We start from the raw sequence: 112009 nt of genomic DNA, 5'->3' as shown, positions 1-112009 counted from the left end.
ATAGGTGCCCATGAAGGGCATCTCCAAATGGGTATGGGGGTCGATCCCGCCGGGCATGACATAGCAGCCCGTCGCATCCAGCTCCGTCCCGCCGGTCAGGTTCGGGCCGATCTCGGTGATCTTCCCCCCTTCGACGCGCACATCCGCCTTGTAGGACAAATCGGCGGTCACCACGGTTCCGTTCTTGATGATTGTCACGCTCATCGGCACATCTCCCTGACAGGCGGAACGCCCTTCATTTTCAGTCTTCAAATATCCTGCGGGGGTCCAGGGGGGCAAAACCCCCGGGGCTTTCCCTCACGAAACCACCTCTGCCACCTCAAGGCAGGCATGCAGCAGCACGTCCGTCCCTGCCGCCGCCCATTCCTCGGAAATCGCCTCCGCCTCATTATGGCTCAGCCCGTCCACACAGGGGCACATGATCATCACCGTCGGGGCCACGCGGTTGATCCAGCAGGCATCATGGCCCGCCCCTGACACGATATCCATGTGCGAGTAGCCCAACCGCTCCGCCGCGCCCCGCACGACGGACACCAGACCGGGGTCAAAGGTCACGGGATCGAAATGCCCCACATCCTCGATCTCGCAGCCCAGACCCAACTCCTTCGCAACAGCATGGGCCGCGCGCATCACCTCGGCCTTCATCGCATCCAGCTTGCCCTGCTCAGGCGACCGGATATCGACCGTAAAGACCACCTTCCCCGGAATGACGTTGCGGGAATTCGGAAAGACCTTCACCTGCCCCACCGCGCCCACGGCGTTGGGTTGATGGCTCATCGCGATCTGATGCACCCGTTCCGTGATCCGCGCCATGCCAAGGCCAGCATTCACCCGCATATGCATGGGCGTCGACCCGGTATGGGCGTCCTTCCCGGTCAGGGTAATCTCCAGCCACCAGAGGCCTTGCCCATGGGTCACCACGCCGATGGTCTTCCCCTCGGCCTCCAAGATTGGACCTTGTTCGATATGCAACTCCAGCATCGCATGCATCTTGCGCGCACCGACCTTTTCGTCACCGACCCAACCGATGCGCGCCAATTCTTCGCCAAAAACCTTGCCGTCCATATCGCGGCGTCCCTTGGCATAATCCTCGGTATGGATGCCCGCAAAAACCCCACTGGCCAGCATCGCCGGCGCAAAACGCGCGCCTTCCTCATTCGTCCAGTTCGTCACCACGATGGGCCGCTTAGTCCGCACGCCCATGTCGTTCATCGTGCGCACCACCTCCAGCGCGCCCAAGACCCCCAGCACCCCGTCATATTTCCCGCCCGTCGGTTGGGTGTCCAAATGCGATCCCATATAGACGGGCAGCGCATCCGCATCCGTCCCCGCCCGTGTCGCAAACATATTGCCCATGGTATCCACACCCATGGTCATCCCTGCCGCCTCACACCAACGCTGGAACAGATGCCGCCCTTCACTGTCGGCATCCGTCAGGGTCTGGCGGTTGCAGCCGCCCGCCACACCGGGGCCGATCTTGGCCATCTCTTCCAGACTGTCCCACAGCCGCGCGGAATTGATCCGCAGGTTCTCTCCCGGTGCCGGCATCGGTATTCTCCCTGTGCGCCGAAGGCTCTGACGGCCTGCTGACCCACGTCGTTGATCGACTCGCTTCCTGACCGTATGGTCAATACGAAGGCCATCACAACCTGACCATACGGTCAACGAAAATCACGGGGACGAATGCCCGACACTGCCCGCATTTCGCGCATCCGCTCCGGTCGCCGCACGGATATCAGGCAACAGAATGAACGCCTCATCCTCGAGGCCGCCGAAAAGGTATTCGCCGAGGCCGGCTTCGGCGGGGCGACCATGCAACTGATCGCCGACATGGCGGGTTTGCCCAAGGCGAACCTGCATTACTACTTCCCCACGAAAGAGGCGCTCTATCGCCGCGTCGTGCAAAATATCTTTGAGATTTGGCTCGACGCCGCCGCCTCTTTCGACGCCGCCGAAGGTCCCATCGAAGGCATCGGCGCCTATATCGAGGCGAAGATGGATATCTCGCGCCGCCACCCCCACGGATCGAAGGTCTGGGCGGCCGAAGTGATGCATGGCGCGCCTGTCATTCAGGATTATCTCGAAACCACCTTGCGCGATTGGACCGAAGGCCGCATGGGCCTCATCCAGCGCTGGATCGACGAAGGCAAGATGGCCCCCATCGACCCGCGCCACCTGCTTTACATGCTCTGGGCCACCACTCAGCATTACGCCGATTTCGGTCATCAGATCGAAACGTTGAACGGCGGAAAGCCTCTCACCGACAAACAATGGCACGAGGCCACCGAAAGCGTGAAGCAGATCATCCTGCGCGGCATCGGCGCGCTGTGACGGCAATTCCTCACCCGTCCTGCCTTATCTGGGCGGCATTGACCTTACGGCCCCTTGCTTCCTAGATAGCTATCGTTGGTGCGGGTAAATCGGAGGCCTCATCGTGGCACAAGGCGGACGGCACAGGCTAGAGCCGGTGGCAAACGAAAGGCTGACGATCACGGCCCCAGGCCAAGTGGTGCGCAGCATCATCCACGGCCAAGCGGTGCAATTCTTCATCGCCGACCCACGCGACACCATCCAAAAGGTACAAGCCACGGGCCAGTTCTATGAGGCCGAAGAGCTTGAGATCATCCGCCAATGGTGCCCGCCGGGGGCAGTGTTTCTTGATATTGGCGCGAATGTCGGAAATCACGCGATTTACGCGCTGAAATTCCTGCACGCCGCGCGCGTGGTCCTGTGCGAACCCAACCCGCTGGCAATCGACATCCTGCTCACCAATCTGGGACTGAACGGTCTGCTGGATCGCTGCGACACAACACGGCTTGGCTTTGGTCTGGCCGAGCGGGATGAGGATGGCCTCATGATCAAGGCTCGCCGTCGCAACTTGGGCGGCGGCAAGATCCAACAGGTCGAAGACGGCAACACCGAAGGCGGCAGCATCAGCCTGCGCCGGGGGGATGATCTGCTGGCAGATGTGACCCCTGATTTCGTCAAGATCGATGTCGAGGGGATGGAAATGTCCGTCCTCGGCGGTCTTTCCGCGCTGGTCGAACGCAGTCGCCCCGTCTTTTTCGTGGAAGTCGACGATGCCAACCGAACGGCCTTTCGCCAATGGGTCGACGACAACGCCTATGTCACGCGCGCCCGGTTCCGCCGTGGGCGCGGCAATGAAAACTATCTGATCATGCCCCACCGCCGCCGCGACGCACAACCCGCAGAGGCAGTGGCTGCCCCTGTGGAAAAGCCACCGCAACCTTCGCCGCCAGAACCTTCGCCCCCGCCCGCAGCCCGCAAGGCGCCCTCCGCTTCGGGTAAACGCAAATCCTGACCGCCCCCCCCCGCAAAGCACTCCGCGCTGGCAACCTTGTCGGGCTGGCTTTGCGCGTGGCATGACGGCATTGCGGCGTCCTCGATCACTCCCCGGCAAAAGCAAAGCAGACACAACTTCTGCTATTCAACCGCCCCCCTTTCCCCTAAACTTGGGGGCAGTGTTCAAGTGTATGGATGTGCCGCGCGATGTCCGATCCCACCGATAGATCCGATCTGCCACCTGCCGCTCGGCTGCTGCTAGACCGGCTGCCTTTTCCAAGGCGCACGGCCGTGATCGATGTCGGGGCGAATCCGATTCACCCTGCCCCTTACACATCTTTGCTGCAGGCAGGCGGCTGCACGATTACGGGCTTTGAACCCCAGCAACACGCCTTTGCCGCCTTGCAAAAGCAAAAGGGCCCGAATGAAACCTATTTCCCCTTCGCGGTCGGCGATGGGAAAACCCAGAACCTGCATCTCTTCAACGTCGATGGATTCACGTCCATCTACCCCCCCTATCTTCCGACCTACGAGGCGATTGCCCGCCCCCGTTGGTGCCGCGTCGACCGGATCGAAGCAATGGACACGGTCTCGCTTGACGGAATACCCGATCTTGGCCCTTGCGACCTTTTGAAGATCGATATCCAGGGCGGCGAAAAACTCGTCTTCGACCATGCCCGAAAGACCCTCGCCGAAACCATGGTGGTGATCGTCGAACTGCGCTACCTGCAACTATACGATGGGGAACCGATGGTTGGCGGTGTGGATTGCGCCCTGCGCGATCAGGGCTTCATGCTACACCGCTTCATGTTCAACAAATCCATCGTTATGCCCAGTTCGCAGGCAGGAAGGCTAAGCCGGCGTCGGGCGGGCGACCAACTGATCGACGGCGATGGCGTCTATATCCGCCACCCCGGCCACGCCGCCGATTGGTCCGACGGGCAGCTGATGCATCTTGCTCTTCTTGCCGGCTCGGTCTTTGGCAGTCACAGCCTCGTCCTTTGGACGCTGGACGAACTCGTCCGACGCGGAGCTTGTGCCGAAGATCTGCCAGCGGCGTATGTCGACCTGATGCCGGAACGCTTTCTGTCCGATGACGAACAACTGCGCCGCGCCGAAGCGACAGCCACAGCGGCTGCGACTGCGACACCAGCCAAGCCTGCCCCCGCCAAGGGCAGCAAAAGCGGAAAAGCCGCCCGCTGACGCCTTAAACTCTGGAAAGACCGATGGACATAACCGAACTCGAAGCCGAAGCCGCCCGCCTGATCCTGCCGGAATTCACCGAGGAAACCTCGCTGCGCCTTGGCTTGACGCTGATGAACATGGCCAAGCTCGACCGCGCCCCCGTGGTCATCGATATTCGCACAGCCGACCGGACCTTGTTCCACATTGCCATGCCAGGATCGGCCCCGGTCAATGACCGCTGGGCGCGGCGTAAATCGAACACGGCGCTGCACTTCCACCTCGCCTCCCTGCATGTGGGGCGCAATATGGCCGCCAAAGGCGACAGCCTTGCCACGCATGGCCTTTCAGAGTCGGAATTCGCCATCCACGGTGGGGCGGTGCCGATTTGCGTTGCAGGCGCGGGCGTCGTTGCCTGCGCCACAGTATCGGGCCTGCCACAAGTGGAAGATCACCGCCTCGTCGTCCGGGCCTTGGAGACACTGCTTCCGCAAGGCTAACGCCCCAAGCTCACGTTCCCGTGATCGCCCGCTTCCTTCTCGGCCTCCGCTCCCTAAATCAAAGAAGGCAACAACCAACAAAAGAGGGAACAGATGAACTTCAAGGGATTGACCCGTTCGCTTGCTATCGTGGTCGGCATGCTCGTCGCCGTGCCGTATCTGATGATCCTCGCCGTCGAGTAACGGCATCGCCTGCGGCGGGGGCTCTGCCCCCGCCGATCCATGCCCGCGGGCACGCCACCGCTTTGCATCCGGAAGAAAATTGCGCCAAGGTCGGAACGACCAGACCGCAAGACCCCAAAACCGTGATGACCCGCCCGCGAACACGCATCCAACAAAAGAATTCCGAAACCATCCTCGAAGCCGCGCTTGAGGTGTTTTCGACATATGGGTTCCGTGGCGCGACACTCGACCAAATCGCCGAAGTGGCCGGCTTGTCGAAGCCGAACCTGCTTTACTACTTCCCCTCGAAAGAGGCGATGCATCAGGCCCTCTTGGAACGGCTTCTGGACACCTGGCTTGATCCCTTGCGCGAGATGGACGAAGCAGGCGATCCGGTGGCGGAAATCCTCGCCTATGTTCGGCGCAAGATCGAACTTAGCCGCGACTATCCGCGCGAAAGCCGCCTCTTCGCCAATGAAATCCTGCAAGGCGCCCCGCGCATGCGCGAGGCGATCGAAGGCGATTTGAAGCGCCTGGTCGACGAAAAGGCCGCCGTGATGATCCGCTGGATGGATCAGGGTCGGATCGCCCGCCTGCCCCCGCATCACCTGATCTTTTCGGTATGGGCGCTCACTCAGCACTATGCCGATTTCGACATGCAGGTCCGCGCCGTACTCGGCCCCGATCACGATCCCTTTTCCGAGGCCGGGGATTATCTGGAAGCGCTCTTCCGCAAACTTCTGGCGGTGTGAGGGGCGTTAACCGCGCCTTTACCCGGAGCGGAGAAGATGCCTGGATGGCACATGACATGACATCCCCACGCCGAACCCCATGGGCAGAAAACCTCTTCGCCGCAAAGGCGGTCACAAAGGGCGGCGTTATCCGCCGTGCGATACGCGATGTAGACCGCGATATTGGCCGCGCCGCCTTTGAACTGGAAGTGCGACGCCGGGGTTATCACCTTATCGAATGCGATAACCAATACATCATCATCTGCAATGCCGGCCGCATCAATGTGATCTGCTGAGTCCCGCCAAAAGGCCGGAAAGTTTTCGAGAAAACTTTCCGGCTGCCCAACCGAAAATCTTCAAGTGGAAGATTTTCGGTCCATCGGCCTGAAAATTTTTCCAGAAAAATTTTCAGGCGGCGCGGTTCCTGTTCACTCCGCCGCCTGCGCCGACGGATTGTTCGGGTGTGTCGTCCAATTGGCGTAGTCGCCCACCACCTTGCCCGTACGCGGGTCGGTCGCGCCTTTCGGCATCTCCACCATAGTGATGCAATTGTCCACCGGGCAGACGTTGACGCAAAGGTTGCAAGCCACGCATTCCTCATCCTTCACGGTAAAGACCCGCTCCGGCGACATGGCGATGGCTTGGTGGCTCGTGTCTTCGCAGGCGGCATAGCAGCGCCCGCATTTGATGCAAGCATCCTGATCGATATGCGCCTTTGTGACGTAATTCAGGTTCAGATCCTGCCATTCCACGAAATTCGGCACGGCACGGCCCACCAACTGGTCCAGCGACATCCCTTTTTCATCCAGATATTGCGACAGGCCAGAGATCATCTCCTGCACGATCTTGAAGCCATAGGTCATCGCCGCCGTGCAGACCTGCACATTGCCCGCCCCCATCGCAAGGAACTCGGCCGCGTCGCGCCATGTGGTCACACCGCCGATGCCGGAAATCGGCAGACCGTGGGTTTCAGGATGCCGCGCGATCTCGCCAACCATATTGAGCGCGATGGGTTTCACCGCCGGACCGCAATAGCCGCCATGCGACCCTTTCCCATCAATCATCGGGAAGGGCGAGAACGTGTCGAGGTCCACATTGGTGATCGACTTCACGGTGTTGATCAGGGACACCGCATCTGCCCCGCCCCGCTTTGCCGCAATTGCAGGCGGCAGGATCGAGGTGACATTGGGCGTCAGCTTCACGATGCAGGGCATCTTGGAATAGTGCTTCACCCAAGCCGTGACCATTTCGATATATTCCGGCACCTGCCCGACGGCCGACCCCATGCCGCGCTCGGCCATCCCATGCGGGCAGCCAAAGTTCAGTTCCACCCCATCCGCCCCGGTATCTTCGATCCGATGCAAGATGTCCTTCCAGCTTTCTTCGTCGCAAGGCACCATAAGAGAAATGATCATCGCCCGGTCGGGATAATCCTTCTTCACCCGCCGGATCTCGGCCAGGTTCACTTCCAGCGGCCGGTCGGTGATCAGCTCGATATTGTTCAACCCCAACAGCCGCCGATCTGCCCCCCAGACCGCGCCATAGCGCGGGCCATTCACGTTCACGATGGGCGGGCCTTCACTGCCCAGCGTCTTCCAAACCACCCCGCCCCAGCCCGCCTCAAAGGCGCGGCGGACGTTATTTTCCTTATCCGTTGGCGGGGCCGAGGCCAGCCAGAACGGGTTGGGCGATTTGATCCCGATAAAGGTTGAGGTGAGATCAGCCATGAAAGCCTCCATGTTGGCGTGCGGAAGCGTGGCCAAAGGCCCGCCCCGGCGTTTTGCTATGCGTGAAGGAAGGGGTCAGAACCCCAGAAGGTTCCAAATCCAGCCGAAGATGATCCCGCCGATTTCGCCGAATTTCGGGATGACATAGGCCCAAGCCAATGCGCCCAAGACGTTCACGGCCAGAAAGATGGGGAACCCCATCCGCATCATCCCGGCAAACAGAAAGATCACGGGCCGCAGCGGCCCGATGAAATGGCCAAGAAACACAGCGCCTGCGCCCCATTTGCGAAACGCCTCGCCGGCCTTTTCCACCAGTTCGGGCTGATCCTTCAATGGCCACATCTGCAAGATGCGCCCGCCAAAGCGCAGGCCCAGCCAATAGCTGAAGGTCGACCCGATCATCGCCCCCAAGGCCGCCCCGGCCCAAATCGGAAAGAAGGCAATGGCCCCAGTGGCAACCGTGGCGCCCACGCCCACCAGAATTGCGGTCGACGGCACGGCAAGCGAAAGAAAGGCCGTGGTCTCCGCCGTCGCAAAGACAAGGGCCAGCCAGAAGGACCACTCCTGATTGCGCTCTATGAAAGCGATCGCCGCCTGCGTCCAGCTGTCCATACTGCCTCACCGTTTCCGATGCGGCAGATGGGGCATTTCCGCGCCCCGGTAAAGGGGGCGTCGCGAAATTCATGTCCGCGCCGCCATCAGCGTTGCGTGAATGTCTTCCGCCGCATCACGGCCTTCCGCCACGGCGGTTACGGTCAGATCCTCGCCCCCCGCCGCGCAATCGCCGCCGGCCCATATGCCGGGAACCGATGTCCGCCCCGCGCCGGTTACGGCAATCTTGCCACCCTCCAGCGACAGCCCCTCAGGCGCGCCGGAGAGCGTCTGCCCAATCGCCTTGAACACCTGATCGGCGCGCAGGCGGAACGTTTCACCCGTCGGTTTCAACCCATCCGGGCCATCAACCGTATAGGCAAACTCCACCTCCAGCGCACCGCCCGCCTGATGCACCGCCACGGGGGATGCATTGCAGACGATCCGTACGCCCGCGCTGGTCGCATGCTCCTGCTCATAGCCAGAGGCGCTCATCTTTTCCTGCCCGCGCCGATAGACGATGGTCACGTTCATGGCCCCCAGAAGCCGCGATTGCACCGCCGCATCTACCGCCGTCATGCCGCCGCCGATCACCACCACATCGCGCCCGATGGGCAGGGCCGACTTGTCCTTCGCCTGCCGCAGCTCTGCGATGAAATCGACGGCCGGCCGCACCCCCGGCAGATCCTCGCCCGCCGCACGCAGGGCATTCACGCCGCCGAGCCCAATGCCAAGAAAGACCGCGTCATGCGCCGCCTGCACCTCGGCCAGCGTGACCCCCTGCCCCAGCGCGACCCCGGTCTTCACCGTGATCCCGCCGATCTGCATCAGCCACGCCACCTCATCCTGCGCGAAATCGCCAACGGCCTTGTATTGCGCGATCCCATATTCGTTCAGGCCACCCGCCTTGGGCCGCGCATCATAGATCACCACGTCATGCCCATGCATCGCCAGACGATGCGCCGCCGCCAGACCCGCAGGCCCCGCCCCGACCACCGCGACGCTGCGCCCGGTGGGTGCGGCGCGCGTGAAAGGATGCACCCCCGCCGCCATCAACCGATCCGTGGCATAGCGCTGCAGCCGTCCGATCTCGACGGGCGTGCCCTCCGCCGCCTCACGCACGCAGGCCTCTTCGCACAGCGTCTCGGTCGGGCAGACACGGGCGCACATGCCACCAAGGATGTTTTGGCCAAGGATCGTCTTGGCCGCAGCCTCCGGCGTGCCTGTGGCGATCTGGCGGATGAACAGCGGGATATCAATGGATGTGGGGCAGGCCGTGATGCAGGGCGCATCATGGCAGAAATAGCAGCGATCCGCCGCCACCCGCGCCTCGTGCATATCCAGCGGCGGCTCATGGTCGCCGAAGTTCTTGGCATAGGCATCGGCGGGCAGACGACCCGGCACGACCCCGGGCGTAAGCTGGCTGTTGGACAAGGCACCTTCTCCCTGCTGGCTTTTCTCGTTGAACAAAAAGCTGCCACAGGCCCATAATTTTATCAAACGGTAAAATAACTGATCCCGGCGATTTTTGCACAGCCCCACCCCCAATCCGCTTTGAATGCTGAAAAAGCAGGCAACCGCCCGTGCCCTGCCCCCGAAGATCGCCGCTTTTCACCCCCGTCCGGCTGGCGTATAAGCACCGGACCCGACCGCGCGGCCCCTCTGGCCAAGACGGCGCGGCATCAAACGCATGACCCCGGCGCAACGTCGCCAACAGAGGACCGGCATGAGCAAGCACACTTCCGAAGCCGATGTCGCCTTCATTCAGGCGCTCGCGGAACTTCTGAACAAGAACGAACTGACCGAGCTTTCGGTGAAACGCGAATATGGCGAAGATGACAGCCTCGAAGTGCGCGTGGTCAAGCAGGCCAATGTCGTGACCGTCGCCGCCGCGGCCCCTGCCCCGGTCGCCTATGCCGCAGCCCCAGCCGCCGCCGCACCCGCTGCCGCCCCGGCCGCTGCCGCAGCACCAGAAGACCCGGCCCAACATCCGGGCGCCGTCACCTCGCCAATGGTGGGCACCTGCTATCTGGCCGCCGAACCCGGCGCTACGCCCTTCGTCACGGTCGGCGCAACAGTGGCCGAGGGCCAGACTGTCCTGATCATCGAGGCGATGAAAACCATGAACCATATCCCCGCCCCCAAGGCCGGGGTGGTGAAGCGCATCCTCGTCGAAGACGGCACGCCGGTCGAATACGGCGCGCCTCTCCTGATCATCGAATAAGGGAAACCCGATGTTCGAAAAGATCCTGATCGCCAACCGGGGCGAGATTGCGCTGCGCGTGATCCGGGCCGCCCGCGAAATGGGGATCAAATCGGTCGCGGTCCATTCCACCGCCGATGCCGATGCGATGCATGTCCGCATGGCCGATGAAAGCGTCTGCATCGGCCCCGCCTCCTCTGGGCAATCCTACCTGAACAAGGCCGCCATCATCTCGGCCTGTGAGATTACGGGGGCGCAGGCTGTCCATCCCGGCTACGGGTTCCTCTCGGAAAACGCGGCCTTCGCGCAGGCGCTGGAAGATCACGGCATCACCTTCATCGGCCCGTCCGCGGAACATATCCGCATCATGGGCGACAAGATCACCGCCAAGGAAACCGCCAAGGAGCTGGGCATCCCCGTCGTCCCCGGCTCTGACGGCGGCGTGCCGGATTTCGAAACCGCCCAGACCGTGGCCGAACAGATCGGCTATCCCGTCATCATCAAGGCCACCGCCGGCGGCGGCGGGCGCGGCATGAAGGTCGCCAAGAACGCGGCCGAGCTTGAGGTCGCCTTCCGCACCGCAAGATCCGAGGCCAAGGCCGCCTTCGGCAATGACGAAGTCTATATCGAAAAATACCTCCAAAAGCCCCGCCACATCGAAATTCAAGTCTTCGGCGATGGTAAGGGTAAGGCGGTGCATCTGGGCGAACGCGACTGCTCGCTCCAGCGCCGCCACCAGAAAGTGTTCGAAGAGGCGCCGGGCCCCGCCATCACCCCCGCCATGCGCGCCGAGATTGGCGCGATCTGCGCCAATGCCGTCGCCAAGATCAACTACATCGGCGCGGGCACCATCGAATTTCTCTATGAAGATGGCCGCTTCTACTTCATCGAAATGAACACCCGCCTTCAGGTGGAACATCCGGTGACCGAGGCAATCTTTGGCGTCGATCTCGTGCGCGAACAAATCCGCGTCGCGGCGGGCCTTCCGATGTCCTTCGGGCAGGAAGACCTCGAAATCAACGGCCACGCGATCGAGGTGCGGATCAACGCCGAGAAACTGCCGAACTTCGCCCCCTGCCCCGGCAAGGTGCGCGTGTTCCACGCGCCCGGCGGGCTTGGCGTGCGGATGGATTCGGCGCTTTATGGCGGCTATTCCATCCCGCCCTATTACGACAGCCTGATCGGCAAGCTGATCGTGCATGGCCGCGACCGGCCCGAGGCGCTGGCACGTCTGAAACGCGCGCTGGGGGAATTGATCATCGACGGGATCGATACCTCGGTGCCGCTTTTCCACATGCTGCTTGCCGAACCCGATATCCAGAACGGGGAATACAATATTCACTGGCTGGAAAAATGGCTGGCCGCGCAATTCGCGGAATGACAAGTAGGATGGGCACTATTGCCCATCCCGCGCCCATCCCATGACCACAAACGCCATCACGCCCGATATCCTGCTGCGCGCCTATGCGGCGGGTATCTTTCCGATGGCCGAACGGCGTGACGATCCGGAAATCCATTGGGTCGATCCGCGCCGCCGGGGCGTCCTGCCACTTGATGGCTTCCATATCTCCCGCTCGCTCCGCCGACGCATCCTCACCGCGCCGTGGCGCGTGACCGCCGACACCGCCTTCGCCGCCACGGTCGACTCCTGCGCCGACCGGGATGAGACTTGGATCAACGACACGATCTTCTCGCTCTACATGGCGCTCCACCATCGCGGCCACGCCCATTCGATAGAAGTATGGGAGGATGACACCCTCATAGGCGGCGTCTATGGCGTGACGCTTGGCACCGCCTTTTTCGGAGAAAGCATGTTCTCGCGCCGCACAGACGCGTCAAAACTCGCGCTGGCCTATGCCGTGCATCGCCTGCGAGCAGGCGGCTTCACCCTGTTCGATACGCAATTTCTGACGCCGCATCTGCGCAGCCTTGGCGGCATCGAAATCACCCGCGCCGACTATCACCGCCGCCTTGCCGCCGCGCTTCAATCGACCGCGCGCTTCCACCCGCCGGGCTATTCGCCCGCGCCCTCCGACGTCGTCTCCTCGGCCTGAGGGGCGGGTTCCGGCGTCACACAGCGCAACACCCAGACATCATAGCGCGGATGATCCAGCGCCGAGAGCGCAGGCGAAGACGCCACCATCCAGCCTTCGAAAACCGGCTGCGCTACCCCCGCATCCAGAATCGTCAGATGCGCCTGTGCGTCCGAGGTGGGGTTGTCCGCCGGATAGCGACAGGCATCCAGCCGGATCGTCAGCCGCCCCGACACGGCCTCTTGCCCGCGCAAAAGCTCGATATCCGCCGTCTCACCCGTAAGCTTGTCCAGCCAGCGCAGAATGCCCGCCTGGCTTTCGGCAAAGTCTTGGGCCAGGGCTGGCTGCCCCGCCATCAGCGCCAGCACGATCAGGCCGGGCCGGATCATTCGACCGCCTCAGCCCCCGCCCCATCCGCAGCCGAGTCGCCACTTCCCGACCCACCACCTGCGAACTTCATCATAAGCGAGATGACCGAAACCGCCCCCTGCGTATCCTCGATCTCGGCACCCGGCGTCAGGTTGTCCAGCGACCCGCCCGGCACCAGTTCCACGAAATTCCCGCCCAGCAGGCCTTCGGACGAAATCAGCGCGGCCGAGTCATCGGGCAAAGCGACATTCTCCTGCACGCTCAGCACCGCATCGGCGAAAAAGGTCTGCGGGTTCAGTTCCAGCGCCGTCACTGTACCGACCTTCACGCCAGCCAGCCGCACATCGGTGCCTACCCGCACCCCTTCGACCGATCGGAAAGAGGCCGTCAACTCATAGCTGCCCGATGGGCCAGAAACGCCCGTCTCGCGCCCTGCATAGATCAGAAAGCCGATCGCAGCGGCCAGAACCGCCGCCCCGGCCAGAACCTCGGCCCGATTCTCAGCCATCGCCCCGCCCCGTTCCTGAAAGGCCCATCACTCGGGCTGCCATGCCTCGTAATCGCGCCGTGCCACCGGTTCGGGGCGGCGGATCGAACCGGGCGGCGCATAGGCCGCCGCCGTGCCGGTCAGGTTCTCCTGATGCGGCTTTTCCCATGCCTTGTGCTTCAAGGGCGCCTTGGTCGGCGGCTCATCCCAAGTGTGATGCAGCCAGCCATGCCAATCGGGGGACACCCGGCTTGCCTCAGCCTCGCCATTATAGATCACCCAGCGCCGCTTGCCGTCGCGCGTCTCATAATAGACGTTGCCCTGATCATCCTCGCCCACCTTCACCCCCTTGCGCGAGGTGTAAAGCTGCGTGCCCAGCGTCTGGCCGTTCCACCATGTGACAAGCCGCTTGAGGAAATCCATCGTAACCCTCCGGGAACCCTTTGCGTTCCATATGGCCGAACCCGGCCCAAAGGTCCAGCGCCAAGCCGCCGCGCCCGGCGGAAAGTGACCATGCCGTGAAGGCGGGGCAAGGGCCGATCCGGCCCCGCCCCGCCAGCACGCCTCAGGCCGCCGCCGTCGCTTCGATCTCGAACATCAGCCCCGGCACGGCCAGCCGCGTCACACCCAAGAGCGTCATCGGGGGCGCCACCTGATGCGGCCCGAACCGCTTGCCCATCAGGTCAAAGTTCTTCAGCGCAGCGTCCACATCCGTGGCAAAGACGCCCAGCCGCGTCACATCGGCCAGCGTCATCCCCGCCCCCGCCAGCACCGCCTCCAGATTGTCCAACGCAAGATCAATCTGGGCGCGCATATCGCCTGCATGCTGCGGACGGCCCTCGGCATCCACCGCCGTCTGTCCGGCGCAGATCACCTGCCGGCTCGCGCCCTCGAACACCTCCGCCTGATTGTATCCCAGCTTTACCGACCATCCCCACGGGTTCACGGCAACACGTTTCATCGCGATCTTCTCCTTTGCTGTTTCGCATGAATCGTCTCGCATAAATCAGTGCCAGAATTTGGCACCATTCATGCTAGACTGGGCACATGAACATCCGAAGCCGACAGGAAGCCCTCGTGCGTTGCCTGCGCCGCAGCGGCACCACCACCGTGGCCGCCCTCGCGCAGGAAGTGGGGGCATCGCGCCGCACCGTTCTGCGCGATCTCAGCACCCTGCGCGATGAAGGCTATGTGATCCATGCTGATGTCGGGCGCGGGGGTGGCCTGCAGCTTGACCCAAGGTCGGTGCAGACCCTGCCGCGCCTCTCCGTGTCCGAAGTCTTTGCCCTTCTGATCAGCGTCGCCGCCATGCGCGCGGCCGGGCAATTGCCCTTTTCCGATCTCGCCGATGCAGGACTGGCCAAGATCGAAAGGGCACTGCCCCCCGACAAGGTCCGCGATCTGCGCGCCTTTCTCGATTGCCTGCATTTCGGGCAGCTTTCGCCCCAGCAGGACCTGTCCGATATGGGGCGGATGGACCCTGCCCTGCTTTCGGCCTTCGAGACGGCCTTCCTGCAGCGCCACCTCCTGCGCTTTGGCTACCGCGATGCCAAGGGACGGCCCTCTCAGCGCGAGGTGGAGCCGCAGGCGATGCTGATCCTGCCCCCGCTCTGGTATCTGGTGGCCTGGGACCCGGCGCGCGGGGACTTCCGGCAGTTCCGGATGGACCGCATCCGCGCGCCCGAGGCCATCGAAGGGACGACCTTCCGCCGCCGCCACGTGCCCTTTGAACAGGACGTCTGCCCCTTCACCGATCTCCCGCGCTGACCGCGCGCCTGCCCGCGACCCCGGAAAGGAAAGCGCCCGCCAACCCATCGGTCGGCGGGCGCTTGCCCGAAACCATCGGTGACGCGCCTCCGGTCACCCCGCCGTGGCGGGTTCCTTCTTCTTCGCGTCGGTATAGACAAGCATCGGCTTTGCTTCGGCGGCATTCACCGCCTCTTCGTTCACCACGACCTCGGCCACACCATCCATACCCGGCAATTCGAACATGGTGTCCAGAAGGATATCCTCCATGATCGACCGCAGACCCCGCGCGCCCGTCTTGCGCTTGATCGCCCGCTTGGCGATGGCCGACAGGGCATCCGGCGTGAAGGTCAGCTTCACCCCTTCGATCTCGAACAGGCGTTGGTATTGCTTGACCAGCGCGTTCTTCGGTTCCGTCAGGATGGTGACCAGCGCAGCCTCATCCAGATCGTTCAGCGTCGCGATCACAGGAAGACGGCCCACGAATTCCGGGATCAGACCGAATTTCAGCAGATCCTCCGGCTCCAACTCGCGGAACAATTCGCCCGCGCCGCGCGCATCCGGGTCCTTCACATCCGCGCCAAAGCCGATGGCGCTGCCTTTGTTGCGCTGCGCGATGATCTTTTCCAGCCCCGCAAAGGCACCGCCGCAGATGAACAGGATATTGGTCGTATCCACCTGCAGGAATTCCTGCTGCGGATGTTTGCGCCCGCCCTGCGGCGGCACGCTTGCAACCGTGCCTTCCATGATCTTCAAAAGCGCCTGCTGCACGCCCTCGCCCGAAACGTCGCGGGTGATCGACGGATTGTCCGACTTGCGGGTGATCTTGTCGACCTCGTCGATATAGACGATCCCGCGCTGCGCGCGCTCCACGTTATATTCGCTGGCCTGCAACAGCTTCAGGATGATGTTCTCCACATCCTCGCCGACATAGCCCGCTTCGGTCAGCGTCGTGGCATCTGCCATGGTAAAGGGCACATCCAAAATCCGCGCCAAGGTCTGCGCCAGCAGCGTCTTGCCGCAGCCCGTGGGGCCAATGAGCAGGATGTTCGACTTCGACAGCTCAATATCCGTCTTCGACGAATTGTTCAGCCGCTTGTAATGGTTATGCACCGCCACCGACAGCACGCGCTTGGCATGGATCTGGCCGATCACATAATCGTCCAGCACCTTGCAGATCTCGCGCGGCGTCGGCACCCCTTCCGAGGATTTCAGACCCGAGGTCTTCGTCTCCTCGCGGATGATGTCCATGCACAGCTCGACGCATTCGTCGCAGATGAAAACCGTCGGCCCCGCAATCAGCTTGCGCACCTCGTGCTGGCTTTTGCCACAGAAGGAACAGTAAAGCGTGTTCTTGCTGTCGCTGCCGGAGTTGTTCGCCATCAGGTCGTCCTCTGCCACGTCCCGGCCCTGCGACCGGACTTGCGTGAAAGTCTAGGCCAAGGCCCGCGCCCCCACAATGCCAAAAAACCCCCGGCCGAACGGGCCAGCCGGGGATGCGTCCTCACTTCGCCGGATCGTCGGCCTTGCCGCGGCTTTCCACGATCTCGTCAATCAGGCCCCAGGCCTTTGCATCTTCGGCGGACATGAAATTGTCCCGCTCCAGCGCAGCCTCGACCGTGTCGTAATCATTGCCGGTATGCTTCACATAGATCTCGTTCAGCCGCCGCTTCAGCTTTTCGGTCTCGCGCGCATGGATCATGATATCCGTCGCCTGCCCCTGATAGCCACCCGACGGCTGATGCACCATGACACGGGAATTGGGCAGGCTGAAGCGCATCCCCTTTTCCCCCGCCGTCAGAAGAAGCGACCCCATCGACGCTGCCTGCCCGATCACAAGGGTGGAAACCTTCGGCTTGATGTATTGCATAGTGTCATAGATCGACAAACCGGATGTCACGACGCCGCCGGGGCTGTTGATATACATGCTAATCTCCTTCGACGGGTTCTCCGCCTCAAGGAACAGAAGCTGCGCGCAGATCAGGCTCGACATCCCGTCATGCACGGGGCCAGAGAGGAAAATGATCCGCTCCTTCAACATGCGCGAGAAGATGTCATAGGCCCGTTCGCCCCGGCTGGTCTGTTCAACAACCATCGGGACAAGGGTGTTCATGTAGTGCTCGACCGGATCGCGCATGGCAGGCTGCCTCTTTCTCGTACATGGGTCATAACGACAGTATCTTGATGGAGTCTTAGTTGCCTCACCGGGGGGCTGCAAGGGCAGGTGGTCGAAAGGCCCACAGGTCGTGCGCCCGTGGCCACCGTTGCGGGGGGGGGCTGTCTGCCCCCCCTCGTCACATTGCACTTCCCCCCCGAGGATATGTGAAGGCAGAAAATGACCATATGTCGCATCCCTTGCAGGGCCGAGCCGGGCACCTAGCTTCGCGCCCATGACACCGCTCCCCATCCCCCTGCCCGCCACCCGCGCCGCAGCCACCGCGCGCCTAGCCGCCTTCCTGCCCCGCGCCGGGATGACCTATGCCGCCCGCCGGAACGAGGATTTGCCAGGACATCCCCATGTCTCTGGCCTTGCCCCCTATATCCGGCACCGCCTGCTGACCGAGGCCGAGGCCATCGACGCCACGCTGCGCGCCCATCCCAACGGAGCGGAAAAGTTTCTGGCCGAGTTGTGGTGGCGCACCTATTGGAAAGGCTGGCTGGAGCTTAGGCCCGGCATCTGGTCGGCCTACAGGCAAGGTCTGGCCGAGGCGATGAACCGGCTGCAAGTCGAAGCAGGCCTGCGCCAGCAATGGGAGGCCGCCTGCAAGGGCGAGACGGGCATCGACGGGTTCGACCATTGGGCGCAGGAACTCGCCGCCACGGGCTATCTGCACAATCACGCGCGGATGTGGTTCGCTTCCATCTGGATATTCACCCTGCGCCTGCCTTGGGAATTGGGGGCGGATTTCTTTCTTCGCCACCTGATTGATGGCGACCCTGCCTCAAACACCCTGTCATGGCGCTGGGTCGGGGGGCTGCACACACCCGGCAAGACCTATGCCGCGACGCCTGACAATATCGCCAAGAATACGGGTGGACGTTTCCGCCCCACCGGCCTCGCCCGCGACTGCGCCCCTTTGCGCATGTCGCCCCACCCTGCGCCACGCCCCGCGCCTGAGGGGGAGGTTCCATCGCCCGGCTTGCCAACCGCACTCCTGCTGCATGAAGAGGATCTGGCAGGCGACGGCTTTCCCCATCTGCCTGAGGGCACGCCGCTTCTTTTCCTGCTCACCACCGCCCGCCGGTCCGGCCTTGCCGTCAACCCGCTGGTTCACGCCTTCGTCGATGACGCCGTCACCGACACCGCCCGTCTCCACGGCCTGCCCGATGCCCCTCGCTTTACCGACGAGTCGCTCGTTGCGCTGGCCGACCACCTCGCCGCGCAAGGCACAAGGCAATTGGTCACGCCCTATGCCCCCATCGGCCCCACCGCTGCCGCCCTGCAACGGCTGGCCCCGCTGCTCGACGATCGCGGCATCCATCTGGCGCGGCTGATCCGTGACCATGACGCGCAGGCATGGCCGCATGCGACGCATGGCTTCTTTCGCTTCCGCGAGGCGGTGATGGGCTAGGCCCGTGGCCGCGCGTTAACCTTAACGCGCCCTCACCCAACCGCGCGCTGCGTGCCCACAGTTTGCTGCACAAAATCCGGCACAAAACAGGGCACAGTCAGTGAAAGCTGCGCCGCGCCAAAAGCACACGGCTTAACGCGGTCACAAGGCAAAGGGTGCCAAAGGCCCATGCCAAGGGGGCAAAGGCCCATGGGACAAGGCAAAGGATCAGGAAAAAGGCAATGGTTTCCGTGCCTTCCAATAGACCCGCGGTGAAATAAAGCGACTTCTCCCCCCGCGACCGCGTCTCCATCCCGCGCTTTTCGGCCAAGACGGCATAGCCAAGGAAGGTGCTGCCATTGATATAGAACGTAGCCAGCAGAAAGGCCCCCGCCACGCCGTTGGAAGATGGATCACGCAGCACAAAAGCCATTGGAATCGCTGCATAAAAAACAAAATCGCAGACGATATCCAAGTATCCGCCGAAATCCGTCTTCCCACGCGCCCGCGCCACTGCACCGTCCAGCCCATCCGCCACCCGGCTGGCCATCAGCGGCAACGCTGCCGCCCATCCCGGCCCACCCAAGGCCAGCACCAGCGCCGCCAAAAGCCCAAGCGACAGCCCCGCCAGCGTCACGCCATCCGCCGTAACCCCTCGTTGCGCAAGGATTTTCCCGACATGGTTCAGCCCCGGATCAATCACCCCGCGCATCCAGCCGTCCAGCATCCATTCACCTTTCCGTATGCCTGACCAGAAGACTGTTGCCAGCCGCCCCAAGCGCTAGCTATCCCAGTGGACAGGTGCAAAACAAGCGCCGCAACGGGAGAGACCATGCATCGCCGGACCGCCCTTCGCCTTCTCGCCACCCTGCCCGCCTTCGCGGGTTTTTCGACAAAAGCACTTGCTGCAGAATGGGATAGCATCCTTTCTGAAGCCAAAGGTCAAACTGTCTATTGGCATGCATGGGGCGGCGATCCCAAGATCAACGATTTCATAACCTGGATCGGGGAAAAGGCAGAGGAACGGTATGGGGTCACCCTCGAACATGTCAAACTCGCCGCCACCTCCGATGCCGTCGCCCGCGTTCTGGCCGAACAGCAGGCCGGGCAAACCGAAGGCGGCGCGGTCGACCTTATCTGGATCAATGGCGAAAACTTCGCCGCAATGAAATCGCAGGGCCTTCTTTACGGTCCCTTTACCGATACGCTGCCCAACTGGCCCTTGGTCGATGTCCTGGGCAAACCGGCAACGGTCACAGACTTCACCCTGCCGACCGATGGCTTCGAAAGCCCGTGGGCCATGGCGCAACTGGTCTTTGAATATGATACGGAACGCCTGAAAGAACCGCCGCAAAGCATTGATTCTATTCTGCAATGGGCAATGTCGAACCCTGGACGGTTCACCTATCCTCAGCCACCTGATTATCTAGGCACGACCTTTCTCAAACAGGTTCTTTATGGCGTCATGCCGGACCCTTCGGTCCTGCAATCCCCAATCGATGACGCCTCGTATGAGGCACTGGTCGCCCCTCTCTGGGCCTATCTCGACCGTCTTCATCCCGCCCTCTGGCGCGCGGCCAAGGCCTTTCCGCAAAACGAACCGGCCTTGGGTCAGCTTCTGGCGGATGGCGAGATCGACATTTCCTTTGCCTTCAACCCGGGCCGCGCCAGCGCCGAAATCGCGGCGGGCAACCTGCCCGACACCATCCGCACCTTCGTTCTGGACGGCGGCACGATCGGCAATGCCTCTTTCGTGGCAATCCCTTTCAACGCCGCCCATCGTGCAGGCGCGATCGTCATCGCGAACCTCATCCTCGACCCCGAAGTTCAGGCCCGCGCGCAAGACCCTGCCGTTCTTGGCTTCCAGACTGTCCTTGATCTTCAATCACTTACCCCCGAAGATCGGGCGCGGTTTGATGCGCTTGAACTTGGCGTTGCGACCCTTTCGCCAGCCGATCTTGGCCCCGTCCTACTGGAACCCCATGCCAGTTGGATGACCCGGATCGCACAGGATTGGTCCAGTCGCTACGGGGTTGCCCAGTGACGGAAAGCCCGCGGCAAAGAGGCGGTATCTTGCGCCTCGTGCCGCCTCTGACGCTGGGCCTGATGGTCCTGCCGATCATGGCGGGGCTTGCGGGAACCGTCATACCGGCCTTTTCCAACGGCGCAGCAGGGGTATCCAAGTTGTTGGAATGGCAAGGCCTTTCCAAAGCGGTAGCCCTGTCAGTGGGAACCGGGCTTGCCTCGACAGGCCTTGCCTTGATCCTGACCATTCTCATCCTTGCCGCCTTTGCCGGCACCCCAACCTTCTCCCGTATCCGGCGCGGCTTGGCCCCGCTGCTTTCCGTGCCCCATGCGGCGGCAGCGCTGGGCCTTGCCTTCCTGATCGCGCCGTCAGGCTGGATCGCGCGCCTCCTTTCACCGGAACTAACAGGCTGGCAGACCCCGCCTGATCTGCTCATCTTGAACGATCCTTGGGGCCTTGCCCTGACCCTAGGCCTTGTGGCGAAGGAATTGCCGTTCCTTCTTCTGATGTCCCTGACGGCGCTGCCCCATATCGACGCAGACCGCCGCCTGACCACCGCTGCGACGCTGGGTTATGGGCGGATCAGCGCCTTTATTTTCACCCTTCTGCCCGATCTCTACCGCCAATTACGGCTGCCGACCTATGCCGTTCTGGCCTATGGCGTGACGACTGTCGACATGGCCATGATCCTTGGGCCGACCTTGCCGCCCACGCTTGCCACGCAGATCACCCTATGGATGGGCGAGGCGAGCCTTGCCATGCGCGACACGGCCGCAGCCGGGGCCCTGCTTCAACTGACACTTGCGCTTCTTGCCATAACAATATGGCGTGTCATGGAAATTCTACTCAAACGCCTGCTCGTCCATACCGCCCAGTCGGCCCCACGCCTGCCGCATCTTGATGCGCCCGCAGCCCTTTTGGCACGAGGTGCCGCCGCAGTGGTCACCGCGATGTTGATGTTTGGTCTGGCGGGGCTTGCGCTTTGGTCCTTCGCAGGCCTTTGGCAGTTTCCCGACGCCCTGCCCGAAAGCTTCACCTTCCGCACCTGGGCCAGTGCAGCACCCGCCCTTGCCGAAACGTCTGCGGCCACACTCTTGATTGCGGTAACGGCGACGCTGGTCGCACTTGCCCTCTGCCTCGGCTGCCTACAGGCCGAGGCGACGCTGCATCTTGCCCCCACCTCGCGCGCGACGATCTTGCTTTACCTGCCCCTTCTGGTGCCGCAGATCGCCTTTCTTCCCGGCCTGCAAATGCTGGCCCTGCCCTTGGGGCTTGACGGCTCCCTTGGGGCAGTAGCTGCAATCCACTTGGTTTTCGTGCTGCCTTATGTCTTTCTCTCGCTGTCTGGCCCCTTCCGGGCTTGGGACGCGCGGATCGCCACCGCAGGTGCCACCCTAGGCGCAAGCGATGCGCGCATCTTCTGGCGCCTTCGCCTGCCAATGCTGTCCGGGCCATTGGCAACGGCGGCAGCCGTTGGCATGGCCGTATCGATCGGCCAATACCTTCCAACCTTGATGATCGGCGGCGGTCGCATCGAAACCCTAACGACCGAGGCCGTTGCCCTGTCATCCGGGGGCAACCGCCGCCTGATCGGGGCCTATGCCGTATTGCAACTGCTATTGCCCGCGCTGGCCTTCTTTGCCGCCCTTACCCTGCCCATGGCCCTATGGCGCGACCGCCTTTTGATGCGAGGTTTGGAATGACGGGCGATCAGGGTCTGCTTCTTGATGACCTCTCCATCGCGATCAATGGCCGGACGCTCGTCCGCCTCTCGCTTAGCATCGGCGCCGGCGAGGTTGTCACGATCATGGGTCCATCGGGTGCCGGAAAATCCACAGCCCTTGCCGCAGTAACCGGAACCCTTTCACCTGCCTTCGATAGAACGGGCCGCATCATCTTGAATGGAAAGGATATCTCTGACGCTCCGACCCGCCTTCGCGGGGTCGGGTTGATGTTTCAAGATCCCGTCCTCTTTCCCCATTTTTCCGTGGGCGGCAACCTTGCCTTCGGGCTGCCCGCGAATGTCTCTGGACGCCGCGAAAGGCGCAAGCGGATTGAGGCGGCCCTTGCCTCTGCAGGTCTGGAAGGGCTTGCTGACCGCGATCCCGGCACCCTCTCGGGCGGCCAGAAGGCCCGCGTGGCCCTACTTCGCACCCTGCTTGCCGAGCCAAAGGCCCTTCTGTTGGATGAACCTTTCTCACGGCTTGATGCCGAACTTCGCGCGCAGATCCGCAACTTCACCTTCGATCGCGCGCGTGCGGCAGGCATTCCCACCCTTCTTGTCACCCATGATGCCGAAGATGCGCGCGCCGCTGCCGGCCCCGTCCTTTCCCCCCTCGGCGTGCGCTTGCCGCTCTGAAAGGTACCGCGGTGAAAGGGCTCGCCGCCCTGTCTATTCCGACCTATCCTTGATGCAGTTTGATCACGTTAAGGTGCTGCCATGTTCAGGTTTCTTTTTCTCCTAGCCCTTGCCTTCACAATCGCGAACCCAGCCGCCGCCTGCCGCCTGCCACAGGATGCTCAAACCCTGATCCAGACAGGCCTGACCGCGATCAATGCCGAACGGCAGGCCAAGGGACTCGGCCCTCTGCGCCAAGAGCCGCGCCTGCAAATGGCTGCGCAATCCCACGCCTGTGACAGCGCAACCCGCAATCGGATGGGCCATGATGGCAGCGACGGCAGCGATCTGGCCGACCGCGCCACCCGCGCCGGATATGACTACCGCGAGATTGCCGAAAACGTGGCGCAGGGCTATCCCACCCCGCAATCGGTCACCAAAGGCTGGATGAACAGCCCCGGCCATCGCCGCAACATCCTGATGCGCCGCGCCACGGATGCGGGGTTGGGCGTTGCGATTGGTGCCGATGGCGATCTGCACTGGGTGTTGAAACTTGGCCGATAAAGACATGAAGATCGCTGCCTATCTTCATGCTCTCGCAGGCTAAACTCCCAGAAACCACAGCCGCCATTAGCGCGCGACCAGCAGTTCTGCCTTCAACCCGCCCAGTGTGGCGCTTTCGCCCAACCGCAATTCGCCGCCATGGCTGCGCGCAATATCCGAGGCGATGGAAAGACCAAGGCCAACGCCGCCGCCCCGGTTCGGATCGCGCGCCGCATCCAGCCGACTGAATGGCTGCACCGCCTCGCCCCGCCGTGCCGCCGGAATGCCCGGCCCGTCATCCTCCACCGTAAAGCGCAACCAGCGATCGCCCATCGCGACGCTCACCTCGGCCCGGCTGCCATAGCGCAGCGCATTGGTAACAAGGTTCTCCAACGCCCGCGCCATGGCCTGCGGGCGCAATTGCACCCGCTCCATCCGCCCTTCCAGCCGCAAATCCACCCGCTTGCCCAGACGTGCGGCATTTTCCACCACCCTGCGCGCCAAAGCCTCGGGGTCGATCGGTTCCACCGCTTCTGTCGCATCCCCTCGGGCAAAGGATAAAAACTCGTCCACCAAACGCTCCATCTCGGCCACATCGGACAAAAGCGCCTTGGTTTCTTCATCCTCCGGCAGAAGAGACAGCCCCAAACGCATCCGCGTCAAGGGCGTGCGCAGGTCATGGCTCACCCCCGAAAGCATAAGCGTGCGCTGTTCGATCTGCCGTTCGATCCGCGCCCGCATGTCCAGAAAGGCATGACCTGCCGCCCGCACCTCGGTCGCGCCCCGCGGGACATAGGGGATCACTTGCCCTTTCCCAAAGGCCTCTGCCGCCAAGGACAGCCGCGCAATGGGGCGCAACTGATTGGAAAGAAAAAGATAAGCGATGATCGTCATAAGGATTGATGTCACGATCATCAGAACCAAAAGCTGATGCGGATTGGTCGCCGACATCCGCGCGCGGTTCACCGTCACCTCCATCTGCCCCCATCGGGTGGGGTGAAACAGACGCACCATCCCATCCCCTTCCACCAGATCGACCGGGGCCAACCTTGGAAAGACATCCCGCAACGTGCGGATCACCACCCGACCAGACAGATCAAGCCACTCCGTCCGATCCTCTGCCACCGGCAAATCCAAGGCCGGCAGGGCCACCTGCAACTTCAAAGGCCCCGCGGCCTGTTCCAACTGCCGACGCGCCGCCTCGACGCTGTCTGCTTTCTCGGCCAGCACCAAAAGCAGCCGCAACTCGGCAACCACCCCACCGGTGAGCTGTTCGGTAACCCTTTCGAAATGTCTTTGAATGAAGGTGACGGAAACGACCAATTGGATCGTGACGATCGGCACGATCAGGATCAACGCAGCGCGCCCATAAAGGCCACGGGGAAGGAATGACTTGCGGCTCATGGGCCCAAAGCCTAGCCTGCCCCCCGCCCCGAGGGAAGAGGAGGCCTGTCCCTTGCCGCCCCAACTGACGCTATCGCCTGCGCCACAAGGATCGCCCCAACCGCGCGTCCCGCGCCTGCGCTGCTTGCTTGCCCCTAATCCATCACCGCTCACCTTTCGCGGGACGAATACCTATATCATCGGATCCGGCCGGGTTGCTGTTGTGGACCCCGGGCCTGACGATGACGGTCATATTGCTGCGATCCTTGCCGCCCTCGACCCCGGCGAAATTGTGGAGCAGATCCTCATCACCCACCCCCATCGCGACCATTCCGCCCTCGCGTCCCGGCTCTCGGCCCAAACGGGGGCACCCGTTCTTGCCTTCGGACGTGCTGACGAGGGGCGTAACCCGCGCATGGCGGCCCTTGCCGCGCAAAGGCCGACTGGCGGGGGAGACGGTCTCGACACATCTTTCGCGCCCGATCGCAACCTCGCAGATGGCGAAAGGATTTCCGGCCCGGATTGGGAGGTGACATCCCTTCACACGCCTGGCCATCTTGGCACGCATCTTTGCTTCTGCTTGGGTGAGGTTCTTCTATCTGGCGACCATGTCATGGGATGGAGCACGAGCATCGTCGCCCCCCCGGATGGCGACATGGGCGATTACATGAACAGCCTCGCCCGCCTCGATCGCCCCGATTGGCAACAGTTCCTGCCCGGCCATGGAGATCCGATCCCCCATCCGCAACGGCGCGTGCAAGAGTTGATCACACATCGTCGCGCGCGCGAGGCACAAATCCTGGACGCGCTGGCACAGGCCCCCCAAACGGCCGCGCAAATCGCGCACAGCCTCTACCCCGATCTCGCCCCCAATCTAAAGCCCGCCGCAACGCGAAACGTCCTAGCGCACCTGATTGATCTGCATGGCAAAAGTCACGTTCACACCGACCATCCCCTGACTGCGAACAACCTCTTCCACCTTGCCTGACAGGATGCAAAACTTTTCCACCATTCCCCCCTTGTCCCCCAGATGCACCCTTGCTATACGGCCCCCGTGTTCCGGCGTAGCTCAGCGGTAGAGCAGTTGACTGTTAATCAATTGGTCGTAGGTTCGATCCCTACCGCCGGAGCCAATTTCCTTCGGGAAACCTAGAAAAATCAAGAAAAACAGCTACGTGAGGTCGATCTCGGTGCGCGTCTTGGCACACACGAGGCACACATGAGGCTAGTTTTGCGCTACGTTGAGAAGACCAAAGCAGGCGGCTGGCAGTATCGCCGCCGAGTGCCGAAAGACCTCTCCTCTGTAATCCTGAAGCGCGAGTTCAAGGGAAAGCTCGGGGACACCGAGCGGGAAGCCTTGGCTGCTTATCCCGGCTTTCACGCCAAGGTGGAGCGTGAGATAGCGGTTGCGAGGCAGTCAGCCGACAAAGCTGCCGCCGCAGAACGCGGGGAACTCTCGGAGCTTCAGCTTTACAAACTCGCCTATCAGCGGGCAGTGGAGATGGGGATGCTCAGCACGGATTGGGACGGAAGAGACCATCTGGCTCAGGAGATAGTCGACCGCTATCCCCGCGATGACGAGACTGGCTACCCGCTCCACCCCACCAAGCTGGATGCCTTCACAATCGGCATCCTCCAAAGTGCGGGCGAGGCCAAGCCACCCAAGGCAACCCTGCGAGACGCGATGAGCTTTTACCTTGCTGAGCGCGACCAGACAGAAGCCCCTGAACTGCGCGACCGCTTCAAGCAGCAGGTAGAGCGGGTGGCGGGATTGGTGGTCGAGGCGCTGGGCAAAGACCCTGTCTTGGTGAAGCTGACGCGTGACGATGCCCGCACCGTGAGAGACTTCATGCTTCAGCGGCTGAAGGGTAATGGAAAGCCGATCAGCCCCAGTTCAGTTGCCCGCGACCTCAACTCGCTCAATGCAGTGATCAACCACGCTGCACAGGAAATGCCGCTGCCCGCGACATTCAAGAACCCCTTCAGCGGGCTTAAGATACAAGGGGCCAAGGGCAGGCGAGACACGTGGGAAGAGCGCGACCCACTGCCGGAAGACGTTCTGCAGAGTGCGCGGGCTAGGATCACCACCCGCTGCACTGCGGAGCTAGCCTTGGTGTGGCGCTTACTGGAAGGAACAGGCTGCCGCCTTGCGGAAGTCACTGGCCTCAGGGTCGAAGATGTTGACGTGGCGGGTGAGTTTCCCAGCATCCGCGTCACATGGCACGAGCAGCGGAGGTTGAAGACTGCCGCTTCCCGTCGCTACGTGCCGTTGGTAGGAGATGCCCTAGACGCGGCCAAGGAAGCTCTTAAGACCACGCGAAAGGGTAACCTCGTGTTCCCGTCCTACTGCCGCCCCAGAGGGTCAGACGCAGCCTCTGCCGCGTTGATGAGCCACCTTCGTGCCGTGACCAACAACCCCAAGCACGTTGTCCATTCCCTGCGGCACAACATGAAGGACCGCTTGATGGTGGCGGAGGTGTCTTCCATGGACCAGAACCTGATCCTTGGACATGAACTTGGGGGCGTCGGTGATCGTGTCTACGGTGGAACACCCGCGAAGCTCCGGGTCACTACGAGAGCGATGCTGAAAGCCTTCGGTCTGACCGACCCGAAGAAGGCAGGGACGGACGCAGAGCCAACGGAGAACGCAGCAGAAGCCCTCTAGAGCGCCCTTCCTGTAGCCCGACCCTTTGCCCCTCCCAACAAGCGGAAGCCCCCTTCTGGGGGCCTCTGTGCGCCCCCTTCTGCCCGACGAAAAAAGCCTTCAAACTTTGAAGGGTATGGCCAGCGCCTGAACGAAGAAGATAGGACTAAGTTGAACTTAGGTCGTCGCTGCCTTGCCCTCCAAGACCCGATAGACAGAGGTCCGAGCGATGCCCAGCTTGCGGGCGATCTCAGTGGCTCCCAGCCCCTCGACATCATGCAGGCGCTGCACTTCTGCTGGGTCGATAGAAGCCTTGCGCCCCTTGTAGACGCCATTGGCTTTGGCCTTGGCTATACCCTCCATCTGCCGCTCCCTGCGGAGGTTGGTCTCGAACTCAGCGAACACCCCCAGCATCTGGAAGAACGCTTTTCCAGCCGCGTTGCTGGTGTCCACAGGTTGCTCAGTCGCCATAAGGGAAACGCCCTTCGCCTGAAGCTGTCGAGCTATGGACGACAAATCCTCAAGGGAGCGTGCCAGCCGATCCAATCGAGTTACGACCAGTGTGTCACCCTCACGCATGAACTCAAGCAGGGTCTTCAGTTCGTCGCGCCCTGTCAGCTTCGTGCCGCTGCGCTTCTCTTCTCTGACCACGTTACAGCCTGCAGCAAGCAGTTTCTCCCGCTGAAGGGTAAGGTCTTGATCGTCGGTGCTGACGCGGGCGTAACCGTATCTCATCGAGGTGTCCTTTTTGGCTCTAGACCCTGATCGGATACTGTCCTGAAATATCGAAGTCAACCCTAATGGGACACAAAAAGTGTCACATCGCGGTGATGCGCTAGGGTATACTCTAATGTGTCACTCCGCCACCAAGGATTTCGGCGGGTTGAAGCGTGGATCGCAAAGGTCCACAAAGAGGCGATGGACGCCCCCAAGAGTTGAGGTGCAAAACATGCGAATTGCTTGGTCGGCCTGCTTGCTTCTAACCGTTACTTCGACTTCCGTTTCGGCTGAAACCCTTGAGTTCACATGCAGTTTCCCGATGAGGGCGACTGACGAAGGCATAGCAAAGCAAGACTTCGAAATGACCTTCGTCGTTGACACCGTTAGTGGCGAGGCTTTCCTTCGTGGGAACAATGGTGTGGCTGCAGTCGCCGTTCTTCGCGGTGAAAGCGCAACGACATTCGTAGAAAGACTCGCATCTGGAGCCATCCAAACAACAACCGTCACAGACGGCGGGGCAGCTGTTCATAGTCGCCACACGATTATCGCTGGCAGCGTCCTTTCACCTTCTCAGAACTATGGATCGTGCCGCTGGTAGCCTAGGTTCGTCTCCGCGAATGCTTGACTGCCACGGGGGAGAAATCGCGAACCGCAACTATTGGCAAGCCACTCGCAAATTTGCCCCAAAAACATCCTCGGGTGAACCGCAGTCAGAAGGGACAGTCGCCTTCCTCACTTTCCTCATCCGCCAGAACGTAACCGAGGTGGTCCATCACGCTTTCCAGTTGCCGCCCACCACAAAGGTCCAGCAGCTCCGCCGCTGCCTCTGGTGATCGCTTCATGAGGTCCGCCAGCTCTGCCCCGAAGCTGCGATGCGCCTTCTGCACCAGCCCTTGCCGCCACTCGTCACGCTCTTGATCAGACCATTCCCGATCCTCTTCACTCTTGTTCAGCTTCTGCGCCTCCCACCATGTCTTGGGGGCATCCTCACCCTTTGCCTGCAGCTCCCTCCATACCCGCCGCATGTGTGCGACTGTGCCGTCGCTGACCCCACAGGATGCAACCACCGTGGCCTTGGACTGCGCCCCTTCGACAGTCAGCTTCCATGCCCAGTTGGCACGGTCATTGTATTGCAGCGGAAGCCGAGCCTTGGCGTTGTCCTGTATGGGGATTAGGAGCGCGGTTCTCCTGTCGCAGCGGTAGATGCTTGCAGGGATGTTCTTGGCCTTACCGTGCCGAAGGTATGCCTCAAGCCGATGATGCCCATCAGCGACGGTCAGAGCGCCCGTGGCAGGGTCTTCCCATAGGCACAGAGGGTCTAGCTGGCCACCCTGCCGCAATACATCCTGCAGAGCGGCTACATGCGCTTCGTTCAGCCCTCCGCCTCGGGGCTGAAACGTGTCTTCGTCCGTCAGAACACGGTCAATTCGCACCATACGCGGCGCTGGGCGTGGAAGCCCGTCATTCTTTTTGTTTGTCATATGGTTACCGATGTTTTTGGATGTCAGCAGGGTATGCACCTGCACCCACCAAGGCTTGCATAGGCAAGCCGCAGCTCACGCTAGGGGCTTCAGCGTTCATCCCGCTCTTCTAATGGTGGCCCCCAACACCACTACCCACCCAGCTAATTGACTTGCGTCCACCATCCAAGCCAGTGTCCGGAAATGATGAGCAGCCTTCCACCTGAACAACTACTGCTGATGCTCCAAGGCTTGGTGCGTGACGCACCAGCCCTCCCTTCTGGCGAACGGCTCGGCGAAACCGAAGCTAGGTGGCTTGGCAGGGCGGACGCATTGCTGTCTGCTTTCGGGCAGGTCAACCAAGTCGTGTCGTTTCGTGTAGCTAGGGAGAACCTCGGCACCATCCGACACGACCGCAACTCGCTCATGCAGCCGTTGTTTGACGCACTCAGCCACCTTGAACTACTTGTTCCCGCCGAGCTTCAGGGGGCGTTCATTCGTGCAGGCGACACTTGGAACGGCTACGCCGCACTCGTTCAGATTGTTCAGCGTGAGTGCAAATCCCTCTTCATCGTCGACCCCTACATGGATGCGAGTGTGTTCTTGGACCTCGTGCCGCACATGGTGGCAAGTCAGTCCATCCGCCTTTTAACCGCACGACAGCCACCGCTTCTGCCTGCCTTGGTCGCCGCATCCAATAAGTGGAATGGAACTAAGGACCGAACAACACCAGACGTCGAGACAAGGCTTGCGCCATCAGGGCGTCTTCATGATCGGTTGATCATTGTTGACGGGAACGATGCTTGGCTCGTGTCGCAGTCCCTGAAAGACATAGCGAAGAAGTCGCCCGCGTCGGTTACTCGTGCAGACGTGGAACTCGCAAAGCTGAAAGCCGCTGCCTACGATGAGCTATGGCTTGAGAGCCGCCCCGTAGCATAACCATCGTCCTTGCCCCGTGCGAATGGCATTTGGCATGTCTCGCCGTTTCCTTCATGCTAGGCACACAATCGCAACCCACCAGACACACACCGCAACTAGACTGCTTACCACGCACCCCAGCAAACGCTTGATAATCAAAGGTAAATCCGAACAGGCTGCAGGATACTTCGACCCCTAGTCGCCTACCGCCGGAGCCAAGATCCCCTAAGCCCTTGATTTTAAACAAAGCACCCAAGGCTTGGGTGCTTTTGGCCATCTGGTCACCGCCTCTGGCAGCGTGCCGGAACGCTTAGGCCAGTAAGTAGCCCTCCGAAGGCGCGTGCATACGAACTTCTTGCACAAGCTCACCCTTAAAACCCAACAGCAGTGCACGACAACAAGACGGGCCAGGCCGGGGAAAGGTTGCCGCGCACCATAATTGTCATGAAACCTTCATTTGAGGCGCCAGGATATTTCCAATAATCTGGAAATATGGAAAATGTCCAAGCCGCCATCGCCTTTGCCGCACTCGGCCACACTGGCCGATTGGCAGTGTTCCGCCTTCTGATGCGCTTTGCCCCGAAAGGCGTGCGCCCGACCGAAATCGCAGAGGCCCTGCAAATCAAGCAGAACACGCTGTCCCACCACTTGGCCGACCTTTTGGCCTGCCAGCTGATCCGCGTGGTGCGCGATGGACGATCCCTGATCTACTCCGTCGATCTCGATTTTGCCGAACAGCTGATCGGCTATATCGCGCTTGATGTCGGACGGGGTCGACCGGACCTGCTCTCTCCCCTCCTCCCAACATTCCAGGAGCCCACTATGCGTCAGGCGCCCTTCGCCGTCCTCTTCATCTGTTCTGGCAATTCGGCCCGCTCAGTCTTTGCCGAGGCCTTGCTGCGCGATCTGGGCCGGGGTCGGTTCAACGCCTATTCCGCAGGGACGCGCCCCAACACCACCTTGAATCCCGTTGCGATCGAGGTACTGCGCCGCAATGGCCATTCTGTCGATGGGCTGCGATCCAAGCACATCTCGGAATTCCAACAAACCGGGTCGCCGCAGATGGACTTCGTTTTCACCGTCTGCGACACAGCCGCAGCTGAAGAATGCCCCCCTTGGCATGGCCAGCCGATCACCGGCCATTGGGGCCTTCCCGACCCCGTCAAGGCTACGGGAACCGACGCCGCCCGGGCACTGGTCTTTGCCCAGACCTATGCCGCCCTGCGCCGGCGGATCGTGGCCTTCGTTGAACTGCCCGTCGAAAGCCTCAGCCGCCTGTCCCTCCAATCCAGAGTCGATGCCATCGGCAGCGACGCCGAAGCGAAAGCCTGATCCATCATGCCCCGCATTGCCCTGAACGGCCTTGGCCGCATCGGAAAACTCGTCTTGCGCAACTTGATCGATGAAGGTCTGACAGGTGACGTCGTGCTGTTGAACGACCCGATGGCCGACGCCGCACAGCACGCGCTCCTTTTGGAATTCGACAGCGTCCATGGTCGCTGGCGAACGCCGGTCACCGCAGGCGAAGACGCGCTTGTGTTGAATGGTCAAGCGATACGCCTGACCCACGAAAAGACCATCGAGGCGCTTCCCCTCGCGCAGATGGGTATCGACTTGGTCATTGATTGCACCGGCGTTTTCAAGACTGCGGCCAAGGTGGCCCCCTACTATGCGGCAGGGGTAAAGACGGTCGTGGTCTCGGCCCCGGTCAAGGATGGCGGCGCGCTCAATCTTGTCTATGGGGTGAACCATCACCTTTACGACGGCTCGCAAAACCTTGTGACGGCGGCCTCTTGCACCACGAACTGCCTCGCCCCGGTGGTCAAGGTGATCCATGAAAATATCGGTATCCGTCATGGGTCCATCACCACGATCCATGACGTCACGAACACCCAAACCATCGTCGACCGCCCGGCCAAGGACATGCGCCGCGCACGCTCGGCCCTGATGAACCTGATCCCGACGACGACCGGATCGGCAACAGCCATCACCCTGATTTATCCAGAACTGAAAGGGCGCCTGAACGGCCATGCCGTCCGCGTGCCCCTTCTGAATGCCTCCCTCACAGATTGCGTGTTCGAGGTCGCGCGCGAAACCACGGTGGAAGAGGTGAACACCCTCTTCGCCACAGCTGCCGAGGGGCCACTCAAAGGCATTCTCGGCTATGAGACGCGCCCCCTCGTGTCTTGCGACTTCACCAACGACCCACGCTCCGCGATCGTCGACGCGCCTTCCACAATGGTGATCAACGGTACGCAGGTGAAGGTCTATGCCTGGTATGACAATGAATGGGGCTATGCCTGCCGCTTGGCGGATATCGCCCGCATGGTGGCCGCACAGCTCTGATCATTCTCTGTCTTCAAATATCCTCGGGGGGTCCGGGCGCCGAAGCGCCCCCGGTCCAGCCGCAGCCAAAGGCCGCAACGATGACCGTTCCGAATCCGATCCGCGCCTATGCCGCCGTAACCGCAGCCTATTGGGCCTTCATGCTGTCGGACGGGGCCTTGCGGATGCTGGTGCTTCTCCATTTCAACAGCCTCGGTTTCACGCCGTTGCAACTTGCTTGGCTCTTTCTGCTTTATGAGGTGGCAGGGATGGTCACCAACCTCGCCGCCGGGTGGCTGGCCGCGCGCTTTGGCCTGGCGGCCACGCTTTATAGCGGCCTTGCCTTGCAGATCGGTGCGCTGGTTGCGCTGGCCCAACTCGATCCTGGATGGTCCATTCCAGCCTCTGTCGCCTTCGTCATGGCCGTTCAGGGCGTTTCTGGCGTGGCCAAAGATCTGGCGAAGATGTCCTCGAAGTCCGCCGTCAAACTTCTTGCCCCAAAGGAGGACGGAGGCCTGTTCCGCTGGGTCGCCGCGCTGACGGGATCAAAGAATGCGGTCAAGGGCCTAGGCTTCTTCCTTGGCGCGGCTCTTCTGGCCTTTGCAGGATTTCAAGCGGCGGTTTGGGGGATGGCAGGCGTTCTGACAGCCATCCTGATCGCGGTCCTCCTGTTCCTACCAAAAGGCCTTCCCGGCCGGATGAAGGGCGAAGATGGCTGGTCCGGCTGGCGTTCACGAGACGCGCGGGTGAACCGGCTTAGCCTTGCCCGCCTTTTCCTTTTCGGCGCGCGCGATGTGTGGTTCGTCGTGGGTATCCCGGTCTATTTTCAGGCCGTTCTCTCCGACGGCACGGGCGAAGGACGGCGAGAGGCCTTTTTCCTGATCGGCGGTTTCCTTGCCCTCTGGATCATCGCTTATGGTGCCGTCCAGGCCGCTGCGCCGCGTTTGCTGGGAAGCCGCAATCAGTCCGAGGCGGAAACAACCCGCAAGGCGATCTTTTGGGCGGGTCTGCTGGTGCCGATCCCCTTTATTCTTGCAGCAGCGGCTTGGGCGGCCGCGGCTCCTGCCCCATGGCTCACAGCGCTGCTGATCGGTGGACTTTTGCTCTTCGGATTTGTTTTCGCGATCAATTCCTCTGTCCATTCCTATCTCATCCTCGCCTATGGGACGGCAGAACGGATCACGCGGGATGTGGGCTTTTACTACATGGCCAATGCGGCTGGGCGGCTGATTGGGACGTTGTTGTCGGGGCTGAGCTATCAGATCGGGGGCCTGCCGCTTTGCCTGACCACTGCGGGACTGATGGCCTTGGCAAGCTGGCTCTCCGCGCGCCGCCTTGCCACCGTATAGGATTGGGGCAAAGCGATCTTCGTCCCACTCGCCCTCTGGTAAAGGCTTATCAACTTTGCCCGTATAGGATGTTTGCCGGGGCGCGACGGGGCCTGACCGGCATGGTTTTGATAGGTTCAGGGAGACGGCATGGACGGCGCATTCGTTGAAGGGCGCGAAATCATTGGCAGCATCCTGCTGCGCACCAATGGCTTTGTCTATCGCTGCCGAAATGATCGGGATTATTCCATGCTCCTAATGGAAGGGGCGGTGGCCGAACTGACCGGCTACCCCACCGCCGATTTCATCGAGGTGCCACAACGCTCTTATGCAGGCCTCACCCACCCCGACGACCGCGATTCCGTCTTCGCCGCTGTCGATACGGCTTTGGAACGGCAGGAAAACTGGTCGGTCGATTACCGTCTGGTCCGCCCGGACGGTAGCACCCGCTGGGTGCATGAGGTCGGTGGCGGCGTCTTTGACAAGACGGGTGCGCTTCTCTTCCTCGAAGGGATCGTCCTAGATCACGAAACCCGCAAACAAGAAGAGGCGCAGCGTGGTCAGCGCAACCGCCAGATCACCGAATTCTGCCGCAATCTCGTTTCAGAAACCAAACCGATCCTCAGTGTTCTTCGCGAACTTCGCATCCTTGCCATCAACGCCCGGATCGAGGCAGCGCGCGCCGGTCAAGCCGGCGCAGGCTTTGCCGTAGTTGCGGGTGAAGTGGGACGGATCGCCAATGAAACGACGACGCGGGCAAGCAGCGTCACCGACCTGACCGAAGAATTGCAGAAACTCTTGCGGAACGCGGGCTAAGGCGGCGCGACCCGACAAGGTTGCGCAGGCCGCGCCCAACGGACTAAGCTTTGGCAAACAGCCAAAGGCCGGATTTTGCCCGAAACCGCTTTCCTGATTACGGCCTTCGCCACGCTTTTCGTGGTGATTGATCCGCCCGGCCTTGTGCCCTTGTTCATCGCCTTGACCCAAGGGATGGATGCCGAACGCCGCCGTCGTCTGGCACTGCGCGCCTGCCTGATCGCGGGTTTTCTCCTTTTGCTTTTCGGGCTGGCAGGGGAATCAATCCTTGGCTTCATCGGCATCTCGATGCCCGCCTTCCGTATCGCAGGCGGCATCCTCTTGTTCCTGACCGCACTCGACATGCTGTTTGAACGTCGGACGCAACGGCGCGAAGGGCAAAAGGCCGACCATGACCATGACCCTTCGGTCTTTCCTTTGGCCACGCCGCTGATCGCGGGTCCGGGGGCCATTGCGACCATGATCCTTTTGGTCGGCGAATCCTCGGGCTGGCCAGGAACCTTTGCCGTTCTTGGTTTGATGATCGTTGTGCTGATTGCGACCTTTCTCTTTCTGCTGGCCTCGCCCCCGCTGGAACGGTTGCTTGGTCGCACCGGGACGATCGTCATCACACGCCTTCTGGGCATGCTGCTGGCCGCGCTGTCAGTTCAATTCGTGATCGACGGTGTGCGAGGCACGGGCCTGATCGGCTGACCCTTTCAGGCGCCCGCGCGCATCCCCATATCCGCAAGAAAGGAGACCCGCGCCCAATGGATGGTGATACGACTGCCCGCCTGTTCTACCTTCTGCTGCTGCTTGTCGCGGTGGGCGGCTATGTCATGGTCGAATACCGCAAGCGGATGGGTCAAGCCTTGCGCAGCTTTGCCGCATGGGGATTGATCTTTGTCGGCGTGATCGCGGGTTATGGCCTGTGGAACGATCTGCGCACCGAAATCGCACCGCGCCAGATGATTTCGCAAGAAGGGATCATCGAAATCCCACGCGCGCCGGACGGCCATTATTATCTGACACTCACCATTGGCGGGACGCCCGTACAATTCATGGCGGATACCGGGGCCACAAACATGGTTCTGGCAGCTGCTGATGCGCGCAGGCTGGGTCTTGATCCCGAAACGCTGGTCTATATCGGGCGGGCGCAGACGGCCAATGGCATGGTGGCCACCGCGCGGGTGGAGTTGCAGGATGTTGTCCTTGGTCCCTATCAGGAACAGGTCTTTCCTGCATGGGTCAATCAGGGCGAGATGGACCAATCCCTTCTGGGGATGGATTATCTCTCGCTCTACCGGGTGGAGATCGCCCGCGATCGAATGATCCTACGCCGATAATTGGTCAGCCCTTTTCGGCCTTCTTCTCCCAGCGTCCGCTTTCTTCAGACCAATATTGCGCGGGCAACCCCGCATCGGTCAGTGCCTTCCACTTCGCCCGCGCGGCGGACAATTGTGCGCCATCTGCCCCATCGAACAAAAGCCAGACCCGTTCCAACCCCCGCGCCTCATCCGCAGTGGTTTCGGCCCCATCGATCAAGAACAACCCCTGCGCCGCATTGGCGATGGGCCCCAGTCCCAAAAGGACAGGCTGATCGGCATCGTGGCGACCGCCCTCTAACCCATGCGGAAGAAAGGGCTGGCCCTCATCGACCCAAAGCCGTTTGTCCAGCCGTTCAAGCGCTGCGCGGTCCGTGCCCCGCACCATCACCCGCCAGCCCTGCGCCAAGGCGCGGGGCAGCAAGCTTGACAGCGTCTCCTCCGGCGCAGAGCGCGTGAGGTGATAGAACATCACCACGCCCATCGCACCCTCACTTGCCTTCGAACTTCTCGCGGATCAGGCGGTTCAGCGCCATCACACCCCAACCCGTGGCCCCTTTCGGCGCCAGCATGCTGTCGGATTTCAAAAGGGCGGTGCCCGCGATATCCAGATGGCACCAAGGCGTTTCAGGTTTGACAAAGCGCTGCAGGAACTGCGCCGCCGTGATCGCCCCGCCGTCACGCCCACCCACATTCATCATGTCAGCAATGCGGGATTTCAGTTTCGCATCATAGGCGTCGCCCATCGGCATGCGCCACGCCCCTTCGCCTTCCGCCTTTGCGGCCTTCAGGAAAGCGTTGCACAGATCGTCATTATTGGAAAACACGCCAGTATTTTCATGCCCCAAGGCGATGATGATCGCGCCTGTCAGGGTTGCTAGGTTGATCATCCCCACCGGTTTGAACCGCTCCTGCGCATACCACAGCACATCGGCCAGCACGAGGCGGCCTTCAGCATCGGTATTGATCACCTCGACCGTATCGCCCTTCATCGTGCGCACCACATCGCCGGGACGCTGCGCCCGCCCGTCAGGCATGTTCTCGACCAGCCCAACCAGACCAACGACATTGGCCTTTGCCTTGCGCAACGCCAAAGTCCGCATCACGCCCGCAACAACGCCCGCACCGCCCATGTCCATGGTCATGTCTTCCATGCCCGCCGCGGGTTTGATCGAGATGCCGCCTGTGTCAAAGACCACGCCTTTGCCGATCAGCGCAAAGGGGGCTGCCCCCTTCTCGCCGCCGTGCCATTGCATGACCACGACCTTTGATGGGCTTTCCGACCCCTGCCCCACCCCCAAGAGCGCCCCCATGCCCATCTTGGCAAGCTGCTCTTCTTCAAGGATTTCCACATCCAGACCCAATTCCTGCATCGCGGCAAGGCGTGCAGCAAAGTCATAGGTCGTCAGGATGTTTGCGGGTTCGTTCACCAGATCGCGGGTAAAAAACACCCCTTCGGCCACAGCGGCCCCGGGTGCCGCCGCGACAGCAAGCGCTTCGGGATTGGCGGCCATGAACTGTACCGGACCGGCTTCCTTTCGTTCCCCCGTCTTATGGGCCGAAAAGTCATAGGCCCGCATCGCCGTTCCAAAGGCAATCTCGGCCGCCATGGCATGGCCTTCGACAAGCACGGTCGTCCCTGAGGGCGACAGCGCCCGCCCGATCGCCCCGCCCGCCTTGCGCGCCTGCGCCACATCTGCCCGACGCGGCAGGCGGATGATCTGGACCGCCTCGGCCAAAAGACCGGCGGGCCATGCAAGTTCGACCGCCTCCCCCGGCTTCAAGCGCCCAAACGCCTCGCTGTTCAGAAAACGCAGGATCGCCCCCTTGGTCAGGCGATCCAGCCGCCGCAGACCGGCAGACAGGCTTTTCGCCGTATCGGCCAGCACGGCGATGCGCCCCGGTAAATGGGGAAGCTGGTCCAAGTCGACAGGACGAAAGTGGATCGGAACAGGATGGGTCATGGCTCTTTCTCGCGGTGGGAGGAGGGCACCACACCCTGCGCCGCGGGCGCAATCAGGCAGAGGGGCGACCGTGATCGGCAAAACGCTACCCGCTTGGGTCCGGAATGACCAGATATGAGTTTTCCCCGCAGCCAAATTCCGATAGGCTAACGCAACGCTTTGTGTGGGACCTTCCGAACTTGTCCAGATTTGACCGATATCTGCTGTCGCAGCTGCTGGCAGTCTTCGGCTTTTTTGCGCTGGTTCTGGTATCTGTATATTGGGTCAACCGCGCCGTCAGCCTGTTCGACAGGCTCATCGGCGATGGGCAATCCACCCTTGTCTTTGTCGAGTTTTCGCTGCTCGCTCTGCCCAATGTGATCCGCCTTGTTCTGCCAATCGCCGCCTTTGCGGCGGCGGTTTATGTGACGAACCGTATGATGCGCGAAAGCGAATTGGTCACCATGCAGGCAACGGGCAGCAGCGCCTTTCGGTTGGCACGGCCAGTCTTCGTCTTTGGGCTGACCGTGACGGTGCTGCATCTTTTGCTGATGAATATTCTTGTCCCCAGAAGCGACGCCCTTTTGCGCGAGCGTGAGGCACAGGTCTCAAACGATGTCACTGCCCGCTATTTGAAAGTGGGGGAATTCATGCATCCCTCGCCGGGCGTCACGCTGTTTATTGGTGAGATTTCGGAAGACGGACAATTGCGCAACGTCTTCCTTTTTGATGACCGCGATGTGGCGTCTAGTAACACCTACACAGCCCTTCGTGCGCTTTTGGCACCGGGGGATGCGGGGCCGGTACTTCTGATGTTCGACGGCATGATCCAATCGGTTGCCCGGGCGGATGGGAGGCTTTCGGTCACGCGCTATGCCGATTACAGCTTTGATCTGTTGTCCTTGATCGAAGAACAGGGCGGCGCCATGCGCGTCGTGGAAACCGCGACCACGCTGGAAATCATTAGGACGGATCCGGTTGCCTGGCCCGCCACCTATAATACCAGCTATGAATACGTGCTTCAGGAACTGCATTCGCGCTTTGCCCAGCCCTTCCTTTCGGCAGCAGCGGCAATGGTGGGCTTCGCGGCCCTGCAATTGGGTGCCTTTAGCCGGTTTGGACTAACACGGCAGATTTTGGGCGCGGTGTTGGTGCTAATCTTCCTACAGCTTTTGAACACGACCGGGGCATCAATGGCCGCCCGCAATGCGTCGGCTTGGCCTGCCATTTATGTGGCACCGCTTGCTGGATTTGCCATCGCCTTCGCGATGCTGCATCTCTCGCAAAGCATCCCGCCCTGGCGGAGGCGCGCGACATGACCCTGGCCCTTTACATTGCAAGGCGCTTTTTCGCGACCTTCCTCGTTGTGTTGGCGATCTTTTTTGGCGTCATGCTCTTGATCGACGTGATCGACCAACTGCGCCAATTGACAGGGCCCGATGCAGGCGTCGCCTCGGCCTTGCGGCTTGCTGCGCTGAACGTCCCCGAAAGCCTTTATCGCATTCTGCCGTTGATCACGGTCCTTGCGTCAGTTGCGCTTTTTATGAACCTCGCGCGAACAAGCGAGTTGGTGATCATCCGCGCCTCTGGACGGTCCGGCCTACGCTTTCTGGTGGCACCGCTTCTTGTTTCGCTGATCTGTGGCATGGTGGCGGTGACGGTCTTCAATCCCCTCGTTGCGGCCACCACCAACCGTTATGAAATCGCGCGGGCACAACTGACAGGAACCGGGGACAGCCGCCTGTCCATTTCATCAACCGGGCTTTGGTTGCGTCAGGGCAGCGCATCGGGCCAGACGGTCATTCAGGCCGCCCGCGCCAATGCCTTTGGCACCGAACTGACAGATGTCACCTTCCTGATCTACGGCCGCGACGGCCAGCCCGACATGCGGATCGAGGCGGCCAATGCGCAATTGGAGCCGGGCGCATGGGTCTTGGGCGGTGCGATGCGTTGGCCCCTGTCAGCCGCCAACCCGGCCAGCGCCGCCGAGGCCTTGCCCGACGGCACCCGAATTGACAGCGACCTGACCGCAGAGGGCATCCGCGACAGCTTCGGCACACCGTCCGAAATCGCCTTCTGGGCCCTGCCTGCCTATATCGAAGGCCTTGATCGCGCAGGCTTTTCGTCGCTGGCACATCGTGTCTGGTTCCAGATGGAGCTTGCCCAGCCTCTTTTGCTGGCCGCCATGGTCTTGATTGCCGCCGGGTTCACCATGCGGCCTGCCCGCTTTGGCCGGACGGGCCTTTTGGTGCTTTTGGCAATTCTCAGCGGCTTCGTGATCTTCTTTTTGCGCAACTTCGCGCAGGTTCTGGGCGCGAATGGTGAGATCCCTGTCGCACTCGCGGCATGGACTCCTCCCGTTGCAGCCTTCATGATGGCGTTGGGCCTTTTGTTACATGTCGAGGATGGCTGAGCACCCATGCGTCAGCATCTGATCGCTTTCTTCCTTTGCGCGACTTTCGCCGTCGCGCCTACGCCGACCTCTCTGGTTTTGGCGCAAGAAGCGGCCACGCTTATTGCAGACAGCCTAGAGATTGCCGGGGACAATACGCTCATCGCCGATGGGTCGGTTGAAGTGTTCCACCAAGGCCGCCGCATGACGGCGAGCCGGATCGTCTATGATCAGGCGACGGATCGGTTGCGCATCGACGGCCCCATCCGACTGATTGACGAAACAGGATCGACCGTGATCGTGGCCGCCCAAGCCGATCTGGCCTCGGATTTGACCGAAGGCCTGATGCACAGCGCTCGGATCGTTTTGCAGGAACAGCTTCAGATATCGGCCGCCGAACTGCGCCGCAGCGACGGGCGCTACATGCAGTTGGACAATACGGTGGCCTCAAGCTGCCGCATCTGCGACGCCGACAGCGCGCCCTTGTGGGAAATCCGTGCCCGCCGGGTTCTGCATGACACCCAAGAAAAGCAGATTTATTTCGACCATGCGCAGGTGCGTGTGGGTGGGTTACCCGTCTTCTATTTGCCTCGCCTACGGATGCCCGATCCATCCTTGGAGCGCAGCACGGGCTTTTTGCAACCCACGCTGGTCATTCGAACCGACCTTGGGACAGGACTGACCTTCCCCTATTTCGTCACCCTTGGACCATCGCGCGATCTGACCTTTTCGCCGACTCTGACGACGACCGGTGCCTTAACTCTTGGCCTGCGTTATCGGCAGGCTTACGACAACGGCGCCATCACACTTCAAGGCGCGATCAGCCGCGATGACCTGCAACCCGGTCAGACGCGCGGCTATGCCATGGCAGATGGCACCTTCATGCTATCGAATGGCTATCGCTTGTCCTTCCACGCCGAAACCGTCAGCGATGATGCCTATCTTGCCGATTACAACATCAGCAGCGCAGACCGGCTGACCAATACGCTGCAACTCGACAAGGTCACGCGCGAAACCTATTTCGCCGGGCGCTTGATCAATTTTCAGTCCTTGCGGGCGGGCGAGCTTGGCTCAGCGACACCCTACCTTCTGACAGATGCCACCTATCTGCGTCGGTTCAGCCTTGGCCCCTTGGGCGGTGAAGGCATGTTCCGGGTCGCAGGACATACCCATACCCGACAATCCTCGGTCACGACCGATTCACCAGATGACGCAGACGATGTGGCCGAAGGGGCGGATCTGGGGCGGCTTTCCGTCGGGGCAGACTGGCGGCGGGACTGGATCACGACAGGCGGGCTAGTGGTGGCGGCCTTGGGCGAAGCGCGGATCGACGCCTATCAGGTGCAGGACGATGCGCGCTATGGCGGGTCAACCAGCCGCAGTTTCGGTGCGGCGGCGGTTGAACTGCGTTGGCCATGGGTTCGGGCGGGGGCCACAACGCAAGAGGTGATCGAACCGATCGCCCAGATCGTCTGGTCAGACAGTTCGGGCCGATTGATCCCGAATGAAGACAGCCGCCTTGTCGAGTTCGACGCAAGCAACCTTTTCTCTCTAAACCGGTTTCCGGGATCGGACGCTGTTGAAACGGGCACGCGGCTTGCCCTTGGCATGTCATGGACACGGATCGCCGAAGAAGGCTGGAGTTATGGCGTAACCGCCGGACGGGTCTTCCGCGACACACCTGTTGCCACCTTTGGGGCCGCGTCTGGGCTAAGCGGGACCACATCCGACTGGATGATAGGGGCGACGATTGACTCGCCGGGCGGTCTGCAAGTCGCGGGCCGGGTGATTACCTCATCCTCCCTCGACGTGACGCGCGGCGAGATTCATGCCTCTCTCAGCAAAAGCCGCTATTCGATCAGCGCTGGCTATATCAACTCCATTGCTGATCCGGTCGAAGCGCGGGTCGATCGCGTGTCGGATATCGTGCTGTCAGGCAGCTATAAATTCACCCCGCAATGGAGTGGCACGGCCTCTGGTCGCTATGATTTCGTGGACGATGGCTATAGCCGTGTCGATATGGGTCTAACCTATAGAAACGAGTGTGCGAGCTTCGATCTTTCGCTCTCGCGTCGTCTGACAACCTCGACTAATCTTCAGCCCAGCACGACGATTGACGTGTCCTTCGGCCTGATCGGCTTTGGCGCCGGAAGCAGCGGCGCCGCGCGGCAGTGTCGGCGATGATGCGACGGGCAGGACAACAGGAAAAGAAAAATATGACGAAAGCTTTGCGGAACAGGACGGCTGCGACCCTTCGGACGGGTGCGATCGGCCTTATTCTCTGGGGTGGAGCCATCACGACGCCCGTCATGGCGCAGGATGGCGGCTTGTTCGCCCCCCGCATGGTAATCAACGGCCAGACCATCACGAATTTCGAGGTCGAGCAGCGCATGCTCTTCCTGCGCGCCCTGCGCGCGCCGGGCGATCCCGAGAAAGAAGCCATCACCGCCCTGTTGCGCGACCGTCTTGCCGCGCAGGCCGCCAAGGATGCCGGGATTTCCGTGACGGCAGAACAGGTGACCGAAGGGCTGACAGAGTTTGCGTCGCGCGCGAACCTGACCGCCGAACAGTTCACCGCCGCATTGGCCGATGAAGGCGTCGCCCCGGAAACCTTCCGCGATTTCGTGGCAAATGGCATTCTGTGGCGCGAAGTGGTGCGGGCGAAATTTGGGGCGCAGATCCGCATCTCGGAAACACAGATCGACCGCGCCCTTGCCGAGAACGCCAAGACGCAGCAGGTCCGCGTTCTTCTGTCGGAACTTATCATTCCGGTGCAGGGAGAAGATGTCACGCCGGTTCTGGATCAGGCCCGCAGTATCAAGGCGGGGTCGGCCGGGGCGGCCTTTGCTTCGGCGGCGCGCCAGTTTTCGGCAGCGCCTTCCGCTGCGCGCGGCGGGCGTCTGGACTGGATGGAACTGACCAACCTGCCTCCGGCCATCGCGGGCGAGGTGCTAACGTTGTCGCCGGGCGAGGTGTCGGATCCCATCGTCGTGCCGCAGGCCGTTGTCCTGTTCCAGTTGAACGGGATCAGCGATATCGAGGCCCGAATGCCCGCACAGGTCGAAGTGGAATATGCCCAATTCGCCATTCCCCCGGGCATGGATGCCGCAGCCATTCAGGCGCAGGGCGATGGATGCGATGATCTTTATCCCTTGGCGCGCAAGCTGCCTGCCGATCAGTTGCGCGTAACGACCCAGATGATGGGCGCCGTGCCGCAGGATATCGGGCTGGAACTGGCCAAGCTTGATCCCGGTGAATCCGTCCTGCGCCCGCGCAACGGTTACACTGAACTTCTGATGCTTTGCCTGCGGACAGGCGTGCCTGAGGCGGACCCTGCGGCGGCGGCGGAAATCCCCGTCACGACCGAAGAGGGAGAAGCGGCCGAGGATGCCCCTCTTGTCGACCGTGAAGCGCTGCGCAACCGACTGGGCAACGCGCAGCTGACCGCATTGGCCGAGGCCTATATGGAAGAGCTGCGCTCGGAAGCCATTATCGAGGAACGGTGACCGTCACCCTGCCCATCGCGCTAAGCTGTGGCGATCCTTCCGGCATCGGCACGGAATTGGCTTGGTTGGCCCGTCAGGCGCTCGGGGCTGCGGTGCCCTTCTTCTGGATCGGGGACCCTGCGCATCTGCCCCCCGGCACACCCTATGCGGTGATCGCGGCCCCTGCAGAGGCGCAGGCGGTGGCGATGGATGTGCTGCCAGTTCTGGCCCATCCCTTCCCCCACGCTGCCCCACCTGGACAGCCCGATCTGCGCAACGCGGCCGCCGTTATCGCCGTTCTGGAACGCGCGGTGGCCCTGGTTCAGGCGGGGGAAGCATCGGCGCTTTGCACCCTTCCCATTTCGAAAAAGGTGCTAAAGGACGGTGCGGGTTTCGCCTTTCCGGGGCATACGGAATTTCTGGCTCATCTGGCAGGGGTGGATCGGGTGGTCATGATGCTCGCCTGCCCGGAATTGCGGGTCGTGCCGACCACGATCCATATCCCGCTGTCCGAGGTGCCGCGCACTCTGACCCCTGCCCTGCTGGAAGAAACGATCCGGATCACCGAAGCCGGGCTTATCCGCGACTGCGGCATTGCGCGACCCCGGATCGCGGTGGCAGGATTGAACCCGCATGCGGGTGAAGGCGGGGTGATGGGGGCCGAGGAAGGCGCATGGATCGCCCCCCTGATCGCCCGGTTGGCGGCGGAAGGGATGGCAATTTCTGGCCCCATGCCGCCCGACACGATGTTCCACAGGGCGGCACGGGCGCGCTATGATGTGGCGGTTTGCATGTATCACGATCAGGCGCTGATCCCGATCAAGACGGTGGATTTCGACGGTGGGGTGAATGTGACGCTGGGCCTGCCCTTCATCCGCACCTCGCCCGATCATGGCACGGCCTTTGACATTGCCGGACAGGGCATCGCCAATCCGTCCAGCCTTGTCGCGGCCCTGCGGATGGCGCAAGACATGGCGGCGTCGCGCGGGGCTTGATGTGCCGGACCGGGGGCCAGCCCCCGGACCCCCGGAGTATTTGGGCCAAGATGAAGGGGCAGGGACAAGGATGGGAATGATCGACGGGCTGCCGCCGCTGCGCGAGGTGATCCGGGCGCATGATCTGGTGGCGAAAAAGCAGTTGGGTCAGAATTTCCTGCTGGATTTGAACCTGACGGCCAAGATCGCGCGGCAGGCGGGGGACCTGTCTGCCTGCGACGTTCTGGAGGTGGGCCCCGGCCCAGGCGGGTTGACGCGCGGCCTTCTGGCCGAAGGGGCGCGGCGGGTGCTGGCGGTAGAGAAGGACGCCCGCTGCCTGCCCGCGCTGGAGGAGGTGGCAAAGGCCTATCCGGGGCGGTTGCAGGTCATCAATGGCGACGCGCTTGAGGTGGATGTTCTGGCCCACTTGACACCGCCGGTGCGGGTCGTGGCCAACCTGCCCTATAATGTGGGGACAGAACTTCTGATCCGCTGGCTGACGCCGGATCGCTGGCCCCCGTTTTGGGAAAGCCTCACGCTTATGTTCCAGAAAGAAGTGGCAGAGCGGATCGTTGCCAAGCCCCGGAGCGATCATTACGGGCGGCTGGCGCTGTTTGTGCAATGGCGGGCCGAGGCGAAGATTGTCATGCATCTGCCGCCCGAAGCCTTTACCCCAGCGCCAAAGGTACATTCTTCGGTTGTGCATATCACACGACTGGCAGAGCCACGCTACCCCGCCGATGGGGCCGTATTGCAGCGGATCACGGCAATGGCCTTCAACCAGCGGCGCAAGATGCTGCGGTCCTCGCTCAAGGGGTTGGGGCCGGATATCGAAGAACGGCTGGTCGCGGCGGGCATCGCGCCCACGGCGCGGGCGGAAGAGATTTCGCTGGAAGGCTTTTGCGCGCTGGCCCGCCTCATCGCAGGATAGGCGGGGCCGGGGCAGACCCGGCCGCGCGACATTTTCCGTTAACGAACCGTTAACCGATTATTCCGCGGCTTCTGCGGGGCCACCATCCGTGGGCGTCTTTTCGGCCTTGGGCTTACGTGGGGCGCGCGGTTTCTTGGGGGCCTCGGTCGCGGCGGGGGAGGACACAGGCGCCTCTTCCGCTTTGGCGGGTGCAGGTGCCGGCGTCTCGATGGCCACAGTCACCACTTCGGGCTTGGCAGGTTCCGCTGCGGGTTGTTCGGAACGTGCCTCGCGATCCCGATCACGGTCGCGATCCCGATTGCGATCCCGATCCCGGTCACGATCCCGGCGGAATTCCCGCCGTTCGCCACCTTGCTGTTCGCTGCGCCGGTCGTTCTGACGATCACCGCCGCCCTGCCGTTCATTCTGGCGGTCGTTCTGGCGATCACCACGATCCTCGCGGCGCGATTGGAAAGGCCGCGCTTCGGGGGTTTCGATCAATTGGGTGTCGCCTTCGCCCAGTTCGATCACCTCAGCCCCACCGCTGCTGTCTTCGGAGCGATCTTCACGGTTGTCGCGGTAATCGCCGCGATCCTGACGGTCGCGCCACGGTTCGCGATCCCGATCCCGATCCCGGAACCCATCGCGATTGCCGTTATTTCCGTTGTTTCCGTTGTTTCCATTCTGCTGCTGCTGACGCTGCCGTTCTTCCTGTTCGGCGGCCATTTCGCGCTGCGCCTCGCCCAACATGCGGGTGTAATGTTCGGCGTGCTGAAGGAAGTTCTCGGCGGCGACACGGTCATTCGACAGCTGCGCATCCCGGGCGAGAAGCTGATACTTCTCGATGATCTGCTGCGGCGTGCCGCGCACCTTGCCTTCGGGTCCGGAGCTATCGAACACGCGGTTGATGATATTGCCGAGGGTGCGCGGGCGGTTCGCCTTGTTGCGCGAGCGGGACTTGGAAGATCTCATCTTGTCCTTTGGTCCAGATGACCTGGCTTTCTGCGAAGCGTCTTCAAGTCGCGTGGTCCTTTTAGGGACCGGAAGACGTTCAAGCTGTCTGGCAGTTCCAGCGTGGGGGAGCATACGCCCAGCCCCATCACCTATGCCGACTAACCACTTCATCGCCGGCATGACAAGCTGATTCTCGCAGCGAACGGTGGTCCGGGCTGGATTCTGCGGCAGCAAAGGCACGAATGTGGCCGATTTCCCGCAGATCAGGCCGTGCCGCAGCCCGTGTCATCGCTGGCTTTGCGAGCCTGCACCACCCGGTCGCGGCCATCAAGGTCTGGCAGAATAGCGATATCCTGCAGCCCTTGGGCGGCAAAGAGGGATGCCACAGCAGCGCCTTGGGTCGGACCGATCTCGACCATCAGCCGCCCCCCCGGCATCAGGCGCGCCGGTGCCCCACGCGCGATCACGCGATAGGCATCAAGCCCATCCCCCCCCGGCGTCAGTGCCCGGCGCGGTTCATGCAGCACTTCGGGCGAAAGCGCGGCCATTTCATCCTCGGCGATATAGGGGGGGTTCGACAGGATCAGATCGAACCGGCCGGGCACCGCTGCGAACCAATCGGAATGCAGAAATCCGGCCCGCCCCTGAAGGCCATGGTTGCGCGCGTTTTCTTTGGCCACGGCAAGGGTGGCGGGATGGATATCCGTGCCGATCCCCCGCGCCATGGGCATGCCCGCAAGGCAGGACAAAAGGATGCAGCCCGTCCCCGTGCCAAGGTCGAGAACCTTGAGAAAGGGTTCCGACAACGCCGCCTCGACAAGGATTTCCGTCTCTGGCCGGGGGTCGAGCGTGTCGGGCGTCACGCGAAAGCTGCGCCCCCAGAAAAGGCGCAGGCCTGTGATATGGCTGATGGGTTCGCGGGCGGCGCGGCGGGCGATGGCGGCATCGAAGGCGGCAAGGGCGTCGGGCGGCAGCGGGTCATGCAGATGCAACGTGAGCCGATCGGCGGCAATCCCTGCGGCATGGGCCAAAAGGACACGCGCATCGCGGGGGGCATCGGGAATGCCTGCGGCCACAAGGCGGGGAATGGCGGCGCGCAGCGCATCGGCCCCTGTTACAGGCCCTGTCACGGGCCCTGTCACGGGCCCCATCATCCTTCCATCTCGGCCAGCTTTTCGGCCTGATCATGGGCAACCAGCGCATCCACCACAGCATCCAGATCGCCGCCCATGATCTGTGGCAGGGCATAAAGCGTCAGGTTGATGCGATGGTCGGTCATCCGGCCTTGAGGGAAATTATAGGTGCGGATGCGTTCCGACCGATCGCCTGATCCCACCTGCGCCTTGCGGTCTGCGGCGCGATCTTGCGCCTGACGTTCCCGCTCCATCTCATAAAGCCGTGCGCGCAGCACCTGCATGGCGATGGCGCGGTTCTGATGCTGGGACTTTTCCGATGAGGTCACCACGATGCCCGTCGGGATATGGGTGATGCGCACCGCCGAGTCGGTGGTGTTCACATGCTGCCCCCCTGCCCCAGAGGACCGCATCGTATCGATGCGGATATCGGCGGCGGGGATGTCGATATCCACCTCTTCCGCCTCGGGCAGAACGGCCACCGTGGCAGCAGAGGTATGGATGCGCCCCCCCGCTTCGGTTTCCGGCACGCGCTGCACGCGATGGACGCCGGATTCGAACTTCAGCTTGGCAAAGACACCCTCGCCTTGGATATGGGCGGTCAGTTCCTTGATCCCGCCCAGATCGGACAGCTGCTGTTCAAGGATGTCGAACCGCCAGCCCTGCCGTTCGGCATAGCGCTGATACATCCGCAACAGATCGCCCGCGAAAAGGGCGGCCTCTTCGCCCCCGGTGCCGGGACGGATTTCAAGGATGGCGGGCCGGGCATCGGCGGCATCCTTGGGCAAAAGCGCGATCCGCAGCGCCTGTTCCATTTCGGGGATCAGAGCGCGCAGGCGGGGAAGTTCATCCTCGGCAAGGCTGCGCATTTCGGGATCGGACAGCATCGCCTCTGCCTCGGCCAGATCATCAAGCGCGCGGCGATAGGCAGCGATCTGGTCGGCCACAGGCCGCAGATCGCTGTATTCGCGCGAGATTTTCGCAATCTCTGCCGGGCTTGCACCCGCGTTCAAGCGCGCTTCGAGATATTCGAAGCGCTGCGTGATCTGGGCGAGTTTGTCGAATGGAACCATGGGCGGGGTTTGGCCGCTTCGCGGTCAAGGGTCAAGGATTCGCAGCCGCGGGCAGGTCTGCCTTCAGGCGGGTCAGCCAATTGACAAGCCGCGCGGCGTTCACGCCCAAATCGCTTTCGCCAAAGCGCAGGCGCGCATGGATATCCAGCCGCGTTTTGCCATCCGGGCCGGCCGTGACCTGCGCGGTGGTGTAATCGGGAAAGCCCCAGAGCGCCGAACGGGTGATCCACGTGATCCGCCCATCGGCCCAAGACCCTGCCAGCCGTTTCGTGCGTGGTGAGGTCACCGCGATGGTATCCAGCGCCATCAGGACCTCCGTCGTCTCACCCGGCACAAGACAAGCGGCGCGGGCATCCCCGCGCCCCTGCTGGATCGACATAAGACAATCCTCCAGGGCGACCGCATCGGTCGGCAAGGGCTGATGCCAACGCGCCGCCTCGGACGGGGCAAAGCGGACATAAAGGCCAAAGCCCAGAACGATCAGGGCCAATAGCCCTGCGATCATGCCCATCCTGCCCACTCCGAATCGCCTTTTCCTATGAACTTCCGCCTTTTAGCGCCGAGTCCTCGCCCAATGGTAGAGGCAGATCAGATCATAGGCCACATGCGCCCCGGCAATCGCCGTGGCCCCGGTTGTGTCATAAGGGGGCGACACCTCAACCACATCACCACCGACCATGTTGATCCCCGCCAGATCACGCAGAATCGCCGCCACCTGCCAGGAATGCAGGCCACCCCAAACGGGCGTCCCCGTCCCCGGCGCATAGGCCGGGTCCAGCGCGTCGATATCAAAAGTCACATAGGCGGGCTTGTCCCCCACGATCTCTTTCGCCAGCGCCACGGCATGGGCCACGCCCTTTTCATGCAATTCCCGTGCGGTCAGGACATTGACGCCAAGATAGTCCTCCGTCGTTGTCCTGATCCCGATCTGAAGAGAGCGTTTGGGGTCCACGAACCCTTCGCGCACCGCCTTGTAAAGCATGGTGCCATGGTCGATCCGTTCAGGATTGTCATCCGGCCAGAGGTCGGAATGCGCATCGAAATGGATCACGCCAAGCGGGCCGAATTTCTGCGCATAGGCGCGCAGGATCGGATAGGTGATGTAGTGATCGCCGCCCAGCGTGATCGCCCCCGCCCCGGCCGCAAGGATCGTGGCGATATGATCGGTCAGGGCACCCGGAAAGCTGGGCGTATGGGCGTAGTCGAAGGCCAGATCGCCGTAATCCACCACCGACATATCCTCCAACGGGTCGGTGCCCCATCCGAAGGGGGGATCATAGGCGATAAGGCTGGATGCCTCGCGGATCGCGCGCGGGCCAAAGCGGGTGCCGGCACGGTGGCTGGTCGCCTGATCGAAGCAAACGCCGGTGATGGCCAGATCGACCCCGGCAAGGTCCTTGGTATAGGTCCGCCGCAGGAAGGAAGCGGCACCTGCAAAGGCATTCTCAAAGGAATGGCCGCGCAGGCCCTTGCGGGTGAAAGCGGTATCGATGTCAGACTTTGCGTCTTCCAAAAGTGACATGTTGGGATAGCCCCTGAACAACGGCGCAGTCGTTTGAAAGCCGAGACGCGCGGATCGGGTGGCGCCATCGTGCCATGCCGAAACATTGTGTCAAGAAGCGGCGTGCAAATCAGCGGCGCGCGGCGGGTTAAATCCCTGATATCTCAAGAAATACCCCGACATTGCTTGTGCCCTGTTTTGTGCCGAGTTTTGTGCCGCAAACTGTGGCCACAGAGCGCGCACTGCCTGCGGGGTAACCCCCCATTAACCAAGCAGAACGAATCAGGCGCAAGGAGGGCCTTTCCCGGACCTGACCCTTGGTCTTCCGCCCAATCAGAGGTCGCGCAAGGGAGGGAGGCCCCGGGTCAGGCCCGGGGCGGCTGTCCTTGTGGCTTAACCCAGCCGGAACCCTTCGCGCACCAGTTCATCCGTCACCTGACGGATCGCCTTTTCCAGCGTCACGGCGATAAATTCCACCTCATCCTCGGAAATGGTCAGCGGTGGCGACATCACATTCAGATGCGCCATCGGGCGCACGATCAGACCCATCGCCTCAGCCGCGTTCGAGATGCGCTTGCTTTCGTTCACCCCGTCGGGCAGCGGCTCCTTCGTGGTCTTGTTCATCACATTCTCAGAGCAGATCATCAGCCCCCTGCCCCGGACCTGCCCGACCAGCGGCAAATCCTCCAAGGCCTTGAGGCGGGATTGAAACAGGGCGCCCATCCGCGACGCATTGCCCAAAAGGTCCTCGCGCTCCATGATCTCGATATTCTTCAAGCCCGCGGCGCAGGCGACCGGATGGCCGGAATAGGTGAAACCTGCCGTGAACCAGCGGTCAGGGTCTTGGCCCATGATGTCCCACAACCGATCGGAAAAGATCATCGCGCCCAAGGGCACATAGCCAGAGGTCAACCCCTTGGCCGTGGTGATGATGTCCGGCACCACGCTGAATTCGGCCTCAGAGGCGAACCAGTGGCCCAGACGGCCAAAGGCGGTGACCACCTCATCGGCGATGAAAAGAAGGCCGTGCCGCTGGCAAACCTCCCACATCCGGCGCAGATAGCCCTCGGGCGGGACGATGACGCCACCCGAGGCCTGAATCGGTTCCGCGATGAAGGCGCCAAGCCGGTCCGCACCGACACGGGCGATCAGTTCTTCAAACTCCGCCACCAGCATGTCGCAGAATTCCGCCTCGGTCATGCCGGCGGGGCGGCGATAGGGATTGGGCGGGGTCAGATGCCAGATGCCATCCTCCTTATAACGGAACTCCGGCACCCGGTCGCCCGGACGTTTGCCCACGCTTTGCGACAAGTAGGTGGAGCCGTGATAGGAATGATCCCGCGCCACGATCCCGGTCTTTTCGGGAAAACCAAGGCAGGATTGCACATAGGCCACCATCCGCACGGCCGTATCCACCGCCGTGGACCCGCCCGTTGTGAACATGACGCGGTTCAGATCGGCGGGGGCAAGGTCCGCAATCTTTGCGGCCAACCGGGCGGAAGGGTCATTCGCCATGTCAACAAAGGTATTGGAAAAGGCCAAACGCTCGGCCTGATCGGCGATGGCTTGCGCCATCTCGCGCCGCCCAAGCCCGATATTCGTGCACCACAGCCCGCCCACCGAATCAAGATAGCGCTTGCCATCCGCATCCCAGAGCCAGCACCCCTCGCCCCGCGTGATGACGAGAGAGCCTTCCTTCTGAAAGCTGCCGAAATTGGTCCAAGGATGCAGGTGGTGGCTGTGATCCATCTCCCACAGATCGGCGGGCGACGGGGAATTAAGCGCGGCAAGCGGGGACATGAAGACCATCCATGCGTTGAGTTATTACACGTTAGTATAACAAAACGGCAGATTGCGCGCCAGAGCAGAGGCCACACATCAGAAGGCGCGGCCTGCGCCGCATGCCCTTTGGCGTCGGGGGCCGCGTGCCGCGCCTCCATCCGGGGTCAGGGGCCGTTCCCTCGCCTCTTGTCCAGCCTGTGGCGTGCCATTGCGTCCCTTAAGGACACTTGAAGACCGAAAATGCAGAAAAAGCAGCGTGTTAACCTTAACAGCCTGCCCTTTCCCCTTCATCTTGGCAAAAAATACTCTCGGGGGTGAATTGGCCGAATGGCCAAGAGGGGGCAGAAGGCCCCCTAACCCCGGAGGAGGCGCGGCACGCGACGACGACGCCAAAAGGCTTGCGGCGCATGCCGCTCCGCTGGATCAGGCCACAGGTTGGGCGCGCTCCACAAGGCGGGCGAAGAAACTGGCACCGATCGGGGCCGCCTCGTCGTTGAAGTCATAGGCCGGATGATGCAGCCCCGCGCCCGGCCCGGTGCCAAGGAAGAGATAGGCCCCCGGTCGCGCCTCAAGCATGTAAGAGAAATCTTCCGACCCCATCTCGCGGTTGGCGGTGTCATTCACAGCCGTCTCGCCCGACACCTCGCGCGCCACTTCGGCAGCGAAAGCGGCAGAGGCGGCCTCATTAATCGTTGCCGGATAGCCCCAGTCATATTCGATCCGCGCCGTCACGTTATAAGCCAGCGCATGGCCTTCGATGATCTCATGGATGCGGCGCTTGAGCAGTGCGCGCACTTCGGGATTGAAACAGCGGATCGTGGCGCAGAACGTCGCCTCTTCGGGGATGATGTTCGACGCGGTCCCGGCATGGATCTGGGTGACGGAAATCACCGCCTCGTCCAGCGCATAGACGTTGCGCGGGATGATCGTCTGGATCGCCCCGACCATGCCCACCACGGCCACCACTGGATCGATGCATTCATGCGGGGTCGCGCCATGGCCACCCTTGCCGGTGATATGCACGAAGGCCGTATCGACCGACGCCATCAAGGCGCCGGGATTGGTGTGGAAATGGCCGAATTCCACGTTGGGCGCATTGTGGATGCCATAGACCGACCCGATCCCGAACCGGTCCATCACACCTTCCTTCACCATCACTTCGCCGCCGCCACCATCCTCTTCTGCGGGCTGGAACAAAAGCGCCACACGGCCCGAAAAGCGGCGAGTCTCGGCCAGATACTTCGCCGCGCCCAAAAGCATGGTGACATGGCCATCATGGCCGCAGGCATGCATCTTGCCGGGGATGGTCGACGCATGTTCGGCCCCGGTCTGTTCCTCGATCGGCAGCGCATCCATATCGGCGCGCAGGCCGATGGTCGGGGCATCCCCGGCCTCAGCGCCCTGCCCTTTCAGGATCGCCACGATCCCGGTCTTGGCGATTCCGGTATGGATCTCATCCACCCCCATCTCGCGAAGGCGGTCCACGATGAAGGCCGCCGTGTCGTGACAATCAAAGCCAAGTTCGGGATGGGCGTGCAGATGACGACGCCAGGCCTTCATTTCTTCGGCATAAGCGGCGATACGGTTCAGGACGGGCATTGCGGTTTCCTTGCGCGTGGTGACCTTTGATCAAATCCGAAATCTTGGGGGGCTGCAATGGGTGGGGGCATGGCGGAAGGCGACGCAGGCGGGAACCCGATCACCGATCCCAAAGGCGGCATGCCGCGGCTTCTGGCGATCATGCGCGCCTTGCGCGATCCGCAGGCAGGATGCCCCTGGGATATCGCACAGGATTTCGACAGCATCGCCCCATACACGCTGGAAGAGGCGCATGAGGTGGCCGATGCCATCACCCGCCGCGCTTGGGGCGAGTTGCGGGGGGAGTTGGGCGATTTGCTGTTTCAGGTCGTCTATCACGCGCAGATGGCCGAAGAGGCGGGGCATTTTGCCTTTGACGATGTGGTGCAGGCGATCTCTGACAAGATGGTGGCGCGGCATCCGCATGTCTTTGGCAACGAAAGCCGCGACAAGAGCGCCGCGCAGCAAACCGCAGATTGGGAACGGATGAAGGCAGCCGAACGCGGGGCCGCGCGGGTTCTGGATGGGGTCGCGCTGGCCCTGCCTGCCCTGACGCGGGCGGTCAAGTTGCAAAAGCGGGCGGCGCGGGTGGGGTTCGACTGGCCCTCGACCGATGAGGTCGTGGCCAAGATCGCCGAAGAGGCCGCCGAACTGGTCGAGGCGCGGGATCGGTTGACCGAGACAGAGGTGGCCGAAGAATTCGGCGACCTTCTATTCGTCATGGCAAATCTGGCCCGTCATCTGGAGGTGGACCCAGAGGCCGCCCTGCGCGCGGCCAATGCCAAATTCACCCGCCGCTTTGCCCGCATCGAGGATTGGCTCGCCGAGGCAGGCCGCACACCCTCGGACAGCGATCTGGCCGAGATGGACGCGCTTTGGAACCGCGCCAAGGCCGAAGAGAAAGCGGCGAAGACAGAGAACGGCATCTGACGCCGTTTCCGCAACCTCCGCAGTTTCCGCAAATCCCGCGATCTGCGTCAGGCCGGCGTCGGCATATTTGCCGATTTTTTTACTCGGCTATTGACCTGAGTAAAATTGTAAGGTTTATGGGGCGCATAAGTTTCCGACAAAAGGACTCAAGAAAATGTCGATGCGCTTTTCTCTCCTGGCCCTTGCCTGTGCCACCACCGCGCTGCCTGCGCTGGCCGATGAGATCAACGTCTATTCCCACCGCCAGCCGGAACTGATCCAGCCGCTCGTCGATGCCTTCACCGCCGAGACGGGGATCACCGTCAATGTGGCTTTTGTCGACAAGGGGATGGCCGAGCGTCTGGTGGCGGAAGGCGCGCGCTCGCCCGCCGATCTGGTGCTGACGGTGGATATCGCGCGTTTGCAACAGATCGTGGATGCGGGGGTGACGCAGCCGGTGCAGTCGGATGTGCTGGAGGCCAATATTCCTGCCGATCTGCGCGATGCAGAGGATCATTGGTTCGGCCTGACCAGCCGCGCGCGCATCGTCTATGCCAGCGTGGATCGCGTGGCCGAGGGCGAAGTGACCACTTATGAAGACCTCGCCGATCCGAAATGGAAGGGCCGCGTCTGCATCCGCTCTGGCACCAATGATTACAACGTCGCGCTGACAGCGGCGATGCTGGCGCATCACGGGGTAGAGGAAACCCGTGCTTGGCTGGAAGGTGTGAAGGCGAACCTTGCGCGCAAACCCGAAGGTGGGGATCGCGATCAGGTCAAGGCCATTGCGGCGGGCCAATGCGATATCGCGGTGGGCAACACCTATTACATCGGCCAGATGCTGAATGACCCGGAACAGAAAGAGGCCGCCGAGGCGGTGCGCATTCTGTTCCCGATCTTCGAAGGGGCCGGGACGCATCTGAACGTGTCGGGCGTCGCGATGACCAAGGCCGCGCCGAATCGCGAGAATGCGCTGAAGTTCATGGAATGGCTGTCGTCGGACGAGGCGCAGCGCATCTATGCCGAAACCAACCACGAATTCCCGGTGAAGCCGGAGGTGGCGAAATCGGCACTGGTGGCAAGCTGGGGCACGTTCACGCCCGATCCTATGCCCTTGACCGATGTGGCAAAGCTGCGCCCCGATGCGCTGAAACTGATCGAGGAAGTCAATTTCGACGGCTAAGGCTTGCTTGAAGAATTGATGACAGGGGCGCCCCAGGCGCCCCTTTTCTTTTTGACCGTCTGGACAAGAACGGTTTCATGCGGTTCTGTGCAAGATATATACGACCAAGATCGCAATTCATTCGCGAAGCGCGAATGAAATGACGGTTAAAGGGCGCGCGCCGTCCTTGGTCCATTGGTTGGCAGGCGACAAAGGATGGCACATGGCACAGGCGCGCAAGATCATCATCGATACCGATCCCGGACAGGATGATGCGGTTGCGATCCTTCTCGCCCTTGCCAGCCCAGATGAGATTGAGGTGCTGGGGATCACCGCCGTCGCGGGGAATGTGCCCTTGCCGCTGACCCAGCGGAATGCCCGTATCATTTGCGAATTGGCGGGACAGCCGGAAATGCGCGTCTTTTCGGGCTGCGACCGACCGATGCGGCGCAAGCTTGTGACGGCCGAACATGTCCATGGCAAAACGGGCCTTGATGGCCCGCAAATGGCCGATCCGGTGATGCCTTTGCAAAGCCAGCATGGCGTGGATTTCCTGATTGAAACGCTGCGCCGGGAGCCGGCAAATTCGGTGACGCTCTGCCCGCTTGGTCCGCTCACCAATATCGCCACGGCCTTTGAGCGTGCGCCCGATATCGTGGATCGGGTGGAACAGATCGTGCTGATGGGGGGGGCCTATTTCGAGGTGGGCAACATCACCCCCGCGGCCGAGTTCAACATCTATGTCGACCCCGAGGCGGCGGCGATCGTGTTCGGTTCAGGCGTGCCGCTGGTGGTGATGCCGCTGGATGTGACGCATAAGGCCCTGACCAACCGCGCGCGGATCGAGGCGTTTCGCGCGATTGGCAACACGTCCGGTCGCATGGTGGCGGAATGGACGGATTTCTTCGAACGTTTCGACATGCAGAAATACGGCAGCGAAGGCGCCCCGCTGCATGACCCTTGCGTCATCGCCTATCTGCTGCGCCCCGAACTGTTCGCAGGCCGCCACATCAATGTGGAAATCGAAACGCAGTCGGACCTGACGCTGGGCATGACTGTGGCCGATTGGTGGGGTGTGACGGACAGGCCCGCCAACGCGCTGTTCGTTGGATCGGTCGATGCGGAAGGGTTCTATGCGCTGCTGACGGAACGGATCGCGCGGCTTCCGTAGGATGGGCAATATTGCCCATTCTACCCATCAGCCAAGCGCATAACCCGATCCGCGCACCGTGCGGATCGGGTCTTCCCCCCCGCCTTCTGTCAGCACTTTGCGCAACCGCCCCACATGGACATCCACTGTCCGCGTTTCGACATAGATATCGCGGCCCCAGACCCGGTCGAGCAGCGCCTCGCGGGTGAAGACGCGGCCGGGACGCTCCATGAAACAGGCCAGCAGACGGAACTCGGTGGGGCCAAGCCGCACCTCTTCTGCGCCGCGATGGACGCGGTGGGTTTCCGTGTCCAGCCTTATGTCGCCATGTTCCAACACGATCCCCACCGTGGCGGGCCGCACGCGCCGGAGCTGCACCCGCACCCGCGCCATCAGTTCGACCATCGAATAGGGCTTTACCACATAGTCATCCGCCCCGGTTTCCAGCCCCCGGACACGATCCACCTCTTCACTGCGGGCCGAGATCATGATGACCGGAATCCGCCGCGTCTCGGCCCGCGCCTTGAGGCGGCGGCACAACTCGATCCCCGAAAGTTCGGGCAGCATCCAGTCCAGCAGGATCACATCCGGTGGGGTTTCCGCGACGATCAATTCCGCCTCGGCCCCGGTCACGGCCTGCACCACCTCGAACCCATCGGCGGCAAGGTTATAGGCCAGCACCTCGCGCTGCGCGGGTTCATCCTCGACCAGCAAAACGGTGGGGCGCGTGGTCATGCCGGCCTCAGGAGGCCGGGCCGGTCAGCGTGCTGTCGACTTTGGGGCGCGCATCGCCGGGCAATTGGCCGGTGATCAGATAGATCACCTGTTCGGCCACGGCGGTGGCATGGTCCCCCACCCGTTCGATGTTCTTGGCGATGAAATGCAGATGCATCGCGGGGGTGATGTTGCGCGGGTCTTCCATCATATGGGTCAGAAGTTCGCGAAACAGCGCGTTGTACATCTGGTCGACCTCATGGTCGCGCTGGCGCACATCTTCGGCCAGCTTGGCATCGCGGGCGATATAGGCATCCAGCCCATCCTTAAGCAGCAGCGCCACCTGTTTTGCCATGCGCCGGATCGACCCCGTCGATCCCGGCAGCGCGGTCATCTGGGCCAGAACCATCGACCGTTTGGCAAGGTTCTTGGCATAGTCGCCGCAGCGTTCCAGATTGGCCGCGATCTTCATCACCGTCAGCACCGTGCGCAGATCAGATGCGGCAGGCGCGCGGATGGCAATGACGCGGGCGCATTCAGAATTGATCTGTTCCTCCAGCGCGTCGATGGCCTTGTCGCCCGCGCGCACGCGTTGGGCGATTTCTTCATCGCGGGTTTCCAGCGCCTCGGCGGCGTCAAGGATCGCGGCCTCGACCAGCCCGCCCATCCGCGCCAGCAGCGCCTGAATGGTTTCAAGATCGCGGTCGAAGGCAGACATGATGTGCGACTGTGACATGGGTCTTCTCCGTCAGCCGATACGGCCGGTGATATAGGCTTCGGTGCGGGGATCGGTCGGGTTGGTGAAGATATGGCCCGTCTCGCCATATTCAACCAGATGACCCAGATGGAAAAACGCCGTGCGCTGCGACACGCGCGCGGCCTGCTGCATGGAATGGGTCACGATCACGACCGAGAATTGGGCGCGAAGTTCGTCGATCAACTCTTCCACCTGTGCGGTGGCGATGGGGTCAAGGGCCGAGCAGGGTTCGTCCATCAGCAGGACCTCTGGCGAGGTGGCCACCGCGCGGGCGATGCAAAGCCGCTGCTGCTGACCGCCCGAAAGGCCAGTGCCGGGGGCGGAAAGCCTGTCTTTCACCTCGTTCCACAAGGCGGCCTTCTTCAGCGAGGTTTCGACAATCTGGTCAAGCTCGGCCTTGTTGCGCGCAAGACCATGGATCTTGGGGCCATAGGCCACATTGTCATAGATCGACTTCGGGAAAGGGTTGGGCTTCTGGAACACCATCCCCACCTTGGCGCGCAGCTGCACCGGATCGACGCGGGGGTCATAGATGTCTTGCCCGTCCATCTCGATCCGGCCCGTCACGCGCGCTGATGCCACCGTGTCGTTCATCCGGTTCAGGCAGCGCAGGAAGGTTGATTTGCCGCAACCCGAGGGGCCGATGAAAGCCGTCACCGTCTTGTCGAGGATATCGACATCCACATCCTTCAGTGCATGGTTCGTCCCGTAATGGACCTGCACGCCGCGGGCCGTCATCTTGGCGGTTTCTGTCACAGCTCTCTCCGTCAGACGCATGTCGTTCATGGTCGGTCCCCTTTACCAGCGCCGCTCGAACCGGCGGCGCAGGATGATGGCAAGCGCGTTCATGGCCAGAAGGAAGGCCAGAAGGACGATAATCGCGCCCGACGCCCGTTCCACAAAGGCGGGATCGGCGCGCTGGGTCCAGCTATAGACCTGCACCGGAAGGGCGGCGGCGGGGTCAAGGAAACCCGCCGGCGGCGCGGCAGGGAAGTCGCGCACGAAGGCGACCATCCCGATCAGAAGGAGCGGCGCGGATTCCCCCAAAGCCCGCGCAAGGCCAAGGATCGTGCCCGTCAGGATGCCCGGCATAGCCAAGGGCAGCACATGGTGAAAGATCGCCTGCATCTTCGACGCCCCCACCCCCAGCGCCGCATCGCGGATCGACGGCGGCACGGCCTTCAGGCTGGCGCGCGTGGCGATGATGATCGTGGGCAGGGTCATCAGCGTCAGCACCAGCCCCCCCACCAAGGGCGCGGATTGCGGCAGGCCGAGGATGTTGATGAACAAGGCCAAAGCAAGGATGCCATAGACGATGGATGGCACGGCAGCGAGGTTGGCGATGTTGATCTCGATCAGGTCGGTCCAGCGGTTTTTCGGGGCCAGCTCTTCCAGATAGATCGACGCGGCCACCCCGATGGGCAGCGACAGGACCAAGACCACGATCATCATATAGGCCGAGCCGAGGATCGCCACGCCTAGACCCGCCGCTTCGGGGCGCAGTTCAGATGCGTCTGGGCGTGTCAGGAAGCCCGCATTGAACCCCATGCCCATCAAACCGGCTTCGCCCATGCGATCGGCCAGATCAAGCTGTGCGGGGCTCACATTGGCGTCGCGCGCGGCGCTTTCGCGCGTCACGCGGCCCTTGAGATAGCCATCGATCCGCGACGTGGCCAAGGCGCGGAAGGTGATGGTCTGGCCCACCAGCGACGGATCGGCCAGCACTTCCGTGCGCAAATCGGCGGGGGCTTCTTTCGACAGAAGGCCCGTCACCTCTTTTTCGGTCAGCGCATCGGTGGGGATGCCCTTTTCGGCCAACGCGTCGACCAGCGCCTTCTCCAGCAGCTTGCCATAGCCCAGCGTGGTGACCTTCGCCATCTCATCCGGATTGCGGTTGCCCTGCTTGTCCAACACGGCGGCATCCAGCGTCACGGGGATGGTGATCCACGTCTGGCGAAAGGCCGACAGGCCATTGCCAAGGACCGAACTCAAGAGCACCACCAGCGCCAGAAGCCCCACGCCGACCGCAGAAAGGCCCAGCAGGCGAAAGCGCCGTTCCGATGCGTTCCGGCGGCGCGTCCGGGCGTCCGGCGTGACGAGCGAGGCCCCCTTGTCGGGCGCGGCCATGGCTGGCGCGGTCATTCGTACTGCTCCCGGTATTTGCGGACGATATAAAGCGCGAGGACATTCAGCCCCAGCGTGAAGACAAAGAGCGTCAGCCCAAGGGCAAAGGCCACCAGCGTTTCGGGGCTGGCGAATTCGGTGTCGCCGGTCAACTGGCTCACGATCTTGACGGTGACGGTGGTCATCGCCTCGAACGGGTTGAGATCAAGCTTTGCCGCTGCCCCGGCCCCAAGGACCACGATCATTGTCTCACCAATCGCGCGGCTGGCGGCCATCAGGATCGCCCCCACGATCCCGGGAAGGGCTGCGGGAAAGACAACCTGCTTGATGGTTTCCGATTGCGTCGCGCCGATCGCATAGGACCCATCGCGCAGCGCCTGCGGCACGGCGTTGATGATGTCATCCGACAGGGACGACACATAGGGGATCAGCATGATCCCCATCACCACCCCCGCCGTCATGACGGAAGAGGAACTGTCCCCAAGCCCCGTGGGCTGTGCAAGCCAATCGCGCAGGAAAGGGCCGACCGTCATCAGCGCGAAAAGGCCGTAAACGATGGAGGGGATGCCCGCCAAAACCTCAATCGCCGGTTTTGCGATGGATCGCAGCGCAGGGCTTGCATATTCCGACAGGTAAATCGCCGCCATCAGCCCGATCGGCACCGCCACCAAAAGCGCGATGAACGACACATAGAGCGTTCCCCAAAGCAGCGGCCAAAGCCCAAGATCGGACCCGCCGCCAAATTTGGGCGACCACGTCAGCGACAGGAAGAAATCCCGCGCCGGGTAAAGCTGGAAGAAATGCCAGCTTTCGAAAACAAGCGAAAAGATGATCCCCGCCGTTGTCAGGATCGCCAGAGATGACGCTGTGATCAGCAGGACCTGCACCACCCGTTCCACCACATTGCGGGCGCGGAATTCAGGCGTGATCCTCCAAAGCGATAGCAGAAACCCCGCCACCGCGATGGCCAGCACGGCCACGGCCATCGCCCCCTGCCCCGCCGCCATGGATTGGCGGTAGATCAGCGCGGCCTCGGCCACATGGGCCGAAATCGGGGCCGCCAGAGCGACATTCACCCCGGCCAGACGGTCCTTCAGGGCATCGGGCTGCGTGGCAAGGGCCGCCACCTCGCCGTCATTCGCGGCACCGCTCGCGATCAGGACGCCCATGCCTTCGGCAATGCGCCGAATATCCGACATCACCAATTCACGCGACGATCCAGGGCCGATATCTTCGGGCAGGATCAGGCCAAGCGTCCTCTGCTCCACCATCAACGGCTGCACGATCAGCCAGACCAGCATCACCAGCGCCGCAGGCACCACGGCGGCCAGCGCCACCGCCTGCCCGTAATAGGCAGGCAGCGAATGCAAGTCGCGCGCATCGCCCCGCACCGAGGCCAGCGCCCGCTGTCGCCCCGCAACAAAGCCAAGCGCCGCCAGCGCCAGAAGAACGAAAAGAAGAAGGCCGAGGCTCATATGCGCATCTGTCCTGCGGAGTGGTTATTGCGAAAGCGGTTCCATCGGCCGCTCGGCCGCGATCATGGCCTGCGTCTGGGCAAGCTTGGGGTCCGACACAAGGCCGTAATCGGCAAGCGGGCCATCCGGCCCCGCCACTTCATCCGACAGGAAGAAGGTGACGTATTCGCGCAGGCCGGGGATCACGCCCAGATGCGCCAGCTTCACATAAAAGAACAGCGGGCGCGACACCGGGTATTCGCCCGATGCGATGGTTTCGACCGAGGGCATCACCCCGTCCATCGTATAGACCCGCAGCCGATCCGTGTTCGATTGGTAAAAGGACAGGCCAAAGACGCCAATCCCTACCGGGTTCGACTGCACCCGCGCCAAGGTTTCCGTATAGTCGCCGTCGATATCGACGGCCGCGCCATCGGTGCGCAGATCAAGGCAGGCCTCGTCGGCGGCCTTCTTCTTGGCGTCAGCATCCCCCGTCGCCGCATCGGCAAAAAGGTCATGCGCGCCTGTGGCCTTGCAGCCTGCCAAAAGCACGTTGTGGTCAAACACCTCGCGCGTGCCGTGCTTGGTGCCGGGGATGAAGGCCAGAATCTCTTGCGACGGGAAGGTTGGGTTTACTTCGGCCCAATCGCGCAACCGGTTCTGAACCAAAGCGCCGTCCTGCACGATCTCTGCCCCCAAAGCGCGATACCAATCCGCCGGGGTAAAGGCGAAATCGGGCTGGTCACGCAGCGCGGCAAAAACGATGCCGTCATAACCAAAGCGCACCTCCATCACACCCGTCACCCCGTTTGAGGCGCAAAGATCAAGGTCGGATTGCTTGATCCGGCTGGAGGAGTTGGCGATGTCGATCGTCCCCTCGCCCAGCCCTTCGCAGAGCTTCTTTCGCCCCGCCCCGGACCCGCCGCCTTCGACAACCGGGGTTGGATGATCGAAGTTCTCACCAAAAAGTTCGGCCACGATGGTGGCATAGGGCAAAACGGTGGAACTTCCCGCGATCTGGATATTGTCGCGCGCCATTGCAGGGGCCGCGATGCCCGCCGCCACCAGAAGGGCGCAGGCAGCAGAAAGAGGCGGGCGGATGGACATGCGAACTCCGTCTGGGGCGGCGCCGGGCAGCACATGCCGTGCCTCGAACGCGCGCGCCTTTTGCGACAGCTTTGTAACAGCTAGATGACAAAGGCGTCACAAATCCCGCTCCCCAGCGCCATGCCTGCGCCGTGCAAGGTTCAGGTTTCAGGAAATATCACACTGAAAACGCTGCCTTTTCCACGCTCACTCTCAATCCTTATGCGGCCGCGATGGCGGTGCAGGATATGTTTGACAATCGCCAGCCCCAGCCCCGTGCCGCCCTTTTCTCGCGAACGGTGGCCGTCGACGCGGTAGAATCGTTCCGTCAGACGGGGGATATGGACGGGGTCGATTCCCTCGCCACGGTCGATCACATCGATGCGCAGCCCCGGCCCGCGCGGCAAGGCCTCGCGCGCCACATGCAGCGTCACCACGCCCCCCGCGCCCCCGTATTTCACGCCGTTCTCGATCAGGTTCACCAGAACCTGCGTGATCTGATCGGCATCCCCCGGCATCATCAGGGGGCCTGCCTCGCCCGTGATTTCAAGCCGGACCCCTGCCCCATCGGCCAAGGGGCGCAGGCTGTTCACCGAACTCCCGATCAGGGCGGCCAGATCGACCCGTTCGGTTGGGCGGACGCGTTCATCTGCCTCCACCTTCGACAGATGCAAAAGGTCGGAAATCAGGCGGTTCATCCGTCCCGCCTCACGCTCCATGATCTCTAGAAACCGGGCGCGAGCGGCAGGGTCGTCACGCGCCGCCCCTTTCAGCGTTTCGATGAACCCCAATAGCGCGGTCAATGGTGTGCGCAATTCATGGCTGACATTTGCCACGAAATCGCGCCGCATCTGGCCCATCTGTTCGGCCTCGGTCACATCCTCGAAGGTCAGGATGGCATGGCCCTCGGCCGGGGCCACCGTCACGCGATAGATGATGTCTTGCGACGGGCCGGGGATCACATGGCGCGCCGTGCCCGTCTCGCCCTCGCCCAAGGCCGCGGCAATGGCCGATTGCAGCGCAGGCTGGCGCAGGGCCAGCAGATGGTGCCGCCCCTCTACCCCCGGCCCAAACAGCGCCAAAGCCGCCACATTTGCGGCAAGGATGCGTTCATCCGGGCCGATTGCCAGCACTGGCAGTGGAATCGCTGCCACGATTTTCCGCATCATTTCCGTATACATGCCACGCTCCTGCCGTGTTCCGCCGTCATAGCATGGTCAATCCCAATGGCCAGAGCGAAGGGCAGACGCGGCATGCAGACGGGTGGACAGGAGCAGATTCCCGATCGCACTAGACCACCGCGCCATGTCGCGGCGCGGCGCGGTCGCGCGGCCTCGTCCAAAGTGGCAGAAGCCGGGGCACAGCCGTCGCGGGCCATCGTTCTGGGCTTTGCCGCCAATCCGCCCGAAAGCATCGCTGTGGATGGGCCGGGCAAGATCGACTCTGTCCTGCTGGCAACCATGGCCCCGGACAAGGTCATCTGCCCGCTTTTTGCCACCGACTATGACGCGCTGGTCGTGGCGCAGCTTCTCACGAAGCTGGGCTTTGGCGGCACGCTGGTCGTCGTCGCCCCTGATTTGCCCAATCCCCGGATGGTGGAACGCGAGATTCGCAATCAATCGGGCGGATTGAAGGTGGCTGTCGTCGTTCGCCCGTGACGGTCAGGGGTTATCCCGCCGATAGATCCAATCATGATCCGGATCGTTCTGGAACCGCCAGTTGCGGCGCGGTCCGGCCATGACGTTCAGGTAATACATGTCATAGCCATAAGGCGCCCCGCAGGGATGATGCCCCTTCGGCACCAAGGTCACGTCATGATCCTTGACCGCCATGGTGACATCCAACGCGCCATCTTCGGTATAGACCCGCTGGATCCCGAAACCCTGCGCGGGGTTCAGGCGCATATAATAGGTTTCCTCCAGATAGGTCATGCGGGGGAAATCATCCTCGTCATGCCGATGGCTTGGATAGCTGGACCAGTTGCCTTGCGGCGTAAAGACCTCGGTCACCAACAGGCTGTCGGCCACCTCGCGCGCCTCCATCGCGATATTGTTGATGTAGCGTGTATTGGCCCCCGTCCCGCGCGGGGTCAGTTCGATCCCTTCAGGCCCAAGGCGCCGGACGGGATGGTTGCCCTTGCCCGGCGCGGTGCAGACCGCCAGCACGCAATCGGTGACGGCCACCGCCTGCCATTCGCTGCTATTGGGGACATAAAGACAATGCGGCGGGGTGCGTTCGAAAACGCTCATCCGCTCGCCCATCTCGCCAAAATCCTGCCCGCCCGCTGTGATCCGTGCCTTACCCTCGACCAGCACAAGGATCGCCTCGCGGTCGCCCGTCGCCTCAGCCGCCTCTTGCCCCGCGGTTAGGCGGTAAAGGCCAAAACCCACGTAACCCCAGCCTGCGCTTTCGGGCGTGATGTTATGGACCTTGCCATTGGTCCCTTTGGGCTTTCGCAGCAACTCCATGACGCAACCCCTTCATTTTCTGTCTGAAATATCACACGAGCGTCCGGGGAAGTGCCCCCCCGGTCCCGCCGGGTGATCAGATGAGACCGACTTCCTTCGACAACCGCTTCAGCGTCGCAAGGCCCAGCGTCTGATACAAAAGGGGGTTGCGAACCTGTGGGTCCTGCTCTGCCTCGATCACGATCCAGGCGTCTTCATTCCGCCCATAACCTGCCGTCGCCAATTGTCCCAGCAAGGGCGCGAAATCGATGCCGCCCTCTTGATCGCCCGGCACGGTAAAGGCGCCCTCAACCACGCCCTTCAGGAAGGACCAGCCTTCCGCCCGCACCTTCGCAACCACCGCAGGGCGGATGTTCTTGGCGTGGAAATGGCGCACACGACCGATATGCTTCGCCAGCACCGCCTCAGGATCGCCGCCGCCAAAGGCGCAATGGCCGGCATCGAACAGAAGATGCGTATGCGGCCCGGTCGCCGCCATGAAGGCGTCGATATCTTCGGGGCTTTCGACGATGGTGCCCATGTGATGGTGATAGACAAGCGTCACACCCTGCCCCGCCAGATAGGCGGCAAAAGCCTCAAGTTTCGCGCCGAAAGCTTTCATTTCATTGGCAGAAAGCGTCGGTCGGTCATTGACCGCACGGCCTGCATCGCCATGGATCGCATTCGACGTCTCGCAAACGATCATGACGCGGCATGCATTATGTTTCAGCTTGGCAAGGTGGGGTTGGCAGGCGGCAATCTCCTCCTCGACCGACCGGACCAGAAGTTCCGTCGAATACCAGCCCGAGATGAATTTCAGCCCATAAGAGCCAAGCAGTGCCCGCAATTCCTCAGGCTCGTCCGGCCAGCGATGGCCGTTTTCGATCCCGTCAAAGCCGATCTGTCGACCGGCCTCATCCAAAATGCGGGTGGTGGCGATATCAGCGCCAATGGAACGGTCGTCATCATTGGCCCAAGCGATGGGATTGGTTCCGAACAGGATCATGTGTTTTCTCAACTTCAGCCGTCAATCGACTGTTTTGCTTTCATTTCTTCGAACTTCGCCCGTGCTGCGCGCACGTCGGGCCGCACCGAAACCTCTGGCACGCCCACTTCCCACCACGTGCCGCCCGCCGCCGTGGAGGGGCCGGGATCGGTGTCGATCACGATGACGGATGGTACGGAACCACCCCGCATCTCGGTGATCTTGGCCTCCAACTCCGCCACCGACCCGGCCTTCACCGCCCGTGCGCCCATGCTGGCGGCATGGGCAACAAAGTCGATGGCCGAGGGGTTCACATGATAGGCATCGTCAAGAAGGTTGTTGAAAGGCGCGCCGCCCGTATGCTTCTGCAAGCGATTGATGCAGCCATAGCCCCGGTTGTCGGTGATGACGACGGTGAAGGGAATGCCCATCATCACTGCCGTGGCCAGTTCGGAATTGGCCATCATGTAGGACCCATCCCCCACCATGCAGACCACATCCGCATCCGGCCGCGCCATCTTGATGCCCAAGGCCCCCGCGATCTCATATCCCATGCAGGAGAAACCGTATTCCATGTGATAGCCGCCCTGCGCGGCATCCCAGATCTTGTGCAACTCGCCCGGCATCGTGCCTGCCGCGCCCATCACGATGGTGGCTGGGGTAGAGGCACGCTGCACCGCGCCGACCACCTGCATATCGGTGGGCAATTGATTGCCCGCCGCCGGGGCGGCCTTCACCGCCGCCTTAGCTGCGGCCCACTCTACCTTGAGCGCGGCATCCGGCGCGGCAAAGCGCAGGCCCGTCAATCCCGCGCCAAGCCGTTCCAGCGCCACACGGGCGTCAGAGACAAGGCTCATCGCCCCATGCTTGCCCGCATCATAGGCCTGCACATTGATCGCCAAGATCCGCCGCGCAGGGTTCTTGAACAGCGACCAGCTGCCCGTCGTGAAATCCTGAAACCGCGTGCCAAGGCCGATCACCAGATCGGCCCCCTCGCACAGGATATTGGCCGAAGATGACCCCGTCACACCCACGGGGCCAAAGTTCATCGCATGGTCATGCTCCAGGGCCGATTTGCCCGCCTGCGTTTCCACTACCGGGATGCCATGCTCAGCGGCAAAGGAGGCCAGCGCCGCCTCGGCCCCCGAATAGACCACGCCGCCACCTGCGACGATGACGGGGGCCTTTGCAGCCTTGATCGCGGCCAACGCCTCGGCCAGTTCCGCCTGATCGGGTTCCGGGCGCCGGATGCGCCAGACCTTCGGCGCGAAAAAACTTTCGGGGTAATCATAGGCCTCGGCCTGCACATCCTGACAGAAGGCCAGCGTCACAGGCCCACATTCCGCCGGGTCCGTCATCACCCGCAGCGCGCGGGGTAGCGCGGTCAAGATATGTTCGGGCCGCGTGATCCGGTCAAAGTAGCGCGACACGGGGCGGAAGCAGTCATTGGCCGAAACCGTGCCATCCGCGAAATCCTCTACCTGCTGCAAGACCGGGTCGGGCGCACGATTGGCAAAGACATCGCCGGGGATGATGAGCAGCGGCAGACGGTTCACATAGGCCAGCGCCGCCGCCGTCACCACATTCGTGGCCCCCGGCCCGATGGAGGTGGTCACCGCCATGGCCTTGCGGCGCTTTTGCGCCTTGGCATAGGCGATGGCCGTATGGGCCATGGTCTGTTCATTATGCCCGCGCCATGTGGGGAAAACATCGCGCGCGCCCTGCAGCGCCTCGCCCAGCCCGGCCACATTGCCATGGCCGAAGATCGCCCAGATGCCTTCGATGAAACGGCTGCCATCTTCGGCCTGCTGATTGGCCAGCCAGCGCACCATGGCCTGTGCGGCGGTCAAACGGACGGTTGTCATGCGGCTTTCTCCCCCTTGGCGCGCGCCTCGTCCCAGATCAGGCACAGGCGGCTGTATCTCTCCACCATCATCGCGATGGCCTCTGCGTCGCCCATCTTGCCTGCCAGCCAGCCCCGCGCGGCATCGGCAAAGATCGTGCGACCCACGGCGAAACCCTTCACCAGATCATGCCGGGCGGCAAGGCCCAGCGAGGCGGCAAGTTGATCCTCCGGCGCATCAAGGCCCAGCACCACGATGCCCCGCACATGCGGATCGCGCGTGGTGATGGCGTCGCAGGCATTGGCCCATGCGGCATCTGTGGCAAAGGGTTCCAGCTTCCACCAATCCGGGTAGACCCCAAGGTCATAGAAGCGGCTTATGACCTGCGCCGAAGTCATGTCATCCACCGGGGCGACCTTGGACGGGATCACCTCCAACAGCATTTCCAGACGGTTGCGGCGGCAGGCGTGGAAGAGGCGGACCACCGTCTCTTCCTGCTGCGCTTTCATCTCGGGCGCGTCATCGGGGTGATAAAAGCACAGCACCTTGACCACATGGCCCAAAGGCCATTCCGACAGCCCCCCGAAATCGGGGCCAAGCTCGGGTTCCAGCGTCAGGGGCCGCGACCCCGGCCATTCGACGGGCCGACCGATCCAAAGGCCGGTTCCCGCCGCCGCATGCAGCGCGCGACGGCCAAGGCGGTTGTCGCACAGGATGCCATGCCCCGGCTGGCCATCCGCCACCTGCAGCGCGGCGGCAAGGCACAACTCCTTGAACGCACCAATCTTGGCAGGCGTCGCACCCTCCATCGCCTCAAGCTGCATGCGATGGTCGAAGGCAAAGACCCGCATGCTGGACCAATCGCCATGGCGGTTGGTGGACCAGTGAACTTGCTCCAATTCCGCATCCTTGCGCAGCGCCTTTTCCTTGACGCCACGGTTCAGGAAGAACTGCAATTCCTCCCAAGACGGATAGGCAGGCGTGCAGCCATGGCGCGACACGGCAAAGGCCCCACAGGCATTGGCATATTTCAGGGCGATGGGCCAAGGCTCGCCATCCAGCCAGCCCTTCAGAAGGCCGGACATGAAGCCATCCCCTGCCCCCAGCACATTGAACACCTCGATCGGGAAGCCGGGGCCGCTTTCCCCTTCGTCCAGCGTATTGGGGATTGCGCCAGTAAAGGCCACCGCCCCCATTGGCCCCCGCTTGCACACAAGCGTGGCCTTCGACACCGCCCGCACCGCGCGCAGAGCGGCAATGGTGTCGGTGCTGCCGCCTGCGATGTGGAACTCTTCCTCCGTCCCGACGATCAGATCAAAGTAATGCAGGGTCGATTGCAGCTTGGCCGTGACGGCGGCGCTTTCGATAAAGCGGCTTTCGCCTGCGCCATGCCCCGCCAGCCCCCAAAGGTTCGGGCGATAGTCGATATCCAGCGCAGTCTGCACCCCATGTCTGCGGGCAAGCGCCAGGGCCTTGATGACGGCAGCCTCGGTTTGCGGATGGCTCAGATGCGTGCCCGTCGCGACCACCGAACGCGCCTCGGCGATGAAGCCTTCGTCGATATCGGCTTCGCACAGCGCCATATCGGCGCAATTCTCGCGGTAGAAAATCAGGGGAAATTGCGTTTCATCCCGGATGCCCAGCAGGACCAGCGCCGTCAGACGCTCTGGGTCCGTCTTCACGCCACGCACATCCACACCTTCGCGCGCCAGTTCCTCGCGGATGAAGCGGCCCATATGTTCGTCCCCCACCCGCGTGATGAGGGCGGACCGCAGCCCCAGCCGCGCCGTACCCGCCGCCATATTCGTCGGGCTGCCACCGATATATTTCTGAAAGGACCCCATATCCTCCAGCCGCCCGCCCACCTGCGCGCCGTAAAGATCGACCGAGGATCGGCCAATGGTGATGACATCAAGCGTCTTGGCTGGCGACACCGTTCCTCCTTCGACCCCACCCTGATGACGCAGAGATTCGGCCCTTATGCTGTTTTGGAATTTTTATTCCATTCCGCCATCAGTGGAAAGGGCTTTCTTCACCCCCGCGCCGTGCCCACCGCCACCGCCAGCGCGATGGAAAGCGCCAGCGTCGCCGACAGCGACCGAAAGGCCCCGAAATCCACCTCGGGCACGGTCAGAACGGTGGCCGCATGGCGGGCAAGCGGGCTGGTCAGTCGGTCAGTGATGCCGATCACGGGCAGGCCACGCGCTGCCGCATCCTGCGCAAGGGCCAGGGTTTCGTCGGAATAGGGCGCGAAGGTGATGGCGATGCAGGCATCGCCCAACCGCATCGCATGGCGGTGGTCCAACTTGCCCGCCCCGTCATGCAGCATGGCGGGCACCTGCATTTTTTCGAAGACATAGCTTAGATAACTCGCCACCGGATAGGCGCGGCGCAGGCCCACCACATGCACGGTCCCGGCCTGCGCCAACTGCGCCACGGCCTGCGCCAAGGCCGCCTCATCCACCGATTTCGCGAGCTGTTCCAAGGACAGCCGCCCTGCATCCACGAATTCGGCCAAAAGCGCGGCCGGGCTACCCGCGCCACTTTCCTTCAGGTTCTTCAACCGTGTCGCATAATCGGGCCAGCCGGGGCTATAGGCCTCGCGGAACAGGCGCTGCATTTCGGAAAAGCCGGTAAAGCCAAGGATCTGGCAAAACCGCATCAGGGCCGAGGGGGGCACATCCGCCCCCGCCGCCAGTTCCGCCACCGTGGAAACGGCAATGCGGTCGGTATTGGCGGCGATATGATCGGCGCATTGGCGCAGGCGTTTGGGCAGGCCATCCGTCACCTCGGCCAGCCGCAGGCGGAATTCGTCGATGCTGGCCGGTGCAGTCATGATTGCCCTCTTTTTCAGGGCAAGCTAGCAGCGTGGAACGAATATTCCAACCAGTTCTGGAATGACGGCGCGATTTCTGACACAGAAATCGCTGCGGAATTTGACGCAAATTCCTTGTGACCACGCCTCCCCCCCGATTTCTGCGTCAGAAATCGGCGCGAAATATGCGTCATATTTCGCTAAACCGCCCGCAACCCCGCCCGGAACCGCACAGCATTCGCCCGATACCCCGCCGCCGACTTAAGCAACCGTGCCCGCGCCGCGTCATCCAGCAGACGCACCACCTTGCCGGGGCTGCCCATCACCAGCGAACCGTCGGGGATCTCTTTTCCTTCGGTGATCAAGGCGCAGGCCCCGATCAGGCAGCCCTTTCCGATCCGCGCCCCGTTCAGGATCGTGGCCCCCATGCCGATCAACGTGCCGTCCCCGATCACGCAGCCATGCAGCATCGCCTTGTGCCCGATGGTGCAATCCGCCCCGATCACCAGCGGATAGCCCATATCTGTATGCAGGACCGAGGATTCCTGCACATTCGACCCCCGGCCCACCCGGATCTCTTCATTATCCCCGCGCAGCGTCGCGCCGAACCAGACGGATGCCCCCGCCTCCAGCACCACCTGCCCGATGATATTGGCATCCGGCGCGACCCAGGCCTCCGTGTCCACCACAGGCTCCACCCCGTCCAAAGCATAGATCATCGCGCGTCAAACTCCCGGTTCAGGCCGCGCACGAAATCCGAAAGCCCCGGTTGGCGGTCGCGGCGCAGACGCTCGGCCTCAAGGATCGTGGTCAGCCGCGTGAAAGTGGCGTCCAGATCGTCGTTGACCAGAACATAATCATATTCCGCCCAATGGCTTATCTCGTCGCGGCTTTTCGCCATACGGCCTGCGATCACCTCATCGCTGTCCTGCCCCCGGCCCCGCAGGCGGCGGTCCAGTTCGGCAATAGACGGCGGCAGCACAAAGATCGACACCACATCCCGCCCCAGCGCCGAATTGCGGATCTGCTGGCCGCCCTGCCAATCGATGTCGAAGACGGTATCGCAGCCCTCGGCCATATTCGCCTCCACCGGACCGCGCGGCGTGCCGTAAAAGTTCCCGAACACCTCGGCATGTTCCAGCATCTGGCCCGCATCGACCATCGCCTCGAATTCCGCCCGTGACCGGAAGTAATATTCCCGCCCGTCCACCTCACCGGGGCGCGGCGCGCGGGTGGTGGCCGATACGGAAAAGCGCATCGTTGCGTCCCACCCCATCAAGCGGCGGGTGAGCGTCGATTTCCCGGCCCCCGATGGCGAGGACAGGATGAGGAGAAGCCCCTTGCGCGCCATGGTCATTCCACGTTCTGAACCTGTTCGCGCATCTGATCGATGACCGTTTTCAGGTCAAGCCCGATCCGGGTCAGCGTCAGCGCCTGCGCCTTGGAACAAAGCGTGTTCGCCTCGCGCATGAATTCCTGCATCAGGAAGTCGAACTTCCGCCCCACCGGGCCATCCTCGGCCAAAAGGGCGCGGGCGGCGGCGACATGGGCGGTCAGGCGGTCCATCTCTTCGGTCACGTCATTCTTCACCGCGATCAGCGCCAGTTCCTGCGTCAGCCGCGCCTCATCCACGCCATCGGTATTGGCGATGACCTTGGCAAGCGCGTCCTTCAAAGCCGCCGCTGTCGCCTCGCGCCGGGCCTCGGCCTCGTGCCGCGCACCGGCTGTCAGCGCCTCGATCCGGTCCAGTTGCGCCACGATCACCCCTTGCAACGCAGCCCCTTCTGCGGCGCGCATCGCGTTGAATTCTGTCAAGAGGGGCGGCAGATCGGCAAGGATGGCCGCGCGAAGGGGCGCGGTATCCTCATCCACGGCGGATTGGTCCAACACCCCCCGCACCGCCAGCACATCCGCCGCGGTGGCCTGCGCCAGCGTCACACCTGCAGACATCGCGGCGGCCTCCACCTCTCCCAGCGCGCGCAGAACAGCGGTCAGCGCAGCGGGATTGATCCGCAGCGCATCGCTCCCCTCACCCGCCCCGTCGCGTGCCACCTTCAGCGACAGGGACACATTCCCCCGCCCCAAGGCGCGGCCCAATTCGGCGCGCAAGGCCGCCTCCAACCCGTCGATCCAATCGGGCACCCGCAGCCGCAGGTCCAGCCCCTTGCCATTGACTGCCCGCAAATCCCAGGTCCAGCCATGCCCCGCGCCCTGCCCCTTGCGGGTGGCGAAACCGGTCATCGAAAGGGTCATGCGCGTCTCCTTGCAGCGTTGCGCCATCGGCCACAGGGGGACGGGCTAACCGCTTTTCCCGAACTGCCGTTACTGGGGGTAACAGAGGGGCGAAACACGGGCAACCGGACTTGTCGAAGCAGGAGCATCAGGCGATGGAACGGAACAGGATCGGAGTTGCGGGGCCGGATGGCGGCGGGACGACATGGTCGTCCGGTGCCTTCCTGCGGCGGCTTTGGCAGGAGGCGCGGGGACCGCAGGGCCTGCCCCGGCGCGAGGCGCTGGCACCCCGCCGCCTGACGCCCATCCTGGCGCAGGTTTTGCTGGTGGAACGCTGGTCCGCCGGGGTGCCGATCATCCGCTATGCCGGGATGGATGTGACCACGCTTTATGGGCAGGAACTGACCGACCGCCCGCTTTCGGTGCTGTTCGAACCCGGCGCGCGCACAGGCTTGGCCGAGGCGCTGGATCAGGTGCTGGATGGCGCGCGCACGGTAGAGATGGGCATCCTGTCCGATCAGGGCATGCTGCGGCCACGGCTGGGCGGGCGACTTACGCTTTTACCGGTGGTCTGTGGTGTCACAGGGCTGATTTCGGCCTTGGGCTGCATCGATCTGGACGGGCCGACCCGCCATCCGCCACGCCGCTTTCGCATCGAACGCGATCTGGGCGAAACACTTTCGCCCCCGCCCCGCCCTGCCGCAGAAGCGCAACAGACTTTCGCCAAGGCTCAGGGCGGCGGCCGCGCGTAACGCGCGCGACCCGCCGCCCTGCCCGGATCAGAGCGCGACACGCCGCGCCGCGTCGCGCAGCGCCGTCAGTTCCTCGGCCACAAGGAAGGCCAATTCCAGCGACTGGCTGGCATTCAGGCGCGGGTCGCACGCGGTGTGGTAACGGTCCGACAGATCCTCATCCGTCACCGCGCGCAAACCGCCCGTGCATTCGGTTACATCCTTGCCCGTCATCTCGAAATGCACGCCGCCGGGGATCGTGCCTTCAGCTTTGTGGATGGCAAAGAACTCCCGCACCTCGCGCAGAACAGAATCGAAGGGCCGGGTCTTATAGCCCGTGGACGACTTGATCGTGTTTCCGTGCATCGGATCGCAAGACCACAGGACATTCGCGCCCTCGGCCTGCACCGTCTTGATCAGGCGCGGCAGATGTTCGCCCACTTTGCCCGCGCCAAAGCGCGCGATCAGCGTCAGGCGGCCCGGTTCATTGGCCGGGTTCAACTTGGCCATCAGCACCTTCAGGTCCTCAGCCGTGGTCGAGGGCCCGCATTTCAACCCGATCGGGTTCAAGACGCCGCGCGCGAATTCCACATGCGCCCCATCAGGCTGCCGCGTGCGGTCCCCGATCCAGATCATGTGACCCGACCCCGCCACCGGCTGGCCGGTGATGGAATCGATCCGGCACAGCGCCTCTTCATATTCCAGAAGCAGCGCCTCGTGGCTGGTGTAGAAATCCACCGTCGAAAGGGTATGCGCGGTCTCCGCATTCACGCCCGCAGCATTCATGAAATCCAACGCGTCCGAGATGCGGTTCGACAGTTCGCGATAGCGTTCCGCCTTGTCATGTTCGGCAAAGCCCAAGGTCCAGCTATGCACGCGGTGGATATCGGCAAATCCGCCTGTCGAGAAGGCGCGCAGCAGGTTCAAGGACGCCGCCGCCTGCGTATAGGCCTGCAGCATCCGGTTCGGATCAGGGATGCGCGCGGCGGGCGTGGCGTCAAACCCGTTGATGATATCGCCCTTGTAAGAGGGCAGCTCCACCCCATCGATCACCTCGGTCGGGGCGGAACGCGGCTTGGCAAATTGCCCTGCCATACGGCCCACCTTGATGACCGGAACCTTGGCGCCATAGGTCAGGACCACCGCCATCTGCAGCATCACACGGAAGGTGTCGCGGATATTGTCGGCGCTGAATTCGGCAAAGCTTTCGGCGCAATCGCCGCCTTGCAGAAGGAATGCCTTCCCCTCTGCTGCCAAGGCCAGCTGCTTTTTCAACTTGCGCGCCTCTCCGGCAAAGACCAGCGGTGGATATTTGGCAAGCTGCGCCTCGACGGCGTTCAGCGCGGCCTGATCCGGGTAATCGGGCATCTGGATCCGCGGTTTTGCGCGCCAATCCGTCTTGGTCCAGCCCTTGGTCATCGGTCTTCTCCGAAAGTTTGCGGTAACGGGCGCGGTATAAGGATTAAGCCGCGCGATGCAAAGGGTGAAACGCGCCGCAAATCCGTCGGTATTCCCCTTGCGGTCAAAATTATTCTCTGATTGGGTGTGGCCAATTCCGACATGCGCAGGTCGCATCATGACTCTCCCCGCCAAAAAGGCCCAGCAGATCGCCAAGAACGTCGCGCAGCGGCGCTTTGTCTTTTTGCTTTTGGACCGCTTCACTATGCTGCCCTTCGCGGGGGCGATCGAACCTCTGCGTGTCGCCAACCGCATATCTGGCCAGACGCTTTACGTCTGGAAACTGGCGGGCGAAGGCGGCGACGTGGCCACCTGTTCCAACGGTGCCTCCTTCAAGCTTGATATGGGGCTGGAAGAGATTGACCGCGACGACACCCTTCTCGTCTGCGGCGGGATCGACGTGCAGAAGGCCACGACGAAAAGCGTGCTGAACTGGCTACGGCGCGAGGCGCGGCGTGGTGTCACCATCGGCGGCCTTTGCACCGGGGCCTATGCGGTGGCCAAGGCCGGATTGCTTGAGGGCAAGAAGGCCACCATCCATTGGGAAAATCAGGACGGGTTCCTAGAGGAATTCGAAGAGGTGAAGCTGACGAAATCCGTCTTCGTGATGGATGGCAACCGCTGGTCCACGGCGGGCGGCACCTCCTCCATCGACCTGATGCTGAAGGTGATCGCCGCCGACCACGGCGAGGATCTGGCCAATACGGTCGCCGACCAGTTGATCTATTCCTCGATCCGCACCGATCAGGACACGCAGCGCCTGTCGATCCCCACGCGGATTGGCGTGCGGCATCCGAAGCTGAGCCAAGTCATCCAGATGATGGAAGGCAATATCGAAGACCCGATGTCGCCCGCCGATCTGGCCGAAGAGGTGGGCATGTCCACCCGTCAGCTGGAACGGCTGTTCCGCCGCTATCTGAACCGCTCGCCCAAACGCTATTACATGGAGTTGCGCCTGCAAAAGGCGCGCAACCTTTTGATGCAAACGGATATGAGCGTGATCAACGTGGCCTTGGCCTGCGGCTTTGCCTCGCCATCGCATTTTTCGAAATGCTACCGCGCGCATTACAACACCACGCCCTATCGCGAACGCGGCACCCAAGGCGGCGGGACGGGCGTGCGGCTGTCGATCTGATAACGAGTGTCGTTTAGGTAAGGGAGGCGCGGGCCATGATCGGGCGGCGCAGTGTGATGGGTCTTCTGGCAATGCTGCCCTTCGGCAAAATGGCAAAGGCGGCGGGCGGCGGGCGCATCGCGGTCATCGGCGCGGGCATGGCGGGCCTTGCCGCCGCGCGGGCGCTGCGTGACGCCGGGGCAGATGTCACGATCTACGAGGCGCGCGATCGCATCGGCGGGCGTGTTTGGACCAAAAGATCATGGCCCGGCCTTCCCGTCGATCTGGGGGCCAGCTGGATACATGGCCTGAAACAGAACCCGATCACCGCCTTGGCGGCCGAGGCAGGCGCCCCCCTTCACCCGACCGATTACGAAAGCGCCGCAGCCTTTGGCGCGGGCCGTGAAAGGCCCTATCCCGCCGAACCGTGGGACATGCTAGAGGCCGCGCAGAAACGCGCAGGGAAGGCTGATGCAGACATGTCCCTCCGCGCGGCGGTCGAGGCCTTGCCGCGTTGGACCAAGATGTCGTTGCCAGACCGGAATGCCTTTCGCGCCGCGGTTCACCGCATGGTGGAACACGAATACGGGGCCGATTGGGGCGATCTGTCGGCATGGTTCTTTGATGAAGCCGAGGCTTTTGGCGGCGGCGATGCCCTTTTCCCGCACGGCTATGACCAAGTGGCGAGCCACGCCGCACAAGGACTTGATATCCGGCTTGGCACAAAGGTCCGGGCGGTAACCGCCACGCGCGACGGTATCCGCCTGACCTTTGCCGACGGGTCAGAGGCCACAGCGGATGCCCTTGTCTGCACCCTGCCCCTTGGCGTTCTGCAATCGGGGGATGTGACCTTCGACCCGCCCCTTGCGCCGGAACGGCAAGCGGCCATCGACAGCCTCGGCATGGGGCTTTTGAACAAGTGCTGGCTGCGCTTCGACGCCCCACCCCCGGTCCCTGCAGCGGATTGGATATTGAACCTCGGCCCGCCTGCCGATCTTTGGCCCGAATGGGTGAACCCGTCTGCGGCCAAACCCGCGCCGCTCCTTCTGGCCTTCAACGCAGGCCCAAGGGCGGATGAGGTCGAGGCATGGGACGACTCCACCACCCTCGCCTCGGCGCAGGATGCGCTGCGGGGGATGTTCGGCAGCGCCTTCCCCGCCCCCATCGCGGCGCAGGTCACCCGCTGGCGGGCCGATCCCCTGGCCTATGGGTCCTACTCCTACCACTCCGTCGGCACAGGTGCCGACACACGTCGCGCCTTGGCGGGGCTGGATTGGGACGGGCGGCTGGCCTTTGCAGGCGAAGCGGCGTCGCCCGACCATCCCTCGACCGTCCATGGTGCATGGCTGTCGGGTCTTGCGGCGGCGCAGGCCTTGACCGAGTAATCAGCCCCCCGGCGTGATCCGATAGGCCGCGCCGTCGATCACCGACAAGAACCAGATCGACCCATCCGGTGCCTCGACAATATCGCGCACGCGCCCTGTCTGATCGCCTTCGATGCGCTCCTCGACAAAGCCTGCCTCTGGGTCCAACCGGCTGATGAAGCCGGAATTCAGCGATCCCGTCAGGATATCGCCCTTCCAAGCAGGAAACAGGTCACCCTGATAGAAGATCATCCCCGATGGCGCGATGGAGGGGTCCCAGTAATGCAAGGGCTGCTCCATCCCCGGCTTTTCGGTCCCCTCGCCGATCCGGCCCCCGCCGTAATTCGCGCCATAGGTGATGACGGGCCAGCCATAGTTGCGCCCGGCCTCCACCCGGTTCACCTCATCGCCCCCTTGCGCGCCATGTTCCACCAGCCAAAGCGCCCCATCCGGCCCCAAGGTCGCGCCCTGCGCGTTGCGATGGCCCAGCGAAAAGACCCCCGGCCGATGCCCCGACAGGCTGGTCGCTGGGCTGCCATCACGGTTGAGGTGGATCACCTTGCCCTCCACCCGCGCGGGGTCTTGCGATTGCAGGCCCCCCGGCCCGGTGCCGCGATCGCCTGTCGTCAGAAAGACCGTGCCATCTTGCGCTTCGACCAAACGCGATCCGAAATGACGCCCGCCCCGCACGGCATCGCCATGATAAAGCGCGGCAAACCCCTCTAGCCGCGTGCCATCTGCCGACAAGACGCCCTTGCCCACAGCCGTAGCCGCGCCCCCATCCAAGGGCATCGCATAGCTGAGCCAAACCTCGCGGCTGCTGGCAAAGTCGCGCGGGATCATCACGTCAAGAAGCCCCCCCTGCCCGTTCGCATAGACCTCGGGCAGCCCGGCAACCTCTCCCACCGCACCATCCGCCATGCGCAACAAACGCCCGTCGCGTTCCGTCACCAGCACCGCGCCATCCGGCAGGAAGGCAATCGCCCAAGGCTCTTCCAAGCCCGTCACCATTGCCTCTATCCGCAACGGCCCGGCGGAACTGTACAAATCTTGCGCGACCGTCACACCTGGCAAAAGCAGTGCCAAGGCCGTCAGGCAAAGCGGGCGGGAAAAGCGGCGCGACATCCAATACCTCCATGCGAATTTAGGCCAGAGGTGGCCTCACCAGCGGTTGAATCAACCCGCTTCACGCCCTTCTGATCCGCGAAAGGCCGGGGTTTGCGTGCAAAATCCCACTGCGAGGGGTTCTTTTCTTTTGATCACAAGCACATTAGGTTCGCGTCAGGACACAGATCCAACCAGGGAGTTACCCAATGAAGAAACTGCTGCTCGCCTCGACCGCCACCGCGCTTTTCGCCGGTGCCGCCATGGCCGAGGACGTCAAGATCGGGATTCTGCTCGGCTTCACCGGCCCGCTGGAATCCATCACCCCGGCCATGGGCTCGGGCGCTGAGCTTGCGATCAAGGAAGTGAATGACTCGGGCAAATTCGCGCTCGGCACCGTTGCCGGTGTGCGCGGCGACTCGACCTGCGTCGATGCCGCTGCGGCGACCGCTGCCGCCGAACGCCTTGTGACCGCCGATGGCGTGACCGCCATCATGGGCGCCGACTGCTCTGGCGTGACCGGTGCGGTTCTCCAGAACGTGGCGCGTCCGAACGGGATCGGCATGATCTCGCCCTCGGCCACCTCGCCTGCGCTCTCGACCGCCGAAGATGATGGCCTGTTCTTCCGCACCGCGCCCTCGGACGCGCGTCAGGGTGAAATCATGGCCGACATCCTGACCGAAAAGGGCATCAAGTCCGTCGCGCTGACCTACACCAACAACGACTACGGCAAGGGTCTGGCCGACAGCTTCGCGGCCGCCTTCGGTGCCAAGGGCGGCGCTGTGACCATCTCCACCCCGCATGAAGACGGCAAGGCCGACTATTCGGCCGAAGTCGCCTCGCTGGCTGCTGCTGGTGGCGAAATGCTGGTCGTGGCGGGCTATGTCGATCAGGGCGGCAAGGGCGTGATCCAGGCCTCGCTCGATTCGGGTGCCTTCTCGACCTTCTACCTTGTCGACGGGATGTATGGCGAAAGCCTGATCGAAGCCATCGGCGAACCGCTGAACGGCTCTTTCGGCGCCGTCCCCGGCACCGACTCGGAAGGCGCTGCCAAGTTCCAGGAAATGGCCGCTGCTGCGGGCTTTGACGGGACCTCGGCCTTCTCGCCGGAATCCTATGACGCCGCCGCCCTGATCATGATGGCGATGGCTGCCTCGGGTTCCACCAATTCCAAGGATTGGGCCGGCAAGGTTCTGGATCTGGCCAACGCGCCGGGCGAACCGATCCAGCCGGGCGAATTGGGCAAGGCGCTGGAACTGATCGCCGCTGGCACCGACATCGACTATGTCGGCGCGACCGCGGTGGAACTGATCGGGCCGGGCGAATCCGCCGGGAACTACCGCCAGTACGAGATCAAGGACGGCAAGATCGAAACGGTCGGCTTCCGTTGATCTGCCGCTTGGCATGAGCTAAGGCATCAGGCGCGGCCCGGGCATCGTCCCGGGCCGTTGCCATAGACAAAAGCCCCGCAGCGGCGTCGGACAAACGGCGTGCGGCCATGACGGGGCACAGGGGAACACCACATGATCGTTGTCGAGAACCTGCACAGGCATTTCGGCGGCTTCCATGCCGTCGATGGTGCCTCGCTGGAGATCAAGACCGGGTCCATCACCGGGCTGATTGGCCCGAATGGCGCGGGCAAGACCACGTTGTTCAACGTGATCGCCGGTCGCCTGCCGCCCACCTCGGGCCGGGTGCTGATGGATGGCGAAGACATCACCGGCCTGCCGCCGCACGAGCTGTTTCACAAGGGCCTTTTGCGCACCTTTCAGATTGCCCATGAATTCGGGTCCATGACCTGTCTGGAAAACCTGATGATGGTGCCCGCCCGGCAAAAGGGCGAAACGCTGTGGAACGCATGGTTCAATCGCGGCGCCGTGGCCGAAGAAGAGGCCGCGATCCGGCAAAAGGCGCTTGAGGTGCTGGATTTTCTCACGATCAGCCATCTGGCCGACCAGAAGGCCAGCCAAATCTCGGGCGGCCAGAAAAAGCTTCTGGAGCTGGGCCGCACCATGATGGTCGACGCCAAGATCGTCTTTCTGGACGAGGTCGGCGCAGGCGTGAACCGCACGCTTCTGAACACGATCGGCGATGCCATCGTCCGGCTGAACAAGGAACGCGGCTACACCTTCTGCGTGATCGAGCACGACATGGATTTCATCGGTCGCCTCTGCAACCCGGTCATCTGCATGGCCGAGGGCAAGGTGCTGGCCCAAGGCACGGTGGATCAGGTGAAGAATGACGAACGGGTGATCGAGGCCTATCTCGGCACCGGCCTGAAGAACAAGATGAAGGAGGAAGCCGCCCATGGCTGACCCCTATCTGATCGGCGAGGCGATGACCGGCGGCTATGGCGGCGCGGATATCCTGCACGCCTGCACCATTGCCGTCGAAAAAGGCCAGATCGCCGTGATCGTCGGCCCCAATGGCGCGGGCAAATCCACCGCCATGAAGGCCGTCTTCGGCATGCTCAAACTGCGCGCAGGCCATGTAAAGCTGGATGGCGAAGACATCACCGCCCTCAGCCCGCAGGCCCGCGTGGCCAAGGGGATGGGCTTCGTGCCGCAGACCCACAACATCTTTACCTCCATGACGGTGGAGGAAAACCTTGAAATGGGGGCCTTCATCCGCCGTGACGATTTCAAGGATACGATGGCGCAGGTCTATGACCTGTTCCCGATCCTTAAACAGAAACGGCTTCAGCCTGCCGGGGAATTGTCGGGCGGCCAGCGCCAGCAGGTCGCCGTGGGCCGCGCGCTGATGACCCAGCCCAAGGTCCTGATGCTCGACGAACCCACCGCAGGCGTCAGCCCCATCGTGATGGACGAACTTTTCGACCGCATCATCGAAGTGGCGCGCACCGGCATTTCCATCCTGATGGTGGAACAGAATGCCCGGCAGGCGCTTGCGATTGCCGATAAGGGCTATGTCCTCGTGCAGGGCGCGAACCGCTACACCGACACCGGAAAGGCGCTGCTTGCCGATCCGGAGGTCCGTCGTTCCTTCCTCGGGGGCTAGGTCATGGATATCCTCAACGCCCTTGTGGCCTTTCTCAACTTCGTCTTTGTCCCTGCCCTTGCCTATGGCGCGCAGCTTGCGCTGGGCGCACTGGGGGTGACGCTGATCTACGGCATCCTGCGCTTTTCCAATTTCGCGCATGGCGACACCATGGCCTTCGGCACGATGGTCACGATCCTCGTCACTTGGTGGCTGCAATCCATCGGTGTCAGCTTCGGCCCCTTACCGACCGCCCTGCTGGCCCTGCCAATCGGCATCGCGGTGACCGCCGCCTTCGCCCTTGGCACCGACCGCGCCATCTACCGCTTCTACCGCAAGCAAAAGGCCGCGCCGGTGATCCTTGTCATGGTGTCGCTTGGCGTGATGTTCGTGATGAACGGCGTCGTGCGTCTGATCATCGGCGTCGATGACCAGAACTTCGCCGATGGCACGCGCTTCCTCATCTCGGCGGGCGATTTCAAGGAAATGACGGGGCTGGCCGAAGGTCTGGCCATCAAGACCACACAGGCCGTGACCGTCGTCACCGCTTTTGCCGTCATGGCCGCGCTCTTTTGGTTCCTGAACAGGACGCGCACGGGCAAATCCATGCGCGCCTTTTCGGATAACGAGGATCTGGCACTGCTCTCGGGCATCAACCCCGACCGGGTGGTGCAGGTGACATGGATCATCGCCGCGGCACTCGCCACCGTGGCGGGGGTTCTCTACGGGCTGGACAAGAGCTTCAAGCCCTTCGTCTATTTCCAGCTTCTCCTGCCCATCTTCGCGGCGGCCATCGTGGGGGGCCTTGGCTCGCCACTGGGGGCCATCGCGGGCGGCTTTGTCATCGCCTTTTCCGAGGTGATGGTGACCTATGCTTGGAAAAAGGTCGTAACCTATGTTGTGCCTGAAAGCATGGCGCCTGACGGTCTGCTGCAACTGATGGGGACGGATTACAAATTCGCCGTCAGCTTCGCGATCCTGATCATTGTGCTGATCTTCATGCCCACGGGCCTGTTCAAGGGGAAATCGGTATGAGCCGGAACCTTGCGCTTTTCGCGGGCGTCGGCCTGCTTTTCGTCCTGACGGGCATGCTGCAAAGCTGGAACCTTGCCCTGTCGATCCTGAACCTGTCGCTGATCTCGGCGATCATGGCCTTGGGGGTGAATATCCAATGGGGCTATGCCGGTCTCTTCAACACCGGGATCATGGGCTTTACGGCGCTGGGCGGTTTGGCGGTTGTCCTCGTCTCGGCCCGCCCCGTGGCCGAAGGCTGGGGCGCGGGCGGTCCGGGCATCCTTCTGGGCCTGTTCCTTGGCGCGGCCTCCATCGCGGCGGCGATCTTTGCATGGAACCGCCTGCCCAAGGGGCGGATGCGGATGCTGGTCACGCTGGCCATCTGCGTGCTGGGCTTCATCCTCTACCGTTCGGTCTTCGACCCCGCGGTTACAGCGGTTGAGGCGTTCAACCCCGCCACCGCCGGCAATATCGGCGGCTTGGGGCTGAACCCCACCCTGTCATGGCCGGTGGGCGGTCTTCTGGCCGCTGCAGCCGCATGGGTCATCGGCAAGGTCGCACTGGGCCTGCGGTCGGACTATCTGGCCATCGCCACCCTTGGCATCGCCGAAATCATCATTGCGGTGATGAAGAACGAAGACTGGCTTGCTCGTGGCGTAAAGAACATCATCGATCTGCCCCGCCCCTGGCCCGTGCCCTATGAGATCAACCTTCAACAAACCCCCGCCTTCACCGATTGGGCGATCCGCTGGGGGTTCGAGGCGACCACCGCCTCCTCCATCGTGGTCAAGCTGCTTTATGCCGGGCTCTTCGTGCTTGTGCTGCTGGCAGTGATCTGGCTGTCGGAACGCGCACTGAACAGCCCGTGGGGCCGCATGATGCGCGCCATCCGCGACAATGAAGTGTCTGCCGCAGCCATGGGCAAAGACGTGACCAAGCGTCACCTGCAGGTCTTCATCCTTGGCTCTGCCGTCGTTGGGATCGCCGGGGCGATGTATACCTCGATGAACGGGCAGTTGACCCCCGGCGAATACAACCCCCTGCGCTTTACCTTCCTTGTTTGGGTGATGGTGATTGTGGGCGGGTCGGGCAACAACTGGGGCGCGGTTCTGGGCGGGCTTCTGATCGGCTGGCTTTGGTTGATCGTGGAAAGCCTTGGCCCGCTTGTGATGGGCGGTATCGTGGCGGGCCTGTCCGAGGGGCCGCTAAAGGCGCATCTGATCGACAGCGCGCAGCACATGCGCCTTCTGACGATGGGGGTGATCCTGCTTTTGGTGCTGCGGTTCAGCCCGCGCGGCCTGATCCCCGAGAAGTGATCCCATAGCGGAAATGAAAAAGGGGCGGCCCAAGGGCCGCCCCGCACTCATCAAACCATAGGCGGGTCAGATCGTCTTGACCCGCAACAGGAACCCTCCCAAGGCCGCATCCATCGCTTCGGCCGCGCGTTCCACCGACAGCACCCCGCCCAGCACATCCCCCGCCGCGCGATTGGCATTTTCAGATGCCGATTGGACCTCGGACAGGTTGTCGTTCGATTGCGCCACACGCCCCGCCGTCTGGGCCATGCGTTCTGCAATCTCTTGCGTCACAACGCCCTGCTGGCTGGCCGAGGCCGAGATGCCCCGCGCCTGATCGTTCACCTGCCCGATCGACACGGTGATGCTGCGGATCGCGTCGGCATTGCGGCGCACCGCCGACAGGACGGACTTCACCTCTCCCGAAATCTGTTCGGTCGATTCCGTCGTCTGCGCGGCAAGTTTGCGGATTTCCGACGCAACCACGGCAAAGCCGCGCCCCGCCGCCCCGGCATGGCTTGCCTCCACCGCCGCATTCAGCGCCAGAAGGTTCGTGCGGTTCGCCACATCGTTGATCAGCGTGACGATACCGGTGATCCGGCCCGCCACTTGCTCCAACTCTGCCAAAAGCCGCGCCGCATCCTCGGCCTGCATCGCGGCGCTGCCTGCCAGATCGGTGGTCTGACGGATGCCGCCCACCACCTCGCCGATCGACGACGACAACTGCTCTACCGCCGAGGCGACGCTGGCCACATCGCTTGCCGTCATATCCGCGCCAGCCTTCACCTCATGCGTCTGTCGGCTGGTTTCCTCGGCGGTCGAGGCCATGGTTTCCGCAGCGCCCCGCGCCTGCACCGCCGCCTCGCGCAGCGAGTCGATCACCCCCGCCGCTTGCCCCTGCAATTCCGCGCCAAGTGCCTTGATCGGACGCAAAAGCCAGGCCGAAAGGATCAAGCCGAACAGGATCACAACCCCCGCCACGATCCCCGCCGTACGAAGCGCCGAAGCCTTCGCCGCGATGGCCACCAGCATGACTTCGGACCGCTCCACCTCTGCAATAAGCGACCAGCTCAACCCCGGAACGTCCAGTGGGCGATAGGCAGCGATCACATCTTCGCCCCGATGATCCGGCGCGGCAACGCTGGCCCTTTCGCCCCGCGCTGCGGCCGCAACGATCTCTCCGGGCACCTCTGCGCTCAGATCAAACGTCTCGGAAAAGCGGGGTTGAGACCGCAAAATCCGATCCGGCCCCACGATAAAGGCATCCATCGTTTGATGTTCATGCTCGCTCGGCGTCAGGATACCCGCCCCGAAATCGATGGGAAGCTGGAAGATCATCACCCCAATCAGACTGCGCTTTTCCTTGACGGGAACCACAAGGAAAAAGGCCTTGCTGTTGTACGAGGGCGCATAGGGTTCGAAATCGGTCAGGAGGTAAGGCTCTGCCCCCTCCGACTTGATCACCTTTTGCACCGCCCGCCCCAAGGCCGTGTCAGAATAAGGTCCGGTGGTCAGCGAGGTGGCGAAATCCACCTCCTTGTAGACCGAATAGATCACCCGCCCCTGATGCGGTTCCGCGATCAGGATGTCATAGAACCCGTGCCGTTCCATGAAACTGCGATAGACCGGGTGCAATTGCGCATGCAGCTGCGAATAGCGGCTGCCATCGCGCGCATCGTCCAGCATCTGCTTGTGCCCGACCTTGGCACGGTTCTTCCCGATATAAAGATGCTGCAAAGCCTGTCCCATCGGGTCCAGACCCGCCATCCAGCGCGCCATATCCTCGGCGCCCGCGCCGGGGGTGTTTTCCATCTGATGGACATAGCGCGCCGTCAGCGCAGCCATATCGGGCACCACCGCACCGCTTGCCCCAAGGTCGTCCGCCGCCTTGTCCAGATCACTAAGGACCGTCGCGGTCTGCGGCAGTTCTGCCAGACCAAGCGCAAGATCGACCAAGCCCGCGAAATACCGCTCCACCGCCGCACCGCGCAATTCCGCGACCGTCTGGATCTCTTCGCGTGCCGTCTGTTCAGAGAAGGCTGAAAGTCGATCGATCTCGATCTTCATAACCGCAGCCATCGGCAAAAGGCCCGCAATAAGAAGGGCCAACGTCACTTTCCACCTAAACCGCATCCTATCCATCCACAAACAGCGGGCACAGAACCCGACAGCCAGAAAGACGGCAACCGATTGCAAGGCTTTAGCCGAACGGCTGCATCTAGCACGCAAGGATAGGTTTGGCTCCAAAAGTCTGCCCATATTTCGGGCAATCAAAAAGGGATGGCAAGTCAGCCAATATTTGCGACACAATCATGTCGCAGAACAACATGCCAAAACCCACCCCTTCCGGCCAATCTGCCGACCAGTCCTGCTACGGAGTTCCCTTCCATGAAAACCCATACCCGCGTTCTCGTCATCGGCGGCGGTGTCGTCGGCTGCTCGGTCCTCTATCACCTGACCAAGCTCGGCTGGAGCGACGTGATGCTCGTCGAACGCTCTGAACTGACCTCCGGGTCGACATGGCACGCGGCGGGCGGCTTTCACACGCTAAACGGCGACACCAACATGGCGGCGCTTCAGGGCTATACGATCCGCCTCTACAAGGAACTGGAGGCGATCACCGGCATGTCCTGCGGCCTGCACCATGTGGGCGGCATCACGCTGGCCGACAATCAGGCCCGCTTCGAAATGCTCAAGGCCGAACGGGCCAAGCATCGCTACATGGGGCTGGACACCGAAATCCTGGGGCCTGAGGAAATCAACAAGCTGACCGATGGCATGGTCAACCTCGAAGGCATCATCGGCGCGCTTTACGACCCGCTTGATGGCCACCTTGACCCCTCCGGCACGACCCATGCCTATGCCAAGGCGGCCCGGATGGGCGGGGCCGAGATCGTGCTGCACAACCGCGTGCTGGAAACCAATCCCCGCCCAGACGGATCATGGGAAGTGGTGACCGAAAAGGGCACCATCATCGCCGAACATCTGGTCAATGCAGGTGGCCTCTGGGCGCGCGAAATCGGGGCGATGGCGGGCGTCTACCTCCCGCTCCTGCCGATGGCGCATCAGTATCTGGTGACCGACGACATCCCCGAAATCATGGACATCCTGAAATCGGGCCGCGAATTCCCCCATGTGATGGACCCCGGCGGGGAAAGCTATCTGCGGCAGGAAGGCCGCGGCCTCTGCATCGGCTTTTACGAAAAACCCTGCGAGCCGTGGTCCGTCGATGGCACGCCTTGGGATTTCGGCCACGAACTTCTGAACGAACAATTCGACAAGATCGAAGACTCGGTGAACTTCGCCTATCGCCGCTTCCCCGTCCTTGAACGGTCCGGGGTGAAGCGCGTGATCCACGGCCCCTTCACCTTTGCCCCCGATGGCAACCCGCTGATCGGCCCCGTGCCGGGCCTGCGTAATTACTGGTCGGCCTGCGCCGTGATGGCGGGCTTCAGCCAAGGCGGCGGCATGGGCCTTGCGCTGGCGCAATGGATGATCCACGGCGAGGTGGAGCGTGACCCCCGCGGCTTTGACGTCGCGCGTTTCGGCAATTGGACATCGCCCGGCTATACCGTGCCGAAGGTCATCGAAAACTACCAGATGCGCTTCTCGGTCAGCTACCCGAACGAGGAACGCCCCGCCGCCCGCCCCTTCCGCACCACACCCATGTATGAGGTGTTCGATGGCATGAACGCCGTCTGGGGCCAGCAATATGGGCTGGAAGTGGTAAACTACCACGCGCTCCCGGGCGAACCCCGCTATGAACAGCCGACCTTCCGCCGCTCCAACGCATGGGAAGCGACTCGGCAAGAAGTGATGGCCGTCCGCGAAGGCGTGGGCATCAACGAGGTGCAGAATTTCGGAAAGTATCGCGTCACCGGCCCCAATGCGCGGGCTTGGCTTGACCGCATCATGGCGGGCCTGATCCCCAAACCGGGCCGCCTCTCGCTGACACCCATGCTGGCCCAGTCCGGCAAGATCATCGGCGATTTCACCGTCTCCTGCCTGTCGGAAACCGAATTCCAACTCACCGCCTCCTACGGCGCGCAAGGCTGGCATTCGCGCTGGTTCGAACAGAACATGATGGAGGGCGTGCGGGTGGAAAACATCTCCGACGCCCGCTCCGGCTTCCAGATCGCGGGGCCAAAAGCGCGCGAGTTGCTGTCGCGCGTGACCCGATCCGATGTCAGCGCCGAGTCCTTCAAGTTCATGGACGTAAAACGGATGACGGTTGGCATGGCGAATTGCATCGTCCAGCGCGTCAGCTACACGGGCGATCTGGGCTTTGAGATCTTTACCGATCACATGTCCGTCCGCCACCTCTGGGATGTGCTGTCCGAGGCGGGCAAGGATCTGGGCCTGCGCCCCTTCGGCATGCGCGCCATGATGTCCCTTCGTCTGGACAAATGGTTCGGGTCCTGGGGCCGCGAATTCAGCCCCGACTACACGCCTTGCGAAACGGGCCTCGATCGCTTCATCCGCTGGAACAAGGATGCCGACTGGATCGGCAAGGCAGCTGCCACGGCCGAAAAGGCCGCCGGGCCCAAGCGGCGGCTGGTCAGCTTTGTCGTCGATGCCGCAGATACCGATGTCGTGGCGTGGGAACCGATCTGGCTGGATGGCGCGGTGGTGGGCTTCTGCACCTCTGGCGGGTTCAGCCACTGGACCGGCAAATCCGTCGCCATGGGCTTCCTGCCGGCCGACCGCGTGACCGATGGGCTGGCGTGCGAGATTGAAATCCTTGGCGAACGTCGCAAGGCCACTGTCCATCTCGCGCCCCTCTGGGACGGGGATGGCACCCGCATGCGCGGCTGACACCGCCGGGAGGGCCCCGCCCTCCCGGACCCTCCCCACCACGTCCTGATCGAACCGCGCGCCAAGCGGCACCCCCGGGAGGGCCCTGCCCTCCCGGACCCACCCGGAGTATTTTTCCCAAGATGAAGGGGCATGGCTTCATCTTGGCCCAAATACTCAAAAAACACCGAGCCGGACGCGCGGAACGCGCGGGAGGCGAGAGCAAAGGCTTGCGGCGGCACGCCGCGCCGCATGATGCGCGCTTGACGCCCGCGCCGCGGCTTGGGAACGTCGCGCCATGAACGCGCATATCCTTCTTCTGGCAGCTGGGGCCTCATCGCGCATGCGAGGGGGGGACAAGCTTCTTGAACAGGTGGACGGGGTCGCGCAGCTTACCCGTATCGCCCGCGCCGCCTTGTCGACCGGCTTGCCCGTGCATGTGGCCCTGCCCCCGGACCGCCCCGCCCGCCAAGCCGCACTGGACGGGCTTGCCGTCCACCTTGTCATCGTGCCCGATCCAAGCCTTGGCATGGCCGAAAGCCTGAAGGCGGGCCTTGCCGCCCTGCCGCCTGAGGCAGGCTGCATGCTGCTTCTGGCCGATCTGCCGGACATCACCGCCGCCGATCTTGCCACCCTCTGCGATCACTGGCGTGCCGAACCCGAGGCCATCCTGCGCGGTGCCGCCGCCGACGGCACCCCCGGCCATCCCGTCTGCTTTCCCCCCGATCTACGCGATGATCTGATGACGCTGCGGGGCGACGAAGGCGCGCGCAGCGTCCTTGTGCGGCACCGCGCGCGGCTCCGCCTGATCCCCTTGCCCGATCTTCATGCCACCGCCGATCTTGACACGCCCGAAGACTGGGCCGCTTGGCGTGCCGCCAGAAAATAAGTTCTGCCGCCCCGCCTGTCGCCCGTTGCCCACCGATCTTCCTTTGGCAGACCTAAGGTCGGCCACACACCTTGCCCTGCAAATAGGTAATTTTGGACCTAGGCCCGCAGCGCGGCCCAAGACTGGCGCGCCACCGAACAATTTGTCGCACAGGCACCGGAAAGAAAACATTTATTCATGATCAGACTTTTTAAGACCTAGGTCTGAAAATCTTTCAGACCTTGGTCTGAAGCCATGATCAGCTGGCTGGCGTGGATTTTTTGCGGCTCAATTTATGGCGACGCTTAAAATCCGAAAACCATTGGGATACGAATAGTGGAGTTCCAATAGGCGGAAATTAACCTAAGTTAAGAGTCCCGCCAGAAAGTTACAAAAAAGACATCCTTTCGTCACAATATTGCCGTCCTTTCAGTCGGTTCCCGTCAGACTCACCCGCACCCGGCCCGTTGCGACTCGGCACCCGACAGCCCCGCCCGAACCGCAGCAAGCGGCGAATCGCCGAGGCTTTGGCAGAAAGTCGCCCATCGGCATGCCCCGCCCACCACCAGATCGCGGTGCCAGATCTCACCAACGGATCACGGCAGGCAAACCTGGCAAGCCAAGCGCCCTGCAAGGCCTGCTATGCGTTCAGAATATGGGGAGGATTATACGGTGGTGCCCAAGGTCGGACTCGAACCGACATGCCTTGCGGCGACGGATTTTGAATCCGCTGCGTCTACCATTCCGCCACTCGGGCCACCTGATCGGGGGTCTAGCCGCTTGGCCCGTCCCCGTCAACGCCATGCGCGCAAAACGGCCCCTCTCGCGGCAAAGGCAGCGTTCACGAAACGGGGCGCAGGCTTGCGTTTCGTTCCCCGCTCCTGTTCATAAGAGGCATGATCACCGACACCCGCGCCTTTACGATCCTTCTTGCCGCCGGCGGGTCCTTCGCCGTGCTGGCCGCAGCCTTCGGCTTTCAATATCTGGGCGGCCTTGCGCCCTGCCAGCTTTGCCTCTGGCAACGCTGGCCCCATGCAGCGGCGGTCTTGATCGGGCTTATGGCTCTGATCGTCACGCGCGGGCCGGTCGCCCGGCTTCTACCCCTGCTCGGTGCCCTTGCCGCCTTGACCACGGCCGGGATCGGCGCTTTTCACGTTGGCGTTGAACAGAAATGGTGGGAGGGGTTGGCCTCCTGCACCGCAGGTTCCATCTCCGGCATCTCCGCCGCAGATCTTTTGAACCCCGATGTTGATGTGGGCGCCGTCGTCCGCTGCGACGAAATCGCGTGGCAGCTTTTCGGCATCTCCATGGCCGGCTGGAACGTGATCCTGTCGGTCTGCCTCGCCCTCCTCTGGGTCGCGTCCTTCCGCCGGACGGTCAGGTAACGCCGCCCATCAGGCGCGCATGTTCCTGAATGGCGAAGCGATCCGTCATCCCCGCCACATAATCCGCCACGATCCGCGCCAGCGTCACCTCATCCCGCGCCGCCTCGATATCCGCGCGCCATTCGGCAGGCAGCAATTCAGGCCGGGCCATGAACAGCGGAAAGAGGTCATTCACGATCCGCGTCACCTTCGCCCGCTCCGCCATCACGGACGGCGCGCGATACATGCGATGAAACAGGAAGGACCGGATCGCCTTCAGCTCCTGATACAGCGGCTTGGAAAAGCGGATCACTGTCGTGCCCATATGCCGGATCTCCTCCACCGACCGGGGCTGCGCCGCAGCCAATCGGTTCTGCGCCACGGCGATCACATCCTCCACCATCCGGCCAAAGACGCGCCGCAGCGCCTCATGCCGCCGCCGCATCTTCTCCAACCCCGGATAAAGCCTGTCCACCTCGTCAAAGGCAGGCCCCGTCACGGGCAGGTCCATCAGGTCATCCTCGGAAAACAGCCCCGACCGCAACCCGTCATGAAGGTCATGGTGGCTATAGGCCACATCATCCGCAATCGCCGCCACCTGGGCCTCGGCGCTCGCATGCGTGCCAAGTTCCAGATCCCACGCCGCATTCACCTCGGCCAGCGCATAGGGCAGCGGCCCCTCATGCTTCTTGTCGGCATTCGGGCCGATGACCGGCCCATTGTGCTTGGCAATCCCTTCCAGCGACTCCCAAGTCAGGTTCAGCCCGTCGAAATCGGCATAATGCCGCTCCAGCCGCGTCACGATCCGCAAGGCCTGCGCATTGTGGTCAAACCCGCCATAGGGTTCCATCAGCAGCCCCAGCGCATCCTCCCCCGTATGGCCAAATGGGGTATGCCCAAGGTCATGCGCCAAGGCTATGGCCTCGGCCAGATCGGTGTTCAGACCCAAGACCCCCGAAATCGTCCGCGCCACCTGCGCCACCTCGATCGAATGGGTCAGCCGCGTGCGGTAATAGTCACCCTCATGTTCCACAAAGACCTGCGTCTTGTGCTTTAACCGCCGAAAGGCGCTCGAATGGATGATCCGGTCCCGGTCGCGCTGAAACGGCGACCGGAAGGATGACATGCGTTCCGGGTGCAGCCGCCCGCGCGATGCGTCGGGCTGGCAGGCATAGGGGGCGAGCATCTCTATCTGCCTGTTCTTGTTCCGCCTTTGGGCGTAGCCTATATTGCAACCAGCCCCTCAGGACCACGGATTTCGTCATGGACCTCGCCCTTCCGCCCAAAGTCACCGACCGCGCCTATGCCCGCCTGCGCGAAATCTGCGAAGCGACGGGTGAGGAAAAGGCGCTGCGCGTCGCCGTCGAAGGCGGCGGCTGCTCGGGCTTCCAATACGATATCAAGCTCGACGATCCCGCCACCGATGACCTGATCCTTGAAAAGGATGGGGCGCGCGTGCTGGTCGATGCCGTCTCGCTGCCCTTCCTGCAAAACGCCGTGATCGACTATAGCGAAGAACTGATCGGCGCGCGTTTCATCATCCAGAACCCGAATGCCACATCTTCATGCGGCTGCGGGACATCATTCTCGATCTGATCGCTATATCTGCATTTTTTCGGCAGCTTTCCCTCGTCCTTTCCGGCCTGCGCGCTAAACTCTCCCGCAAGATGGTGGAGAGAATTCAATGACCTGCGTCCTCATGCTCGGCTCCGGCCCCAATGTGACCGAAGCCGCCAGCTGGCCCCGCGCGCCCTTCGACCATGTGGTCGCCATCAACAACGCCCATGCCGTGCGGCCCGACTGGACGCATCACATCTATCCGTGGGATTTCCCCGCCGAACGGCGCGGCATTGCAGGCGACGGGCAAAAGATCATCACCGAGGATGATTTCGTCCCCGCCCAAAACGCCTTCGGCGGTTTCGTCTATGCCGGCGGCACAATGGCCTTCACCACCGCCTATTGGGCGCTTCACGCACTGCGCCCCCGCGTGATCGCAGCCCTTGGCTGCGACATGCATTACCCCAAAGGCCAGACGCATTTCTACGGCGCAGGCACCGCCGATCCACTGCGCGCCGACATCACCCTGCAAAGCCTCGAGGCGAAATCCGCCCGCCTGATGATCCTTGCCGCCATGGAAGGCTGCGCCATGGTCAACCTTTCCTTCGGGCCGTCGCGCCTCATCTTCCCCCGCCTCAGCCGCGACCGCGTGGCCCATGCCCGCCCCCTGCCCTTTGATATCCGCCTCGCCGATCAGGCGATGAAGCGCGAAGATGATCTGGGCTACCTCGTCCCCTCTGGCCGCTACTGGGAAGAGGCGGACCGTTTCGATCCCGCCGAATTGCGCCGCCTCGATATGCTTTGGCTCTCGGCCGCCCGCGCAGGGCTTGCCGCCACGGCCTGACTTCGAACACCACGACCCAAATACCACGACCTAAATCCCGCGACTTGTGCGCCCCATGTCCCGCCCCTAGAACGGGTATGACAGGGAGACGACCATGAAACTCGCCACGTTCAACATCAACGGCATCAAGGCCCGGATCGACGCCCTTCCCGCATGGCTGCGCGAGGCCGCGCCCGATGTCGTCTGCCTGCAAGAGATAAAGTCCGTCGACGACGCCTTCCCGCGCGAGCTGTTCGAAGACATGGGATACCGCGTCGAAACCCACGGCCAGAAATCCTTCAACGGCGTGGCGATCTTGTCGAAACTGCCGCTGGAAGACGTGACGCGCGGCCTGCCCGGTGATGACAGCGACGAACAGGCCCGCTGGATCGAGGCGACCGTGATCGGCGACAAACGCGCCATCCACGTCTGCGGCCTTTACCTGCCCAATGGCAACCCCGCGCCGGGGCCGAAATATGATTACAAACTCGCTTGGATGGCGCGGATGGAGGCACGGGTGAAGGCGCTGCTGGCCACCGAAGAACCGCTCGCTTTCTGCGGTGACTATAACGTCATCCCCGAACCGCAAGACGCCGCCAAACCCGATACATGGCTGACCGACGCACTGTTTCTGCCCGAAACCCGCGCCGCCTTCCGCCGCATCGTCAACCTTGGCCTGACCGATGCCTTCCGCGCCCGCGACCCGCGCCCCGGCCTTTATTCCTTCTGGGATTATCAGGCAGGCGCTTGGGACCGGAACAACGGCATCCGGATCGACCATCTTCTCCTTTCCCCGCAATGCGCCGATCTCTTGCGCGAGGCAGGCATCGACAAGGCGGTCCGGGGCGGCGAAAAACCCTCTGACCATGTCCCCGTCTGGGTCGAACTGGAAGCGTGAGGCCGGGCGATCACGCCCGCGTGATGCCGCCAAAACACAGGCGCCGCCTGCATATTTACACCTGTGAATATCCTCTTGCGAGAGCATGGCAAAGCCCTAGCGTTCCGGCAGGTTTCACCCCCTGCAAAGCAAAGGATACTGCCTTGCGCGCGCTTTACGCCTTCGCCCTTTCCGCAGCCCTCGCCCTTTCGACCACGGCCCCGGCCCTGTCCCTCGACCGTCGGGTGACCATCGTGAACAAAACAGGCTTCACGATCGTCCGTTTCTATGGATCGAACTCCGGGTCGAAAAGCTGGGAGGAAGACATCCTCGGCGATGACATCCTTCCCTCCGGCTCCTCCGTCGTCATCAATTTCGACGACGCAACGGGCTATTGCATGTTCGACTTCCGCGCCGAATTCGAAGATGGCGATGTGCTGGAACGGGCCGATGTGAATGTCTGCGAAATCGCAACCTTCACCTATGAATAAGTCAGGCTAACCCCGCGCTTGGCAGACCCCGCCCCGGCCTGCCTCGCCCCCCTTCCTCTCGCCTGTTGCACCCCAACCGACCATCGGTCGGCACCACCTTGCACACCCCGTCCGGGGCTTGCCACGGAACCTCCACCCGCTGCCCAAAGCCGCCACGACCATGGCCCAAAGGCCGGCCCCTCCCACCGTCCGTTAACCTTAACGCGCCCTGACCGCACCGCCCGCTGCGTGCCCACAGTTTGCGGCACAAAAGGCGGCACAAAACAGGGCACAACGGTTGCAGTCCCTCAGGCCGTCACATCATGCCCGTAAAGCCAATCGAACCGCTTCAGCGCCATCCCCGGCGCAACCATCCCCGATAGGCGCAAAAGCCCATGCCCCACGGCCCGTTTCGGCCCCGACAGGTGATAGTTCCGCGCATTGGCATTGGCCGCCTCCACGATCCGCGCACAGCGGGGCGCTCGCGCCGCTTGCCATGCCGCCAGCGCCGCCGCGTCCCCGTCATGCCCTGCCAAAGCCGCCGCCAAACTCCACGCATCCTCCAGCGCCATATTGGCCCCCTGCGCCAGAAAGGGCAGCGTCGGATGCGCCGCATCCCCAAGAATCGCCAATGATCCCAAGGGCATGGCCTTGTGCCAGATCTTCGCCACCGGATGTCGGAACAGCCCCCAAAGCCAGACATCCTCCACCCGCTCCAGCCATCCCTTCACGCGGGGCGAAAAGCCCGCAAAGGCCAGACGTAGCTCCATCGGATCGTCCCGCAGCGACCAGCCCTCCTCGACCCAGCGCCGCCGCTCCTCGACCGCCACGATATTGCGCCACGCCCCCCCGCGCAGCGGATAGCTGACCAGATGCTTCCCCGGCCCCATATGGACCTCCACCTCTGCCGGGTCCGCAGGATCACCCGGCACCACCGCCCGCCACGCCACCTGATGCGTAAAGAACGGTGCCACCTTCCCCGTCAGCGCCAACCGCGCCGGCGAATGCAACCCATCCGCACCGATCATCAGATCGGCCTCATGCCGCCCGCCTTGCGCCGTCACGGCCACGGGCCTTTCTCCTGCCAGATCAACGCTTTGCACCTTTTGCAGCAGGCGCAACTCCACCCCCGCCTCGCGCGCGCCCTCCAGCAGCAGCGCGATCAGATCGGCGCGATGGACGAAGTGCCAGCCCTGATCAGGCCGCAGCCGCACCAAATCCATCCGCAAGACCGCCGCCCCGTCCAGCCCATCCTTCAGAACCACCGCCCGCGCCCGCACCGACGCCGCCTCCAACCCTGCGCCAAGGCCAAGCGCCCGCAGCACCGCCGCCCCGTTGGGCGACACCTGCAGCCCCGCCCCCACCTCGCGGATCGCATCCGCCTGTTCCAGAACCGTCACCGCCGCGCCGCGCATGGCCATGGCCCGCGCCACCGCCAGCCCTGCCACCCCCGCGCCCAGCACGGTGACCTGCCGCCCGATCAGGCTCATACCAACCCCCTGAAATCTTTGCGCAAAAGAAAACGCCGGGCGCAAAGGCCCGGCGTCACTGTCCCTCTTGCAGCCCCCCGAAACAAGGGGGCATGCCCGCGTTGGGGCCGCGATCAGTCGTCGCGGTGAACCTTTTCCCGACGCTCGTGCTTTTCCTGCGCTTCCAGCGTCATTGTGGCAATCGGGCGCGCATCCAGCCGCTTCAGGCTGATCGGCTCCCCGGTCATCTCGCAATAGCCGTATTCGCCATTGTCGATCCGCCGCAGCGCGGCATCGATCTTGGCGACCAGCTTGCGCTGACGGTCCCGCGTCCGCAATTCCAGCGCGCGATCCGTCTCTTCACTTGCCCGGTCGGCCAGATCAGGCACGTTGCGCGCGCTGTCCTGAAGATTGTCGATCGTCTCGGCAGATTGCGACAACAGTTCCGCCTTCCAATTGATCAGCTTGCGCCGGAAATATTCCAGCTGCCGATCATTCATGAAGGGCTCGTCCTCGGCGGGACGATAGTCATCGGGAAGGAACACCTCGGGCTTCATAACACGTCTCTCCGTCTGGTCGGATCGCGCCGACAGGGGGTCTGCTTGCATGGGCGCTCTCCTGTTGGCGGTGCATCTAGACCATCAAGGGGGACTTGTCACTAGCAGTTGCGACGGAAAGCACGCAAGGCTACGGTCTCGCCTGCCCTTCCTTTGCCCCAAGCGAGACAAGATGAAGTTCGCCTCAACCTCTGGTTACGTCGCCACCGAAGACCTGACCATCGCGGTCAATGCCGCCGTCACCTTGGAACGCCCGCTTCTGGTCAAGGGCGAACCGGGCACGGGCAAAACCGAACTGGCGCGTCAGGTGGCCCAAAGCCTTGGGATGCCCCTGATCGAATGGCACGTGAAAAGCACAACCAAGGCGCAGCAGGGCCTTTACGAATATGACGCCGTCAGCCGCCTGCGCGACAGCCAACTGGGCGATGAACGCGTCCATGACGTGAAGAACTACATCCGCAAGGGCAAGCTTTGGCAGGCCTTTTCCGCGCCTGCAAAAGTGGTGCTTCTGATTGATGAGATCGACAAGGCTGATATCGAATTTCCCAACGACCTGCTTCAGGAACTCGACCGGATGGAATTCCACGTCTACGAGACGGGCGAAACCATCCGCGCCACGCATCGCCCGGTGGTCATCATCACCTCGAACAATGAAAAAGAGCTTCCCGACGCCTTCCTGCGCCGCTGTTTCTTTCACTACATCCGCTTTCCCGACCTCGACACGATGCGCGCCATCGTCGAGGTGCATTTCCCCGGCATAAAACCCGCGCTGCTGACCACTGCGTTAACCCAGTTTTACGAATTGCGTGAGATACCGGGTCTGAAAAAGAAACCCAGCACGTCCGAGGTGCTCGATTGGCTCCGCCTTCTCTTGGCCGAAGACCTCTCTCCCGAAGACCTCCGCCGCGAAGGCGGGGCCGCTCTGCCCCGTCTGCATGGCGCCTTGTTGAAGAACGAACAGGACGTTCACCTTTTTGAAAGACTTGCCTTCATGGCCCGGTCGGGACGATAGCGATTCGGGCAATTTCGCCATTCTGCCGCCGCATTTCCGCCCCATTACTTTAACTTTTCGGGCCAAATGCCCGATTTTCTGTAACAATTCGTGATCGCTCGCCACAATTTCGCCACAGATGAAGTAGGTTAACACCTGAGGCACCACGATCCGTAGTTCCGACCTTCGTCTCAGACTTTTCCCGGAATTGACACCAACGGGTCCAGATACCGACACTGGCTAACATGCTATTGGGGGCATCCGTTCCCGTGTTCAATGGTGATCGTCGTGACTGTGCTCCAATGGCCTGACCTGCCGTCCGTTCCGCGCTGCGCGGGCCGTTTGGCTGTCGCGCCGGGCGCAGGTCAGGGTCGAAACGGGAATGGTTTCGGGGCGGCGATGCGGGGGCATCGCCGATCCCGGTGTGACGGTGCGGGGGCCGCTTCCCCCGACCCGAATATCGGTGGGGTCTTTGGGCCCTTGGGTTCACTTAGCAAGCAGAGCTGCCACTCATGCGCATCTATTCGGCCCTCGCGGCCCTGACCTTCGTGCTTTCCGGCTGTGTTGCCTCCACCGACGCCCCGGTCACCATGAACACCCCCGCCCCCGTTCTTAGCGGGGCCGCACTTGCACCCATGCAAAGCTTCAATTCCCATGCCATCCAGCCTGTGGCACGGGGAAATTCCGATATTGCAAATGATTTCATGGACCTCGCCTTCCAGCTGGAAAGCGGGCGCAGCCTGCCCGTCTTCACCCGTTTCGAGGCGCCGATCACCGTCGCCATGATCGGGCAGGTGCCGCCCTCGGCCCATGCCGATCTCTCGCGCGTCATGGCCCGCCTGCGCTCTGAGGCCGGGATCGACATCCGCCCCGCCCGCCCCGGCGAAACGGCCAGCGTCACCATCGATTTCCAGCCCCGCGCCACGATGCGCCGCGCTGTCCCCTCTGCCGCCTGTTTCGTTGTCCCTAGGGTAAGCTCTTTCGCCGAATACCGCGCCGCGCGCGGCAATGGCAGCACTGACTGGGCCACCCTCACCCGCCGCGACCGTGCCGCGATCATCGCGCCCGCCGACACCTCGCCGCAAGAGGTGCGCGATTGCCTGCATGAGGAATTGGCACAGGCGCTCGGCCCCCTGAACGACCTTTATCGCCTGCCCGATTCCGTCTTCAACGACGATAATTTCCACACCGTCCTTACCTCCTTCGACATGCTGGTCCTCCGCGCCTATTACGATGACGCGCTCTCGAACGGGATGTCCGCACCGGATGTCGCCGCTCGGCTTCCCGCGATCCTCGCGCGGCTGAACCCGTCGGGCCAAGGCCGCGGCGGGCGCGGCGATACCACCATCGCCCCTCGCGCCTGGATCGAGGCCGTGGAGGCGGCCCTTTCGCCCCGGTCAACTGATGGCGCACGGCAACGCGCCGCCGAACGCATGCTCTCCATCGCCCGCGCGCAGGGCTGGCAAGACAACCGCCTTGCCTTTTCCTGGTTCGCCCTTGGCCGCGCGCAGGTTGGGCGCGACATGGGGGCCGCCACCCGGTCCTTCCGCGCCGCTCAGGCGATCTGGGAACGGCTTCCCGACAGCGCGGTCCGCGTGGCCCATGTCGACATGCAACTTGCCGCCTTCGCGTTGGCCGATGGCCGTTTCGCGGAATCGCTCGCCCTCACCGACCGCGCCATCCCTGTGGTCCGCCGCGCTGAAAACGCCGCCCTTCTTGCCACGCTACTGATGATCCGGTCCGAAGCGAACAATGCCCTAGGCCGCACCGCCGAGGCGAACTCCGCCCGTCTCGACAGTCTGGGCTGGGCGCGCTATGGCTTCGGCACAGAGGCAGAGGTGCGGGCGCGGCTGTCCGATATCTCGGGCCTTGCGGCCAACGGCCGCGACGGCTGAGGGGCGCATACCGCCCCTCCGTAAAGGCAAGGGGCGGGGCATGATCATCATCGCAGGGTTTGTTCTGGGGGCCATCTACGGCGCGCGCAAGGCGGCCAAGGCCGGGGGCAAACGGCTGGACCTGCTGCAATACGGCGCAGGCTTTGGTATCGCTTTTTCGCTGGTGGGTCTGGTTATCACGCTTTTCCTTGACCGTATGGTCTTCTGAAGGCGCGCGCGATGTTCCTGCCCTTCTTCCAGACGCTGCGGAAGGAAGGCATCCCCGTGTCTTTGCGCGAATACCTCGCCTTCCTTGAAGGCATGGCCGCAGGCCTTGTCACCTATGATGTCGATGGGTTCTACCACCTCGCCCGCGTGGCGATGGTGAAGGACGAACGCCATCTCGACCGTTTCGACCGCGCCTTTGCAGCCAGTTTCAACGGCTTGGAACAGATCACCCCTGATCAGGTTCTGGAGGCCGTGGACCTGCCGCGCGACTGGTTGGAAAAGCTGGCCGAAAAGCACCTCACCCCCGAAGAACGCGCCCAGATCGAAGCCTTGGGCGGGTTCGAGAAACTGATGGAAACCCTGCGCAAGCGGCTGAAAGAACAGAAGGGCCGCCATCAGGGCGGATCAAAGTGGGTGGGCACGGCCGGCACCTCGCCCTTCGGCGCTTATGGCTACAACCCGGAAGGCGTGCGCATCGGGCAGGACCAAAGCCGCCACCAGCGCGCCGTCAAGGTCTGGGATCGGCGCGAGTTTCGCAATCTCGACGACCGGGTCGAACTCGGCACCCGCAACATAAAGGTGGCACTCCGCCGCCTGCGCCGCTGGGCCCGCGACGGCGCGGAACAGGAACTTGACCTCGACGCCACGATCCGCGCCACCGCCGATCACGGCTGGCTCGACGTGCAGACCCGCCCCGAACGACGCAATGCCGTGAAGGTCATCCTATTTTTGGATATCGGCGGGTCGATGGACCCCTATATCCGCGTGATGGAGGAACTCTTTTCCGCCGCCCGCAGCGAATTCAAGCACTTCGCCCCCTTCTACTTCCACAACTGCCTTTACGAAGGCGTCTGGCGCGACAACCGCCGCCGCTGGGATGATCAGACCCCGACGATGGATCTGATGAACACCTACGGCCCTGACTGGCACTGCATCTTTGTCGGCGATGCCAGCATGTCGCCCTATGAAATTACCCATCCCGGCGGCGCCAATGAACATTGGAACCGCGAGGCGGGCCATGTCTGGCTGGAACGCGCCTGTGCCCGCTGGCCCCGCCATCTCTGGATCAACCCGGTGGCCGAAGCCCAATGGCCCTATACCCAGTCGATCCGTCTGATCCGCGATATCTTTGCAGGCCGCATGGTACCTATGACGCTGGACGGCATCGCGCGCGGGCTCAAGGCGATCCGATGATCCGGCGCATCTGGCGGCGCAATCCGATCCTCACGCTCGCCTTCCTGCTGGCGCTGGGGGCTTGCGTCTTCTTCTCCTACCGCGCTGTCAACATGGCCATGGTTCTGGCCAATCGCGCCGAAAAACCCGTGGCGGGCTGGATGACACCCCGCTACATCGCCCGCGCCTATGGGTTGGACCGCGATGACCTTGCCCGCCTTCTGGCCACGACAGACCGCGAAGATGCGCGCCAGCCGCTTTATTCCCTTGCACGCGAACAGGGTGTCCCAGTGACGGACCTGATCGCCGAAATACAGGCGCTGGTTGCTGCGCAGGATGGCGCGGAATGACCGAAGGCCTTCTCGCCCTTGTTCCAGAATGGGGGGCACTGCTGGTGGCGCTGACCAATTTCCTCGCCTGCCTTGCCCTGCCCATTCCGGCCTCGGTCATCATGCTGGCCGCCGGGGCCTTTGCGGCGGCGGGCGATATCTCTGCCCTGCCGCTCTGGCTTGGGGCGTTGGCAGGGGCCTGTCTCGGCGATCAGTCCGGCTACTGGCTTGGCCGCACCTTCGGGCCGCGCCTAATCACCCGCCTCCGTCGCCGCCGCCGCACGGCGGCCCTTGTCGACCGGGCTGTTACATGGCTGGAACAGCGCCGCCTGCCCGCGATCTTCCTGTCGCGTTGGCTCGTGTCGGCCCTGTGCCCCTATGTAAATTTCTCGGCCGGGGCTGCCCGCATCAACTGGGCAGGCTTCACCCTACCGGCGGTGGCAGGCGAATGCGTCTGGGTCTCCATCTATGTCGGGCTTGGCTATACGTTCTCGGCCGATATCCGCGAACTGGCCTCCGTGCTTGGCAACCTTGCCGCTGCCCTTGCCGCAGGCGTGGTCGCCCTCGTCCTTGGCCGCATCCTGTGGCGCAATGCACAGGAACGCGATTGACGCGCCCCCTTTCCCTTTGCCGCCGCCTCCCCATATCCTAGGCCATGACCGCGCTCTTGATCCCCACCCTCATCGCCATCGCCTATGCGCTGATGATGTATCGCTTTTCCGTCTGGCGGACGCATAAGATGCTGGATCAGCAGTCGCGCCCCCTGACTGACCCCTCCATTACCCGCCTTGCCGACCGGATGGCCGAGGCGCTGGATATCCCCGCCATCCCCGTCCATGTGTTTGAGGTCGACCCCGTCAACGGCCTCGCCGCCCCCGACGGGCGCATCTTCCTGACGCGCGGCTTTCTCAACCGCAAGGTCCGGGGCGAGGTGACAGCCGAAGAACTCGCCGCCGTCATCGCGCATGAGATGGGGCATGTGGCATTGGGCCATACCCGCCGCCGGATGATCGATTTCACGGGGCAGAACGCTGTCTTTGTCGTTCTGTCTGCCGTGCTGAACCGCTTCTTGCCCTTCATCGGCTTCTGGATCGCGAACCTGATCTCTGCCGCCCTCGCTGCCCGCCTGTCGCAACGCGATGAATATGAGGCGGATGCCTATGCCACCGCCCTTCTTCTGAAATCCGGCATCGGCACGGGTCCGCAGAAATCGCTCTTCCGCAAGCTTGACGCGATGACCAAGGCGAACCGGGGCGACATGCCCGCATGGCTTTTGTCGCACCCCTCATCCGCCGATCGCATCGCCCAGATCGAGGCGAACGAACGCCGCTGGCTTCAACCCGCCCTGCCATCCTGAGTGACCGCTTTCGCCAATCGTGGCAGGGAGGCGCGTTTCAACAGCGCCTTCAGCGACACGGGCGTGCCGGCCATCTCTTCTGCCCGGCCGTGAACACGGGCGATCACCGCGCCCGCCGCGGACGGATCGCCCGACCACAATTCCCACAGAAACCCGTCAGGGTCGCGCCGCTGCACCCCTTCGGCTGCGAGCACATGGCGTGGAAAATCGGCGGCGTTAAAGGTGACAATGGCATCCGCACCCGATGCGATGGCCACGGCCAACACATGCGCATCATTCGGATCGGGCAGCACCAGCCGCGCCTCCACCCCCGGCGCGGGCGGCACCATCGCCCTTGGAAACACCTCGCGCATCAGAACGGCCACGCCGCGCGCCTGCATCTCGGCTCCGGGTCCCAGCTTCACCGTCGCCCGCGCCCATTCCTCAAGAATGCGCTCCGACCATTTCGGCTCGTAAAGCCCCGCCTCGGCCATGCCCAAGAGCAGATCCCGCAACACAGGCGGGTAAAGCACGCAGGCATCCAGAACCGCGCGCATCAATCCAGACGGAAGAACAGCGACTTGAGGTATCCGCTTTCCGCCAGTTGCGGCAGCATCGGATGGTCCGCCCCGGCGAACCCCGTATGCAGCAGCTGCGCCCGCCGCCCCCCACGCCCGATCCCGCGCGCCGATGCATTGCGGAAAGCCGCAAGATCCGCCGCATGGGAACAGGAACACAGGACCAAATAGCCGCCCGGCGCCACCAAAGGTGATGCCAGCCGCGCAATACGTTCATAGGCTCGCAACCCGGCCTCAAGCGCGGGCTTGGCCGGCGCAAAGGCGGGCGGGTCACAGATCACCAGATCAAACCGCGCGCCCTCGCTGCCCAAAGCCTCCAGCACCGCGAAGGCATCGCCCTGCCTTGTGCTGAACCTCTCGGCCACGCCAGACGCCTTGGCCCCCGCCTCGGCCAAGGCCAAAGCCGGGGCCGAGGCATCCACCGCCACGGCGCTTTCCGCCCCTCCGGCCAGCGCTGCAAGGGCAAAGCCGCCGACATGGGTGAACACATCCAGCACCCGCGCCCCTTTGGCCAGACGTGCGGCAAAGGCATGGTTCGGACGCTGGTCATAGAAAAGGCCCGTCTTCTGCCCCCCCGTCACATCCGCCATATAGACCGCGCCATTCATCGGCACCGGCACGGGCGCATCGACCCCACCACAAAGGACCACGGTTTCCTCGGCCAACCCCTCAAGGCCCCGCGCCCGCCCCGTGCCGTTCTTGACGACCGTTGTCACCCCTGTGACGGACCGCAGCGCCGCAACCAGCGGATCAAGCAGCATTTCGGCCCATGCCGCATTGGGCTGTACCACCGCCACATCGCCGAAACGGTCGATCACCACACCGGGCAGGCCATCCGCCTCGGCATGAACCAGCCGGTAGAAGGGCGCATCAAACAGCCGCGCCCGCAGCGCCATGGCACGGGTCAGCCGTGCCGCAAACCACGCCTCATCCACGACCGCCGCAGGATCGCGGTCGATCATCCGTGCCACGATCTTGGATTTCACATTCACCGTGACCAGACCCAGCGCCCGCCGCTCTCCATCCTCCAGCACGGCCAGCGCGCCGGGCGGGATATTCCCCGTCCGGCGATCCATCACCAATTCATCGGCATAGACCCAAGGGAAACCGTGGCGGATTGCCCGCGCCTCGGCCTTGGGCTTCAGCCGCACCACAGGAAGGCCGCGCGCAGCGGCCCCATCTTCGGGAAATGAGGAAGGGGAGGACATCATGCCCTCCCCTTACCCCGTCCTGCTCGTTTGTAAAGGTCTCAGCGCGACACCAGCACCGGCTCGACCGGGCTTTGCATCGCCCGCGCCACCAGTGCCGGGTCCGTCACATTGCCCGAAAGCTCGCGCCGCAGCGAGTCCACCAACCGCTCGGTCACCACCACCTTCTGGGTGCGCCCCGCCATTTCCTCGTCAATTGCCGCCTGACCACCCGCCGCGCGCACATCCGCCTCGATCCGGCGCGGCCCATCGATCACTGCGCCCGTGGCTGCATCCAGCACCGTCAGGTCATAGACCATGTCGTGAACGCCCCCGACTGTATAACGGGTCCGCTCGGTCACGCCATGGAACCGCACCAGCTGGATGGACACAACCGCCTCGCGCGGCCCTTGCATCGGGGCTGTGGCCCGCGCCGCCGCCGTCTGGAAAATATCCGTGATCTGGGCATAGCGGTCCCCCACGGGGTCGCCACGCCACACGATATCGGCCATCGGATAATAGGAATTGGCTTCCGACACCCGCAGGTCGCGCGGCACATCCACCCGCACCTCACGCACGGTGTAAAGCGGGGCCAGCACGCGCGGCCCGGCCCCCTGCGGAATGGCCCCCGTCCCGCGTGAGGCCAGCGTCAGCGCATCATCCGAAACCCCGCGACTGGCCGGCTCACTGCTCACACAGGCCGAAAGCGCCAGCGCAAGGCCAAGAGTCGCGATCTTTGTCCAAACCTTCATGTCCACACCTCCAATGGCAACTGCCCATCGCATGGAACAGAGGTATGGGAGGCAAATGTGGCCGAAATTCGTTAACGGCAGAACATTTCATAGGTTTATGCTTGTTCTGGAAACAATCCGGCACACCATCGGCATTTTCGACACAATGCCACCCATACCCGTCCCTTCGCCCAGCAAAACAAGGCGGATCACCGCCGATGCTCTCGCCGCAACGCACAGCTTCGGGTTGCATAAACTATGCCAGCCCATACGGTTGTTAGCGCTAACAATATCTGTTAGAACCCCGCCAACCGCAGCCGGAGGAATCGCCCATGACCCTGAACGCCACCATCGCCCGCGTCACGGATCGTATCCGCGCCCGCTCGGAAGGCAGCCGGGGCACCTATCTGGACCGTCTGGCCAAGGCCGCCAAGGACGGCCCGGCACGCAGCCACCTTGCCTGTGGCAACCAAGCCCATGCCTATGCCGCCATGGGGGCCGACAAGGACAGCCTCGCCACAGGCCGCGCCCCGAATATCGGGATCGTGACGGCCTATAACGACATGCTCTCGGCCCATCAGCCCTTTGAAACCTACCCCGCCCTGATCCGCGCCGCCGCCCGCAAGGCAGGCGCCACGGCACAGGTCGCAGGCGGCGTGCCCGCCATGTGCGACGGGGTGACCCAAGGCCAACCGGGGATGGAATTGTCGCTCTTCTCGCGCGATGTGATCGCGCTCGCGGCAGGTGTGGCCATGTCGCACAACACCTTCGACGCTGCCCTCTACCTCGGCGTCTGCGACAAGATCGTTCCCGGCCTCATCATCGCCGCCTCCACCTTCGGCCATGTTCCCACGATCTTCGTCCCCGCCGGTCCCATGACCTCTGGCCTGCCCAATGACGAAAAGGCCAAGGTGCGCAACGCCTATGCCGCGGGCCAAATCGGGCGCGACGAACTCATGGCGGCCGAGATGGCCTCCTATCACGGCCCCGGCACCTGCACCTTCTACGGCACGGCGAATACGAACCAGATGCTGATGGAGTTCATGGGCCTTCACCTGCCCGGTGCTTCTTTCGTGAACCCCGGCACCCCGCTGCGCGAGGCGCTGACCACCGCCGCCGTGGAACGCGCAGCCCAGATCACCGCCCTTGGCAATGATTACCGCCCGGTGGGCGAAATTCTTGATGAACGCGCCTATGTGAACGGCCTTGTGGGCCTGATGGCCACGGGCGGGTCCACGAACCTCGTCTTGCACCTGCCCGCCATGGCCCGCGCCTCCGGCGTCATCCTCGACCTGCAGGATTTCGCCGACATCTCCGAAGCCGTGCCTCTGATGGCAAAGGTCTATCCGAACGGCCTTGCCGATGTGAACCATTTCCATGCCGCGGGCGGCCTTTCCTACATGATCGGACAGCTTCTCGACGCGGGCCTCCTCCACCCCGATGCCAAGACCGTGGCGGGCGACGGCCTCTCTCTCTACCGTCAGGAACCGAAACTGAAGGACGGCAAACTGCAGTGGGAAGACGGCGCCAACGCCACGCTGAATGATAAAATCCTCCGCCCCGCCACAGATCCCTTCCAGCCGACCGGGGGCCTCAAACAGCTCACCGGCAATCTCGGTCGCGGCGTCATCAAAGTCTCTGCCGTGGCCCCCGAACGCCATGTGATCGAGGCACCGGCCCGCATCTTTCACGATCAGGACGACGTGAAGGCCGCCTTCAAACGCGGCGAATTCACCTCCGATTGCGTGGTCGTCGTCCGCTTCCAGGGGCCGAAGGCGAATGGGATGCCGGAACTCCACTCTCTCACCCCCACGCTCTCTGTCCTACAGGAACGTGGGCTCAGGGTGGCCCTTGTCACCGATGGGCGCATGTCAGGTGCCTCTGGCAAGGTCCCCGCCGCCATCCATGTCTCGCCCGAGGCAGCAACCGGCGGCCCGCTTGCCAAACTCCGCGACGGCGACATCATCCGCCTCGACGCGACAGCTGGCACCCTCACCGTCCTCGCCCCCGATTTCGACAGCCGCGCGCCCATCTTCGCCGATCTTTCGGCCAATGAATACGGCATCGGTCGCGAACTCTTCGCCGCCTTCCGCGCCAATGTCGGTCCCGCAGAAACGGGGGGCGCGGTGGTCGTCTGAAAAGACCCCAAATTTTCTGTCTTCAAATATCCTGCGGGGGTCCGGGGCTGCAAACCCCCGGCACTCGCACCAAGCGGACCGCCAGAAGGAAACGCCCATGACACCCGCCGATCAATCCGCCGCCGCCCTCCGCGTCTGCCAGCTTGCCCCCGTCGTCCCCGTGCTGGTGATCGACGACCTCGCCCATGCCGCCCCCTTGGCCAAGGCGCTGGTGGCCGGCGGCCTGCCCGCGCTGGAAGTCACCCTTCGCACCCCTATTGCGCTGGACGCCATCCGCGCCATGGCCGATGTTGAAGGCGGCACCGTGGGCGCAGGCACCCTTTTGACCCCCGCCGATGTAAAGGCGGCGAAGAAAGCCGGGGCCACCTTCGGCGTCTCTCCGGGCGCGACCGACAGCCTCATCAAGGCCTGCGAGGATGAGGGCCTCCCCCTTCTTCCCGGTGCCGTCACGGCGACCGAGATCATGATCCTTCTCGAACGCGGCTACACGGTGCAAAAATTCTTCCCCGCCGAACAGTCGGGGGGTGCGGCTTTCCTGAAATCCATCGGCTCCCCCATCCCGCAGGTGAAATTCTGCCCCACCGGCGGCATCAGCCTGAAGAACGCCGCCGATTACCTGTCGCTCAAGAACATCCTCTGCGTCGGCGGCTCATGGGTGGCACCGAAAGAGGCGATGGCACAGGGCGATTGGGCCACGATCACCCGCCTCGCCCGCGAAGCCGCCGCCCTGCGCGGCTAAGGCCCGTCGAAAGGCTTGCCCGACTCCCCGCCAAGGCGCATCATTAAGAATGATTTGCACCGGCTTCAGGGGGGGCCTGCGCCGTGACCGGACCCAGCATACAGACCTGCCTCTGGTTCGACGATCAGGCGCAGGAGGCGGCGGAGACATATGTCTCGCTCCTGCCCGGATCGAAGATCATTCAAAGCTATCCCCGACGCGGCGGCGAAGGGGTATTTCTTGTCCACCTCACACTCCTCGGGCAGCGCTACTCCTTCCTCAATGGTGGGCCATCCTATCGGCTGACCCCCGCCGCCTCGATCGAGGTTCATCTGGACACACAGGCCGAGGTCGATCTTCTCTGGCACGCCCTTCTACAAGGCGGCACGGCCCAGCGCTGCGGCTGGCTGGTCGATCGTTTCGGCGTGTCATGGCAGATCATACCGCGTAGCCTGCACCGCCTGTTGCAATGCAGCGATGATGCACAGGCAGGTCGCGTGCTTCAGGCCATGATGGGCATGGTCAAACTTGACGGCCCCGCGCTAGAGGCCGCGGCACGCGGCTGACCCTCCATCCCACCCCGCCCGCGGGGCGGCGCACCATTCTACGCCAGAATCTTCCGCGATTTCCGCGCCAGAAGTCGCCTTCGCGCCTCAGACCCCGCTCACACGCGCCGCGCGACCGCCGCGCCGCTTGGGGGCCTCGGGGGCCATCAGACCCTCCTCCAGCACCTTTGACATCGGATGATCCGGGGCGCCTAGCGCATATTCCGCCATCACCACACGGATCGCCTCTTTCATCGGTGCATCCACCGGCAGGCTCAGCGCCCAGTCGACAAGGATCGACTTGCACTCGCCCAAGGTGATCCCCTCGATGCGATAGCTTTCCCGTACCAACCCCTTGGGGTCTGCCTCATCCAGCCGCATCATCCGTCTCCCCATCCCGCTCTCCCGCCCCGACGCAGGCCCCGATCACCGCGTCCGCCGCCAGTGCCGCCGCCTCGAGACTGCGGCCCAATTCCTCTGCACGCGCCGCACCCGTTTCCCGCAGAAGAAAGGCGCAAGCCCCTTCCCCCAGCTTTGCAGGCTCCAGCACATCTTCCGTGATCAGCCGCGTCCCGGCCTGAAGCCGCCACATCACCCTATAGGCCGAAAGCAGCGTCGAAGCGTCCGAATCCGACAGGATGCCGCCCTTTCGGCCCGCCTCGATCTGCCGCTCCACCCCACGCAAGGGCGATCCCACCAGCAGCGCCGCCATCTGCGCCACAAGTTCGATATCCATCATCCGACCGGGGCCGTTCTTGGCCTCCCATGCCCCGCGCGCGGGCTTGGCCGCCTTCAGCCGTGCCCGCATCTGGGCCACTTCGCCCCGCACCTGCGCGCCCTTCCCCTTCACCGGCAAAAGGCGACGGCGGAACTCTTCCACTTCGGCCATGATCTCGCCCGCCCCAGCCAAGGGCCGCGCACGGGTCAGCGCCAGATGCTCCCACGTCCAGGCCTCGTTTTCCTGATAGCTGGTAAAGGATTGGATCGAGGTCGCCACAGGCCCCTGCCTCCCGCTGGGACGCAGCCGCATATCCACCTCGTAAAGCCGCCCCTCCGCCATTGGCGCGGTCAGCGCGGTCACCAAGGCCTGCGTCAGTCGTGCATAATAGGGCCGCGCCGCAAGGGGGCGCGGCCCCTCCGACATCTCTACCCCGGCTGCGTCATAGATCACGATCAGGTCAAGGTCCGACCCCGCATTCAACCGCGCCGCACCCAGCGACCCCATGCCCAGCACTGCCGCCCCCCGGCCCGGCAAAGGCCCATGCTTGCGCGTGAATTCCGCGCAGACCACGGGCCACAGCGCGGCAATGACCGCCTCGGCCAGATCGGCATAATGTTTGCCCGCCTCAAAGGCATCGACCAGCCCGCGCAGATGATGCACCCCCACCCGGAAATGCCATTCCTTCATCACACGTCGCGCGGCATCCAGCTTCTTCTCGTAATCCCCCACCTCCGCCATCGCTTGCGTCAGGGTCGCCACCAGCGGCCCCACCCCCGGCCAAGGCGCAAAGAAGGACCCGCCGATCACCCCATCCAAAACCCCCGCATTCCGCGCCAGATAGCGCGCCAGCATGGGCGAAGTCGCCGCCACATCGATGATCAGATCGATCAGCGCCGGATTGGCCTCGAACAGCGCGAAAAGCTGCACCCCCGCTGGCAGCCCCGCCAGAAACCCGTCCAGCGCCACCAGCGCCTCATCCGGGTTCGCCGCCCGCATCAGCCGCTTTAATAGCGTGGGCCGCAGCCTGCGAAAGATGGCCTGCGCCCGCTCGCTCCGCAACGCGGGGTAATGGCTCCAACCCTCAACGATCCCCCGCGCCGTGTCGGAAAGTTCGGGCAACGCCTCCACTTCGCCCGGAGCGAAGAACCCTTCCGTCAGCGCATCCACCCGCGCCAACCGGTCCAGCAGCCTCGCCCGGAACGCCCCCTCGGCCTCGCCGCAAAAGGCCGCGATCCGCGCCACGCCCTCAGCCGTCACCGGCATGTCATGGGTCTGGGCATCCCCCACCATCTGCAAACGATGCTCCACTTCGCGATGCGCGCGGTAAAGCGTGGTCAATTCCTCGGCCACCTCGCCCGGAATCCACCCCTTCGCCGCCAAGGCCGCAAGTCCCCCCACCGTTGTCCGCTCGCGCAGATCGGGATCGCGCCCCCCTGCAATCAATTGCCGGGTTTGGGTAAAGAATTCGATCTCCCGTATCCCGCCCTGCCCCAGCTTCATATTGTGCCCCTCCACCGTCAGGGGGCGGTTCAACTGCCGATGCTCGCGGATACGCAGCCGCATGTCATGGGCATCCTGAATGGCCGCGAAATCCAGATGCTTGCGCCAGACAAAGGGCGTCAGCGCCCGCAGAAACCGCTCCCCCGCCGCCAGATCGCCGCCACAGGGCCGCGCCTTGATATAGGCTGCCCGCTCCCATGTCCGTCCGACGCTTTCGTAATAGCTCTCTGCCGCCCCCATGCTCAGGCAGACCGGGGTCACCGCCGCATCGGGCCGCAACCGCAGATCGGTGCGGAACACATAACCCTCC

109 protein-coding genes and 2 tRNA genes (2 of these 111 only partly in view) are annotated in these 112009 nt (G+C 62.9%); 60 read left to right on the top strand and 51 right to left on the bottom strand.

Annotated elements, in window-relative coordinates; translation table 11 throughout:
- A protein-coding gene (hydA, locus tag QF092_RS03045; protein WP_281467519.1) for a dihydropyrimidinase crosses the window boundary here: on the bottom strand, positions 1 to 204 show its 5' portion. The gene continues 1251 nt to the left of window position 1, outside the view; 204 of the gene's 1455 nt are visible here — the first part of the coding sequence; it begins with the start codon at positions 202 to 204; its stop codon lies beyond the left edge, outside the window.
- A gap of 93 nt (positions 205 to 297) precedes the next feature.
- The gene (locus QF092_RS03040; protein WP_281467516.1) at positions 298 to 1548 is read right to left on the bottom strand and encodes a Zn-dependent hydrolase; all 1251 of its coding nucleotides are present in this window, start codon (positions 1546 to 1548) and stop codon (positions 298 to 300) included.
- 135 nt (positions 1549 to 1683) lie between these two features.
- Here QF092_RS03040 and QF092_RS03035 point away from each other — a divergent pair, with 135 nt between their 5' ends.
- From QF092_RS03035 to QF092_RS03010, 6 genes are all read left to right on the top strand, one after another.
- On the top strand, positions 1684 to 2331 hold the full coding sequence (locus QF092_RS03035) for a TetR/AcrR family transcriptional regulator (protein ID WP_281467514.1): 648 nt from the start codon (positions 1684 to 1686) through the stop codon (positions 2329 to 2331).
- A 103-nt stretch (positions 2332 to 2434) separates the two neighbouring features.
- A complete protein-coding gene (locus QF092_RS03030; RefSeq protein ID WP_281467512.1) occupies positions 2435 to 3322 on the top strand; it encodes an FkbM family methyltransferase in 888 nt (295 codons plus the stop codon).
- 188 nt (positions 3323 to 3510) lie between these two features.
- Positions 3511 to 4506 carry an FkbM family methyltransferase gene (locus QF092_RS03025; protein WP_281467510.1) on the top strand — a complete coding sequence of 332 codons (996 nt, stop codon included), beginning with the start codon at positions 3511 to 3513 and terminating at the stop codon, positions 4504 to 4506.
- 23 nt (positions 4507 to 4529) lie between these two features.
- On the top strand, positions 4530 to 4985 hold the full coding sequence (locus tag QF092_RS03020) for a heme-degrading domain-containing protein (protein ID WP_281467508.1): 456 nt from the start codon (positions 4530 to 4532) through the stop codon (positions 4983 to 4985).
- 308 nt (positions 4986 to 5293) lie between these two features.
- Positions 5294 to 5899, top strand: a complete 606-nt coding sequence (locus QF092_RS03015; RefSeq protein ID WP_281467506.1) for a TetR family transcriptional regulator C-terminal domain-containing protein — start codon at positions 5294 to 5296, stop codon at positions 5897 to 5899.
- 56 nt (positions 5900 to 5955) lie between these two features.
- Positions 5956 to 6174, top strand: a complete 219-nt coding sequence (locus QF092_RS03010; RefSeq protein WP_281467504.1) for a hypothetical protein — start codon at positions 5956 to 5958, stop codon at positions 6172 to 6174.
- Positions 6175 to 6306: 132 nt separating this feature from the next.
- Here the strand turns inward: QF092_RS03010 and preA are convergent, their stop codons facing one another.
- The 3 genes from preA to QF092_RS02995 all read right to left on the bottom strand — a co-directional run bounded on the left by preA (position 6307) and on the right by QF092_RS02995 (position 9630).
- A complete protein-coding gene (preA, locus tag QF092_RS03005; RefSeq protein ID WP_281467503.1) occupies positions 6307 to 7605 on the bottom strand; it encodes an NAD-dependent dihydropyrimidine dehydrogenase subunit PreA in 1299 nt (432 codons plus the stop codon).
- A gap of 75 nt (positions 7606 to 7680) precedes the next feature.
- The gene (locus QF092_RS03000) at positions 7681 to 8217 is read right to left on the bottom strand and encodes a DedA family protein (protein ID WP_281467501.1); all 537 of its coding nucleotides are present in this window, start codon (positions 8215 to 8217) and stop codon (positions 7681 to 7683) included.
- A gap of 69 nt (positions 8218 to 8286) precedes the next feature.
- A complete protein-coding gene (locus QF092_RS02995; RefSeq protein WP_281467499.1) occupies positions 8287 to 9630 on the bottom strand; it encodes an NAD(P)-dependent oxidoreductase in 1344 nt (447 codons plus the stop codon).
- A gap of 292 nt (positions 9631 to 9922) precedes the next feature.
- Between QF092_RS02995 and accB the strand changes: the two genes are divergently transcribed.
- The 3 genes from accB to aat are packed head-to-tail and all read left to right on the top strand — an operon-like array spanning position 9923 to position 12453.
- Complete coding sequence (gene accB, locus QF092_RS02990) at positions 9923 to 10420, top strand: acetyl-CoA carboxylase biotin carboxyl carrier protein (RefSeq protein ID WP_281467498.1); 498 nt, start codon at positions 9923 to 9925, stop codon at positions 10418 to 10420.
- Between the two features lie 10 nt (positions 10421 to 10430).
- The gene (accC, locus tag QF092_RS02985; protein WP_281467496.1) at positions 10431 to 11780 is read left to right on the top strand and encodes an acetyl-CoA carboxylase biotin carboxylase subunit; all 1350 of its coding nucleotides are present in this window, start codon (positions 10431 to 10433) and stop codon (positions 11778 to 11780) included.
- Between the two features lie 40 nt (positions 11781 to 11820).
- Positions 11821 to 12453: a leucyl/phenylalanyl-tRNA--protein transferase gene (gene aat / locus QF092_RS02980; protein ID WP_281467494.1), complete on the top strand. Its 633-nt coding sequence runs from the start codon at positions 11821 to 11823 to the stop codon at positions 12451 to 12453.
- Here the strand turns inward: aat and QF092_RS02975 are convergent.
- From QF092_RS02975 to QF092_RS02960, 4 genes are all read right to left on the bottom strand, one after another.
- Positions 12414 to 12821, bottom strand: coding sequence for a DUF2155 domain-containing protein (locus tag QF092_RS02975; protein WP_281467493.1), 408 nt, complete (start codon positions 12819 to 12821; stop codon positions 12414 to 12416). The two genes, aat and QF092_RS02975, sit on opposite strands and share 40 nt — an antisense overlap.
- Positions 12818 to 13309 carry an outer membrane lipid asymmetry maintenance protein MlaD gene (gene mlaD / locus QF092_RS02970; protein ID WP_281467491.1) on the bottom strand — a complete coding sequence of 164 codons (492 nt, stop codon included), beginning with the start codon at positions 13307 to 13309 and terminating at the stop codon, positions 12818 to 12820. Before mlaD ends, QF092_RS02975 begins: the two co-directional genes overlap by 4 nt.
- A gap of 27 nt (positions 13310 to 13336) precedes the next feature.
- Positions 13337 to 13711, bottom strand: a complete 375-nt coding sequence (locus tag QF092_RS02965) for an NADH:ubiquinone oxidoreductase subunit NDUFA12 (RefSeq protein ID WP_281467489.1) — start codon at positions 13709 to 13711, stop codon at positions 13337 to 13339.
- Between the two features lie 142 nt (positions 13712 to 13853).
- Positions 13854 to 14249 carry a RidA family protein gene (locus QF092_RS02960; protein ID WP_281467487.1) on the bottom strand — a complete coding sequence of 132 codons (396 nt, stop codon included), beginning with the start codon at positions 14247 to 14249 and terminating at the stop codon, positions 13854 to 13856.
- 86 nt (positions 14250 to 14335) lie between these two features.
- Here QF092_RS02960 and QF092_RS02955 point away from each other — a divergent pair, with 86 nt between their 5' ends.
- A complete protein-coding gene (locus tag QF092_RS02955; RefSeq protein ID WP_281467485.1) occupies positions 14336 to 15055 on the top strand; it encodes a helix-turn-helix transcriptional regulator in 720 nt (239 codons plus the stop codon).
- 93 nt (positions 15056 to 15148) lie between these two features.
- Here the strand turns inward: QF092_RS02955 and clpX are convergent, their stop codons facing one another.
- Positions 15149 to 16417, bottom strand: coding sequence for an ATP-dependent Clp protease ATP-binding subunit ClpX (gene clpX, locus QF092_RS02950; RefSeq protein WP_281469731.1), 1269 nt, complete (start codon positions 16415 to 16417; stop codon positions 15149 to 15151).
- 121 nt (positions 16418 to 16538) lie between these two features.
- Positions 16539 to 17171: an ATP-dependent Clp protease proteolytic subunit gene (locus QF092_RS02945; RefSeq protein ID WP_281467483.1), complete on the bottom strand. Its 633-nt coding sequence runs from the start codon at positions 17169 to 17171 to the stop codon at positions 16539 to 16541.
- A gap of 253 nt (positions 17172 to 17424) precedes the next feature.
- Between QF092_RS02945 and QF092_RS02940 the strand changes: the two genes are divergently transcribed.
- Positions 17425 to 18606: an FAD-binding domain-containing protein gene (locus tag QF092_RS02940; protein ID WP_281467481.1), complete on the top strand. Its 1182-nt coding sequence runs from the start codon at positions 17425 to 17427 to the stop codon at positions 18604 to 18606.
- A gap of 97 nt (positions 18607 to 18703) precedes the next feature.
- On the opposite strand, the gene QF092_RS02935 is transcribed toward QF092_RS02940, so the two are convergent.
- The gene (locus tag QF092_RS02935) at positions 18704 to 19312 is read right to left on the bottom strand and encodes a CDP-alcohol phosphatidyltransferase family protein (RefSeq protein ID WP_281467479.1); all 609 of its coding nucleotides are present in this window, start codon (positions 19310 to 19312) and stop codon (positions 18704 to 18706) included.
- A 105-nt stretch (positions 19313 to 19417) separates the two neighbouring features.
- Between QF092_RS02935 and QF092_RS02930 the strand changes: the two genes are divergently transcribed.
- The 4 genes from QF092_RS02930 (at position 19418) to QF092_RS02915 (ending at position 23513) form a co-directional block, all read left to right on the top strand.
- Positions 19418 to 20629, top strand: a complete 1212-nt coding sequence (locus QF092_RS02930; RefSeq protein WP_281467477.1) for an ABC transporter substrate-binding protein — start codon at positions 19418 to 19420, stop codon at positions 20627 to 20629.
- A gap of 62 nt (positions 20630 to 20691) precedes the next feature.
- Complete coding sequence (locus QF092_RS02925) at positions 20692 to 22314, top strand: ABC transporter permease (protein WP_281469728.1); 1623 nt, start codon at positions 20692 to 20694, stop codon at positions 22312 to 22314.
- On the top strand, positions 22311 to 22970 hold the full coding sequence (locus QF092_RS02920; protein ID WP_281467475.1) for an ATP-binding cassette domain-containing protein: 660 nt from the start codon (positions 22311 to 22313) through the stop codon (positions 22968 to 22970). The genes QF092_RS02925 and QF092_RS02920 overlap by 4 nt, the downstream gene beginning before the upstream one ends.
- 81 nt (positions 22971 to 23051) lie before the next feature.
- Entirely contained in the window at positions 23052 to 23513 is a 462-nt protein-coding gene (locus QF092_RS02915) for a CAP domain-containing protein (RefSeq protein WP_281467473.1), read from the top strand.
- 66 nt (positions 23514 to 23579) lie between these two features.
- Here the strand turns inward: QF092_RS02915 and QF092_RS02910 are convergent, their stop codons facing one another.
- A complete protein-coding gene (locus tag QF092_RS02910; RefSeq protein ID WP_281467472.1) occupies positions 23580 to 24896 on the bottom strand; it encodes an ATP-binding protein in 1317 nt (438 codons plus the stop codon).
- On the opposite strand from QF092_RS02910, the gene QF092_RS02905 reads away from it, so the two are divergent.
- The 3 genes from QF092_RS02905 to QF092_RS02895 all read left to right on the top strand — a co-directional run bounded on the left by QF092_RS02905 (position 24895) and on the right by QF092_RS02895 (position 27540).
- Positions 24895 to 25863 carry an MBL fold metallo-hydrolase gene (locus QF092_RS02905; RefSeq protein ID WP_420026490.1) on the top strand — a complete coding sequence of 323 codons (969 nt, stop codon included), beginning with the start codon at positions 24895 to 24897 and terminating at the stop codon, positions 25861 to 25863. The two genes, QF092_RS02910 and QF092_RS02905, sit on opposite strands and share 2 nt — an antisense overlap.
- 70 nt (positions 25864 to 25933) lie before the next feature.
- Positions 25934 to 26008, top strand: a tRNA-Asn gene (locus tag QF092_RS02900).
- 86 nt (positions 26009 to 26094) lie between these two features.
- Positions 26095 to 27540 (top strand): tyrosine-type recombinase/integrase, encoded by a 1446-nt coding sequence (locus QF092_RS02895; protein WP_281467468.1) that lies wholly within the window; start codon positions 26095 to 26097, stop codon positions 27538 to 27540.
- A 156-nt stretch (positions 27541 to 27696) separates the two neighbouring features.
- Here the strand turns inward: QF092_RS02895 and QF092_RS02890 are convergent, their stop codons facing one another.
- Positions 27697 to 28254, bottom strand: coding sequence for a recombinase family protein (locus tag QF092_RS02890; protein WP_281467466.1), 558 nt, complete (start codon positions 28252 to 28254; stop codon positions 27697 to 27699).
- A gap of 695 nt (positions 28255 to 28949) precedes the next feature.
- A complete protein-coding gene (locus tag QF092_RS02885) occupies positions 28950 to 29720 on the bottom strand; it encodes a ParB/RepB/Spo0J family partition protein (protein WP_281467464.1) in 771 nt (256 codons plus the stop codon).
- 183 nt (positions 29721 to 29903) lie between these two features.
- On the opposite strand from QF092_RS02885, the gene QF092_RS02880 reads away from it, so the two are divergent.
- From QF092_RS02880 to QF092_RS02850, 7 genes are all read left to right on the top strand, one after another.
- Positions 29904 to 30638, top strand: a complete 735-nt coding sequence (locus tag QF092_RS02880) for a hypothetical protein (protein WP_281467461.1) — start codon at positions 29904 to 29906, stop codon at positions 30636 to 30638.
- 471 nt (positions 30639 to 31109) lie between these two features.
- Positions 31110 to 31949, top strand: coding sequence for an arsenate reductase/protein-tyrosine-phosphatase family protein (locus tag QF092_RS02875; protein ID WP_281467460.1), 840 nt, complete (start codon positions 31110 to 31112; stop codon positions 31947 to 31949).
- A 6-nt stretch (positions 31950 to 31955) separates the two neighbouring features.
- Complete coding sequence (locus tag QF092_RS02870) at positions 31956 to 32963, top strand: ArsJ-associated glyceraldehyde-3-phosphate dehydrogenase (protein ID WP_281467458.1); 1008 nt, start codon at positions 31956 to 31958, stop codon at positions 32961 to 32963.
- Between the two features lie 80 nt (positions 32964 to 33043).
- The gene (gene arsJ / locus QF092_RS02865; RefSeq protein ID WP_281467456.1) at positions 33044 to 34291 is read left to right on the top strand and encodes an organoarsenical effux MFS transporter ArsJ; all 1248 of its coding nucleotides are present in this window, start codon (positions 33044 to 33046) and stop codon (positions 34289 to 34291) included.
- A gap of 129 nt (positions 34292 to 34420) precedes the next feature.
- Positions 34421 to 35086: a PAS domain-containing protein gene (locus QF092_RS02860; RefSeq protein WP_281467455.1), complete on the top strand. Its 666-nt coding sequence runs from the start codon at positions 34421 to 34423 to the stop codon at positions 35084 to 35086.
- Between the two features lie 75 nt (positions 35087 to 35161).
- Complete coding sequence (locus QF092_RS02855) at positions 35162 to 35779, top strand: MarC family protein (protein WP_281467454.1); 618 nt, start codon at positions 35162 to 35164, stop codon at positions 35777 to 35779.
- A 56-nt stretch (positions 35780 to 35835) separates the two neighbouring features.
- Positions 35836 to 36411, top strand: a complete 576-nt coding sequence (locus QF092_RS02850) for a retropepsin-like aspartic protease family protein (protein WP_281467452.1) — start codon at positions 35836 to 35838, stop codon at positions 36409 to 36411.
- A gap of 4 nt (positions 36412 to 36415) precedes the next feature.
- On the opposite strand, the gene QF092_RS02845 is transcribed toward QF092_RS02850, so the two are convergent.
- Positions 36416 to 36874 carry a DNA polymerase III subunit chi gene (locus QF092_RS02845; protein WP_281467450.1) on the bottom strand — a complete coding sequence of 153 codons (459 nt, stop codon included), beginning with the start codon at positions 36872 to 36874 and terminating at the stop codon, positions 36416 to 36418.
- 7 nt (positions 36875 to 36881) lie between these two features.
- Positions 36882 to 38354, bottom strand: coding sequence for a leucyl aminopeptidase (locus tag QF092_RS02840; protein ID WP_281467448.1), 1473 nt, complete (start codon positions 38352 to 38354; stop codon positions 36882 to 36884).
- A gap of 104 nt (positions 38355 to 38458) precedes the next feature.
- Here QF092_RS02840 and lptF point away from each other — a divergent pair, with 104 nt between their 5' ends.
- The 6 genes from lptF to rsmA all read left to right on the top strand — a co-directional run bounded on the left by lptF (position 38459) and on the right by rsmA (position 46115).
- Positions 38459 to 39652: an LPS export ABC transporter permease LptF gene (gene lptF / locus QF092_RS02835; RefSeq protein WP_281467446.1), complete on the top strand. Its 1194-nt coding sequence runs from the start codon at positions 38459 to 38461 to the stop codon at positions 39650 to 39652.
- Positions 39649 to 40746, top strand: coding sequence for an LPS export ABC transporter permease LptG (lptG, locus tag QF092_RS02830; RefSeq protein WP_281467444.1), 1098 nt, complete (start codon positions 39649 to 39651; stop codon positions 40744 to 40746). Before lptF ends, lptG begins: the two co-directional genes overlap by 4 nt.
- Positions 40747 to 40752: 6 nt before the next feature.
- Complete coding sequence (locus QF092_RS02825; RefSeq protein WP_281467441.1) at positions 40753 to 42909, top strand: LPS-assembly protein LptD; 2157 nt, start codon at positions 40753 to 40755, stop codon at positions 42907 to 42909.
- A 32-nt stretch (positions 42910 to 42941) separates the two neighbouring features.
- Entirely contained in the window at positions 42942 to 44231 is a 1290-nt protein-coding gene (locus QF092_RS02820) for a peptidylprolyl isomerase (RefSeq protein ID WP_281467439.1), read from the top strand.
- Positions 44228 to 45205: a 4-hydroxythreonine-4-phosphate dehydrogenase PdxA gene (pdxA, locus tag QF092_RS02815; protein ID WP_281467437.1), complete on the top strand. Its 978-nt coding sequence runs from the start codon at positions 44228 to 44230 to the stop codon at positions 45203 to 45205. The genes QF092_RS02820 and pdxA overlap by 4 nt, the downstream gene beginning before the upstream one ends.
- Positions 45206 to 45275: 70 nt before the next feature.
- Positions 45276 to 46115 (top strand): 16S rRNA (adenine(1518)-N(6)/adenine(1519)-N(6))-dimethyltransferase RsmA, encoded by an 840-nt coding sequence (rsmA, locus tag QF092_RS02810; RefSeq protein WP_281467436.1) that lies wholly within the window; start codon positions 45276 to 45278, stop codon positions 46113 to 46115.
- A gap of 57 nt (positions 46116 to 46172) precedes the next feature.
- Here rsmA and QF092_RS02805 read toward each other — a convergent pair whose 3' ends face one another.
- From QF092_RS02805 to QF092_RS02775, 7 genes are all read right to left on the bottom strand, one after another.
- Positions 46173 to 47066: a DUF4167 domain-containing protein gene (locus QF092_RS02805; protein WP_281467434.1), complete on the bottom strand. Its 894-nt coding sequence runs from the start codon at positions 47064 to 47066 to the stop codon at positions 46173 to 46175.
- A gap of 245 nt (positions 47067 to 47311) precedes the next feature.
- Entirely contained in the window at positions 47312 to 48190 is an 879-nt protein-coding gene (gene prmC, locus QF092_RS02800; protein ID WP_281467431.1) for a peptide chain release factor N(5)-glutamine methyltransferase, read from the bottom strand.
- 8 nt (positions 48191 to 48198) lie between these two features.
- Positions 48199 to 49254 (bottom strand): peptide chain release factor 1, encoded by a 1056-nt coding sequence (gene prfA, locus QF092_RS02795; protein WP_281467429.1) that lies wholly within the window; start codon positions 49252 to 49254, stop codon positions 48199 to 48201.
- A 31-nt stretch (positions 49255 to 49285) separates the two neighbouring features.
- The gene (locus tag QF092_RS02790; RefSeq protein ID WP_281467427.1) at positions 49286 to 49765 is read right to left on the bottom strand and encodes a DUF1499 domain-containing protein; all 480 of its coding nucleotides are present in this window, start codon (positions 49763 to 49765) and stop codon (positions 49286 to 49288) included.
- Between the two features lie 42 nt (positions 49766 to 49807).
- Entirely contained in the window at positions 49808 to 50776 is a 969-nt protein-coding gene (gene speB, locus QF092_RS02785) for an agmatinase (RefSeq protein ID WP_281467425.1), read from the bottom strand.
- A 372-nt stretch (positions 50777 to 51148) separates the two neighbouring features.
- Positions 51149 to 52555: an aminotransferase gene (locus QF092_RS02780; protein ID WP_281467423.1), complete on the bottom strand. Its 1407-nt coding sequence runs from the start codon at positions 52553 to 52555 to the stop codon at positions 51149 to 51151.
- 405 nt (positions 52556 to 52960) lie between these two features.
- On the bottom strand, positions 52961 to 54136 hold the full coding sequence (locus tag QF092_RS02775; RefSeq protein ID WP_281467421.1) for a M20 aminoacylase family protein: 1176 nt from the start codon (positions 54134 to 54136) through the stop codon (positions 52961 to 52963).
- Positions 54137 to 54205: 69 nt separating this feature from the next.
- On the opposite strand from QF092_RS02775, the gene mazG reads away from it, so the two are divergent.
- From mazG to QF092_RS02760, 3 genes are all read left to right on the top strand, one after another.
- Positions 54206 to 55045: a nucleoside triphosphate pyrophosphohydrolase gene (gene mazG, locus QF092_RS02770; protein WP_281467419.1), complete on the top strand. Its 840-nt coding sequence runs from the start codon at positions 54206 to 54208 to the stop codon at positions 55043 to 55045.
- 160 nt (positions 55046 to 55205) lie between these two features.
- On the top strand, positions 55206 to 56207 hold the full coding sequence (locus QF092_RS02765; protein ID WP_281467417.1) for a Fe(3+) ABC transporter substrate-binding protein: 1002 nt from the start codon (positions 55206 to 55208) through the stop codon (positions 56205 to 56207).
- Positions 56208 to 56409: 202 nt separating this feature from the next.
- Positions 56410 to 57357, top strand: coding sequence for a nucleoside hydrolase (locus QF092_RS02760; protein ID WP_281467415.1), 948 nt, complete (start codon positions 56410 to 56412; stop codon positions 57355 to 57357).
- Between the two features lie 27 nt (positions 57358 to 57384).
- On the opposite strand, the gene phoB is transcribed toward QF092_RS02760, so the two are convergent.
- The 7 genes from phoB to QF092_RS02725 form a co-directional block, all read right to left on the bottom strand.
- Positions 57385 to 58071 carry a phosphate regulon transcriptional regulator PhoB gene (phoB, locus tag QF092_RS02755; RefSeq protein ID WP_281467413.1) on the bottom strand — a complete coding sequence of 229 codons (687 nt, stop codon included), beginning with the start codon at positions 58069 to 58071 and terminating at the stop codon, positions 57385 to 57387.
- A gap of 7 nt (positions 58072 to 58078) precedes the next feature.
- Entirely contained in the window at positions 58079 to 58786 is a 708-nt protein-coding gene (phoU, locus tag QF092_RS02750; protein WP_281467411.1) for a phosphate signaling complex protein PhoU, read from the bottom strand.
- Between the two features lie 12 nt (positions 58787 to 58798).
- Positions 58799 to 59593, bottom strand: a complete 795-nt coding sequence (gene pstB / locus QF092_RS02745) for a phosphate ABC transporter ATP-binding protein PstB (protein ID WP_281467409.1) — start codon at positions 59591 to 59593, stop codon at positions 58799 to 58801.
- 12 nt (positions 59594 to 59605) lie between these two features.
- Positions 59606 to 60949 (bottom strand): phosphate ABC transporter permease PstA, encoded by a 1344-nt coding sequence (gene pstA / locus QF092_RS02740; protein WP_281467406.1) that lies wholly within the window; start codon positions 60947 to 60949, stop codon positions 59606 to 59608.
- Positions 60946 to 62406 (bottom strand): phosphate ABC transporter permease subunit PstC, encoded by a 1461-nt coding sequence (pstC, locus tag QF092_RS02735; RefSeq protein WP_281467404.1) that lies wholly within the window; start codon positions 62404 to 62406, stop codon positions 60946 to 60948. The genes pstA and pstC overlap by 4 nt, the downstream gene beginning before the upstream one ends.
- 24 nt (positions 62407 to 62430) lie before the next feature.
- Positions 62431 to 63492, bottom strand: a complete 1062-nt coding sequence (locus QF092_RS02730; protein ID WP_281467402.1) for a PstS family phosphate ABC transporter substrate-binding protein — start codon at positions 63490 to 63492, stop codon at positions 62431 to 62433.
- 140 nt (positions 63493 to 63632) lie between these two features.
- Positions 63633 to 64652 carry a sensor histidine kinase gene (locus QF092_RS02725; protein ID WP_281467400.1) on the bottom strand — a complete coding sequence of 340 codons (1020 nt, stop codon included), beginning with the start codon at positions 64650 to 64652 and terminating at the stop codon, positions 63633 to 63635.
- A 72-nt stretch (positions 64653 to 64724) separates the two neighbouring features.
- On the opposite strand from QF092_RS02725, the gene QF092_RS02720 reads away from it, so the two are divergent.
- A complete protein-coding gene (locus QF092_RS02720) occupies positions 64725 to 65129 on the top strand; it encodes a hypothetical protein (RefSeq protein ID WP_281467398.1) in 405 nt (134 codons plus the stop codon).
- A gap of 3 nt (positions 65130 to 65132) precedes the next feature.
- On the opposite strand, the gene iolB is transcribed toward QF092_RS02720, so the two are convergent.
- From iolB to QF092_RS02680, 8 genes are all read right to left on the bottom strand, one after another.
- Positions 65133 to 65939, bottom strand: a complete 807-nt coding sequence (iolB, locus tag QF092_RS02715; protein WP_281467396.1) for a 5-deoxy-glucuronate isomerase — start codon at positions 65937 to 65939, stop codon at positions 65133 to 65135.
- Positions 65940 to 66015: 76 nt separating this feature from the next.
- The gene (gene iolE, locus QF092_RS02710; protein WP_281467394.1) at positions 66016 to 66924 is read right to left on the bottom strand and encodes a myo-inosose-2 dehydratase; all 909 of its coding nucleotides are present in this window, start codon (positions 66922 to 66924) and stop codon (positions 66016 to 66018) included.
- 14 nt (positions 66925 to 66938) lie between these two features.
- Positions 66939 to 68768, bottom strand: a complete 1830-nt coding sequence (gene iolD, locus QF092_RS02705) for a 3D-(3,5/4)-trihydroxycyclohexane-1,2-dione acylhydrolase (decyclizing) (RefSeq protein WP_281467392.1) — start codon at positions 68766 to 68768, stop codon at positions 66939 to 66941.
- Positions 68765 to 70681 (bottom strand): bifunctional 5-dehydro-2-deoxygluconokinase/5-dehydro-2-deoxyphosphogluconate aldolase, encoded by a 1917-nt coding sequence (locus QF092_RS02700; protein ID WP_281467390.1) that lies wholly within the window; start codon positions 70679 to 70681, stop codon positions 68765 to 68767. Before QF092_RS02700 ends, iolD begins: the two co-directional genes overlap by 4 nt.
- Before the next feature lie 98 nt (positions 70682 to 70779).
- A complete protein-coding gene (locus QF092_RS02695; protein WP_281467388.1) occupies positions 70780 to 71583 on the bottom strand; it encodes a MurR/RpiR family transcriptional regulator in 804 nt (267 codons plus the stop codon).
- A gap of 179 nt (positions 71584 to 71762) precedes the next feature.
- Complete coding sequence (locus tag QF092_RS02690) at positions 71763 to 72281, bottom strand: gamma carbonic anhydrase family protein (RefSeq protein WP_281467386.1); 519 nt, start codon at positions 72279 to 72281, stop codon at positions 71763 to 71765.
- Positions 72278 to 72913 (bottom strand): guanylate kinase, encoded by a 636-nt coding sequence (gene gmk / locus QF092_RS02685; protein ID WP_281469726.1) that lies wholly within the window; start codon positions 72911 to 72913, stop codon positions 72278 to 72280. Before gmk ends, QF092_RS02690 begins: the two co-directional genes overlap by 4 nt.
- A 2-nt stretch (positions 72914 to 72915) precedes the next feature.
- Positions 72916 to 73815: a YicC/YloC family endoribonuclease gene (locus QF092_RS02680; RefSeq protein WP_281467384.1), complete on the bottom strand. Its 900-nt coding sequence runs from the start codon at positions 73813 to 73815 to the stop codon at positions 72916 to 72918.
- A gap of 134 nt (positions 73816 to 73949) precedes the next feature.
- Between QF092_RS02680 and QF092_RS02675 the strand changes: the two genes are divergently transcribed.
- Positions 73950 to 74546 (top strand): PAS domain-containing protein, encoded by a 597-nt coding sequence (locus QF092_RS02675; RefSeq protein ID WP_281467382.1) that lies wholly within the window; start codon positions 73950 to 73952, stop codon positions 74544 to 74546.
- 27 nt (positions 74547 to 74573) lie between these two features.
- Here the strand turns inward: QF092_RS02675 and QF092_RS02670 are convergent, their stop codons facing one another.
- Positions 74574 to 75944, bottom strand: coding sequence for a class II 3-deoxy-7-phosphoheptulonate synthase (locus tag QF092_RS02670; protein WP_281467380.1), 1371 nt, complete (start codon positions 75942 to 75944; stop codon positions 74574 to 74576).
- Between the two features lie 157 nt (positions 75945 to 76101).
- On the opposite strand from QF092_RS02670, the gene QF092_RS02665 reads away from it, so the two are divergent.
- Together QF092_RS02665 and QF092_RS02660 are read left to right on the top strand one after the other, a co-directional pair.
- Positions 76102 to 77118 carry a GlxA family transcriptional regulator gene (locus QF092_RS02665; protein ID WP_281467378.1) on the top strand — a complete coding sequence of 339 codons (1017 nt, stop codon included), beginning with the start codon at positions 76102 to 76104 and terminating at the stop codon, positions 77116 to 77118.
- 35 nt (positions 77119 to 77153) lie between these two features.
- Positions 77154 to 78482, top strand: a complete 1329-nt coding sequence (locus QF092_RS02660; protein WP_281467376.1) for a flavin monoamine oxidase family protein — start codon at positions 77154 to 77156, stop codon at positions 78480 to 78482.
- Here the strand turns inward: QF092_RS02660 and QF092_RS02655 are convergent, their stop codons facing one another.
- Complete coding sequence (locus tag QF092_RS02655) at positions 78483 to 79586, bottom strand: PQQ-dependent sugar dehydrogenase (protein ID WP_281467374.1); 1104 nt, start codon at positions 79584 to 79586, stop codon at positions 78483 to 78485.
- Between the two features lie 188 nt (positions 79587 to 79774).
- Here QF092_RS02655 and QF092_RS02650 point away from each other — a divergent pair, with 188 nt between their 5' ends.
- The 5 genes from QF092_RS02650 (at position 79775) to QF092_RS02630 (ending at position 84892) form a co-directional block, all read left to right on the top strand.
- Complete coding sequence (locus tag QF092_RS02650; RefSeq protein WP_281467372.1) at positions 79775 to 80956, top strand: ABC transporter substrate-binding protein; 1182 nt, start codon at positions 79775 to 79777, stop codon at positions 80954 to 80956.
- 132 nt (positions 80957 to 81088) lie between these two features.
- A complete protein-coding gene (locus QF092_RS02645; protein WP_281467369.1) occupies positions 81089 to 81880 on the top strand; it encodes an ABC transporter ATP-binding protein in 792 nt (263 codons plus the stop codon).
- Positions 81873 to 82583 carry an ABC transporter ATP-binding protein gene (locus QF092_RS02640; protein WP_281467368.1) on the top strand — a complete coding sequence of 237 codons (711 nt, stop codon included), beginning with the start codon at positions 81873 to 81875 and terminating at the stop codon, positions 82581 to 82583. The genes QF092_RS02645 and QF092_RS02640 overlap by 8 nt, the downstream gene beginning before the upstream one ends.
- Before the next feature lie 3 nt (positions 82584 to 82586).
- On the top strand, positions 82587 to 83597 hold the full coding sequence (locus QF092_RS02635) for a branched-chain amino acid ABC transporter permease (RefSeq protein WP_281467366.1): 1011 nt from the start codon (positions 82587 to 82589) through the stop codon (positions 83595 to 83597).
- Positions 83594 to 84892 carry a branched-chain amino acid ABC transporter permease gene (locus QF092_RS02630; protein ID WP_281467364.1) on the top strand — a complete coding sequence of 433 codons (1299 nt, stop codon included), beginning with the start codon at positions 83594 to 83596 and terminating at the stop codon, positions 84890 to 84892. Before QF092_RS02635 ends, QF092_RS02630 begins: the two co-directional genes overlap by 4 nt.
- A 66-nt stretch (positions 84893 to 84958) precedes the next feature.
- On the opposite strand, the gene QF092_RS02625 is transcribed toward QF092_RS02630, so the two are convergent.
- Complete coding sequence (locus QF092_RS02625; RefSeq protein ID WP_281467362.1) at positions 84959 to 86950, bottom strand: methyl-accepting chemotaxis protein; 1992 nt, start codon at positions 86948 to 86950, stop codon at positions 84959 to 84961.
- A 309-nt stretch (positions 86951 to 87259) separates the two neighbouring features.
- On the opposite strand from QF092_RS02625, the gene QF092_RS02620 reads away from it, so the two are divergent.
- Together QF092_RS02620 and QF092_RS02615 are read left to right on the top strand one after the other, a co-directional pair.
- Complete coding sequence (locus QF092_RS02620; protein WP_281467360.1) at positions 87260 to 89686, top strand: GcvT family protein; 2427 nt, start codon at positions 87260 to 87262, stop codon at positions 89684 to 89686.
- A gap of 277 nt (positions 89687 to 89963) precedes the next feature.
- Positions 89964 to 90554, top strand: a complete 591-nt coding sequence (locus QF092_RS02615) for a nucleotidyltransferase family protein (protein WP_281467358.1) — start codon at positions 89964 to 89966, stop codon at positions 90552 to 90554.
- Positions 90555 to 91206: 652 nt separating this feature from the next.
- Here the strand turns inward: QF092_RS02615 and QF092_RS02610 are convergent.
- Positions 91207 to 91290 (bottom strand) — tRNA-Leu (locus QF092_RS02610).
- 139 nt (positions 91291 to 91429) lie between these two features.
- Between QF092_RS02610 and QF092_RS02605 the strand changes: the two genes are divergently transcribed.
- Positions 91430 to 91918 carry a disulfide bond formation protein B gene (locus tag QF092_RS02605; RefSeq protein WP_281467356.1) on the top strand — a complete coding sequence of 163 codons (489 nt, stop codon included), beginning with the start codon at positions 91430 to 91432 and terminating at the stop codon, positions 91916 to 91918.
- On the opposite strand, the gene QF092_RS02600 is transcribed toward QF092_RS02605, so the two are convergent.
- Positions 91911 to 93083 carry a deoxyguanosinetriphosphate triphosphohydrolase gene (locus QF092_RS02600; protein ID WP_281467353.1) on the bottom strand — a complete coding sequence of 391 codons (1173 nt, stop codon included), beginning with the start codon at positions 93081 to 93083 and terminating at the stop codon, positions 91911 to 91913. The two genes, QF092_RS02605 and QF092_RS02600, sit on opposite strands and share 8 nt — an antisense overlap.
- Before the next feature lie 77 nt (positions 93084 to 93160).
- On the opposite strand from QF092_RS02600, the gene erpA reads away from it, so the two are divergent.
- The 4 genes from erpA (at position 93161) to QF092_RS02580 (ending at position 95645) form a co-directional block, all read left to right on the top strand.
- Entirely contained in the window at positions 93161 to 93493 is a 333-nt protein-coding gene (erpA, locus tag QF092_RS02595) for an iron-sulfur cluster insertion protein ErpA (protein WP_281467351.1), read from the top strand.
- 88 nt (positions 93494 to 93581) lie between these two features.
- Complete coding sequence (locus QF092_RS02590; protein ID WP_281467349.1) at positions 93582 to 94298, top strand: hypothetical protein; 717 nt, start codon at positions 93582 to 93584, stop codon at positions 94296 to 94298.
- Between the two features lie 94 nt (positions 94299 to 94392).
- Positions 94393 to 95175, top strand: a complete 783-nt coding sequence (gene xth / locus QF092_RS02585; RefSeq protein WP_281467347.1) for an exodeoxyribonuclease III — start codon at positions 94393 to 94395, stop codon at positions 95173 to 95175.
- Positions 95176 to 95318: 143 nt separating this feature from the next.
- Positions 95319 to 95645 carry a hypothetical protein gene (locus QF092_RS02580; protein ID WP_281467345.1) on the top strand — a complete coding sequence of 109 codons (327 nt, stop codon included), beginning with the start codon at positions 95319 to 95321 and terminating at the stop codon, positions 95643 to 95645.
- A 287-nt stretch (positions 95646 to 95932) separates the two neighbouring features.
- Here QF092_RS02580 and QF092_RS02575 read toward each other — a convergent pair whose 3' ends face one another.
- Positions 95933 to 97114, bottom strand: a complete 1182-nt coding sequence (locus tag QF092_RS02575) for an FAD-dependent monooxygenase (RefSeq protein ID WP_281467343.1) — start codon at positions 97112 to 97114, stop codon at positions 95933 to 95935.
- A gap of 113 nt (positions 97115 to 97227) precedes the next feature.
- Positions 97228 to 97650 carry an RNA polymerase-binding protein DksA gene (gene dksA, locus QF092_RS02570; RefSeq protein WP_281469724.1) on the bottom strand — a complete coding sequence of 141 codons (423 nt, stop codon included), beginning with the start codon at positions 97648 to 97650 and terminating at the stop codon, positions 97228 to 97230.
- A 172-nt stretch (positions 97651 to 97822) separates the two neighbouring features.
- Here dksA and QF092_RS02565 point away from each other — a divergent pair, with 172 nt between their 5' ends.
- From QF092_RS02565 to QF092_RS02535, 7 genes are all read left to right on the top strand, one after another.
- Positions 97823 to 98662 carry an AAA family ATPase gene (locus tag QF092_RS02565; RefSeq protein WP_281467341.1) on the top strand — a complete coding sequence of 280 codons (840 nt, stop codon included), beginning with the start codon at positions 97823 to 97825 and terminating at the stop codon, positions 98660 to 98662.
- 491 nt (positions 98663 to 99153) lie between these two features.
- Positions 99154 to 100536, top strand: a complete 1383-nt coding sequence (locus QF092_RS02560) for a DUF2927 domain-containing protein (RefSeq protein WP_281467339.1) — start codon at positions 99154 to 99156, stop codon at positions 100534 to 100536.
- Between the two features lie 40 nt (positions 100537 to 100576).
- Positions 100577 to 100744 (top strand): hypothetical protein, encoded by a 168-nt coding sequence (locus QF092_RS02555; RefSeq protein ID WP_281467337.1) that lies wholly within the window; start codon positions 100577 to 100579, stop codon positions 100742 to 100744.
- 11 nt (positions 100745 to 100755) lie between these two features.
- Positions 100756 to 101937, top strand: coding sequence for a vWA domain-containing protein (locus QF092_RS02550; RefSeq protein ID WP_281467335.1), 1182 nt, complete (start codon positions 100756 to 100758; stop codon positions 101935 to 101937).
- Positions 101934 to 102266 (top strand): hypothetical protein, encoded by a 333-nt coding sequence (locus QF092_RS02545; RefSeq protein WP_281467333.1) that lies wholly within the window; start codon positions 101934 to 101936, stop codon positions 102264 to 102266. The genes QF092_RS02550 and QF092_RS02545 overlap by 4 nt, the downstream gene beginning before the upstream one ends.
- Positions 102263 to 102856: a DedA family protein gene (locus QF092_RS02540; protein WP_281467331.1), complete on the top strand. Its 594-nt coding sequence runs from the start codon at positions 102263 to 102265 to the stop codon at positions 102854 to 102856. The genes QF092_RS02545 and QF092_RS02540 overlap by 4 nt, the downstream gene beginning before the upstream one ends.
- Positions 102857 to 102900: 44 nt before the next feature.
- On the top strand, positions 102901 to 103602 hold the full coding sequence (locus QF092_RS02535) for a M48 family metallopeptidase (RefSeq protein WP_281467329.1): 702 nt from the start codon (positions 102901 to 102903) through the stop codon (positions 103600 to 103602).
- Here QF092_RS02535 and QF092_RS02530 read toward each other — a convergent pair.
- The 3 genes from QF092_RS02530 to QF092_RS02520 are packed head-to-tail and all read right to left on the bottom strand — an operon-like array spanning position 103581 to position 106098.
- On the bottom strand, positions 103581 to 104138 hold the full coding sequence (locus QF092_RS02530; RefSeq protein WP_281467327.1) for an RSP_2648 family PIN domain-containing protein: 558 nt from the start codon (positions 104136 to 104138) through the stop codon (positions 103581 to 103583). The genes QF092_RS02535 and QF092_RS02530 overlap by 22 nt on opposite strands.
- Positions 104138 to 105370, bottom strand: coding sequence for an RSP_2647 family RNA methyltransferase (locus tag QF092_RS02525; protein ID WP_420026489.1), 1233 nt, complete (start codon positions 105368 to 105370; stop codon positions 104138 to 104140). Before QF092_RS02525 ends, QF092_RS02530 begins: the two co-directional genes overlap by 1 nt.
- A gap of 38 nt (positions 105371 to 105408) precedes the next feature.
- Entirely contained in the window at positions 105409 to 106098 is a 690-nt protein-coding gene (locus QF092_RS02520) for a DUF6778 family protein (RefSeq protein WP_281467326.1), read from the bottom strand.
- A gap of 311 nt (positions 106099 to 106409) precedes the next feature.
- Between QF092_RS02520 and edd the strand changes: the two genes are divergently transcribed.
- The 3 genes from edd to QF092_RS02505 all read left to right on the top strand — a co-directional run bounded on the left by edd (position 106410) and on the right by QF092_RS02505 (position 109499).
- Positions 106410 to 108215, top strand: a complete 1806-nt coding sequence (gene edd, locus QF092_RS02515; RefSeq protein WP_281467324.1) for a phosphogluconate dehydratase — start codon at positions 106410 to 106412, stop codon at positions 108213 to 108215.
- A gap of 97 nt (positions 108216 to 108312) precedes the next feature.
- Positions 108313 to 108954, top strand: coding sequence for a bifunctional 4-hydroxy-2-oxoglutarate aldolase/2-dehydro-3-deoxy-phosphogluconate aldolase (locus QF092_RS02510; RefSeq protein ID WP_281467322.1), 642 nt, complete (start codon positions 108313 to 108315; stop codon positions 108952 to 108954).
- Between the two features lie 83 nt (positions 108955 to 109037).
- The gene (locus tag QF092_RS02505) at positions 109038 to 109499 is read left to right on the top strand and encodes a VOC family protein (RefSeq protein ID WP_281467319.1); all 462 of its coding nucleotides are present in this window, start codon (positions 109038 to 109040) and stop codon (positions 109497 to 109499) included.
- An 87-nt stretch (positions 109500 to 109586) separates the two neighbouring features.
- Here QF092_RS02505 and QF092_RS02500 read toward each other — a convergent pair whose 3' ends face one another.
- Positions 109587 to 109859, bottom strand: a complete 273-nt coding sequence (locus tag QF092_RS02500; protein WP_281469720.1) for a hypothetical protein — start codon at positions 109857 to 109859, stop codon at positions 109587 to 109589.
- Positions 109846 to 112009, bottom strand: the 3' portion of a protein-coding gene (locus QF092_RS02495) for a [protein-PII] uridylyltransferase family protein (RefSeq protein ID WP_281467318.1). The gene runs 653 nt beyond the window's last position; 2164 of the gene's 2817 nt are visible here — the last part of the coding sequence; the start codon falls outside the window, past its right edge; its stop codon occupies positions 109846 to 109848. Before QF092_RS02495 ends, QF092_RS02500 begins: the two co-directional genes overlap by 14 nt.

It is taken from the genome of Fuscovulum ytuae, from assembly GCF_029953595.1.
GTDB classification, from domain to species: Bacteria; Pseudomonadota; Alphaproteobacteria; order Rhodobacterales; family Rhodobacteraceae; genus Paragemmobacter; species Paragemmobacter ytuae.
The sequence above is the reverse complement of the archived record's forward strand: the minus strand, read 5'-3'. Positions and strand labels throughout refer to the sequence as shown.

Excerpts from the sequence above, each read along its gene's own strand:
- QF092_RS03040 (WP_281467516.1), bottom strand. The coding sequence starts at position 1,548 with ATGCCGGCACCGGGAGAGAACCTGCGGATCAATTCCGCGCGGCTGTGG.
- QF092_RS03035 (WP_281467514.1), top strand. The coding sequence starts at position 1,684 with ATGCCCGACACTGCCCGCATTTCGCGCATCCGCTCCGGTCGCCGCACG.
- QF092_RS03025 (WP_281467510.1), top strand. The coding sequence starts at position 3,511 with ATGTCCGATCCCACCGATAGATCCGATCTGCCACCTGCCGCTCGGCTG.
- QF092_RS03020 (WP_281467508.1), top strand. The coding sequence starts at position 4,530 with ATGGACATAACCGAACTCGAAGCCGAAGCCGCCCGCCTGATCCTGCCG.
- QF092_RS03015 (WP_281467506.1), top strand. The coding sequence starts at position 5,294 with ATGACCCGCCCGCGAACACGCATCCAACAAAAGAATTCCGAAACCATC.
- QF092_RS03010 (WP_281467504.1), top strand. The coding sequence starts at position 5,956 with ATGACATCCCCACGCCGAACCCCATGGGCAGAAAACCTCTTCGCCGCA.
- preA (WP_281467503.1), bottom strand. The coding sequence starts at position 7,605 with ATGGCTGATCTCACCTCAACCTTTATCGGGATCAAATCGCCCAACCCG.
- QF092_RS03000 (WP_281467501.1), bottom strand. The coding sequence starts at position 8,217 with ATGGACAGCTGGACGCAGGCGGCGATCGCTTTCATAGAGCGCAATCAG.
- accB (WP_281467498.1), top strand. The coding sequence starts at position 9,923 with ATGAGCAAGCACACTTCCGAAGCCGATGTCGCCTTCATTCAGGCGCTC.
- accC (WP_281467496.1), top strand. The coding sequence starts at position 10,431 with ATGTTCGAAAAGATCCTGATCGCCAACCGGGGCGAGATTGCGCTGCGC.
- aat (WP_281467494.1), top strand. The coding sequence starts at position 11,821 with ATGACCACAAACGCCATCACGCCCGATATCCTGCTGCGCGCCTATGCG.
- QF092_RS02975 (WP_281467493.1), bottom strand. The coding sequence starts at position 12,821 with ATGATCCGGCCCGGCCTGATCGTGCTGGCGCTGATGGCGGGGCAGCCA.
- mlaD (WP_281467491.1), bottom strand. The coding sequence starts at position 13,309 with ATGGCTGAGAATCGGGCCGAGGTTCTGGCCGGGGCGGCGGTTCTGGCC.
- QF092_RS02965 (WP_281467489.1), bottom strand. The coding sequence starts at position 13,711 with ATGGATTTCCTCAAGCGGCTTGTCACATGGTGGAACGGCCAGACGCTG.
- QF092_RS02960 (WP_281467487.1), bottom strand. The coding sequence starts at position 14,249 with ATGAAACGTGTTGCCGTGAACCCGTGGGGATGGTCGGTAAAGCTGGGA.
- QF092_RS02955 (WP_281467485.1), top strand. The coding sequence starts at position 14,336 with ATGAACATCCGAAGCCGACAGGAAGCCCTCGTGCGTTGCCTGCGCCGC.
- clpX (WP_281469731.1), bottom strand. The coding sequence starts at position 16,417 with ATGGCGAACAACTCCGGCAGCGACAGCAAGAACACGCTTTACTGTTCC.
- QF092_RS02945 (WP_281467483.1), bottom strand. The coding sequence starts at position 17,171 with ATGCGCGATCCGGTCGAGCACTACATGAACACCCTTGTCCCGATGGTT.
- QF092_RS02940 (WP_281467481.1), top strand. The coding sequence starts at position 17,425 with ATGACACCGCTCCCCATCCCCCTGCCCGCCACCCGCGCCGCAGCCACC.
- QF092_RS02935 (WP_281467479.1), bottom strand. The coding sequence starts at position 19,312 with ATGCTGGACGGCTGGATGCGCGGGGTGATTGATCCGGGGCTGAACCAT.
- QF092_RS02930 (WP_281467477.1), top strand. The coding sequence starts at position 19,418 with ATGCATCGCCGGACCGCCCTTCGCCTTCTCGCCACCCTGCCCGCCTTC.
- QF092_RS02925 (WP_281469728.1), top strand. The coding sequence starts at position 20,692 with ATGGTCCTGCCGATCATGGCGGGGCTTGCGGGAACCGTCATACCGGCC.
- QF092_RS02920 (WP_281467475.1), top strand. The coding sequence starts at position 22,311 with ATGACGGGCGATCAGGGTCTGCTTCTTGATGACCTCTCCATCGCGATC.
- QF092_RS02915 (WP_281467473.1), top strand. The coding sequence starts at position 23,052 with ATGTTCAGGTTTCTTTTTCTCCTAGCCCTTGCCTTCACAATCGCGAAC.
- QF092_RS02905 (WP_420026490.1), top strand. The coding sequence starts at position 24,895 with ATGGGCCCAAAGCCTAGCCTGCCCCCCGCCCCGAGGGAAGAGGAGGCC.
- QF092_RS02910 (WP_281467472.1), bottom strand. The coding sequence starts at position 24,896 with ATGAGCCGCAAGTCATTCCTTCCCCGTGGCCTTTATGGGCGCGCTGCG.
- QF092_RS02895 (WP_281467468.1), top strand. The coding sequence starts at position 26,095 with ATGAGGCTAGTTTTGCGCTACGTTGAGAAGACCAAAGCAGGCGGCTGG.
- QF092_RS02890 (WP_281467466.1), bottom strand. The coding sequence starts at position 28,254 with ATGAGATACGGTTACGCCCGCGTCAGCACCGACGATCAAGACCTTACC.
- QF092_RS02885 (WP_281467464.1), bottom strand. The coding sequence starts at position 29,720 with ATGACAAACAAAAAGAATGACGGGCTTCCACGCCCAGCGCCGCGTATG.
- QF092_RS02880 (WP_281467461.1), top strand. The coding sequence starts at position 29,904 with ATGATGAGCAGCCTTCCACCTGAACAACTACTGCTGATGCTCCAAGGC.
- QF092_RS02875 (WP_281467460.1), top strand. The coding sequence starts at position 31,110 with ATGGAAAATGTCCAAGCCGCCATCGCCTTTGCCGCACTCGGCCACACT.
- QF092_RS02870 (WP_281467458.1), top strand. The coding sequence starts at position 31,956 with ATGCCCCGCATTGCCCTGAACGGCCTTGGCCGCATCGGAAAACTCGTC.
- arsJ (WP_281467456.1), top strand. The coding sequence starts at position 33,044 with ATGACCGTTCCGAATCCGATCCGCGCCTATGCCGCCGTAACCGCAGCC.
- QF092_RS02860 (WP_281467455.1), top strand. The coding sequence starts at position 34,421 with ATGGACGGCGCATTCGTTGAAGGGCGCGAAATCATTGGCAGCATCCTG.
- QF092_RS02850 (WP_281467452.1), top strand. The coding sequence starts at position 35,836 with ATGGATGGTGATACGACTGCCCGCCTGTTCTACCTTCTGCTGCTGCTT.
- QF092_RS02845 (WP_281467450.1), bottom strand. The coding sequence starts at position 36,874 with ATGGGCGTGGTGATGTTCTATCACCTCACGCGCTCTGCGCCGGAGGAG.
- QF092_RS02840 (WP_281467448.1), bottom strand. The coding sequence starts at position 38,354 with ATGACCCATCCTGTTCCGATCCACTTTCGTCCTGTCGACTTGGACCAG.
- lptF (WP_281467446.1), top strand. The coding sequence starts at position 38,459 with ATGACCAGATATGAGTTTTCCCCGCAGCCAAATTCCGATAGGCTAACG.
- lptG (WP_281467444.1), top strand. The coding sequence starts at position 39,649 with ATGACCCTGGCCCTTTACATTGCAAGGCGCTTTTTCGCGACCTTCCTC.
- QF092_RS02825 (WP_281467441.1), top strand. The coding sequence starts at position 40,753 with ATGCGTCAGCATCTGATCGCTTTCTTCCTTTGCGCGACTTTCGCCGTC.
- QF092_RS02820 (WP_281467439.1), top strand. The coding sequence starts at position 42,942 with ATGACGAAAGCTTTGCGGAACAGGACGGCTGCGACCCTTCGGACGGGT.
- rsmA (WP_281467436.1), top strand. The coding sequence starts at position 45,276 with ATGGGAATGATCGACGGGCTGCCGCCGCTGCGCGAGGTGATCCGGGCG.
- QF092_RS02805 (WP_281467434.1), bottom strand. The coding sequence starts at position 47,066 with ATGAGATCTTCCAAGTCCCGCTCGCGCAACAAGGCGAACCGCCCGCGC.
- prfA (WP_281467429.1), bottom strand. The coding sequence starts at position 49,254 with ATGGTTCCATTCGACAAACTCGCCCAGATCACGCAGCGCTTCGAATAT.
- QF092_RS02790 (WP_281467427.1), bottom strand. The coding sequence starts at position 49,765 with ATGGGCATGATCGCAGGGCTATTGGCCCTGATCGTTCTGGGCTTTGGC.
- speB (WP_281467425.1), bottom strand. The coding sequence starts at position 50,776 with ATGTCACTTTTGGAAGACGCAAAGTCTGACATCGATACCGCTTTCACC.
- QF092_RS02780 (WP_281467423.1), bottom strand. The coding sequence starts at position 52,555 with ATGTCCCCGCTTGCCGCGCTTAATTCCCCGTCGCCCGCCGATCTGTGG.
- QF092_RS02775 (WP_281467421.1), bottom strand. The coding sequence starts at position 54,136 with ATGCCCGTCCTGAACCGTATCGCCGCTTATGCCGAAGAAATGAAGGCC.
- mazG (WP_281467419.1), top strand. The coding sequence starts at position 54,206 with ATGGCGGAAGGCGACGCAGGCGGGAACCCGATCACCGATCCCAAAGGC.
- QF092_RS02765 (WP_281467417.1), top strand. The coding sequence starts at position 55,206 with ATGCGCTTTTCTCTCCTGGCCCTTGCCTGTGCCACCACCGCGCTGCCT.
- QF092_RS02760 (WP_281467415.1), top strand. The coding sequence starts at position 56,410 with ATGGCACAGGCGCGCAAGATCATCATCGATACCGATCCCGGACAGGAT.
- phoB (WP_281467413.1), bottom strand. The coding sequence starts at position 58,071 with ATGACCACGCGCCCCACCGTTTTGCTGGTCGAGGATGAACCCGCGCAG.
- phoU (WP_281467411.1), bottom strand. The coding sequence starts at position 58,786 with ATGTCACAGTCGCACATCATGTCTGCCTTCGACCGCGATCTTGAAACC.
- pstB (WP_281467409.1), bottom strand. The coding sequence starts at position 59,593 with ATGAACGACATGCGTCTGACGGAGAGAGCTGTGACAGAAACCGCCAAG.
- pstA (WP_281467406.1), bottom strand. The coding sequence starts at position 60,949 with ATGACCGCGCCAGCCATGGCCGCGCCCGACAAGGGGGCCTCGCTCGTC.
- pstC (WP_281467404.1), bottom strand. The coding sequence starts at position 62,406 with ATGAGCCTCGGCCTTCTTCTTTTCGTTCTTCTGGCGCTGGCGGCGCTT.
- QF092_RS02730 (WP_281467402.1), bottom strand. The coding sequence starts at position 63,492 with ATGTCCATCCGCCCGCCTCTTTCTGCTGCCTGCGCCCTTCTGGTGGCG.
- QF092_RS02725 (WP_281467400.1), bottom strand. The coding sequence starts at position 64,652 with ATGTATACGGAAATGATGCGGAAAATCGTGGCAGCGATTCCACTGCCA.
- QF092_RS02720 (WP_281467398.1), top strand. The coding sequence starts at position 64,725 with ATGCAGACGGGTGGACAGGAGCAGATTCCCGATCGCACTAGACCACCG.
- iolB (WP_281467396.1), bottom strand. The coding sequence starts at position 65,939 with ATGGAGTTGCTGCGAAAGCCCAAAGGGACCAATGGCAAGGTCCATAAC.
- iolE (WP_281467394.1), bottom strand. The coding sequence starts at position 66,924 with ATGATCCTGTTCGGAACCAATCCCATCGCTTGGGCCAATGATGACGAC.
- iolD (WP_281467392.1), bottom strand. The coding sequence starts at position 68,768 with ATGACAACCGTCCGTTTGACCGCCGCACAGGCCATGGTGCGCTGGCTG.
- QF092_RS02695 (WP_281467388.1), bottom strand. The coding sequence starts at position 71,583 with ATGACTGCACCGGCCAGCATCGACGAATTCCGCCTGCGGCTGGCCGAG.
- QF092_RS02690 (WP_281467386.1), bottom strand. The coding sequence starts at position 72,281 with ATGATCTATGCTTTGGACGGGGTGGAGCCTGTGGTGGACACGGAGGCC.
- gmk (WP_281469726.1), bottom strand. The coding sequence starts at position 72,913 with ATGGCGCGCAAGGGGCTTCTCCTCATCCTGTCCTCGCCATCGGGGGCC.
- QF092_RS02680 (WP_281467384.1), bottom strand. The coding sequence starts at position 73,815 with ATGACCCTTTCGATGACCGGTTTCGCCACCCGCAAGGGGCAGGGCGCG.
- QF092_RS02675 (WP_281467382.1), top strand. The coding sequence starts at position 73,950 with ATGGAACGGAACAGGATCGGAGTTGCGGGGCCGGATGGCGGCGGGACG.
- QF092_RS02670 (WP_281467380.1), bottom strand. The coding sequence starts at position 75,944 with ATGACCAAGGGCTGGACCAAGACGGATTGGCGCGCAAAACCGCGGATC.
- QF092_RS02665 (WP_281467378.1), top strand. The coding sequence starts at position 76,102 with ATGACTCTCCCCGCCAAAAAGGCCCAGCAGATCGCCAAGAACGTCGCG.
- QF092_RS02660 (WP_281467376.1), top strand. The coding sequence starts at position 77,154 with ATGATCGGGCGGCGCAGTGTGATGGGTCTTCTGGCAATGCTGCCCTTC.
- QF092_RS02655 (WP_281467374.1), bottom strand. The coding sequence starts at position 79,586 with ATGTCGCGCCGCTTTTCCCGCCCGCTTTGCCTGACGGCCTTGGCACTG.
- QF092_RS02650 (WP_281467372.1), top strand. The coding sequence starts at position 79,775 with ATGAAGAAACTGCTGCTCGCCTCGACCGCCACCGCGCTTTTCGCCGGT.
- QF092_RS02645 (WP_281467369.1), top strand. The coding sequence starts at position 81,089 with ATGATCGTTGTCGAGAACCTGCACAGGCATTTCGGCGGCTTCCATGCC.
- QF092_RS02640 (WP_281467368.1), top strand. The coding sequence starts at position 81,873 with ATGGCTGACCCCTATCTGATCGGCGAGGCGATGACCGGCGGCTATGGC.
- QF092_RS02635 (WP_281467366.1), top strand. The coding sequence starts at position 82,587 with ATGGATATCCTCAACGCCCTTGTGGCCTTTCTCAACTTCGTCTTTGTC.
- QF092_RS02630 (WP_281467364.1), top strand. The coding sequence starts at position 83,594 with ATGAGCCGGAACCTTGCGCTTTTCGCGGGCGTCGGCCTGCTTTTCGTC.
- QF092_RS02625 (WP_281467362.1), bottom strand. The coding sequence starts at position 86,950 with ATGGCTGCGGTTATGAAGATCGAGATCGATCGACTTTCAGCCTTCTCT.
- QF092_RS02620 (WP_281467360.1), top strand. The coding sequence starts at position 87,260 with ATGAAAACCCATACCCGCGTTCTCGTCATCGGCGGCGGTGTCGTCGGC.
- QF092_RS02615 (WP_281467358.1), top strand. The coding sequence starts at position 89,964 with ATGAACGCGCATATCCTTCTTCTGGCAGCTGGGGCCTCATCGCGCATG.
- QF092_RS02605 (WP_281467356.1), top strand. The coding sequence starts at position 91,430 with ATGATCACCGACACCCGCGCCTTTACGATCCTTCTTGCCGCCGGCGGG.
- QF092_RS02600 (WP_281467353.1), bottom strand. The coding sequence starts at position 93,083 with ATGCTCGCCCCCTATGCCTGCCAGCCCGACGCATCGCGCGGGCGGCTG.
- erpA (WP_281467351.1), top strand. The coding sequence starts at position 93,161 with ATGGACCTCGCCCTTCCGCCCAAAGTCACCGACCGCGCCTATGCCCGC.
- QF092_RS02590 (WP_281467349.1), top strand. The coding sequence starts at position 93,582 with ATGACCTGCGTCCTCATGCTCGGCTCCGGCCCCAATGTGACCGAAGCC.
- xth (WP_281467347.1), top strand. The coding sequence starts at position 94,393 with ATGAAACTCGCCACGTTCAACATCAACGGCATCAAGGCCCGGATCGAC.
- QF092_RS02575 (WP_281467343.1), bottom strand. The coding sequence starts at position 97,114 with ATGAGCCTGATCGGGCGGCAGGTCACCGTGCTGGGCGCGGGGGTGGCA.
- dksA (WP_281469724.1), bottom strand. The coding sequence starts at position 97,650 with ATGAAGCCCGAGGTGTTCCTTCCCGATGACTATCGTCCCGCCGAGGAC.
- QF092_RS02565 (WP_281467341.1), top strand. The coding sequence starts at position 97,823 with ATGAAGTTCGCCTCAACCTCTGGTTACGTCGCCACCGAAGACCTGACC.
- QF092_RS02560 (WP_281467339.1), top strand. The coding sequence starts at position 99,154 with ATGCGCATCTATTCGGCCCTCGCGGCCCTGACCTTCGTGCTTTCCGGC.
- QF092_RS02555 (WP_281467337.1), top strand. The coding sequence starts at position 100,577 with ATGATCATCATCGCAGGGTTTGTTCTGGGGGCCATCTACGGCGCGCGC.
- QF092_RS02550 (WP_281467335.1), top strand. The coding sequence starts at position 100,756 with ATGTTCCTGCCCTTCTTCCAGACGCTGCGGAAGGAAGGCATCCCCGTG.
- QF092_RS02545 (WP_281467333.1), top strand. The coding sequence starts at position 101,934 with ATGATCCGGCGCATCTGGCGGCGCAATCCGATCCTCACGCTCGCCTTC.
- QF092_RS02540 (WP_281467331.1), top strand. The coding sequence starts at position 102,263 with ATGACCGAAGGCCTTCTCGCCCTTGTTCCAGAATGGGGGGCACTGCTG.
- QF092_RS02535 (WP_281467329.1), top strand. The coding sequence starts at position 102,901 with ATGACCGCGCTCTTGATCCCCACCCTCATCGCCATCGCCTATGCGCTG.
- QF092_RS02530 (WP_281467327.1), bottom strand. The coding sequence starts at position 104,138 with ATGCGCGCGGTTCTGGATGCCTGCGTGCTTTACCCGCCTGTGTTGCGG.
- QF092_RS02525 (WP_420026489.1), bottom strand. The coding sequence starts at position 105,370 with ATGATGTCCTCCCCTTCCTCATTTCCCGAAGATGGGGCCGCTGCGCGC.
- QF092_RS02520 (WP_281467326.1), bottom strand. The coding sequence starts at position 106,098 with ATGAAGGTTTGGACAAAGATCGCGACTCTTGGCCTTGCGCTGGCGCTT.
- edd (WP_281467324.1), top strand. The coding sequence starts at position 106,410 with ATGACCCTGAACGCCACCATCGCCCGCGTCACGGATCGTATCCGCGCC.
- QF092_RS02510 (WP_281467322.1), top strand. The coding sequence starts at position 108,313 with ATGACACCCGCCGATCAATCCGCCGCCGCCCTCCGCGTCTGCCAGCTT.
- QF092_RS02500 (WP_281469720.1), bottom strand. The coding sequence starts at position 109,859 with ATGCGGCTGGATGAGGCAGACCCCAAGGGGTTGGTACGGGAAAGCTAT.